The 115343-nt window shown below is 53.6% G+C and carries 111 protein-coding genes, 1 rRNA gene and 2 riboswitches (1 of these 114 running past the window's edge); of the genes, 54 read left to right on the forward strand and 58 right to left on the reverse strand.

Translation table 11 applies throughout. The annotated features are described in order from the left end of the window. Positions 1-213 precede the first annotated feature (213 nt). Positions 214-328: ribosomal RNA gene (rrf, locus tag J6J34_RS06895) — 5S ribosomal RNA — on the forward strand. Between the two features lie 68 nt (positions 329-396). On the opposite strand, the gene J6J34_RS06900 is transcribed toward rrf, so the two are convergent. After that, on the reverse strand, positions 397-1083 hold the full coding sequence (locus J6J34_RS06900; RefSeq protein ID WP_301721959.1) for a DUF4097 family beta strand repeat-containing protein: 687 nt from the start codon (positions 1081-1083) through the stop codon (positions 397-399). A gap of 153 nt (positions 1084-1236) precedes the next feature. Here J6J34_RS06900 and J6J34_RS06905 point away from each other — a divergent pair, with 153 nt between their 5' ends. Then, positions 1237-1779 (forward strand): cytochrome b, encoded by a 543-nt coding sequence (locus J6J34_RS06905; RefSeq protein ID WP_301835114.1) that lies wholly within the window; start codon positions 1237-1239, stop codon positions 1777-1779. 18 nt (positions 1780-1797) lie between these two features. After that, positions 1798-2376, forward strand: coding sequence for a YceI family protein (locus J6J34_RS06910; RefSeq protein WP_301774578.1), 579 nt, complete (start codon positions 1798-1800; stop codon positions 2374-2376). A 25-nt stretch (positions 2377-2401) separates the two neighbouring features. Here J6J34_RS06910 and J6J34_RS06915 read toward each other — a convergent pair whose 3' ends face one another. From J6J34_RS06915 to cyaY, 5 genes are read right to left on the reverse strand one after another with little or no spacing between them, the layout of a single operon-like run. Next, on the reverse strand, positions 2402-3556 hold the full coding sequence (locus tag J6J34_RS06915) for a heme biosynthesis HemY N-terminal domain-containing protein (protein ID WP_301898718.1): 1155 nt from the start codon (positions 3554-3556) through the stop codon (positions 2402-2404). Then, entirely contained in the window at positions 3553-4692 is a 1140-nt protein-coding gene (locus J6J34_RS06920) for a uroporphyrinogen-III C-methyltransferase (RefSeq protein WP_301898719.1), read from the reverse strand. The genes J6J34_RS06915 and J6J34_RS06920 overlap by 4 nt, the downstream gene beginning before the upstream one ends. Positions 4693-4695: 3 nt before the next feature. Further along, positions 4696-5475 carry a uroporphyrinogen-III synthase gene (locus J6J34_RS06925; RefSeq protein WP_301721964.1) on the reverse strand — a complete coding sequence of 260 codons (780 nt, stop codon included), beginning with the start codon at positions 5473-5475 and terminating at the stop codon, positions 4696-4698. After that, positions 5472-6413 carry a hydroxymethylbilane synthase gene (gene hemC, locus J6J34_RS06930; protein ID WP_301721965.1) on the reverse strand — a complete coding sequence of 314 codons (942 nt, stop codon included), beginning with the start codon at positions 6411-6413 and terminating at the stop codon, positions 5472-5474. Before hemC ends, J6J34_RS06925 begins: the two co-directional genes overlap by 4 nt. A gap of 2 nt (positions 6414-6415) precedes the next feature. Next, positions 6416-6736: an iron donor protein CyaY gene (gene cyaY, locus J6J34_RS06935; protein WP_301721966.1), complete on the reverse strand. Its 321-nt coding sequence runs from the start codon at positions 6734-6736 to the stop codon at positions 6416-6418. Between the two features lie 104 nt (positions 6737-6840). On the opposite strand from cyaY, the gene lptM reads away from it, so the two are divergent. The 7 genes from lptM (at position 6841) to uvrD (ending at position 13668) form a co-directional block, all read left to right on the forward strand. Then, positions 6841-6987 (forward strand): LPS translocon maturation chaperone LptM, encoded by a 147-nt coding sequence (lptM, locus tag J6J34_RS12510; protein ID WP_418055184.1) that lies wholly within the window; start codon positions 6841-6843, stop codon positions 6985-6987. Beyond that, complete coding sequence (lysA, locus tag J6J34_RS06940) at positions 6984-8237, forward strand: diaminopimelate decarboxylase (protein WP_301721967.1); 1254 nt, start codon at positions 6984-6986, stop codon at positions 8235-8237. Before lptM ends, lysA begins: the two co-directional genes overlap by 4 nt. Before the next feature lie 11 nt (positions 8238-8248). Further along, positions 8249-9055: a diaminopimelate epimerase gene (gene dapF / locus J6J34_RS06945; protein WP_323125369.1), complete on the forward strand. Its 807-nt coding sequence runs from the start codon at positions 8249-8251 to the stop codon at positions 9053-9055. Beyond that, positions 9052-9750: a DUF484 family protein gene (locus J6J34_RS06950; RefSeq protein ID WP_301721969.1), complete on the forward strand. Its 699-nt coding sequence runs from the start codon at positions 9052-9054 to the stop codon at positions 9748-9750. Before dapF ends, J6J34_RS06950 begins: the two co-directional genes overlap by 4 nt. Beyond that, the gene (locus J6J34_RS06955) at positions 9737-10636 is read left to right on the forward strand and encodes a tyrosine recombinase XerC (RefSeq protein WP_301721971.1); all 900 of its coding nucleotides are present in this window, start codon (positions 9737-9739) and stop codon (positions 10634-10636) included. Before J6J34_RS06950 ends, J6J34_RS06955 begins: the two co-directional genes overlap by 14 nt. Positions 10637-10659: 23 nt before the next feature. Then, entirely contained in the window at positions 10660-11376 is a 717-nt protein-coding gene (locus J6J34_RS06960) for an HAD-IA family hydrolase (protein WP_301721974.1), read from the forward strand. 90 nt (positions 11377-11466) lie between these two features. Continuing rightward, positions 11467-13668: a DNA helicase II gene (uvrD, locus tag J6J34_RS06965; protein ID WP_301898721.1), complete on the forward strand. Its 2202-nt coding sequence runs from the start codon at positions 11467-11469 to the stop codon at positions 13666-13668. On the opposite strand, the gene rarD is transcribed toward uvrD, so the two are convergent. Continuing rightward, positions 13644-14543: an EamA family transporter RarD gene (gene rarD, locus J6J34_RS06970; RefSeq protein ID WP_301721978.1), complete on the reverse strand. Its 900-nt coding sequence runs from the start codon at positions 14541-14543 to the stop codon at positions 13644-13646. The two genes, uvrD and rarD, sit on opposite strands and share 25 nt — an antisense overlap. A 173-nt stretch (positions 14544-14716) precedes the next feature. On the opposite strand from rarD, the gene recQ reads away from it, so the two are divergent. From recQ to J6J34_RS06985, 3 genes are all read left to right on the forward strand, one after another. Then, positions 14717-16534, forward strand: coding sequence for a DNA helicase RecQ (gene recQ / locus J6J34_RS06975; RefSeq protein WP_301721980.1), 1818 nt, complete (start codon positions 14717-14719; stop codon positions 16532-16534). Positions 16535-16633: 99 nt separating this feature from the next. After that, positions 16634-17731, forward strand: coding sequence for a transporter substrate-binding domain-containing protein (locus tag J6J34_RS06980; RefSeq protein WP_301898722.1), 1098 nt, complete (start codon positions 16634-16636; stop codon positions 17729-17731). A 29-nt stretch (positions 17732-17760) separates the two neighbouring features. Continuing rightward, positions 17761-18729, forward strand: a complete 969-nt coding sequence (locus J6J34_RS06985) for a Vgb family protein (RefSeq protein ID WP_301898723.1) — start codon at positions 17761-17763, stop codon at positions 18727-18729. Here the strand turns inward: J6J34_RS06985 and J6J34_RS06990 are convergent. Next, positions 18726-19085, reverse strand: coding sequence for a diacylglycerol kinase (locus J6J34_RS06990; protein WP_301721985.1), 360 nt, complete (start codon positions 19083-19085; stop codon positions 18726-18728). The two genes, J6J34_RS06985 and J6J34_RS06990, sit on opposite strands and share 4 nt — an antisense overlap. A gap of 73 nt (positions 19086-19158) precedes the next feature. Here J6J34_RS06990 and J6J34_RS06995 point away from each other — a divergent pair, with 73 nt between their 5' ends. Both J6J34_RS06995 and J6J34_RS07000 read left to right on the forward strand, forming a co-directional pair. Then, positions 19159-20136, forward strand: coding sequence for a hypothetical protein (locus tag J6J34_RS06995; protein ID WP_301898724.1), 978 nt, complete (start codon positions 19159-19161; stop codon positions 20134-20136). A gap of 12 nt (positions 20137-20148) precedes the next feature. Then, positions 20149-20967, forward strand: a complete 819-nt coding sequence (locus tag J6J34_RS07000; protein WP_301898725.1) for a mechanosensitive ion channel family protein — start codon at positions 20149-20151, stop codon at positions 20965-20967. On the opposite strand, the gene J6J34_RS07005 is transcribed toward J6J34_RS07000, so the two are convergent. The 3 genes from J6J34_RS07005 to J6J34_RS07015 are packed head-to-tail and all read right to left on the reverse strand — an operon-like array spanning position 20915 to position 25386. After that, positions 20915-21973 (reverse strand): malonyl CoA-ACP transacylase, encoded by a 1059-nt coding sequence (locus J6J34_RS07005; protein WP_301774585.1) that lies wholly within the window; start codon positions 21971-21973, stop codon positions 20915-20917. The genes J6J34_RS07000 and J6J34_RS07005 overlap by 53 nt on opposite strands. Then, positions 21970-24174, reverse strand: coding sequence for a thiamine pyrophosphate-dependent enzyme (locus tag J6J34_RS07010; protein ID WP_301774586.1), 2205 nt, complete (start codon positions 24172-24174; stop codon positions 21970-21972). The genes J6J34_RS07005 and J6J34_RS07010 overlap by 4 nt, the downstream gene beginning before the upstream one ends. Before the next feature lie 33 nt (positions 24175-24207). After that, on the reverse strand, positions 24208-25386 hold the full coding sequence (locus J6J34_RS07015) for an acyl-CoA dehydrogenase (protein ID WP_301721991.1): 1179 nt from the start codon (positions 25384-25386) through the stop codon (positions 24208-24210). 141 nt (positions 25387-25527) lie between these two features. Here J6J34_RS07015 and J6J34_RS07020 point away from each other — a divergent pair, with 141 nt between their 5' ends. Then, positions 25528-26379 (forward strand): LysR family transcriptional regulator, encoded by an 852-nt coding sequence (locus tag J6J34_RS07020; protein WP_301721992.1) that lies wholly within the window; start codon positions 25528-25530, stop codon positions 26377-26379. Here the strand turns inward: J6J34_RS07020 and J6J34_RS07025 are convergent. Then, complete coding sequence (locus tag J6J34_RS07025) at positions 26376-26579, reverse strand: YfhL family 4Fe-4S dicluster ferredoxin (protein ID WP_418055205.1); 204 nt, start codon at positions 26577-26579, stop codon at positions 26376-26378. The genes J6J34_RS07020 and J6J34_RS07025 overlap by 4 nt on opposite strands. After that, positions 26563-27903, reverse strand: coding sequence for a prephenate-dependent tRNA uridine(34) hydroxylase TrhP (trhP, locus tag J6J34_RS07030; protein WP_301774587.1), 1341 nt, complete (start codon positions 27901-27903; stop codon positions 26563-26565). Before trhP ends, J6J34_RS07025 begins: the two co-directional genes overlap by 17 nt. A 182-nt stretch (positions 27904-28085) precedes the next feature. Beyond that, positions 28086-28221, forward strand: a riboswitch (molybdenum cofactor riboswitch). Between trhP and moaA the strand changes: the two genes are divergently transcribed. The 9 genes from moaA (at position 28213) to modC (ending at position 33907) form a co-directional block, all read left to right on the forward strand. Beyond that, positions 28213-29184, forward strand: coding sequence for a GTP 3',8-cyclase MoaA (gene moaA, locus J6J34_RS07035; protein WP_301721995.1), 972 nt, complete (start codon positions 28213-28215; stop codon positions 29182-29184). (Overlaps the previous riboswitch by 9 nt.) Positions 29185-29189: 5 nt before the next feature. Then, complete coding sequence (gene mobA, locus J6J34_RS07040; RefSeq protein WP_301721996.1) at positions 29190-29729, forward strand: molybdenum cofactor guanylyltransferase; 540 nt, start codon at positions 29190-29192, stop codon at positions 29727-29729. Next, positions 29729-30241 carry a molybdenum cofactor synthesis domain-containing protein gene (locus J6J34_RS07045; RefSeq protein ID WP_301721998.1) on the forward strand — a complete coding sequence of 171 codons (513 nt, stop codon included), beginning with the start codon at positions 29729-29731 and terminating at the stop codon, positions 30239-30241. The genes mobA and J6J34_RS07045 overlap by 1 nt, the downstream gene beginning before the upstream one ends. Positions 30242-30255: 14 nt before the next feature. Further along, positions 30256-30753 (forward strand): cyclic pyranopterin monophosphate synthase MoaC, encoded by a 498-nt coding sequence (moaC, locus tag J6J34_RS07050; RefSeq protein WP_301722001.1) that lies wholly within the window; start codon positions 30256-30258, stop codon positions 30751-30753. Further along, entirely contained in the window at positions 30746-30994 is a 249-nt protein-coding gene (locus J6J34_RS07055; RefSeq protein WP_301722003.1) for a MoaD/ThiS family protein, read from the forward strand. The genes moaC and J6J34_RS07055 overlap by 8 nt, the downstream gene beginning before the upstream one ends. A 1-nt stretch (position 30995) precedes the next feature. Further along, on the forward strand, positions 30996-31451 hold the full coding sequence (gene moaE, locus J6J34_RS07060) for a molybdopterin synthase catalytic subunit MoaE (RefSeq protein WP_301898727.1): 456 nt from the start codon (positions 30996-30998) through the stop codon (positions 31449-31451). Continuing rightward, positions 31451-32188, forward strand: coding sequence for a molybdate ABC transporter substrate-binding protein (gene modA, locus J6J34_RS07065; protein WP_301898729.1), 738 nt, complete (start codon positions 31451-31453; stop codon positions 32186-32188). The genes moaE and modA overlap by 1 nt, the downstream gene beginning before the upstream one ends. Further along, positions 32172-32819 (forward strand): molybdate ABC transporter permease subunit, encoded by a 648-nt coding sequence (gene modB, locus J6J34_RS07070; RefSeq protein ID WP_301898731.1) that lies wholly within the window; start codon positions 32172-32174, stop codon positions 32817-32819. Before modA ends, modB begins: the two co-directional genes overlap by 17 nt. Continuing rightward, complete coding sequence (gene modC, locus J6J34_RS07075; RefSeq protein WP_301898733.1) at positions 32816-33907, forward strand: molybdenum ABC transporter ATP-binding protein; 1092 nt, start codon at positions 32816-32818, stop codon at positions 33905-33907. Before modB ends, modC begins: the two co-directional genes overlap by 4 nt. Here modC and J6J34_RS07080 read toward each other — a convergent pair. The 3 genes from J6J34_RS07080 to narL all read right to left on the reverse strand — a co-directional run bounded on the left by J6J34_RS07080 (position 33812) and on the right by narL (position 37441). After that, on the reverse strand, positions 33812-35503 hold the full coding sequence (locus J6J34_RS07080) for a thiamine pyrophosphate-binding protein (protein WP_301898734.1): 1692 nt from the start codon (positions 35501-35503) through the stop codon (positions 33812-33814). The two genes, modC and J6J34_RS07080, sit on opposite strands and share 96 nt — an antisense overlap. A 68-nt stretch (positions 35504-35571) precedes the next feature. After that, complete coding sequence (gene moeA, locus J6J34_RS07085) at positions 35572-36792, reverse strand: molybdopterin molybdotransferase MoeA (protein WP_301774590.1); 1221 nt, start codon at positions 36790-36792, stop codon at positions 35572-35574. Then, positions 36785-37441, reverse strand: coding sequence for a two-component system response regulator NarL (narL, locus tag J6J34_RS07090; protein ID WP_301722011.1), 657 nt, complete (start codon positions 37439-37441; stop codon positions 36785-36787). The genes moeA and narL overlap by 8 nt, the downstream gene beginning before the upstream one ends. Before the next feature lie 282 nt (positions 37442-37723). Here narL and J6J34_RS07095 point away from each other — a divergent pair, with 282 nt between their 5' ends. Further along, positions 37724-39064 carry an MFS transporter gene (locus J6J34_RS07095; protein ID WP_301722014.1) on the forward strand — a complete coding sequence of 447 codons (1341 nt, stop codon included), beginning with the start codon at positions 37724-37726 and terminating at the stop codon, positions 39062-39064. Here J6J34_RS07095 and J6J34_RS07100 read toward each other — a convergent pair. Further along, the gene (locus J6J34_RS07100; protein ID WP_301722016.1) at positions 39061-40875 is read right to left on the reverse strand and encodes an ATP-binding protein; all 1815 of its coding nucleotides are present in this window, start codon (positions 40873-40875) and stop codon (positions 39061-39063) included. The genes J6J34_RS07095 and J6J34_RS07100 overlap by 4 nt on opposite strands. A 263-nt stretch (positions 40876-41138) precedes the next feature. On the opposite strand from J6J34_RS07100, the gene J6J34_RS07105 reads away from it, so the two are divergent. Genes J6J34_RS07105 through J6J34_RS07125 form a run of 5 tightly spaced genes read left to right on the forward strand, consistent with a single transcriptional unit; the run spans position 41139 to position 48627 of the window. Further along, a complete protein-coding gene (locus J6J34_RS07105) occupies positions 41139-44858 on the forward strand; it encodes a nitrate reductase subunit alpha (RefSeq protein WP_301722018.1) in 3720 nt (1239 codons plus the stop codon). Between the two features lie 21 nt (positions 44859-44879). Further along, positions 44880-46415 (forward strand): nitrate reductase subunit beta, encoded by a 1536-nt coding sequence (gene narH / locus J6J34_RS07110; RefSeq protein WP_301774591.1) that lies wholly within the window; start codon positions 44880-44882, stop codon positions 46413-46415. Positions 46416-46419: 4 nt separating this feature from the next. Then, positions 46420-47148 carry a nitrate reductase molybdenum cofactor assembly chaperone gene (gene narJ / locus J6J34_RS07115; protein ID WP_301722022.1) on the forward strand — a complete coding sequence of 243 codons (729 nt, stop codon included), beginning with the start codon at positions 46420-46422 and terminating at the stop codon, positions 47146-47148. An 11-nt stretch (positions 47149-47159) separates the two neighbouring features. Next, on the forward strand, positions 47160-47849 hold the full coding sequence (narI, locus tag J6J34_RS07120) for a respiratory nitrate reductase subunit gamma (RefSeq protein WP_301774593.1): 690 nt from the start codon (positions 47160-47162) through the stop codon (positions 47847-47849). Between the two features lie 10 nt (positions 47850-47859). Next, positions 47860-48627 (forward strand): peptidylprolyl isomerase, encoded by a 768-nt coding sequence (locus tag J6J34_RS07125; RefSeq protein WP_301835165.1) that lies wholly within the window; start codon positions 47860-47862, stop codon positions 48625-48627. A gap of 97 nt (positions 48628-48724) precedes the next feature. Here J6J34_RS07125 and fic read toward each other — a convergent pair whose 3' ends face one another. After that, the gene (fic, locus tag J6J34_RS07130; RefSeq protein WP_301898736.1) at positions 48725-49807 is read right to left on the reverse strand and encodes a protein adenylyltransferase Fic; all 1083 of its coding nucleotides are present in this window, start codon (positions 49805-49807) and stop codon (positions 48725-48727) included. 147 nt (positions 49808-49954) lie between these two features. Between fic and J6J34_RS07135 the strand changes: the two genes are divergently transcribed. Further along, complete coding sequence (locus tag J6J34_RS07135; protein WP_301898737.1) at positions 49955-50593, forward strand: thiopurine S-methyltransferase; 639 nt, start codon at positions 49955-49957, stop codon at positions 50591-50593. Here the strand turns inward: J6J34_RS07135 and J6J34_RS07140 are convergent. Then, the gene (locus J6J34_RS07140) at positions 50590-50889 is read right to left on the reverse strand and encodes a hypothetical protein (RefSeq protein ID WP_301835168.1); all 300 of its coding nucleotides are present in this window, start codon (positions 50887-50889) and stop codon (positions 50590-50592) included. The genes J6J34_RS07135 and J6J34_RS07140 overlap by 4 nt on opposite strands. A 62-nt stretch (positions 50890-50951) precedes the next feature. After that, entirely contained in the window at positions 50952-53222 is a 2271-nt protein-coding gene (locus J6J34_RS07145) for a nitric-oxide reductase large subunit (protein WP_301722038.1), read from the reverse strand. 264 nt (positions 53223-53486) lie between these two features. Here J6J34_RS07145 and nrdG point away from each other — a divergent pair, with 264 nt between their 5' ends. The 3 genes from nrdG (at position 53487) to J6J34_RS07160 (ending at position 56322) form a co-directional block, all read left to right on the forward strand. Further along, a complete protein-coding gene (gene nrdG, locus J6J34_RS07150; protein WP_301898738.1) occupies positions 53487-53960 on the forward strand; it encodes an anaerobic ribonucleoside-triphosphate reductase activating protein in 474 nt (157 codons plus the stop codon). Positions 53961-53978: 18 nt separating this feature from the next. After that, on the forward strand, positions 53979-55805 hold the full coding sequence (gene nrdD, locus J6J34_RS07155; protein WP_301898739.1) for an anaerobic ribonucleoside-triphosphate reductase: 1827 nt from the start codon (positions 53979-53981) through the stop codon (positions 55803-55805). Positions 55806-55914: 109 nt separating this feature from the next. Beyond that, the gene (locus tag J6J34_RS07160; protein ID WP_301722044.1) at positions 55915-56322 is read left to right on the forward strand and encodes a ribonucleotide reductase subunit alpha; all 408 of its coding nucleotides are present in this window, start codon (positions 55915-55917) and stop codon (positions 56320-56322) included. Between the two features lie 5 nt (positions 56323-56327). Here J6J34_RS07160 and hemN read toward each other — a convergent pair whose 3' ends face one another. Together hemN and ubiT are read right to left on the reverse strand one after the other, a co-directional pair. Continuing rightward, positions 56328-57695: an oxygen-independent coproporphyrinogen III oxidase gene (gene hemN, locus J6J34_RS07165; protein ID WP_301774599.1), complete on the reverse strand. Its 1368-nt coding sequence runs from the start codon at positions 57693-57695 to the stop codon at positions 56328-56330. Positions 57696-57787: 92 nt separating this feature from the next. Next, positions 57788-58285 carry a ubiquinone anaerobic biosynthesis accessory factor UbiT gene (gene ubiT / locus J6J34_RS07170; protein ID WP_301898741.1) on the reverse strand — a complete coding sequence of 166 codons (498 nt, stop codon included), beginning with the start codon at positions 58283-58285 and terminating at the stop codon, positions 57788-57790. Positions 58286-58371: 86 nt separating this feature from the next. Here ubiT and ubiU point away from each other — a divergent pair, with 86 nt between their 5' ends. The 3 genes from ubiU to mog are packed head-to-tail and all read left to right on the forward strand — an operon-like array spanning position 58372 to position 60795. Beyond that, positions 58372-59367, forward strand: coding sequence for a ubiquinone anaerobic biosynthesis protein UbiU (gene ubiU / locus J6J34_RS07175; protein ID WP_301722047.1), 996 nt, complete (start codon positions 58372-58374; stop codon positions 59365-59367). A 2-nt stretch (positions 59368-59369) separates the two neighbouring features. Further along, entirely contained in the window at positions 59370-60266 is an 897-nt protein-coding gene (locus tag J6J34_RS07180) for a U32 family peptidase (protein ID WP_301722049.1), read from the forward strand. Continuing rightward, entirely contained in the window at positions 60256-60795 is a 540-nt protein-coding gene (gene mog / locus J6J34_RS07185; RefSeq protein WP_418055189.1) for a molybdopterin adenylyltransferase, read from the forward strand. The genes J6J34_RS07180 and mog overlap by 11 nt, the downstream gene beginning before the upstream one ends. Positions 60796-60844: 49 nt before the next feature. On the opposite strand, the gene J6J34_RS07190 is transcribed toward mog, so the two are convergent. Further along, complete coding sequence (locus J6J34_RS07190) at positions 60845-63511, reverse strand: nitrate/nitrite transporter (RefSeq protein WP_301774601.1); 2667 nt, start codon at positions 63509-63511, stop codon at positions 60845-60847. A gap of 301 nt (positions 63512-63812) precedes the next feature. Here J6J34_RS07190 and J6J34_RS07195 point away from each other — a divergent pair, with 301 nt between their 5' ends. Continuing rightward, positions 63813-65018, forward strand: coding sequence for an NnrS family protein (locus tag J6J34_RS07195; protein ID WP_301722052.1), 1206 nt, complete (start codon positions 63813-63815; stop codon positions 65016-65018). Here J6J34_RS07195 and J6J34_RS07200 read toward each other — a convergent pair. The 3 genes from J6J34_RS07200 to norR are packed head-to-tail and all read right to left on the reverse strand — an operon-like array spanning position 65015 to position 67729. Further along, positions 65015-65770: a HesA/MoeB/ThiF family protein gene (locus J6J34_RS07200; protein WP_301774602.1), complete on the reverse strand. Its 756-nt coding sequence runs from the start codon at positions 65768-65770 to the stop codon at positions 65015-65017. The genes J6J34_RS07195 and J6J34_RS07200 overlap by 4 nt on opposite strands. Further along, the gene (locus J6J34_RS07205; protein ID WP_301722059.1) at positions 65757-66176 is read right to left on the reverse strand and encodes a YbaN family protein; all 420 of its coding nucleotides are present in this window, start codon (positions 66174-66176) and stop codon (positions 65757-65759) included. Before J6J34_RS07205 ends, J6J34_RS07200 begins: the two co-directional genes overlap by 14 nt. 17 nt (positions 66177-66193) lie before the next feature. Continuing rightward, on the reverse strand, positions 66194-67729 hold the full coding sequence (gene norR, locus J6J34_RS07210; protein ID WP_301722061.1) for a nitric oxide reductase transcriptional regulator NorR: 1536 nt from the start codon (positions 67727-67729) through the stop codon (positions 66194-66196). Between the two features lie 159 nt (positions 67730-67888). Here norR and J6J34_RS07215 point away from each other — a divergent pair, with 159 nt between their 5' ends. Next, positions 67889-68407, forward strand: coding sequence for a hemerythrin domain-containing protein (locus J6J34_RS07215; protein ID WP_301898742.1), 519 nt, complete (start codon positions 67889-67891; stop codon positions 68405-68407). Between the two features lie 9 nt (positions 68408-68416). Here the strand turns inward: J6J34_RS07215 and fnr are convergent, their stop codons facing one another. The 5 genes from fnr to J6J34_RS07240 form a co-directional block, all read right to left on the reverse strand. After that, positions 68417-69112 carry a fumarate/nitrate reduction transcriptional regulator Fnr gene (gene fnr, locus J6J34_RS07220; protein WP_301722064.1) on the reverse strand — a complete coding sequence of 232 codons (696 nt, stop codon included), beginning with the start codon at positions 69110-69112 and terminating at the stop codon, positions 68417-68419. Between the two features lie 197 nt (positions 69113-69309). Beyond that, entirely contained in the window at positions 69310-69837 is a 528-nt protein-coding gene (locus tag J6J34_RS07225) for a CC0125/CC1285 family lipoprotein (RefSeq protein WP_301774604.1), read from the reverse strand. Between the two features lie 77 nt (positions 69838-69914). After that, on the reverse strand, positions 69915-70334 hold the full coding sequence (locus J6J34_RS07230; protein WP_301774605.1) for a CC0125/CC1285 family lipoprotein: 420 nt from the start codon (positions 70332-70334) through the stop codon (positions 69915-69917). Next, complete coding sequence (locus J6J34_RS07235; RefSeq protein ID WP_301898743.1) at positions 70331-71047, reverse strand: DVU3141 family protein; 717 nt, start codon at positions 71045-71047, stop codon at positions 70331-70333. Before J6J34_RS07235 ends, J6J34_RS07230 begins: the two co-directional genes overlap by 4 nt. Next, a complete protein-coding gene (locus tag J6J34_RS07240) occupies positions 71044-71535 on the reverse strand; it encodes an RNA polymerase sigma factor (protein ID WP_301898744.1) in 492 nt (163 codons plus the stop codon). Before J6J34_RS07240 ends, J6J34_RS07235 begins: the two co-directional genes overlap by 4 nt. A 125-nt stretch (positions 71536-71660) precedes the next feature. Between J6J34_RS07240 and J6J34_RS07245 the strand changes: the two genes are divergently transcribed. Next, the gene (locus tag J6J34_RS07245) at positions 71661-73016 is read left to right on the forward strand and encodes a S8 family serine peptidase (RefSeq protein WP_301898745.1); all 1356 of its coding nucleotides are present in this window, start codon (positions 71661-71663) and stop codon (positions 73014-73016) included. Here the strand turns inward: J6J34_RS07245 and J6J34_RS07250 are convergent. Next, positions 73013-73924, reverse strand: a complete 912-nt coding sequence (locus J6J34_RS07250) for an outer membrane beta-barrel protein (RefSeq protein WP_301774609.1) — start codon at positions 73922-73924, stop codon at positions 73013-73015. The two genes, J6J34_RS07245 and J6J34_RS07250, sit on opposite strands and share 4 nt — an antisense overlap. Positions 73925-73999: 75 nt before the next feature. After that, positions 74000-74575, reverse strand: coding sequence for a hypothetical protein (locus tag J6J34_RS07255; protein WP_301898746.1), 576 nt, complete (start codon positions 74573-74575; stop codon positions 74000-74002). Between the two features lie 136 nt (positions 74576-74711). After that, positions 74712-74908: riboswitch (yybP-ykoY riboswitch) on the forward strand. A gap of 5 nt (positions 74909-74913) precedes the next feature. Between J6J34_RS07255 and J6J34_RS07260 the strand changes: the two genes are divergently transcribed. Both J6J34_RS07260 and yjjG read left to right on the forward strand, forming a co-directional pair. Then, complete coding sequence (locus tag J6J34_RS07260) at positions 74914-75474, forward strand: TMEM165/GDT1 family protein (protein ID WP_301898748.1); 561 nt, start codon at positions 74914-74916, stop codon at positions 75472-75474. A 17-nt stretch (positions 75475-75491) separates the two neighbouring features. Next, positions 75492-76187: a pyrimidine 5'-nucleotidase gene (yjjG, locus tag J6J34_RS07265; protein ID WP_301898750.1), complete on the forward strand. Its 696-nt coding sequence runs from the start codon at positions 75492-75494 to the stop codon at positions 76185-76187. On the opposite strand, the gene J6J34_RS07270 is transcribed toward yjjG, so the two are convergent. The 14 genes from J6J34_RS07270 to pilM all read right to left on the reverse strand — a co-directional run bounded on the left by J6J34_RS07270 (position 76170) and on the right by pilM (position 88642). Continuing rightward, entirely contained in the window at positions 76170-76856 is a 687-nt protein-coding gene (locus tag J6J34_RS07270; RefSeq protein ID WP_301722071.1) for a gamma-glutamyl-gamma-aminobutyrate hydrolase family protein, read from the reverse strand. The genes yjjG and J6J34_RS07270 overlap by 18 nt on opposite strands. Continuing rightward, on the reverse strand, positions 76826-77803 hold the full coding sequence (locus J6J34_RS07275) for an amidoligase family protein (RefSeq protein WP_301722073.1): 978 nt from the start codon (positions 77801-77803) through the stop codon (positions 76826-76828). Before J6J34_RS07275 ends, J6J34_RS07270 begins: the two co-directional genes overlap by 31 nt. Before the next feature lie 85 nt (positions 77804-77888). After that, a complete protein-coding gene (locus tag J6J34_RS07280; RefSeq protein WP_301722075.1) occupies positions 77889-78779 on the reverse strand; it encodes a cation diffusion facilitator family transporter in 891 nt (296 codons plus the stop codon). Positions 78780-78790: 11 nt separating this feature from the next. Beyond that, positions 78791-79984 carry a BaiN/RdsA family NAD(P)/FAD-dependent oxidoreductase gene (locus J6J34_RS07285; protein WP_301722077.1) on the reverse strand — a complete coding sequence of 398 codons (1194 nt, stop codon included), beginning with the start codon at positions 79982-79984 and terminating at the stop codon, positions 78791-78793. Then, positions 79981-80679, reverse strand: a complete 699-nt coding sequence (locus tag J6J34_RS07290; protein WP_301898751.1) for a class I SAM-dependent methyltransferase — start codon at positions 80677-80679, stop codon at positions 79981-79983. Before J6J34_RS07290 ends, J6J34_RS07285 begins: the two co-directional genes overlap by 4 nt. Next, positions 80676-81134: a GNAT family N-acetyltransferase gene (locus J6J34_RS07295; RefSeq protein WP_301898753.1), complete on the reverse strand. Its 459-nt coding sequence runs from the start codon at positions 81132-81134 to the stop codon at positions 80676-80678. The genes J6J34_RS07290 and J6J34_RS07295 overlap by 4 nt, the downstream gene beginning before the upstream one ends. Continuing rightward, positions 81131-82006: a Dam family site-specific DNA-(adenine-N6)-methyltransferase gene (locus J6J34_RS07300; protein ID WP_301898754.1), complete on the reverse strand. Its 876-nt coding sequence runs from the start codon at positions 82004-82006 to the stop codon at positions 81131-81133. The genes J6J34_RS07295 and J6J34_RS07300 overlap by 4 nt, the downstream gene beginning before the upstream one ends. Before the next feature lie 16 nt (positions 82007-82022). Next, positions 82023-83126 (reverse strand): 3-dehydroquinate synthase, encoded by a 1104-nt coding sequence (gene aroB, locus J6J34_RS07305; RefSeq protein WP_418055206.1) that lies wholly within the window; start codon positions 83124-83126, stop codon positions 82023-82025. Positions 83127-83146: 20 nt separating this feature from the next. Next, a complete protein-coding gene (aroK, locus tag J6J34_RS07310) occupies positions 83147-83665 on the reverse strand; it encodes a shikimate kinase AroK (protein WP_301722083.1) in 519 nt (172 codons plus the stop codon). Positions 83666-83789: 124 nt separating this feature from the next. Then, on the reverse strand, positions 83790-85883 hold the full coding sequence (locus J6J34_RS07315; protein WP_301722084.1) for a type IV pilus secretin PilQ: 2094 nt from the start codon (positions 85881-85883) through the stop codon (positions 83790-83792). After that, positions 85880-86422 carry a pilus assembly protein PilP gene (locus J6J34_RS07320; protein WP_301722085.1) on the reverse strand — a complete coding sequence of 181 codons (543 nt, stop codon included), beginning with the start codon at positions 86420-86422 and terminating at the stop codon, positions 85880-85882. The genes J6J34_RS07315 and J6J34_RS07320 overlap by 4 nt, the downstream gene beginning before the upstream one ends. Continuing rightward, positions 86419-87000 carry a type IV pilus inner membrane component PilO gene (locus J6J34_RS07325; protein WP_301722087.1) on the reverse strand — a complete coding sequence of 194 codons (582 nt, stop codon included), beginning with the start codon at positions 86998-87000 and terminating at the stop codon, positions 86419-86421. Before J6J34_RS07325 ends, J6J34_RS07320 begins: the two co-directional genes overlap by 4 nt. Then, positions 86997-87584, reverse strand: coding sequence for a PilN domain-containing protein (locus J6J34_RS07330; protein ID WP_301722088.1), 588 nt, complete (start codon positions 87582-87584; stop codon positions 86997-86999). Before J6J34_RS07330 ends, J6J34_RS07325 begins: the two co-directional genes overlap by 4 nt. Then, entirely contained in the window at positions 87572-88642 is a 1071-nt protein-coding gene (gene pilM, locus J6J34_RS07335; protein WP_301722089.1) for a type IV pilus biogenesis protein PilM, read from the reverse strand. The genes J6J34_RS07330 and pilM overlap by 13 nt, the downstream gene beginning before the upstream one ends. A 224-nt stretch (positions 88643-88866) precedes the next feature. Between pilM and J6J34_RS07340 the strand changes: the two genes are divergently transcribed. After that, entirely contained in the window at positions 88867-91338 is a 2472-nt protein-coding gene (locus J6J34_RS07340) for a penicillin-binding protein 1A (protein WP_301898756.1), read from the forward strand. Between the two features lie 5 nt (positions 91339-91343). On the opposite strand, the gene metL is transcribed toward J6J34_RS07340, so the two are convergent. Further along, positions 91344-93797: a bifunctional aspartate kinase/homoserine dehydrogenase II gene (metL, locus tag J6J34_RS07345; protein WP_301898757.1), complete on the reverse strand. Its 2454-nt coding sequence runs from the start codon at positions 93795-93797 to the stop codon at positions 91344-91346. A 189-nt stretch (positions 93798-93986) separates the two neighbouring features. On the opposite strand from metL, the gene metJ reads away from it, so the two are divergent. Then, the gene (gene metJ, locus J6J34_RS07350; protein WP_301722092.1) at positions 93987-94322 is read left to right on the forward strand and encodes a met regulon transcriptional regulator MetJ; all 336 of its coding nucleotides are present in this window, start codon (positions 93987-93989) and stop codon (positions 94320-94322) included. A 3-nt stretch (positions 94323-94325) separates the two neighbouring features. Here metJ and argH read toward each other — a convergent pair whose 3' ends face one another. From argH to rpmE, 9 genes are all read right to left on the reverse strand, one after another. Next, entirely contained in the window at positions 94326-96167 is a 1842-nt protein-coding gene (gene argH, locus J6J34_RS07355) for an argininosuccinate lyase (protein WP_301722093.1), read from the reverse strand. Beyond that, entirely contained in the window at positions 96164-97402 is a 1239-nt protein-coding gene (locus J6J34_RS07360) for an argininosuccinate synthase (protein ID WP_301835202.1), read from the reverse strand. Before J6J34_RS07360 ends, argH begins: the two co-directional genes overlap by 4 nt. Then, the gene (argF, locus tag J6J34_RS07365; RefSeq protein ID WP_301898759.1) at positions 97399-98313 is read right to left on the reverse strand and encodes an ornithine carbamoyltransferase; all 915 of its coding nucleotides are present in this window, start codon (positions 98311-98313) and stop codon (positions 97399-97401) included. Before argF ends, J6J34_RS07360 begins: the two co-directional genes overlap by 4 nt. A 52-nt stretch (positions 98314-98365) precedes the next feature. After that, a complete protein-coding gene (argB, locus tag J6J34_RS07370; RefSeq protein ID WP_301722097.1) occupies positions 98366-99133 on the reverse strand; it encodes an acetylglutamate kinase in 768 nt (255 codons plus the stop codon). Then, positions 99130-100152, reverse strand: coding sequence for an N-acetyl-gamma-glutamyl-phosphate reductase (gene argC, locus J6J34_RS07375; RefSeq protein WP_301898760.1), 1023 nt, complete (start codon positions 100150-100152; stop codon positions 99130-99132). Before argC ends, argB begins: the two co-directional genes overlap by 4 nt. A 79-nt stretch (positions 100153-100231) precedes the next feature. Next, a complete protein-coding gene (locus tag J6J34_RS07380; protein WP_301898762.1) occupies positions 100232-100960 on the reverse strand; it encodes a helix-turn-helix domain-containing protein in 729 nt (242 codons plus the stop codon). Positions 100961-101209: 249 nt separating this feature from the next. Then, positions 101210-101734, reverse strand: coding sequence for a DNA starvation/stationary phase protection protein Dps (gene dps / locus J6J34_RS07385; RefSeq protein ID WP_301898763.1), 525 nt, complete (start codon positions 101732-101734; stop codon positions 101210-101212). Between the two features lie 100 nt (positions 101735-101834). After that, the gene (locus tag J6J34_RS07390; RefSeq protein ID WP_301722100.1) at positions 101835-103079 is read right to left on the reverse strand and encodes a malic enzyme-like NAD(P)-binding protein; all 1245 of its coding nucleotides are present in this window, start codon (positions 103077-103079) and stop codon (positions 101835-101837) included. A 269-nt stretch (positions 103080-103348) separates the two neighbouring features. Beyond that, positions 103349-103570 (reverse strand): 50S ribosomal protein L31, encoded by a 222-nt coding sequence (gene rpmE / locus J6J34_RS07395; RefSeq protein ID WP_301722102.1) that lies wholly within the window; start codon positions 103568-103570, stop codon positions 103349-103351. Between the two features lie 163 nt (positions 103571-103733). On the opposite strand from rpmE, the gene priA reads away from it, so the two are divergent. The 7 genes from priA to J6J34_RS07430 all read left to right on the forward strand — a co-directional run bounded on the left by priA (position 103734) and on the right by J6J34_RS07430 (position 111950). Beyond that, complete coding sequence (priA, locus tag J6J34_RS07400) at positions 103734-105944, forward strand: primosomal protein N' (RefSeq protein WP_301774621.1); 2211 nt, start codon at positions 103734-103736, stop codon at positions 105942-105944. A gap of 71 nt (positions 105945-106015) precedes the next feature. Next, positions 106016-107758, forward strand: a complete 1743-nt coding sequence (gene argS, locus J6J34_RS07405) for an arginine--tRNA ligase (protein WP_301722104.1) — start codon at positions 106016-106018, stop codon at positions 107756-107758. Positions 107759-107760: 2 nt separating this feature from the next. After that, complete coding sequence (locus J6J34_RS07410; RefSeq protein WP_301898764.1) at positions 107761-108336, forward strand: SPOR domain-containing protein; 576 nt, start codon at positions 107761-107763, stop codon at positions 108334-108336. 96 nt (positions 108337-108432) lie between these two features. Further along, on the forward strand, positions 108433-108969 hold the full coding sequence (gene hslV / locus J6J34_RS07415) for an ATP-dependent protease subunit HslV (protein ID WP_301722107.1): 537 nt from the start codon (positions 108433-108435) through the stop codon (positions 108967-108969). After that, a complete protein-coding gene (gene hslU, locus J6J34_RS07420) occupies positions 108962-110293 on the forward strand; it encodes an HslU--HslV peptidase ATPase subunit (protein ID WP_301722109.1) in 1332 nt (443 codons plus the stop codon). Before hslV ends, hslU begins: the two co-directional genes overlap by 8 nt. A gap of 120 nt (positions 110294-110413) precedes the next feature. Further along, complete coding sequence (gene rraA / locus J6J34_RS07425) at positions 110414-110899, forward strand: ribonuclease E activity regulator RraA (protein WP_301898765.1); 486 nt, start codon at positions 110414-110416, stop codon at positions 110897-110899. 4 nt (positions 110900-110903) lie between these two features. After that, positions 110904-111950, forward strand: coding sequence for a formimidoylglutamase (locus tag J6J34_RS07430; protein ID WP_301722112.1), 1047 nt, complete (start codon positions 110904-110906; stop codon positions 111948-111950). Here J6J34_RS07430 and hutI read toward each other — a convergent pair. Beyond that, positions 111932-113140 carry an imidazolonepropionase gene (gene hutI, locus J6J34_RS07435; protein WP_301898766.1) on the reverse strand — a complete coding sequence of 403 codons (1209 nt, stop codon included), beginning with the start codon at positions 113138-113140 and terminating at the stop codon, positions 111932-111934. The genes J6J34_RS07430 and hutI overlap by 19 nt on opposite strands. A gap of 93 nt (positions 113141-113233) precedes the next feature. On the opposite strand from hutI, the gene hutC reads away from it, so the two are divergent. Both hutC and hutU read left to right on the forward strand, forming a co-directional pair. Next, a complete protein-coding gene (gene hutC, locus J6J34_RS07440; protein WP_301898767.1) occupies positions 113234-113950 on the forward strand; it encodes a histidine utilization repressor in 717 nt (238 codons plus the stop codon). Positions 113951-113978: 28 nt separating this feature from the next. Beyond that, positions 113979-115343: the 5' portion of a urocanate hydratase gene (gene hutU, locus J6J34_RS07445; protein WP_301774623.1), read on the forward strand. 312 nt of this gene lie beyond the right edge of the window; the window shows 1365 of its 1677 coding nt (coding positions 1-1365); the start codon lies at positions 113979-113981; the stop codon falls past the right edge of the window.

Genomic DNA, 115343 nt, shown 5'->3' on the forward strand with positions numbered 1-115343 from the left:
GTGGAAGCGTAGTAATGCGTTGAGCTAACCCGTACTAATTGCCCGTGAGGCTTAACCATACAACACCGAAGGTGTTTAGGGTTGTCTTGAACTGCATAAGTTCGAAAACCTTTACCGAAATAGTGACACGTTGCCAGGTGCAACGTGCGATAAGCAGAGTGGCACCAAAGCTCTAGTACAATCAGCTTAGTTTATGTTGTTTAACAGTTTATGCCTGGCGGCAATAGCGAAGTGGAACCACCTGATCCATTCCGAACTCAGTAGTGAAACGCTTCAGCGCCGATGGTAGTGTGGGGCTTCCCCATGTGAGAGTAGGACACCGCCAGGCTTTAATTATCGAAAAGCCCTCAGCTAACGCTGGGGGCTTTTTTTATGCCCGCCGGTTCGGACTTGGTCTTACTGAATATTCACCCGGCCGGAGCCGCTTTCAATAATTCTTAAACTCCCGACCGTGCCTACTTTTATATCGCCCGAGCCGTCGTCAATAGTGACTGCGCCGGCGATCCGGTCAATTTCCATACTGCCAGAACCGTCTTCGATGTCGAGATTACCGCTTAGATCGCGCACGGTAATACCACCTGAGCCGTCGTCAATCCGCACGTTGCGACCACCGACGATGGTCATGCTTCCGGATCCATCTTCGATCCGCATATCCGCTCTAACTCCCTGAATATCGATGCTGCCCGAACCATCATCAACGTTTAGATGAAAGGATTCAGGAACACGAACTGTGGCATCAATACGGGCATTATTATTGCCATAGGAGGATGAGTCAAAATCGGCCACGAAGACACCTTGCTCACCATTTCTATGCAACGTGAGACGAATGCTTTCGGCCTCGTGGTAATAGACTTCCGCCGTGACCGCGATCTCGGTACGCCCTGCTTCACCGATGATCTCCAAACTTCCTGCTCCCGTATCAACACTAAGTTCGGTAAGATCCGCGCCACTTAAGGTGAGGGTTCGCGTTTCATGGCTTAAGTCACGTTCGCCCCAGCCCACATCACCCCTGGCGCTATCAACATAGATCACGCAGCCACCTAAAAATGAGGCCATGGTGAGTACTAGCACGCTTCGTTTCATTGTTATCGCCTTATTCTCATTGATTGCGAACATAGTAGCTCATCTTGCATGAATGTAACCATTCTATCAAATCGAACGTTCGCTGCGATTTTTAGCACTATTCATTTTATTAAATTGAATTAAACTGACCGCCTGTTAACTCAGGAAAGGCTTATGTTGAAAAATACTTCGTCAAGTTATGGCTGGTTAGCTATCGCCATCCATTGGCTTTCAGCCATCGCGGTTATTGGCTTGTTTGCTTTAGGTTATTGGATGCTAACCCTGAGCTATTACGATCCCTGGTACCGCTTAGGGCCATGGTGGCACAAGTCGATTGGCTTGAGCTTGTTGGCCCTGACACTGCTTCGCATGGGTTGGCGCTGGATGACCGTCCGGCCTGAACTGATAGGTAGCCGCTTCGAGAAGTTTGGGGCTCGGGTCGGGCACGCCCTACTGTATGCGTTGTTGCTGGTGACTATGGTGAGTGGTTATCTGATTTCGACTGCGGATGGCAGCGCGATATCGGTGTTTGATTGGTTCGAAGTACCTGCGGTGATCACGACCCTACCTGAACAAGAGGAAATCGCTGGCGACATCCATTGGTATGCAGCATTAAGTTTAGTCATTTTGGCCGGCGTACATGCGCTGGCAGCGATACGACATCATTTCTGGAATAAGGATGCGACCTTAAAGCGCATGCTTAAACCGCAAAAGTAAAACCTTAAGGAGGTAAACATGAAAAAATTACTACTCGCAGCGGCCGTTAGCGCAGCATTAAGCGGTGCCTTAGGCCAGGCCCAGGCAGCGGACTACGCCATTGATATTGAAGGTCAGCACGCTTTTATACAGTTTAAGATCAGCCATTTAGGTTACAGCTACCTGTTGGGAGAGTTCACTGATTTTGATGGCAGCTTTAGCTACGATGAAAGCAACCCAGGCGCAGCTTCTGTGCAAGTGACTATCGACACCAGTAGCATCGATAGCAACCATGCAGAGCGCGATAAACACTTACGCAGCGACGACTTCCTGGCAGTGGACGAGTATCCGCAGGCACGCTTTGTGTCGACCAGTTATACGCCAAATGGCGACGGCACAGGGACACTGGCGGGTGACTTAACCTTGCGTGGCGTGACTCAGCCGATTGAAATTGCAGTGAACGAAATTGGCGCGGGCCCGGATCCATGGGGCGGTTTCCGTCGTGGTTTCGAAGGTAAAGTCACGCTGACGCCTGCGAACTTTGGCTTCGACTATGATCTTGGCCCTGCTGCCGAGACCCTGGATATGTACTTGTCCATCGAAGGGATACGTCAGTAACGGTATTGGCGAAACGGCGCTGCGGTTAATCCCGCAGCGCTTTTTCGTAGGCTTCAAGCGCCGCCTGCGAGTTACCTTGCGCCGCGTAAACATGGGCTAAATCAAGCCAGACGCGACGAGACGGTACCAACTCGGCGGAACGGCGTAACGCACGCTCGGCCAGGGACCACTCTTTGGTCAGTAATGCAATTTGCCCCATCGCCTGTAACAACAGGCCATCTTCGGGCTGTTTCTTTAACTGGCTTTGCAGGTAATCACGTAACTCGGGACCTGGCACCAGTAATTGCTTCTCTAACAAATGAGCAAGTTTGATGTCGCCGCGTTTTAATCCGCGTGCGGCAACTTTGTCTGCTGCATCTAACTGTTGGTAAATCTTAAGTACCGCTAGGTAGGCCCGGCGGATAGGTGCGGTGCGTCGATTATCACGGGTCAGATTGCGCCAGTGCGTTGCCAGGCTTGCCTGACCCTCGCGACCCGCGGCGAGGAAGCGCTCGCGGTAGGCTTTTTCCAGCAGCTCGCTACGCTCGGTTTCGCTGAGCAACTGCAAGCGGTCAGCGTCATTCAGACAGGCGATGACATCATCCCAGCGGTGCAGGTTCTGATATGCACTTAATGCGAGACGAAGTAATTGCGGGTGACGCGGGTAATCGCGACGCAACTGCTGGATGTCACTCATGCGGTTAGCAGCCTGTTGCGGATCCTGCTGCAACGTGAAGAGTGTCTCAGCAAGAGCCAGCTCGCCTGGTCGGGGCGCATGCTGCAACCACTCCCGTGCCTGCGCAAAGTCCTCGTTACGCGCTGCTGCGTAGCTTGCAAACAGTGCGACTGTGCCGTCGTGGCGTAATTGCCAGCTGCGATTAAAAGCACTGGATGCAGTATGTAGATCGCCATTAACGAGAGCCTCAGCACCTTCAGTTAAGGCCGTCTTAGCTTTGCTGGTACGACGCTCACCGAACCACTTAAGGCCCCAACTGGTGCCACGGACCAGGCGCATGACAAAACCGACAAGCACGCGTAACAGGATGATGGCAACCGCCAGCATAATCACCGCGGCCACCAGACTGGTTTCTACGGTGTAGTTACCCAGTGCAATCAGCATGTAACCTGTATTGCCTTCCCACAAAGGGCCGATAAAGAGACCTGCGATCAACAGTAGTACAATAATCCAGGCATATTTCATTGAGAAACTCCCGCGGTGAGTGCACGTGCCAGGCGATTTAACACTGGCAGGCTGCGCAATTGTGCAGGTAAGTCGGGTTCTAAGCTTTGCGTGGCCAGCTCATCAAGTTCGGACTTCAGCGCGGTAAGGTCAAGGTCGCTTTGTGTCTGAACCTCGCTGATAAGGCGCTGTGCCTCGCTGACACTGGCCTGATAGAGCGCGTCCGACTGACTTAGAGCCGCCTGTTGGGCGAGCTGCAGTTGCAGTAACACACGTTGCTTACTGAGCTCAACGAAGGCCATGGACAGCTGTGGCTCAATCGGCTTTTCCCGGTGTTGCACCCGGATCAGCTGGTCAAACAAGGTTTTAGCACTTGCCTGTAAACGCTCGTACCAGGGTGCGTCAGCGCTGACCGTATTACCGGTCAGCGTGCGCGTAGGTGCGCTCAGCTGCCACTGCTGCTCAGCCAGCTGAGTGCGCAAACTACTCAATTCCATAGCCACCTGAACATGGGCATCAGTAGTGAGTGAACGCAGCACTACTTTGTCGTCATTAATTGCCTGCCGTGCGGCTTGATAGGCTGGATTGTTCAGCGCCGCCAGATGGGAATCAGCTAACTCCAGCAGTTGCAGCGCCAATTTAGGTTGTTGGTCGATATAAAGCTTATTACTCGCTTGCTCGACCAGATGACGCGCTTCTAAAACCCGCCATGCGGTCGCCTGCGACACGTCTAACGCAGCGAACTCTGCCTGCACGGATCGCACACTGCGCTGCAAGTCGCCAAGCTCCTGGGCTTGATCGCTGACATTCCGGCGCAAATTATCTGCGACCTGATCCAGTTGCTGGCTGACTTGTTGCGGAAGTTTTTGCTGCTGCTGACTAAGCTGCTGTAACTCGTTTTGCACTTGTTCGAGTTGCTTTTGCTGCTGACCGGCTTGGTGTTCCAACTGTTGATTGGTGCTCAGCAACTCCTGATAAACATAGCGGTAGCCAACCCAACCTGCAGCCGCGATAAGTAGCAACAGAATCAGCACCAGCACCCATGCGAAAGTCCCTTTCGTACGAGACTTTTCAGCGATCGCTTCGTCTGCGTCAGTTTGCTCTGAAGCATCGTTCGGTTGCTCGTTTTCGGGTTCCTGTTTCAAGTCATTCGACATGGTTTAAACTTCCTTCGTTAGTTGAATCGCCTGCTGCCATGCATCTACCATAGCAAAACTTGCGGCACTATCGGCAACTACCACACGCCGACTTAGCCCACTGGGCAGTAATTGCTGTAAGCGAGCGCTTGCTACCACCCAGATACACTCCGCTAGCCAGTCCTTAGAATCATTGGGGACCGCGGCGAGAAATGCGCCCAGCTGCTCGGCGCTGGTGACCATAATTGTATCAATCCCCTGCTGCCATTCACTAAGCTGCGAAGCGGTCGGCGGCTGTGACTGGCGCTGGTAAACTTCCAGATAGGTCACCTCTGCGCCGCGCGCGCGCAAGGTATCAGCGAACAGTTCGCGGCCACCGTGGCCGCGAATGATCAACCAGCGCTGTCCTTCGACCTGCTGCAATTCGGGTAACGCCAGTAACGCATCACTGTTGTGTTGGCGCCAGGGGCAACAGACCGGCCGCTGCACCACGTCCGAGATAGCTTTGGCACTGACCGGGCCTACCGCAAACCAGCGACAGCGCGGCATAGCGGCTTGCGGCGCCCATGCTCGCGCTTGTTTGGCAAAATAATGGGCCGCATTCACACTGACCATCATGGCACCATGCCACTGTTCGGCCAGTATGTTCGCTAAGCTGTAATTGGGGTCGTCGTACTCACTGATCCTCAACATGCTGGCACTTTGCGAGGTAACAGGCACCTGCAACTGCTCAGCACGCTGAGCAAGCAGCTGCTGTAACTCGGCCGCTTGCGCCTGGGGTCGGAGGATCAGGATGTTGTTCATGAGTGTAATTCGTTCTCCGCATACACATCGTTCAGTATGGTACCAGCGCCCCGGGCCAACAGGTACTCAGCGAGCTCGGTGCCAAGTGCTTCAGCATGGTCGCGGTGGCCTTTGATATCACCTTCTATAATCTCACTACCGTCGGGGCGACCGACTAAGCCACGCAGATGAAGTTGGTCACCATGCAGCTCCGCATAGGCGCCGATAGGCACTTGACAGCCCCCTTGTAAGCGGCGGTTCATGGCGCGTTCGGCCAATACACAGCTACTGGTGTCAGGGCACGTCAGTGGTGCCAACAAGGCCTTAGTGGCGGTGTCGTCGGTGCGGCATTCAATCCCCAGCACACCCTGGCCATTTGCCGGTAAACAGATATCCGCTGGCAGCCGCTGGCGAATCCGCTCGCCAAGGTCGAGGCGAATTAAGCCGGACGCCGCCAGAATAATAGCGTCAAACTGGCCATCATCGAGTTTGCCCAGACGCGTTTGCACGTTGCCGCGTAGATCACGGATTTGCACGTGCGGGTAGCGCGCCAGGATCTGGCATTTGCGACGTAAGCTACAGGTACCGACGATGGCGCCTTCCGGTAATTCATCCAAATTATGATACTGGTTGGAAACAAAGGCATCGCGCGGGTCTTCGCGCTCGCAGATGCCAAATAACTCGAGTCCGGGGGGAAACTCCACCGGTAGATCTTTCATTGAATGCACAGCCAAATCGGCACGTTCTTCCAACATCGCGACTTCGAGCTCTTTTACAAACAGGCCTTTACCGCCAATTTTCGCCAGCGGCGTGTCCAGAATGATGTCGCCCTTGGTGCTCATGGGCACCAGTTCGACAGTCACATGCTCATGTAAGGCCTCAAGACGAGCCTTAATATGCTCGGCTTGCCAAAGCGCCAGGAGACTTTTTCGTGTCGCGATGCGTAATGTGGTCGTCATGCTTACTCCGCTTTCAGCGTGATCGGTTGTCCAGCCTGTTTGCTGCCAGCTTCTGATAATAAGCTCCACAGCTCGGCACCGGTGCGGTTATCAATCCATTCACCATCCCGGTATTCAAAATGGTGACCATTAAACTTGGTCGCCACCCATAACTGCTGTAATGGTGGCTGTTTGTTAATCACCATCTTGGTGTCGTTGGGGAAGGTCAACTCAAGAATGTCGCCGCCTGACTCGCAATCAATATCGATTCCGGTCTTTTCGAAAGCTTCTTCTATTGCCAAAATGGTTGCTTCGGCTAGCTCATGATAATCGTGGTCTTGCATGTCGACTCCTGATAATGACATTTGCGCGCTGCAATGCGATGATAAGCGCACGGTTAATTTGCAATTCACAAGGGTACAGTTTACCGATGTTTAAGCTGAAAGTAATGCGTCCAATCATTGTAGCAGCAACCTTGGGCTTGGTCGCCTGTGGCCAGAAGGGACCACTGGAGATGCCACCGCCTGCGGAAAAGAATCAGCCATCGACAAGCGTAGCCTCTGCGCCAGTACAGGAAACTAAAAAAGTATTATGAGCTTTACATACCAAGGAAACGAATTTTTTGCTGAAGATTGCTCGGTCGCAGACCTCGCAGCAAAGCACGGGACGCCATTGTTCGTCTACTCTAAGGCGGCGATCACTGCCAACTGGCAGCAGTTTGCCCGGCACTGGCCGGCACCGCATAAACTTTGCTACGCGGTAAAAGCCAACTCCAATCTGGCGGTTCTTAACCTGTTAGCGCGGCTGGGTGCTGGCTTTGATATCGTCTCTGGCGGTGAGCTTGCACGGGTGCTGGCAGCAGGCGGTAAAGCACAGGACGTGGTGTTCTCTGGTGTTGGTAAAAGCCATGACGAAATTGCCTATGCGTTGGATCAGAATATCGGCTGCTTTAATGTGGAATCCGCTGCCGAGCTTGAACGGATCCAGCAAATTGCCAGTGACAAAGGTGTTATCGCACCGATTTCCCTGCGGGTGAACCCGGATGTTGATGCCCAGACCCACCCTTATATTGCTACGGGGCTGAAGGCGAATAAATTTGGTATTGCAATGAGCGAGGCGCTGGCAGTCTTCCGGCGTGGCGCAACGTTGTCGAATCTGGATATGCGCGGTATCGATTGCCATATTGGCTCGCAAATCCTCAGTCCACAGCCATTTCTTGATGCCTCTGAGCGGATGTTCAGTTTAATTGAAACGCTTCGCGCGGAAGGCATTCATATTACCCATCTGGATATGGGGGGCGGCTTCGGCATTCCTTACCAGCATGAAGAAAAGCTGGAAGTGAGTGGTTACTTACAAACCCTGCAGAGGAAAGCTGAAGCGATCGGAGATCTGACCTTAATGCTGGAGCCAGGTCGTGCCATTGTCGGCAACGCCGGCATCATGGTCACCAAAGTGGAGTACTACAAACCAGGCAGTGAAAAGAACTTCCTGCTGGTCGATGCTGGTATGAATGACCTGCTGCGACCATCACTTTACAATGCCTATCATGCCATCGTGCCGGTGAACCGCCACGAAGGGCTGGATGAGCAGTTAGTGGACGTTGTGGGTCCGGTTTGTGAGACTGGCGACTTTTTTGGCCATGCGCGTCACCTGGCAGCACAGGAAGGTGATTTATTGGCGGTAATGAACGCAGGGGCCTACGGTTTCACTATGGCGTCAAATTACAATACCCGTCCGCGGGCCGCAGAAGTGATGGTACATGGTGATAGTGCCACTTTAATTCGTGAGCGCGAACCGCTTGCCAGTTTGTGGCAGGGTGAACACTTGCTCGGAGATGACGCGTGAACTTCAGCAAGATGCACGGCCTGGGTAACGATTTCATGGTGATTGATAACGTGACCCAGACCATTTTTGTTAACCCGGAGCAAATCCGTCAGTGGGCGGATCGGCATCGGGGGATTGGCTTCGATCAGCTGTTGCTGGTCGAGCCACCGTATGACCCGGATCTCGATTTTCATTACCGTATTTTTAATGCAGATGGTAGCGAGGTCGCTCAGTGTGGTAATGGCGCGCGCTGTTTTGCCCTATTTGTAAAACAACGTGGGCTGAGTAACAAAAATCACCTGCGGGTGAGTACAAAAGCTGGCAATATGGTCTTGCATCATGAGCGTGATGGGCGTATCACAGTAGAGATGGGCGAGCCACGATTTGCGCCTGGCGCGGTGCCTTTTAAAGCAAATAAAGAAGAATTGACCTATGTTCTTAGAGTACAGGAACAGACCGTACTCTGTGGCGTCATGGGGTTGGGTAATCCGCACTGTGTCACCGAAGTAGACGCGATTGAGCAGGCTCCGCTCGCCACACTTGGACAGGCTTTGGCCACGCATGAGCGGTTTCCAGAAGGCGTGAATGCAGGCTTTATGCAAATCATTGATCGCAATCACATCAAGCTGCGCGTCTTCGAGCGCGGCGCTGGTGAAACCCAGGCTTGTGGCAGTGGCGCATGCGCCGCCGCTGTCATCGGTATGCGGTTAGGTAAACTAGATGACACCGTATTGGTTGACTTGCCAGGCGGACAATTAACGATTCGCTGGCAACCGGGGCAAACCGTGCGCATGACCGGGCCCGCACAACATGTTTATGACGGACACATGAAACTATGAGCACCGAAGCAAAAAAACAAGCTCAACAAACACGCGTCGATGACACTTTGATTGCCGCTTATCTTGAAGAAAACCCGGACTTTTTCGATCGGCACCCCGAGCTGTTGCAGCAACTCAGTGTGCGTCATCAGACCAAGGGCGCAGTATCGCTGGTCGAACGCCAGCAGCAGGTACTTCGTCAGCGAGTGCAGCACCTGGAAGAAGAAATTACCGAACTGATGGTGACGGCGCGCCGTAATGAGGAGCTGTTTCGTTACTTTAGCGAGCTTTACCTGAAGCTACTGCAAAGTCAGAGCATTGAGGAAGTCATGGACAGTCTGCAGCAGACGTTCTCAGAACAGTTGCAGATGCCGGCGTTAACTCTGAAGTTTTTTGATAGCCCGCTGGAGCTTGAAACTCAGTTCACGTTCGCCGCAGACACCCATAAACAGTTGTTGAGCAAACGCTTTCGCGACGACAGTATTTACCTGGGCCGCTTGACCACCGATGAACAAAAATTGCTGTTCCCGGATGAATCTATCGCCTCGGTGGTGCTGCTGTTACTCGGTGATAAAGGTGAGTTAGGAATGCTGGCCATTGGCAACCATGATGCCGGGCATTTTGAGCCAGCGATGGATACGCTGCTGGTCAAGCAACTGCAGGTGTTGTTAAGCCAGATCCTGCCACCCCTTTTAAAACACCATGAAGCTCGCTGAGGTCAGACAGAAATTCCTGAACCACCTGGCTGGCGAGCGCGGGCTTGCCGAGCATACCTTATCGAATTACGGCCGCGTATTACGGCATGATATCGACTTCTTTGACAGCGAGGGCATCGATGAGGTCAAAGGCATTGGCGTCAGTCAGTTTGAACGCCTGTTTATGCAATGGCGGCGCCAGGGCCTTGGTGATGCCTCGTTAGCCTTGCGACTGGCAGCGTGGCGGAGTTGTTTCGATTACTGTATACGGCAGGGCTGGCGCGACGATAATCCGGCCCGGCAGACCAAGGCCCCGAAAAGCGCCAAGCGCTTGCCTAAGAATCTCGATGTCGACAGCATCAGTCAATTATTAAAGCTCCCCGAAGATGATGAGCTGGCCATCCGCGACGCCGCTATCATGGAGTTACTTTATGGCAGCGGCCTGCGCTTGGCTGAACTGGTGGCCCTTGATATTGACGCCATTAATCCACGTCACCAGGAGTTACGCGTGCTGGGTAAAGGTGGCAAAACTCGCATCGTACCTTACGGCCGGTGTGCTGCAGAAGCCTTACGTAAATGGTTACCGGTGCGGAATAAATGGTTACACGGTCATTTGACCGAAGTCGCGTTGTTTATCAGTCAGCGGCAGCGGCGGATCAGTCCGCGAACGGTGCAGCAGCGGCTCAACCACTGGGGGCGTCAGCAAGGTCTGAATGGCAGTCTGCACCCACATAAACTGCGCCATTCCTTTGCCTCACATATGTTAGAATCCAGTGGTGATTTACGTGCGGTACAGGAGCTGCTGGGACATGCCAATTTAAGTACCACCCAGGTTTATACCCACCTGGATTTCCAGCACCTGTCAAAAGTCTACGATGCCGCGCACCCGCGCGCACGTAAGAAATAACAACCTCAAGTAAAAAGGACGCTATGCAGTTTTTTCGTCGCTTGCAACCTGTTCAGGCCCTCAGCTTTGACCTCGATGACACCTTGTACGATAACGTGCCGGTCATGCAAAAGGCCGAGGCGGAAAGTTATCGTGCGCTGTGTCAGCGGTATCCGGAAGCAGCTCGCTGGAGCGTGCAGCAATGGGCGCAGCGGCGTTGGCAGTTAATGCAAAATGAACCTGATCTGGCGAGCGATATGACCGCCTTGCGTCTGGCTACGCTCAGCCGCGGCCTGCAGGAACTCGGTGTGGCAGAGGCTGCCGCCCGGCAAGGTGCCGACGATATTTTCGCGACCTTTTTGCACTTTCGCAATCAGGTGCAAATTGCGCCAGATACGCATCAGTTGTTGCAAGCTCTCGCCGAGCGCTATCCGTTAGTGGCGCTCAGCAATGGCAACGTGGATACTGCGGCGATTGGTCTGCGTGATTACTTCAGCGCGGTGGTGCAGCCGGGCAGCGGCCTGCGGGGCAAACCGCATAGCGATATGTTTGCCAAAATCGGGCCACTGTTCCCGCAGATTGCACCCCAGGGCTGGTTGCATGTGGGCGACAGTCCTTATGCCGACATCCTCGGCGCACAGCGCATGGGCTGGCAGACCGCCTGGTACCGCAGCGGTATCTATGTTGCTGATCAGCTGCATGTTCTGCCAGTGTTCGCCTTCGACGAGCTGCGCCAGTTGCAGCAGCTACTGCTGAAATAAACTCAGACCCCGCCTACGGCGCAGTAACTGGTTGCATATACAGTAGTGCGCCTTTAAACTGACCACAGCTTTCAACGAATGGATTTTGCTATGACCTCGCATCCCTTGCTCGAGCAACTTAACGACAAGCAGCGCGCCGCTGTAGGTGCACCAGAACGACACATGCTGGTGCTGGCCGGCGCCGGTAGTGGTAAAACCCGAGTGCTGGTGCATCGGATTGCCTGGCTCATGCAGGAACTTCGGTTATCGCCCTACAGTATTATGGCGGTGACCTTTACCAACAAAGCAGCCGCGGAAATGCGCGGGCGCGTCGAAGAACTTATGGGCAGTTCAACTCGTGCAATGTGGATTGGCACCTTCCATGGGCTGGCGCATCGTTTGTTGCGCGCGCATTACATGGATGTGGACTTACCCCAGAATTTTCAGATCCTCGATAGTGATGATCAGCAGCGCATGCTCAAGCGCATCATGCGCAGCTTGAATCTGGACGAGAAGCGCTGGTCGCCAAAACAGGCGCAGTGGTTTATTAACGCCAAAAAAGACGAAGGTTTACGGCCGCATCATCTGGATGGGCTGGATTTTAACGAGCGCACCTACAAAGAGATCTACGACGCCTATCAGGTCGCCTGTGATCGCGCTGGTTTAGTTGATTTCGCTGAGTTACTGCTACGGGCGCATGAATTATTGCGCGATAACCGCATTGTCCGGGAGCATTATCAGCGCCGGTTTCGCCATATTCTGGTTGATGAGTTTCAGGATACCAACGCAATTCAGTATGCTTGGGTCAAGCTGCTCTCCGGTGCCGGTAGCGATAAAGAGCACGAGAACTTCGTGACCATCGTCGGCGATGATGATCAGTCTATTTATGGCTGGCGCGGTGCGAAAATTGAAAACATTCACCAGTTTACTTTGGATTTTCCTGCGGTTGAGACCATCCGTTTAGAACAGAACTATCGTTCCACAAATACCATTTTAAGCGCTGCCAACAGTGTTATCGCTAACAACAGCGACCGGCTGGGTAAAGAGCTCTGGACCGAGGGCGGCATGGGCGAGCCTATCGACTTGTACGCCGCCTACAACGAGCTGGACGAGGCGCGCTATATTTCCAGTCAGATAGAAGCCTGGCATGAGCAAGGCAATGCCTTACAGGATGTGGCACTGCTGTACCGCAGTAATGCGCAGTCGCGGGTACTCGAAGAAGCCTTGCTACATAGCCGCATCCCCTACCGCATCTACGGTGGCTTACGCTTCTTTGATCGACAAGAAGTCAAAGACGCGCTGGCTTATCTGCGCTTGCTTGCTAACCGTGACGATGACGCGGCATTGGAGCGTGTGATCAATACGCCGACCCGGGGTATCGGTGCGCGGACCCTGGATACCGTGCGCGAAGGCGCGCGCCAGCGCGGCACCTCTTTGTGGCAGGCCGCCAGGCAATTGGCCACGGAAAAAGTACTTACCGGGCGGGCCGCCAATGCGGTGCTGGCGTTTATCGATCTGATTGAACAGCTGGAAGACGAAACCGGTGAATACAGCCTTGGCCGGCAAGTCGACACCGTCATCAAAAGCAGCGGCTTGATGGCCATGTATCAGGCGGAAAAAGGTGAGAAAGCCGAAACCCGCGTGGAAAACTTAAAAGAGCTGGTAAACGCCTGCGATAACTTTGATCAGCTCGAACGGGTTGAGGAAGAAGAGCTGTCGCCGTTGAATGGATTTCTTGCTCATGCCGCACTGGAGTCGGGTGATGAGCAAGCCGATGAACATCAGGATGCGGTCCAGCTGATGACCTTGCACAGCGCAAAAGGTCTGGAGTTTCCACTGGTTTTCATGTGCGGCGTGGAAGAAGGATTGTTCCCTTCCCAGCAATCACTGGATGAGGCTGGCCGGCTCGCAGAAGAGCGGCGGCTGTGCTACGTCGGCATGACGCGGGCGATGCAGAAGCTGGTGATCAGCTATGCCGAGCAGCGCCGGGTGTATGGCCAGGAGAAGCTGCATACGCCGAGTCGCTTCATCGCTGAGATCCCCTCTGAAAATGTGCACCATGTGCGCATGCAAAGTCGTCGTAGCTTTTCCACGGAAACACCGAGTTACGGGCGTTTCCATACTGGCGCCAGTCATGAAGCTTTTGAGGAGAGCGGTTTTCAGCTGGGACAGCGGGTTCGTCATGTGAAATTTGGCGAGGGTACCGTCCTCAACTATGAGGGCTCTGGTCCGCAGAGCCGCATCCAAGTGAACTTTGATGACCTTGGCAGCAAATGGCTGGTGGTTGCTTACGCGCGTCTCGAACGCTGCTGATGCAACAAGGTATCAATGCTGTAAAGGGCTAATGCAGCCCAGATAATCGCAAACGTGACCAGCTTATCGGCCGCCAGTGGCTCGCCGTAAATCCAGACTGCAAGAATAAACATCAGGCTGGGCCCAATGTACTGAAAGAAACCTAAAGTGGCATAGCGAATGCGCTGTGCTGCCGCGGTGAAACAAAGCAGCGGTGCAGTCGTCACTATGCCGGCAGCCATCAGCAACAGATTAAGCTGCCAGGTATTCTGGGTCATGTCACTTGCCGCTGAGTCGGCAAAGAAGAACAGATAGATCAGCATCAAAGGTAACAGAATGGTGGTTTCCAGCCACAGACCCGTCATCGAATCCACCGGTAACCGCTTGCGAATTGCGCCATAAGTCGCAAAGCTGAAGGCCAGCGCCAACGCCACCCAGGGTACCGAGCCAAAGGAAATCACCTGAATTAAGACGCCGGTGACCGCCAGCGCAATGGCGATGAGCTGAAACCGTCGCATCCGCTCGGCAAAAAACACCATGCCAATGGCAACATTCAACAAAGGGTTGATGTAATAGCCCAGGCTGGCATCCAGAATATGATTGTTATTAATCGCCCAGATAAACAGAAACCAGTTTCCGCCGAGCAGGAAGGTTGCCAGAGTCAGCCGCAGCATGTGCGAGCGATTTTTTACCACCGGTTTGATGCGGTGCAGGCGGCGCAGGCCAATAATCAGCACCAATACCAGTACAAATGACCAAACAATACGATGACCCAGAATTTCAAGTGCAGGCACCTGTTGTAGAAACTTGAAGTAAATGGGCGCGATGCCCCACATAGTGTAAGCGGCAATAGCAAAAAGAACGCCGTGGCGACTGCGGGTTGCATCATCGGTCATGAGGTTAAGTTCCGGTGCTCTGGTTGAACTTCTGGCTCGGGTGCTGAAGTTGTACGAAAACTATGCAGTTACCACCAGGTTTCGTCCGAAATGATCGTTTGGCGGTGGTGATGCGTGCTTGGGATGCATACAATAGAGCCTATTGCCTATGAGCGTCAATCGGAGCTGTTGAAATGACTGCGCAACCGCTGTCAAAAGTCCTTGCCGAAGTTTTTGGTTACGCCGAATTCCGGCAGGGCCAGGAGCAAGTGATCGAGGCTGTTCAGCAAGGCCGTGACGCACTGGTGCTGATGCCCACAGGCGGCGGCAAGTCGCTCTGTTATCAGTTACCTGCGATCATGGGCGCAGGAGTGACGCTGGTCATTTCGCCATTGATTTCCCTTATGCAGGATCAGGTGGAAAGCCTGCAGGCGATGGGCGTAGCTGCCGGCGCCTTGCATAACGGGCTGGAGCAGAGCGAGCAGCAACAGCTGTTGCAACAAGCGGCCAGCGGTGAGCTGCGGCTGCTGTACGTCAGCCCTGAACGCGCCATGCAGGGCTATTTTATTCGTCAGCTGCAGCAATGGCAGGTGACCTTAATCGCCATCGATGAAGCGCACTGTATCTCACAATGGGGCCATGATTTCCGGCCTGAGTACGGCCAATTAGGGCAATTGCGTGAAGCTCTGCCCCAACTGCCCTTTATGGCGTTGACCGCCACCGCCGATGCTGCAACGGAAGCGGATATCGTGCAACGCCTGCACCTGCATCAGCCGGTCATCTACAAGAGCTCTTTTGATCGACCTAATATCCGCTACATCGTTGAAGAAAAATTCAAGCCACAGAAGCAATTGCGCGATTATGTCGTCAAGCAAAAAGGCGCGTCAGGCATCGTTTACTGCGGCAGCCGTAAACGTGTCGATGAACTGTCGGAACGGCTGCGGCAGGATGGTATCCGTGCGGCCGGCTATCATGCGGGCATGGACCATGACGAACGCAATCACGTGCTGCGCGGTTTTGTCCGCGATGATATTGACGTCGTAGTGGCGACCGTTGCTTTTGGCATGGGCATTAATAAGCCCAATGTGCGCTTCGTGGTGCATTTTGACATTCCCCGCAGTATCGAAGCTTATTATCAGGAAACCGGCCGGGCAGGCCGCGACGGGCTGCCGGCGGAAGCGGTGTTGCTTTATGACCCAAGCGATGCCGGCTGGATCCGCAGCACCATCAATGATCATCCGGATGAGCAACGGCGCCAGGTCGAGCTGCAAAAATTCAACTCCATGCAGGCCTTAGGTGAGGCGCAAACCTGCCGCCGCCTGGTGCTTTTGAACTACTTCAACGAGTTCCGGGATAAAGCCTGTGGCAACTGTGATATCTGTCTTGATCCGCCGCGTCAGTACGATGGTACGGTGGATGCGCAAAAGGTCTTAAGCTGTATTTATCGGGTGGGCCAACGTTTTGGCGCCAACCATGTCATCGATGTGCTACGCGGCAGCCAGTCGCAGCGTTTAACTGCGCTCGGTCACGAGCAGCTTTCAACCTTTGGCCTTGGCGCTGATAAAAGCCAAACGCACTGGCTGGGCGTGATCCGCCAGCTCATACATCGAGGCCTGGTGGTGCAGAACATTCAGCATTATGGCACCTTGCAGTTGACCGAAGCGGCGCGTCCGGTGTTACGCGGTGAAGTGGCCTTGTCGCTGGCTGAACCGCGGGTCAACCTGGCAGTAAGTAAGCCCAAAGTGACCGACCGCGGCGATTACGACAAGCTGTTATTCCGGCGCTTACGGGCATTGCGAAAAAGCATTGCTGATGCGGAAGAAAAACCACCTTTTGTGGTGTTTAACGACAGCACTCTGGTCGAGATGGCGGTGCACTATCCCATTGATGAGGCCAGTATGCTGCAGATTTCCGGAGTCGGCCAGACCAAGCTCGAGCGTTATGGCGCCGCTTTTATCGATGCCATCAGTGCCTATCTGGATGCCGATGACGAACCTTTATTGCAGCGTTAAGCGCTGGCGCTGAATCGCCTATAGCCATCCAATTTCGTTTCAGGTCTGTATACTAAGGTAAGTGTGCCTTGAGCATAGTCCTAGAAACAAGGAGTTGGAATGAAAATTCAGTTGCGCAAGTTACTCGTGCTCACCCTATTGCTGTTTTCACCCTTCACGCTGGCGCAGATCGCAGCGCCTGAACAGGCGGGTGTCACCACCGGAGAAATCACGGTTGCGGTACGTGTGAGTCCGCCGTTTGTCATGAAAGATGCGAACGGTGACTACCATGGCCTGACGATTGAGCTATGGGAGCATATTGCTGAAGTCAATAATTACAACTTTAGTTACCGGGAAACCGGCCTTGAGCAGTTGATTGACGGTGTCGCCAATGGCGACTTTGCCGTAGGTCTTGGCGCCATCTCGGTAACTGCCGAGCGCGAGCGACGCATTGATTTTACCTTACCCTTTTACAATGCCGGGCTGGGAATCGCCGTACCAGCGGCCGCTGAGCCGGGTTGGTGGACCGTAACCAAGCGCTTTTTCAGCTTTGAATTTTTAACGGTAATGGCGGCGCTAACCTTGATTTTACTGGGCGCCGGTGTGCTGGTGTGGCTGGCTGAGCGCCGCCATAACCCTGAGGAATTCAGTGACAGCAAGGTCAAAGGGCTCGGCGCGGGCTTCTGGTGGGCTGCGGTCACCATGACCACTGTCGGCTACGGTGATAAATCCCCCCGCACGTTGATGGGTCGTGGCGTTGCACTGATCTGGATGTTTACCAGCGTCATTATTATTTCAAGCTTTACCGCTTCAATCACTTCCGCCCTAACCGTGAATAAGCTCTCTACCCGGGTGCAAGGCAAAGACGATCTGGCCAATGTCCGCGTCGCCAGTGTGCCCGCGTCCTACAGTGCGTATTGGCTGGACCGTGAAAATATCGGCTACCAGCATTACAGTGATCTCACTACTGCATTAGAGAATGTGCAAGCTGGTAAAGCAGATGCGGTGGTGTACGATGCGCCGTTGCTTAAATATCAGTTACGCAAAGACTTTTCCGGGCTGACGGTACTCAAGGATGTGTTCGCGCCGCAGGATTATGCATTAGTGTTGCCGCCGCAGGCGAGCGAACGTGAGGTGATCAACCGTACCTTGCTGCGCTACATTCGCAGTTCTGAGTGGCGGCAGTCGATCCAGCGTTATTTAGGTGATGTTCTATAATCAGACAACACTTAATGGTTGGAGGTCTTATGTTAGGTCTTACTTTGGGTTTGTTGCTAAGTGCCAGTGCGGCACCCGCCACTGTCACTATCAATGAGTGGCAGGTTCCCTGGCCGGACTCGCGGCCGCGTGACCCCTATGTGCAGTCAGACGATAAGGTCTGGTTTGTCGGCCAACGTTCCGATTATGCGGCTATTTTAAACCCGCAAACGGGCGATTTTAAACGTATCGATTTGCCCGATGGTGCCGGGCCTCACAACATTATCGTTGATGAGCGCGGGGCCTGGTACGCAGGCAATAAGGCGGCGCATATTGGTAAGATTTCCCATGCTGACTATTCTATTACCCAATACCCCTTACCGGGCGATGGCCGCCGCGACGTGCACACGATGCAGTTTACCAGTGATGGCAATATCTGGTTTACCGCCCAGGGCGCGAATAAGTTTGGCTATTTTGATGTTGCTGAAAACAACATCGAACTCTACTCGATCGAAACCCCGCGGGCGCGGCCCTATGGCCTGATTGTCGTAAACGATCAGCCCTGGCTGACGCTATTTGGTTCGCATAAGTTAGTGACCTATGAAGACGGTCAGGTCCAGGAGATTGAACTGCCGCGACCCGATGCCAACCGACCGCGCCGGATCGCTTTAGGCAGTGATGGTGGCATTTGGTATGTAGACTATGCCGGTGGCTATCTGGGTCGCTACGATCGCGCCACCGAACAGGTCAACGAATGGGCTATGCCGGCAGGTGGAGGTTCACTGCCTTATGGCATGGCTGCCGACAACAAGGGTTATGTCTGGTTCGCGGAAACCGGGCCACAGCCAAACCGTATCGTCGGCTTCCATATTGCCTCGGAAACCTTTACCGACCCGGTTGCGGTGCCAAGCGGTGGCGGTACCATCCGCCATATGGTATTTGATGAAGCGCGGCAGAGCTTATGGTTCGGTACTGACGCCAACACCGTTGGCCAAGCGAAAATCAGTTACAGCGATTAGTTCAACAGCACCAGTAACCAGGTTACTGCAATCGTGATCAAGGAGAACATGACAGCGGTGGAAGCGATGTCCTTCGCTTTGCCGCTGAGTTCATGTAGATCGGGACTAATGCGATCGATGGTGGCCTCGATGGCGGAGTTCAGGAATTCCACAATCAGTAATATCAGCACCGGCAGAATCAGGAGCGCTCGCTCAACCCCGCTCTGACCCAGCCACAAGGCCAGCGGGATGAGCACCAATGCCAGTAAGCAATCCTGCCGCACGGCAGCTTCAGATTGCAGCGCGAAGCGAAAGCCGCGCAGTGAGTTGCGGGTGGCGCGAACAATGCGCATCAGTCCGTGCTGGGGTGGTTTCATTTGTTGCTCTTTTCGTTTCAGCCAGATGGTGTAGAGTGTAGTACAGGACACGATTTAAGGATGGCTTAACTGTATGGCCGAAAGCAATCATTGGCAACTGATTCCACTCGACACCTTTGAGCGCCCGTCGGCGCCCGCGACCACCGCGATTCAGCAGGCCTGGTCACAGCTTCGCAAGCTGTTTATTGCGGAAGAAGATGACGATGTGAACCCTGATGAACAGGACTTCCCGCACTATCGTGAATTCGACCTGGCGCCGGCAGTCGCGGCCATAGATACCTGTTGGGATGCCGACGAGCCTCCGTCCGTGCGGTTCGTGATTAGTGCGCCATTTAGCGGTAGCGGCGCTATTTTCCGTGAGTGGGCCAAACAAAACGGCTATCAGCAGCTCGAGCCGCCCAGCCTGGAACAGTTAGGGCAAGCGGACACAGACGCTTGGTGGCAACAACAGGCAAGCGAACGTTGGCTTATTGACGAATTTTCATCCTTCTGGTTACGCACCACCGAACATATGCAGTTTATGCGAGCCCTGTTGCCACGGTTATTGCGCGGCGAACTGGGGACCGGTGTGGTGGTGATCGATAGCTGGACCTTTGCATTTTTGCACCGCGCCTGGCCATTGAGCTTACCCCACTGTTATTGCTTTGCCGCGGCTACGCCTGAGTTGCTGAAGGACAGCGGGGTCATCGCCAGTGATAAGCGCCTGCGTAACCTTGCCGCCAAAGCGCGCGGCAACTTAGGCGTTGCGCTGGCGCTGTGGGCGGTCGAGCAGGATGAGGAGCGCAGCTTACCGCGCTTGCCCAGCGAAGCGGATGACTCCACAGCGTTCATTTTGTACAGCCTGCTCTTACATCACGGTCTTAAAGGCGAATATTTACAGATGGTGCTGCCACTGATGGCGGCAAATCAGCTGGATGTGCAGCTGTTAAGACTGCAGCAAAATGGCATTATTGATCTGGATGAAAATAAGGTTTGGCGGATCAACGTTTACGCTTACCCTGATGTACGCGAATTTTTGGCGGCGCGTGGCTTTTGGCTTGATGGATTTTAATGAGGACCGAAGGTGGATACGGAAAAGATACTAGGTTTATTTAAAGAGATCACCAGTGCGGTATTGATTGAAATCGGCGTGGTATTCGCTGTTGCGACCTTGATAGTGCTCGCCAGCCAGCGCGTGCTGCCGTGGCTGGCGGGCCATTTGCATGGCAAGCAGCGGTTGTTCGCACTGGCCCTGATCCCGACCATTCGTGTGCTGGTGTTCATTGTCGCCTTCGTCTGGGTTGTGCCGTTGGTGATTGAGCCAAGCATGCAGAACATGGTCGCCATTCTCGGTGCTGCAGGTCTGGCGATTGGGTTTGCCCTGAAAGACTACATCAGCAGTATGGCCGCGGGGATGGTCGCGGTTTATGAACTGCCTTACCGACCCGGGGACTGGATTGAGGTTGAGGGAACCTACGGCGAAGTGAAGCACATCGGCATGCGGGCGGTGGAGATGGTGACTCCTGATGACACCGTGGTGTTTATCCCGCACCTGAAGTTATGGACAAAACTCATTTTTAACGCCAACAATGGCGGGCCGAGTTTAATGTGTGTGGCCGATTTCTATCTGCATCCGGAGCATGATGCCAATGTGGTGAAACACCTATTGGAAGATGTCGGTTTGACCAGCCCTTATGTACAGCTGTCCAAGCCTATAGTGGTGGTTGCTAAAGAGGAGCCCTGGGGAACGCATTACCGGCTGAAAGCCTATCCGATTGACCCTCGTCAGCAATTTCAGTTCATGACCGATTTGACCGCGCGCGGCAAAAATTGCCTGCGCGCGTTACCCGTTAAGTTTGCCCAGCTGTCACCAGAGCACGCTGCTCAGGCAGGCCCATACTAAGCACGTAGGGATGCGCAGCTTTTTGCTGTGCAGTGAAGCTGGCTTTGTCGGTGAGTCCTTGCCAACCTATCGCGATCAATGCTTGTGCAACGGCCCCGCCGAGACCGCTACCAGGACCGAGCAGAATAATATGATCCGGTGCGTAGTCTTTCACCGCCACCTGTACGGCTTTGCTGAAATCGTAGGTTTCGGTGACTTGATGGCCAAGGGTATAACGCTGCAGTGCGCGCATGTCCGCTGTGGGCGTAAGCCACTGAAAACCACGACCATCCACCAGCGGAGTTTGTGGTGGGTGAAACGCAGCCACCGGCCAGGTCTCCAGCGCCTCGGTTGCGGCATCGCTCATCATCCGGGTGTGGAACGCCGCATGGCCTGGTAGCAACATAGGAAAGCGTTCATCGGCTGTGGGTAAGGCCTGGATTGCCGCGTTACAGGCAGCTTCGGTACCTGCCAGAACGGCGTAGCCCCCATAGTTAATGGAGTGCATCAATTCATCAGGATGCGCTGCAACTTGCGCTTCAACCAAAGCAATACGTTTCGCGTCCGGGCGCCACTCACTATCAATGATCGGATAAATAAACTGCGCTCCGGCGCCACCCGCGGTTAACTGCGCCATACTGGTGACCAGCTTGGTGCTGGTGCTCAACGACCAGGCGTCAGCACAGGCCATTGCCGTATACCATCCCATCGAGTTGCCCGTCAGTGCCACCACCTCGTACTGCTCGCGATCGATGCTGAGAAAGTCCAGATAGCCAGCAGCGTAGATAAGGGCAGCCGCATTTTCCGGGCGCTGGTGTAGGGAAGTTTTAAACAACTTCGCCTGATCCAGCTCCGTCACTGTTGGCAGGCCCAGCGCTTCGCGTTCGGCGTCGATGGCATCCAGTTTATCTTGCAAAGTTTCCCTTAACTTCGGCGAAGATGCTGCTATGTTCGCGTAGATCGAGCCAAGTTCTGGTTTATTATAGGTCCCCCGCCCGGGACAGATGACCAGTGCTGTTTTCTTCATGATTGACCTCCACGAAGCATCATCATAGCCTTTTCGGTAATGCCATCGCGCGATGGCAGGACCGTGTAAGCGGCTTTACCCAAAGGAATAAAACTATCCTCTGCGGTCAGTCGCTGAATGCTAAAGTGTCCGGGGTAGTCTTCGTGCAATGCCGTGATCAGCTCTTCACTTAATGAGCCGCGGCGACGGCATTCATCGACAATTAGCAGTTTCTTACTGTTACCCAGGGCGGCGACAATTTTGTCCACGTGCAGTGGCACCAGACAACGAATGTCCAGCACGCGCACCCGATGGCCGGCGTCAGCAAGTTGCTTTTCGGCCTGACGGCTCAGGTAATAGCCATTACCGTATGAAATAATCGCCAACTCTTCGCCATCGCCATACACTGCAGGTTCACCCAGCTCGGGTAACGGGGTCGTGACATCCGGGTAGTGACTCAGCCAGCCGGCATCGCCTTCCTGGTGCAGATCCCGTGCCATATAGAGTGCTATAGGTTCCAGCATAATCACCACTCGCTGTTCCGCCGCAGCCAGTTGTACTGCTTGGCGCATCAACAGAGCGCCGTCTGCGCCATTCGAGGGGCAGAGGACAATGACGCCAGGGATGTCTCGGAACACCGCGAATGAGTTGTCGTTGTGAAAGTGGCCCCCGAAGCCCCGCTGGTAGGCAAGCCCGGCAATGCGGATCACCATCGGGTTGGTGTACTGACCATCCGAAAAGAAAGATAGCGTGGCAGCTTCGCCACGGATCTGATCTTCGGCATTATGCACATACGCCAGGAACTGGATCTCTGGCATGGCAATAAACCCTTGTTGTGCCATTCCTATGGCAAGCCCAAGAATACTTTGTTCATCGAGTACAGTATTGAGTACCCGATTCGGACCAAAGGCCTCCATCAGATGTTGAGTGACGTGGTAAACCCCACCTTTTTTCGCAATATCTTCACCGCACATGACAATCGAGCCATACTGCGCCATCAGATCATGCAACGCCCAGTTCAGTAATTTTGCCAGATGCTGTGGCTTGCCAACATTGTGCTTGTCCCACTTAAAGAGACCTTCACGGCGCGTTGCATCAGGCACTGCCGGTAGTGTGGACGGGTCTTTTTTCGGTGGTACGATGGAACGCATAACATCCGTTGCCGAGGTCAGCTTAGGCTGCTGTGCGGCCTGATTTGCGATGCGTACCATGCGTTGCTGCTGCCGTCTGATGTGCGTCACCAGTGACTCAGAATCAAACAGGCCGCGGGCGATAACTGCTGCACAGCTATGCAATAGCGGGTCGCGCTCGGCATCAAGGGCAATTTCCTGTTTGCTCCGATACGCCACTTCAGCATCGGCGCCGGCGTGACCGAATAAGCGGATGGTGCGCAGATGCAGGATGGCAGGTTTACGTTTCTGGCGGACGTAGTCCGCTGCTTGCTGCGCAACCAGGTAGGTTTCAGCCAGGTTGCTGCCATCGGCAAAGAAGTACTTCAGTGCAGGGCGCTGACTGAGTTGCTGCTGAATCCAGCCTTGCGGCGTGTGCGTCGAAATTCCCAGGCCATTGTCCTCACAAACGAACAGCAAAGGCATCGGGATCTGTTGATAAGCGGCCCAGCTGGCGGAGTTAATCGCACCTAAGGCGGTGGAGTGATTGGCCGAGGCATCGCCAAAGCTGCACATGGCAATGGCATCGTGCGGCCAGGTGCCTTGGTGCTGCAAGCGCTTTGACAAACCAATGGCAAACGCGGTGCCCATAGCTTTTGGTACATGCGAGGCGATGGTACTGGTTTGCGGGGGGATATGTAGCTCAAGGCTACCAAGCACTTTATGACGGCCACCCGAGATGGGGTCGTCGCTCGAGGCAGCAAAGCTCAGCAACATATCGTAAAGCGGCGTGGTGCCGGGTTTCTGTTTCGCCCGCTGCAAAAAGAATGCGCCACTGCGGTAGTGCAGAAACGCAGGGTCGCTGACCCGCATGGCTTTGGCAACGGCGGCGTTGGCCTCATGGCCGGAGCTACCTATGGTGTAAAAACTCTGCCCCGCGGCCTGCATCAGTCGTGATTGCAGGTCGAGCAGACGACTGGCCAACTGTGAGTCAAACAGTTCAACCAGGTCGGCGTCGCTAAGGACGCCGCCTGCGGCCTGCGCATGGGGCAGTTCTTGTCGTTCTATACGCTGGATAAAGTCGCCCAGCCATGGGTGCATTGCTGCAGCCATAAACGCCTCCGTGGATTCGCGTTGCTGGAAAAATTAACAGCTAAAAGCCTGGATACCCGTTTGTGCACGGCCCAGAATCAACGCATGTACATCATGCGTGCCTTCGTATGTGTTCACCGCTTCCAGGTTCATGACATGACGGATGACATGGTATTCATCGGCAATACCGTTACCGCCATGCATGTCACGCGCCAGGCGGGCAATGTCCAACGCCTTGCCACACGAGTTACGTTTGATCAGTGAGATGGTCTCCGGGGGTAACTGATTGGCATCCATCAGGCGACCCGCCTGCAGACAGGCCAACAGACCAATGCTGATTTCTGTTTGCATATCGGCCAGTTTCTTTTGTACCAGCTGCGTCGCGGCCAGCGGGCGATCAAACTGTTTCCGATCCAGCGTGTACTGACGTGCCGCGTGCCAGCAGAATTCTGCCGCGCCAAGTGCGCCCCAGCCGATGCCATAGCGGGCTTTATTCAAACAGCCAAACGGACCCTTAAGACCGCTGACATTAGGCAGTAAGGCGGATTCAGGAACCTCAACGTTATCCATCACGATTTCGCCGGTGATCGAAGCCCGCAACGAGAATTTACCGTCGATTTTCGGGGCCGACAGGCCGGCCATGCCTTTTTCCAGGATAAAACCGCGGATTTCGCCGTCGAGCTTACCCCAGACCACAAATACGTCCGCAATGGGGGAATTGGTGATCCACATTTTGGTGCCTTTGATGACATAGCCACCATCGACTTTTTTCGCTGTGGTGCGCATCGCCGCTGGATCCGAGCCGGCGTCTGGTTCGGTTAAGCCAAAGCAACCGACCCATTCGCCGCTGGCCAGTTTCGGCAGGTACTTTTGCCGTTGCTCTTCGCTGCCATAGGCATGAATCGGATGCATGACCAACGAGGATTGCACGCTCATGGCACTACGATAACCGCTGTCGACGCGTTCGACTTCGCGGGCAATGAGTCCGTAGCAGACATGGTTTACTTCGGCACAACCGTATTTTTCTGGCAGGGTTGCGCCAAGCAGGCCTAATTCACCCAGCTCGTTCATGATTTCACGATCAAAACGCTCTTCGCGGTTGGCGGTCAGTACCCGCGGCATCAGTTTCTCCTGACAGTACTGATGAGCGGTGTCGCGGATCATGCGCTCTTCTTCGGTAAGCATGTCGCTGAGTTGAAAAGGGTCTTGCCAGTCAAAGGGAACGCGTGCCATTTAAAACCTCATGATTCATTGTTTGTAACTTGCGTTGATCAAAGCACATGAATTGACCAGCGCACATGTTTTATTCCACTTTACGCTGAAATGACATAAAGTTAAATTATATAAAAATTAGAACAGGTATAGTTTTTAGCTATGGATTTACGCCAGCTTCAGTATTTTGTTGCCGTTTATGAGCAAGGCAGTATCAGTGGTGCGGCACGTGCCTGTGCAGTGGCGCAGCCAAGTCTCTCCAAAGCCCTGCAGCAACTCGAAGATGAGCTGCGGGTGCGATTATTCGTGCGCCAGTCAAGAGGGGTAACCCCAACGGAGGATGGCGAGCGTCTGTATGGCCACGCCGGACGAATGCTGAGTCAGATGCAGTCATTAAAAGCATCGTTCCGGCATAGCGTTACCCGGGTGCAGTTTCGCCTGGGTCTGATTCGGGCGCTGGGTGTGGAGCGCATGAGTCAGTTGCTACGGGATTTTACTGCGGGAGTCGACGGCCTGGAGTTACACCTGGTGGAGCCTGATGAAGAAGCGGACGCGCGCATTATCTCGCCACGCATGCTAAGAGCTGGCGAGCAGTTTTTACCCATCTGGCATGACCGCTTTGTGCTGGCGCTGCCAGCCGGACACCCGCTGGCATTGCAGAACGAGCTGGGATTATCGCAAATGCAGGGGCAGGCGCTGATTAAGCGCACCCCTTGTGAAGCCTGGTCGACGTTTTACCCTGAGCTCATCCGGCAAGGCATTCAGCCCGATATTCGGGCTGACATTCATACCATTGAGTATGCCCTGGGGCTGGTCTCAGCTGGCGTAGGCTGCGCCCTGGTGCCGGATTTAGAGTCGTTACGTGAACGTCAGGATGTGGTGTTACGTCCCCTTGCTGAGCTTACCCTGGAGCGGACCATCGGCATGGCTTATCCGCGCAGTCATAGTGAAGATACACCACTGCGCTGGCTGCAACAGGTGTGCCGCCAAACGGCTGCCCAAAGTGCGGGCTAGTTGCTGACGTCGGCGACCAGAGTCATGCAGTCGACCGGACACACCGGGATACAGGCCGGTTCGTCGTAGTACCCCTCACATTCGGTGCACTTGTCTGCATCCACCACATAGTGTGCTGAGCCCATCACAATAGCTTCATTAGGGCATTCCGGGACACACATATCACAATTAATACAATCGCTATCAATGACCACTGGCATAGCTGACCTCCTTAATGGCAATGGCGGCCGGTGGCGGCGGCAATTCTTTTACCAGCAGGGCAACACTCTGCTCTGCGCGTGCCAGGCCACAGGGCAGCTGCAGGCTGACCTGATGACCGGAGCCAGGTGCACGCGCGACCTGCTCGCCGGCGCGGTTGAACAGCTGTCCGGCACGAAACCGGATATTTCCTGAGGGCTTCATCAGGATCAGGTTATCGTCGCTGGCGAAACTATTTTTGACATCGATGAGGGCGGTAGTGCCGTCGCTGTCCAGCACCGCACCCACCAGCACTTGCTCACCCTGGCTGTGACTGGTTTGATAATTCTGCAATTCACTTGGTACATGGCGGCGCAGGAAGCCTTCGGTAAACCCACGATTGGCCATGCCATCAAGATCAGCCAGTAATTGTGGATCGAACGGCCGTCCGGCGCAGGCATCAGCAATGGCCTGACGGTAGACTTGCGCCGTACGCGCGACGTAATAGGGCGATTTGGTCCGGCCTTCAATTTTTAACGAGTGAATACCCAGCTCGGCTAAGGCCTGAACGTGCTGCACACCGCGCAGGTCTTTCGAGTTCATGATGTAGGTGCCGTGAATATCTTCGTCCATCAGCATCAGCTCGCCCGGTCGTTGTGGCTCTTCCAGAAGTACCGGCCGGTCAATGGGCTGGAACTGGCCGACCGCATCTTCTGCGGCGTCATGTACCTGGTAAGGCCAGCGGCAGGCATTCGTGCAAGCGCCCTGATTCGGATCACGCTTGTTAATGTAACCCGACAACAGGCAGCGACCGGAGTAGGCCATACACAGCGCGCCATGCACGAAAACTTCCAGTTCCATATCCGGACACTGGTGCCGGATTTCAGCGATTTCTTTCACCTCCAGCTCGCGAGACAGAATCACCCGACTGACTCCTTGCTGCTGCCAAAACTTGACCGCCGCCCAGTTCACGGTGTTCGCTTGTACCGACAGGTGCAAAGCTTGTTCGGGGTAGTGCTCACGCAACAGCATGACAATTCCCGGATCTGAGACAATCAGCGCATCTGGCTGAAGCGCAATCACCGGCGCCATGTCAGCGACAAAGGTTTTCAGCTTGGCGTTATGAGGCGCAATATTGACCACCACATAAAACTTTTTACCCTGGGCGTGGGCTTCGGCAATGCCAATCGCTAAGTTGGCAAGATCGAAACTGTTATTACGGACCCGCAGACTGTAGCGCGGCTGACCGGCATAAACGGCGTCTGCGCCATAGGCGAATGCCATACGCATGGCTTCCAGGCTGCCAGCAGGAGAGAGTAATTCGGGGCTAAAAGTAGGTTTTGACATAGGGCTATTGGGTAAACTTGATCCAGCGCAATAAAGTCTGGAAAGTCTACCTGTATGGTCGATAAAAACCCTGATCCGGATCAATAAATGCGGCACGCCGGTTACCTTGAACTAACCCTTATGGGGTAGTTCCGCCCCCTCTTCATGGCAATTACATTGCGACCTTGCCACCACTACCATAGTCAGCACATTCACGCCGAGCGACTGGCTCTAAAGCATGCTTGCATGTCATGACCAGTGTGCCGTGGCTTCGGCCACCGGGTTGTTTTGGAAACGAGATAACCTCCCGACTTGGAAAGGTGTTGACCCATGTTAATGGACCGCTTTGCCCGCCGCTTTACCTATTTGCGGCTCTCCGTAACGGAAAACTGCAATTTCCGTTGCGACTACTGCTTACCCGACGGCCCGGACTGCACTTCGCGACAGGCCGAGCTGAGTGTGCCTGAGATTCGACGCCTGGTAACAGCGTTTGCCGAGCTGGGTACCCGTAAGGTCCGCATTACCGGCGGTGAACCCTGCCTACGCAAAGACTTACTCGAGATTATCAAAACCATTAAAGCAGTTCCTGGCATTGAAGAAGTCGCCATCACCACCAATGGCTATCGTTTGCAGCGCGATCTCCCTGCCTGGCGAGAGGCCGGCGTTGATGCCATTAACGTCAGTGTCGATAGTCTGGATCCCAGCACTTTCCACCTGGTTACCGGACAAAACCGCTTGCCCGCTATTCTTGCCGGCATCGATCAGGCCATCGCGCTGGGAATACCTAAGGTTAAGGTGAACACCGTTTTATTGCGCGGCTATAACGGCGGCGCCGTCGCCGATTTCCTGGAGTTTATACGCCATCGCCAACTGAGCCTGCGCTTTATCGAGCTAATGCGCACCAATGACAACGTATCGTATTACCAGCGCCATCACGTGAGTGGGCAAAACATTAAAGAGCAGCTGTTAGGCGATGCCTGGAAACTCTGTTCCAAGAGCACCACTGCGGGCCCCGCGCAGGAATTTGAGCATCCCGATTATCAGGGCAAACTTGGCCTGATTATGCCCTACAGCCGTGATTTTTGTGACGACTGCAATCGCTTGCGGGTGTCCAGTCTCGGTCAGCTGTTTTTGTGCTTGTTCACCGAGCATCACCAGGACATTCGTGCTTATTTACAAAACGATGATTCTACTGACCTTAAACATGCTTTGCAGAGTTTTGTGCTGGACAAAAAAGCCAGTCACGCTCTGCACGAAAATCTGAGCGGTTCCACGCGTCATCTGGCGATGATTGGAGGTTAACAGCTATGGCTATTACTGCAGTGATCTTGGCCGGCGGCGCTTCCCGGCGGATGGGACAGGATAAAGCGTTGATGCAGGTTGCCGGACGCACACAACTGGACCGGATGAGCGCTTTAGCCCATGAGGCAGGCTGCGAGCAAGTTCTAATCAGCCGCAATGGCGAAGGTTTTATTGCCGATGAAATTGCCGATAGAGGGCCGCTGGGTGGTGTATTGAGTGCCTTACCTCACTGTTTGTATGAAACCCTGTTGCTGCTTCCGGTCGATATGCCGCTACTAAGTGCTGACGCATTGCAGCTGTTAGTGGAGCAAGCAGGTCCAGCGTACTTCATCAACAGTGCTATGCCTTGTGTGTTGAAAAACGAACCCGCGCTGAGAGTGTATCTGACCGAACAACTCTGCGATGACGCCGGCGATCGGTCGGTGCGGGGCGTCTTAAACTGGTCAGGTGCGGCGGCGATAGCCTGGCCTTACGACTATCAGTTACAAAATACCAATACCCCGCAGCAATGGCAGCGGGCACTTACGTTTTTAGGAGAGCAGTGATGAAGTCATCCAGTCATCAGGCCTTGCATATCGCACTTGCAACGGTTTCCGATCGGCATACCCCAACCAGCGACAGCACGGGTGACTGGCTCGCCGATGCTATAGTTAAAGCGGGCCATCACATGTATCAGCGGCAGATTATCGGCACCAACAAATACCTGCTGCGCGCCGTTGTCTCGCGCTGGATCGCTGAGCCGCAACTGAGCGTGGTGCTGCTCAACGGCAGCACCGGCTTTGCTGAGCATAACGCTGTACCTGAAGCCCTCGCCCCGTTGCTTGAGCAACAGGTTGAAGGGTTTGGTGAATTGTTTCGGCAGTTGAGCTGGCAGCAGATCGGCAGCTCTGCAATGCAGTCCCGGGCCTTTGCGGGCCTGGCCAATAATACTTTGGTGATCGCCGTACCTGGCGCAGAGTCTGCCGCACAGCTGGCATGGGAACAATTGATCCAGCCACAACTGAACAGCGAGCAAGGTCCCTGTAACTTTGTCGGACGGTTGACGCGACACGGCTAATTTGAGGAGTGACTATGACTGACCAGAAGTTTACCCATTTAGATGCAGAGGGTTCGGCTCACATGGTGGATGTGGGCGGCAAATCTTCTTCGGCACGGCAAGCCATCGCTGTTGCGAGCGTACAGACCACACCTGAGGTCGTCGCCAAAATCAGTGCCCAGGCAGTCGCCAAAGGTGACGTGCTTGCGGTAGCGCGGGTGGCGGGGATTATGGCCGCCAAACGCACCAGTGATTTATTGCCATTATGCCACCCCTTAGCACTGACCAAGGTGAGTGTAGACTTTACCTTGCTGCCCGAGCAGGGCCAGATTGAAATTCGTGCGCTCTGCGCTGTGCAGGGGGTTACTGGAGTGGAAATGGAGGCCCTTACTGCGGTTAGTGTGGCGGCGCTGACGATTCATGACATGTGCAAGGCCATCGACCCCAGCCTACAAATTAATGGCATACAGCTGCAGGAAAAAACCGGTGGTAAACACGGGCATTGGCAAAGGAAACATGCAACTCATGGTTAAGGTTAAATTTTTCGCCGCGCTGCGTGAACGCCTGCAATGCGCTGAAATGCAGATTGCCTCGCAACCAGATGACTCAGTTGCTGCGGTGCGGGCACGCTTAATTGAACAGCATCCACATTGGCAACGGGAGCTATTGGACAACGATGTGCTGTGCGCCAAAAACTTCGCCTTCGTGGGGCATCAGGAACCGGTCCGATCCGGTGACGAGTTAGCCTTTTTTCCACCGGTGACGGGAGGTTGAGATGAGCCAGCGCATTCGGGTTCAAACCGCGGACTTCGACGTCGCAGCTGAGTACCAGCGTCTGGCACAAACCAGCAGTTGCGGAGCCGTCGTTACTTTTTCCGGGTTGGTTCGTGAGCTGGTCGACGCCGAACTTGAGGCGTTGACGCTCGAGCACTATCCCGGCATGACTGAACGCGTACTCGAGCAGCTGGTTGAGCAGGCCTGCAAGCGCTGGCAGTTGGGCGAGGTGACTTTGATCCACCGGGTTGGGCAACTGGCGCTCAATGAACAAATTGTTTTTGTGGGCGTGGCTGCGGCGCACCGTAAAGCGGCTTTTGCTGCTGCGATGTTCATCATGGACTTTTTAAAAACTCAGGCACCGTTCTGGAAGCAGGAGCATAGCAGTACAGGTTCCTACTGGGTGGCGGCAAAAGCGACGGACAAGCAGGCCGCCGAGGCATGGCAGGAAAACTGATGATGCGTCTTGTCATGTTCACGCTGATGCTGTTGATGGGGTCGGCTGCGGCCAGAGAGACGATTCACGTCGCCGCTGCGTCATCGCTGCGCCCGCCTCTTGAAGTTATCGTTAAGGATTTCGAACACCACCATCCTCAGTATCAGGTGCATGTCAGTTATGCGGCTTCAGGAAAGTTAGTTGCGCAAGTCCAGCATGGTGCGCCTTATGCGTTGCTGCTAGTGGCAGAACCAGCCTACTTAACGGAGCTTTGGCAACGTCAGTTATTGCTTTCCGAGCCGCAGCACTTTAGCTATGGCCAACTGGTGTTATGGCATCCGCAGCAGCAAGGGACGACGGTAGATCTCATTCGTAATGCCGAACGCATTGCGGTTGCTCAGCCGCGACATGCTCCATACGGCAAGGCTGCGCAGACGTATCTGAATAATCAATTTCCGGCGACGGACTTTTCTGGCCAGCTGGTGTTTGGGGAGAATGTCGCTCAGGCCGCGCATCGAGTTTACGCTGGTGCTGTGCCCATTGGCTTTGTCGCGCTGAGTCAGCTGCTGCAACTGCAGGTGCCAGCGACAGACTATACCCTGTTGCCCGAGGTCGAACCGTTGCCCCAGGCGATGGCGTTAACCCTAAAGGCTGAAACACTAAGCGGTGCCCGCTTGCTGCAGTCATTCCTGCTGGCGCAACCCGCGCAGGCCGCCTTCAACCAATACGGGTACCTGAGCCATGCTGCAAGCGAGTGATTGGCAAGCCATCTGGGTAACCCTGCAGTTAGCCGCAGTGACGACTGCGGTACTGCTAGTGCTGGCGACCCCGCTGGCCTGGTGGCTGGCATTTAGCCGGTCGCGCTGGCGCGCGGTCGTTCAGGCACTGGTGGCGATGCCTCTAGTGCTACCGCCAACGGTGCTGGGGTTCTATTTACTGCTGATTTTGAGTAACAACTTCGCTTTTACGTTCACCGGAATCGTGATTGGCAGCGTGATTTACTCATTGCCTTTTGCGGTGCAGCCGCTGAGCGAAGCATTCCGTGCTATGGGCCGGCGACCTTTAGACATTGCCGCCAGTCTTGGGGCGGACCGCTGGGATCAGTTCAAAACCGTGGTGGTGCCGCTATGTCGCGGTGGCTTTGTGGTAGCTGCGACCTTGGTGTTTGCCCATACGCTTGGCGAGTTTGGTGTCATTCTCATGATAGGTGGCAGCATCCCCGGTGAGACCCAGGTGCTGTCCGTTCTCATCTACGACCATACCGAAGCCTTGAACTATCAGACAGCCCATACCCTGTCTCTGGGCATGATTATTGTCTCACTGTTGGTACTGATTGTTATTTACGGACGCTGGTCAAAATCACCGCTCGCACGAGGCAGCAACCTATGACGTTACGCGTGCGCTGCACTCTCCCACTGCGCCACTTTGCGCTTGCTGTTGATGTAACGATTCCCTCCCAGGGGATTACCGCAATTGTTGGCCCGTCAGGCAGTGGCAAAACCTCCTTGCTGCAGGTTATCGCTGGGGTGCAGTCCGGTGCTGCTGCCGCGGAAGTCAGCTTCAACGGCAGCCTATGGCAGGGGCAAAGATGCGAAGTGCCGTTACATCAACGACGACTGGGATTGGTGCTGCAGCATCCAAGTTTATTTCCGCAGCTAACGGTCGCCGAAAACCTACGCTACGGCTGGCAACGGGCACCAAAACAGCGGCCGCTGCAATGGCACGAAGTGGTGCAAGCTTGCGGCTTACACGACTTATTGCAGCAGTATCCGGCGCAGCTCTCGGGGGGCCAACAGCAACGCGTTGCATTTGCACGCGCGTTACTGGCACAGCCTCAGTTACTGATCCTCGACGAGCCATTCTCGGCATTGGACGACGAGGCGCGTCAGTACTTTGTCAATTACTTGCGGAGGGTCAGCGGTCGTTATAATTTGCCGGTGGTCTGGGTCAGTCATCAGCTGACTGATGTGGCGCAAATAAGCGATACGCTGGTACAACTGCACGAGGGCCAGGTCATTGGTTGCGGTCCACTGGTGACTGAGTTACAGCGCGAACCGCTGCGGTCAAAGTTGGCGCTTTCGGTACTCGAAGTGCGTCGCAGCAGCTTGCCACAGACTCAGGATCACAGTTGGCAATTGCAGTTGGGCGGGCAACAGCTGGTGGTACCCAGGCCGCAATGGCAACAAGAGGATGCTGACGCGACAGTGCGATTGCGGGTCTTTGCGCGTGATGTGAGTCTCACCCGGGAATTGGTCGCAGACTCGAGTGTCCAGAACCAACTTATGGCAGAAGTGATCACCAGTTATCCTGCGCAGCATCCCGCTGAACGGGTAGTTCAGCTGCGCGTCGGCGGGCAGCCACTGCTGGCGTTGATCACCTCCTCATCCTGGCAACGTCTCGATCTGCGCGAGGGGACTGCGGTGGTCGTCCATCTGAAGGCGGTTGCGCTGCACGAAACCTTCCGCGAACGCTTGTAAACGAGCACTACGGCGCTGCTGTAAGCGAACCTCAATCACCTGCAAACTGGCAGGTTCACGCCAGGCCTGACGGAACGCCTGTAAAAAACCGTCGACTGAGTTGCTGAAGTGGGTTGTTGCGCCCTGTGCTGCGGCTATGCCAAGCAGATCACAGGCTGGCATTGTCGCGCAAGTTAACCCTGGTGCGAACGCATCGATCATATCCCAGGACTGATTGTTCAGTAACACTACAATCGGCATAGCACCCTGTTGTTGCAGGCGGCTGAGTTCCAGACCGGTCATCATAAATGCCCCATCCCCGACGACGACTACAGCGCGCAATCCGGTACTGACATGAACCCCAAGAGCGGCGGGTATACTGAATCCCATTGAGGCGTAATACGCAGGTGCGAGCAGATGTCTGGGGTTTGCGTGCAAAGATGCAAACAAACAGTCACCGACATCACTGATAATAGGCACAAGCTCGTCTTGCTGTGCGAGTTCATGGTCGATGATTTTCATTACGGTGGTGGTGTCCCAGCCTTCATTGCTCAAGTCTTCCGGTTGGCTGTGCTGGGGTACTGTTAGCTCCGTCCACCAGCTGTGCTGGCGCGGCAAGTGCCGATCGAGCAACCCTTCGCAAATCGTGCTTAAGTCCACATCATAAAATCGAGAATCAGGGAAATAGCTGGTGCCCTGATGCAGATGCAATACTTTGTCGCCATTAGCGAACTCCGGGTAAGCGGCAAAATTGGTATCGTTAACAATCACGCCAAAGTGCACAATAAGGTCACTGTCCTGCAAAAGTTGGTACGGTCGCTGTTGGGCCGTATCACCAGGCATGCCTTTATCGATAAAAGTGCCATGAAAACAGGGGTGATCTGGGGCTACAGCTGCTCGCGCAAGCAAGGTTGTCAGAAGCGGGATGTTGAGCTGTAAAGCGAGATTCTCCAGCGCTCTGCCAGCATCAAATCGTTGCACTTCAATGCCGGCTAAAAATACTGGACGTTGCGCCTGTTGCAACCGATGCGCCAAAATATTTTGCATCTGTAGTTGCGCTTTTAAAGGCATAGAAGCCTTTTGATAGCGAGGCAGTTGCAAGCAGTCAAAGTCGATCGCATCACGGGGTATCTCAATCAGTACTGGACGTGACTGTTCATAACAGCATTGCAGCGCAGCACGAATTTGACCACCGGCGCGCACAGGATCGTCAATCCGTACTTGTAGCTCGGTAACCTCGGCGAAAATCCGTCGCTGTGAATCGACAGACTTTGCTTGATGATGGATCGCTTGAGTTCCGGCAAGCTCTGCCTTGCCTGGAAAGCCAGCGATGATGACCACCGGGACACGCTCAACATAGGCTTGTGCCACAGCATTGACGGCATTGAGTGCACCCGCGCCATAAGTTAACAAGGCTGCACTGGGCGCGCGCGAAATACGTGCTGCAGCATCGGCTGCATAGACCACGCTGGGCTCGTGGTTCAGGGGATGAAATGGCAGCTGTTGGCGTTGTTCTAACTCTTGTAGCAACGGCAGAACAAAATCACCGGGGATACCAAACATGGCCTTGCAGCCAAACTGCTCAAGTTCCGCTAATAAAAGATCAACCAAGCGCATTCAACTGACTCCACACCAACTTGCTTAAAGAGCTTAGTGTGGAGCAGTGCGTAGTTAGAAGTGTTGATCTAGGTCAGCAAGCAGTCAAAGGGTTGAATGGTAATGGATTCGCCAGCAGCAATCGGGCCCCGTTCTTGCTCAAGCACCAGGAAGCAGTTTGCCTGCGCTACCGAAGTGAGGACAGCGGAACTTTGACTTCCCACAGGTTCGGCCCATAACTCGCCATCACGCTGACTGAAACGACCGCGCTGAAAATCCATGCGACCTGGACGTTTTTTGATTGGCGAGGTGGCTCGCGCTTGCAATTGCACCGGTGGCGTCACGGACTCACCGGCGAGGTGCCGCAGCATTGGCTGAACGATTTGGTCCATGGTGACCAGGGCGGCGACAGGGTTGCCGGGAAGACCACAAAACCAGGCCTGTCCCAGCCGACCGAAGGCAAAAGGTTTGCCGGGTTTCATGGCAATTTTCCAAAAGCCAATCTGGCCGAGACTGGCCATAATATCTTTGGTGTAATCTGCTTCACCGACAGAGACGCCGGCGCTGCTGATAATGATATCGGCACTGCGCATGGCTTGTTGAAAGGCGTTTTCCAGTGCCTCCCGATCATCGGCGATTAAGCCGAGGTCGAGCACATCGACATTGAGTCGCTGCAGCATCGCATGCAAAGTAAAGCGATTGCTGTCGTAAATCTGGCTTGGCGAACGTAACGGTTCACCGGGCAGTACCAGCTCATCACCATTGGAAAATAGTGCCACGCGTAACCGCCGCAGAACCCGAACCTGGTCCATACCGAGCGAGGCGAGCAAACCGATATGGGTCGGCGTTAAGCGCTGTCCTTGCTGCAGGATCATGTCGTTTTGACGAATGTCGCAGCCCTTTAAGCGTACGTTATCGCCGGTGCCGACCGGTGCCTGACAGCGGATCAAGTCACCTTCGCGTTGCACCTGCTCCTGCATAATCACAGCATCACTGGCGACAGGCATTTGTGCACCTGTCATGATGCGAACACAGCTTTGTGCCGGCAACTCGCCATTAAAAGGGTGACCTGCAAGTGCAGTGCCTACGACCGTAAGAGGTTTATCGCTGTCAGCCTCCGCCGCGCGCAAGGCGTAGCCATCCATCGCCGAATTGTCGTAGCCAGGCACATCCATGTTGGCACACACAGGTTCGGCCAGAACGCGGTCGAGAGCGTCTTGCAGGTGAACCTCTTCAGTCTCCTGAACAGGTTGAATTTGGCCTTGCATCGTTGCCAGTGCATCAGCAACGGAGAGCCAGCTATCACTCATGCTTGCCTCCTTGCTGATTGACCATCCATACCGCGGCTTCGACACGCGAGCGCAAACCAAGTTTTTTGAGCAGGTGCTTAACATGCACTTTTACTGTGCCGTCGGAAATATCAAGTTCGCGAGCGATAACTTTGTTACTCATGCCTTTGGCAATATGTTTCAGGATCTCTCGTTCGCGATTGGTCAGGCTGTCGAGCTTTCCTGCTCCCTGAGGCGATGGACGCCGCAAGGCGGTGGCCAACACCTCGGTAATGACTTCGCTCAGTACCATCTTGCCTTCAATGGAGCGTTTAATCTGCTCAATCAGCTGTTCCGGCTCCATATCCTTCAGCAGATAACCGTCGGCACCATTAGTGATGGCAGCCACCACATCTTCATCGGCATCGGAGACCGTCAGCATGACGATACGCGAGGTCACGCCTTCGTCACGCATGCGCTTGAGTGTCTCCAGACCGTCCATGCCCTGCATATTCAAATCGAGAATGATGAGATCCGGATCGAGTTCTACCGCTTTGGGAATGGCGTCTTTGCCGTTATTAAATTCCGCCACGACCTCTAAATCATCCTCAAGCGAGATCAATTGCTTGAGGCCTTTACGCAGTAACGGGTGGTCATCGACCAGCATGATGCTCGAGTTCAGTTCAGACATTAGAAATCTCCTCATTCATTAGGCCTTTATTTTCGCATAATTCTTGCTGTGCCGCATGGCTTTGGGGCGGAACAGCTGTGCCTGATGATTGCTTAAACACAACGGCGAATGCCATTTTAAATACGTGAAAACAATAACATAAGAAACTCATCTACCTAAAAGGTGGTAGTCGGGGTATCTCTTAATAACCCCTGCTTAACTCTTTCGCAAACTTGCCGACAGGCAGTGGCCTAAACGATTCTATAGACAGTATAGTCACGACTCGGGTGTATTGTGTCCCATGTGTTAACTACAGAAACCGTCGATAAAATCACTGCACTACATGTGATCGCCAGCACCGCAATCTGGATGTGTTGGAGCGTGTTGGTGGTGTTACTGTACGCGCTCGATCTCGGCTTTACCATTGCTGAGTTGTTTGGGCTACTGGCATTGACCGGCTTTTCCGCCGCGGGATTTCAACTGCTTTGGTTTGGTCTCGGTGAGCGGGCACTGCAACCGCAATTTATTCGCGTTACCACCAGTTTCCTGCTGATACCGGCATTAGGTTTTATTTATTATTTTGCCCGGGGCGACTACCCATTTTTGTTATTGCAGCTGCTCGCCATAGGTTGCGGACTCGGCGGTGCGCAACTTTATGTCAGGCGCTACCAGCATAGTGCGGGCAATCAAACCATTGGTTGGGACCTGGCGGTCACCGCAAGTATTGGCGGCATTGGCATCGTTTTAGCCCAGATTGGCACGCCTTTGGTGGCGCTCTGGCAAGGCCCCTATGCGGATTCCCTGAATGTTACCGAGACCAGTATTAGTATCGGAACCTTGCTGGGCACCGTACGGCCTGAACATCAGCTGTGGCTGGGCAATCTGGGCTGGTTTACCATGTTCGTGGTGGTCAGTTTAATACTCATCGGCTGGCGGCGCCGGCCACAAAGGTTGTTATGGCATTCAGAGACCGCCACCCGGCGGCACCTGCTGCGCAACCCCCACACTTGGATTATGACGCTGCTTTACGTCATGGCCTTTGGCTCTTTTATCGGTTTTGCCTTGGCATTTCCCCTTATTCTGCAGTTTCTTTTTGGTTTCAGCCGGGAATGGCAGGGCGGAGAACTACTTCGGGTCATGAGTAATGATTATGCGCCCCAGGCGCTGACCTATGCCTGGCTGGGACCGCTTATTGGTGTTGTCGCCAGGCCTTTAGGTGGATGGCTTGCCGATCAATATGGTGGTGCCCGGGTGACTCTGGTTTGTGCGCTGGCGTTAGCTTTGACGAGTCTGGCGGCATCGGTGTTGACCGGGAAGGCGTATCATAGCGGCGCGCCCGAGCAGTACTTTTTACTCTTCTTGCTGACATTTTTTGTGCTGTTTGCGGTGTCTGCATTAGCCAGCAGCGCGATCTACCGCTCCGCCAGCGTTCTCTTTCCAGTGCATCAATTGCCGATTGCGCTACGTTGGCTGGCGGCTTGTGCGACCGCAGGTGCCGGCTATATTCCGTTGATGTGGGGAGTGCAAAGTTATACCGGAACGCCAGCATTGGCTTTAGTTGCCTTTGCGGTGTTCTATGCCCTCTGTGCCCTGGTGGTCGCGCTGGTTTACCTGCGCCGCCACAGTGTGTATTTCAATCCTTAAGCGTCGCTCGACGCCAGCGCCTGACGCTCTTTCAAATAGTCGGGCTGGAAAAAGAAGTACACACCCGTGCCGCCTTCCGGCCGGCGGGTGATGGTGATTTCACCGCCTAAATGCTTGCTCCGCTCCTGCATAATTGCTAACCCATAATGGTTCAGCTTTTCCGCCTGCTCAGGAATGCCCACACCGTCGTCTTCGATGGCCAGACTAATCCCCTGTTCCTTAGTCTCTTGCAAGCGGATGGTCACTTCTGATCCCTGGCTATGGTGAATCGCGTTCTGACAGGCTTCACGGATGATCTGTAATAAATGGATTTCCTCGTGTGGGGCCAGTGGTGCATTCGCTAACTGGTAATCCAGCCGGAACTGCAGCGAAGATTGCTGTTCAAATTGGGCTAAGGTGGTCTGCAAGGCATTCATCAGGCCAGCCCCATCGACTTTTAAACGGAAGGTTGTCAGCAATTCCCGTAACTGTCGGTAAGCTGAGCTCAAGCCCTCGCGGAGTTCATGTGAGACATCATCAATGATTTCTCTATTGTCTTTGGCAATCGCCTTGTCCAGGCGCGTGACCTGAATTTTCAAATACGACAATGCCTGTGCCAGCGAGTCATGCAGCTCCCGTGCGATTACCGTGCGCTCCTGAATCAACGCCAGACGGCGAACCTGCTCTTCTTCCTGTTTCAGACTCAGGGCAATAGCCAGTTGATCGGTGACGGACTGCAGTAATTGCTGTTGCCATTCATCGAGCTGATCGCCGCGGTCGCAACGCGCCACAAGTACCCCGTAGTAATGGCTTTCGCGTTCGAGTGGGAAGCGGTACACCCGCAGGTTGTCGATCACACTGACACCGCCACCCGCGGTCACACACTCGGCGCAATCAACCCCGGCGCAAGGGTCCTCTTCGGTATCCTCAGGCTGAACCTGAAGATAAGGTTTGTCACCTGCTGCGGTGATCAGGCACAGCTCAATATCATCGATTTGTGAGGCGTGCTTAAGGCCATCGATAATATCGGTAAAGTCTTTGTAGCCGGGAGAGCGTTCGATAATGCTACGCGCCATATCGTAAAGAAACTGAAGCTTGGCATTGCTGCGCTGAATGGCGTGGGTCTGCTCATCGACGCGCTTTTCGAGGTTGCCGTACATGTAGCCGATGGCGTCGTTCATTTTATTAAGCGTAGTGGCAAGTACGCCAAGTTCATCTGCCAACGGGTGCTGGACACGGGCCGTAAAATCGCCCTGACCGATACGCCGGGCCGTTTGTGTCAGTAGCTGTAAGGGCTGACGCACACGTGACCGCAGCCAGTACGCGATAAAGCCCGCCAGCGCAATGGTACTGAACAGCGATAAGACCTGAATCAGCCGGATGGCACGGATACGCGATTCAGCTTCGCCTTGCAGGGCACCAACCAGCCGGTCAAGTTCAGCAATTAATGGCGCCAGTTGCTGCTCCAGTTGCACGGCGTCAACCGCGCCGGATGTCAGCTCGTCGCGGACTTCCAACCAGCTTTGCTGGGCTGCCCGGAACTGTGTACCGAGTTTGGAATCACCATTATTCAGGCGGTTAAATACCGGATGCTGCCAAGTATCCTGCAGGGTCGCAGCTAACTCCCGGGTGGTGTCACTTTCCGGATTCACCAGATACTGCCAGGCAAAGCGGTAGCTTTGCATACGCAGGGAGCCTGCTTTGTTGATCGCCAGCGCATCCTGATCGGCGCGCTCCGACAACCAATAGGAGGCGAGCAAGGTACCGACTGTAAGGGCAACCATCAGACTTAGGGCGATCCCGATGCGGGTAACAATAGAAAACTGGCGCATAGCAACTCTACTTAAAAAATGTTCACCGCATAGTTTAACGGCAATTAGGTTTAATGGGCTACCTCCTTTGTGTTTTCGCTCAACGCTTAAAAATCACTCAAAAATTAAAACATATAAAAATCAGTGATTTAATTTAAAAACCTGCTACCTAATTGGTGGTAAAAAAACCTATTACCCCCGGTTCTGGCGCGTTTCCGACCTATAGCAAACCCCTCGCGACTTCGCCACACTTAGCGCGTTCGACATCGACCAGGAGTTTTAGGATGAGTCACCTACTCGAAAAATTGCGTTTCTTCAAAACGCGCAAAGAACCCTTTGCAGATGGGCACGGGGTAACAACAGATCAGGATCGTAGCTGGGAAAAGGGTTACCGCCAGCGTTGGCAGCATGACAAAGTCGTGCGTTCGACCCATGGCGTCAACTGCACTGGCTCATGTAGCTGGAAAATTTATGTGAAAGACGGCTTAGTGACTTGGGAGACCCAACAAACGGATTACCCGCGTACCCGCCCGGATTTACCGAATCATGAACCACGTGGTTGTCCACGCGGAGCGAGCTACTCCTGGTATATCTACAGTGCCAACCGCCTGAAGTATCCCAAGATGCGCCAGCAGCTGATGAAACTCTGGCGTGAGGCCAAAGAGCAGCATACCGATCCGGTTGCCGCCTGGGAATCTATCGTCAGCGATCCGGTTAAAGCGAAAAGCTACAAAGAGCGCCGGGGTTTAGGTGGTTTTGTGCGCGCCAGCTGGGATGAAGTTAACGAGCTGATCGCTGCAAGTAACGTTTACACCGCGAAAACTTATGGTCCTGACCGTATCAACGGCTTTTCGCCTATTCCAGCGATGTCGATGGTTTCGTATGCCGCTGGCTCACGTTACCTGTCGCTTATCGGCGGTAACTGCCTGAGTTTCTACGATTGGTATTGTGACTTACCGCCAGCGTCACCGCAGGTCTGGGGAGAGCAAACTGACGTGCCGGAATCGGCCGACTGGTACAACTCAAATTACATTATCGTTTGGGGCTCTAACGTTCCGCAGACGCGTACGCCAGACGCTCACTTCCTCACAGAAGTACGCTACAAAGGCACTAAAACCTGTGTCATTACGTCGGATTATTCAGAAGCCTCGAAGTTTGGCGACACCTGGTTGTCCCCGCGTCAGGGTACCGATTCCGCGTTAGCGATGGCATTCGGTCACGTTATTCTGAAAGAATTCTATGTCAATACGCCAAGCAGCTACTTCAATGATTACGTGCGTCGCTACACCGACATGCCGATGTTAGTCATGCTTGAGCCTGGCGAGAAAGTACTGAATCAGGGCCGCTTCCTGCGTGCTGCGGATTTGGTAGACAATCTGGGCGAAGATAACAACCCGGACTGGAAAACCATTGCTTTCAATGAAGATGATCAGCGTTTAACCAGTCCGAACGGTGCTATTGGCTACCGTTGGGGCCAGAAAGGCAAGTGGAACCTTGAGCAAAAAGATGCAAAAGGTGACCTGAACCTGGCCTTAACCCTAAAAGACAGCCATGACGAAATCGTTGAGGTTGGCTTCCCATACTTTGGCTCGGCACCACACGAGTACGAGTATTTCCAGCACACTCATCATGACGAAGTGCAAATCCGCAAAATTCCGGCCAAGCGTATCGAGCTTGCCAATGGCGAAACGGCACTGGTGGCGACGGTATTCGATTTGATGTTGGCGCAGTATGGCGTCGACAACGGCATGAACGACGAAAACCGCGCGCAAAGCTACGAGGACGACGTGCCTTACACGCCAGCGTGGCAGGAGCAAATTACTGGTGTTAAGCCTGCGGACGTGATTCGTATCGCCACTGAATTTGGCCGCAATGCGGACAAAACCAAAGGTCGTTCGATGATTATCGTTGGGGCTGCGATTAACCATTGGTACCACATGGACATGAGCTACCGTGGCTTGATCAATATGCTGATGATGTGTGGCTGTATCGGCCAAAGCGGTGGCGGCTGGGCGCACTATGTGGGTCAGGAAAAACTGCGTCCACAAACGGGTTGGCAGCCGCTGGCATTTGGCCTGGACTGGCAGCGTCCACCACGGCAGATGAACGGTACCTCATTCTTCTACAACCATTCCAGCCAGTGGCGTTATGAAAAACTGGATATGAGCGAAGTGGTCTCGCCTCTGGCAGACAAGAACAAATGGCAAAGTTCAATTATTGACTACAACACCCGCGCTGAGCGTATGGGTTGGCTGCCGTCTGCGCCGCAGCTGGGCGTTAACCCGCTGACAGTTGCTGAAAAAGCGAAAGCAGCTGGTAAAGAAGTCAAAGATTACCTCGTTGAGCAGCTGAAAACTGGCGATATTCCTTTCGCCTGCACGCAGCCAGATGATCCAAAGAACTTCCCGCGTAACATGTTTATCTGGCGTTCCAACCTGCTTGGCTCATCAGGTAAAGGCCATGAGTACATGCTCAAGCACTTCCTCGGTACGACCCACAAAACCTTCGGTGAAAACCTTGGTGAAATGGGCGCCAAGAAACCAGAAGATGTCGAGTGGGTGGATGATGGCGCGGAAGGCAAAGTTGACCTGTGGGTCACGCTTGATTTCCGTATGTCGACCACCTGCCTTTACTCAGACATCGTGCTGCCAACTGCGACCTGGTATGAAAAAGACGACATGAATACGTCGGACATGCACCCGTTCATTCACCCGCTGACCGCGGCAGTGGATCCGGTCTGGGAAGCACGCAGTGACTGGGAAATCTTTAAGGGCATTGCGAAGGAATTCTCCAAGGTCTGTAAAGGTCACCTGGGTGTGGAGCAGGATGTGGTCACCACGCCAATCATGCATGACTCTGCCGGTGAGATGGCACAGCCTTATGGCGTCAAAGCCTGGTGGAAAGGTGAGTGTGAAGCCATTCCTGGCGTCACTATGCCGAACATCACCGTGGTGGAACGTGACTATCCGAATACTTATCACCGCTTCACCTCGCTTGGGCCAGCATTGGAGAAGTTAGGCAATGGTGGCAAGGGGATCAGTTGGGATACGAAGGAAGAAGTCGATTTCCTCGGCAAGCTGAACCGCGTGCACTACGAAGAAGGCGCGAACAAAGGTCGCCCGGTTATCGATAGTGCTATCGATGCCTGTGAAGTCATCTTGTCACTGGCACCGGAAACCAACGGTCATGTGGCGGTGAAAGCCTGGGCGGCATTAGGCGAGCAAACCGGACGTGATCACACGCACCTGGCGAAGCCCAAAGAAGAAGAGAAGATTCGCTTCCGCGATATCGTCGCGCAACCTCGGAAAATTATCTCGTCGCCGACCTGGTCAGGTCTGGAAGATGAGCATGTTTCCTACAACGCGGGTTACACCAACGTCCATGAGCTGATCCCATGGCGGACCATTACCGGGCGCCAACAGTTCTATCAGGATCACGAATGGATGCGCGATTTCGGTGAAACCTTATGTGCCTATAAGCCACCGATTAATCTGAAGACCGTGCAGCCGGTGCTGAACAAAAACCAGAACGGCAACAAAGAGATCGTGTTGAACTGGATTACTCCGCACCAGAAATGGGGGATTCACAGCACCTACTCAGAAAACCTGCTGATGCTGACCTTGTCACGCGGTGGGCCAATTGTCTGGATGAGTGAAATCGACGCTAAGGCCGCCGGAATTGAAGATAACGACTGGATTGAAATCTTCAACGTAAACGGTTCGATCAGTGCACGGGCCGTGGTCTCCCAGCGAGTTCCCGAAGGCATGAGCATGATGTATCACGCGCAGGAACGCCTGGTAAATATTCCGGGCTCTGAACTGACCGGTACACGCGGTGGTATCCACAACTCAGTCACACGGGCGGTGATGAAACCGACCCATATGATTGGTGGTTATGCACAACAAGCCTATGGCTTTAACTATTACGGCACAGTTGGCTGCAACCGCGATGAATTCGTGGTTATCCGGAAGATGGATAAAGTCGACTGGCTGGATACTGAATAACGTTGGAGTGAGGACAATACGATGAAAGTAAGAGCTCAAATTGGCATGGTGCTGAATTTGGACAAGTGTATTGGTTGTCATACCTGCTCCATCACTTGTAAAAATGTCTGGACCTCACGCGAAGGCGTGGAGTACGCATGGTTCAACAACGTTGAAACCAAACCCGGTATCGGCTTCCCGAAAGAGTGGGAAAACCAGGACAAGTGGAACGGCGGCTGGGTACGCAATAAAAAGGGCAAACTGGAACTGAAAATTGGTGCGAAGCGCCGCGTGTTGGCGAATATCTTCGCCAACCCGGATTTGCCTGAAATCGACGACTATTACGAGCCGTTTGATTTTGATTACCAACATTTGCACACGGCGAAAGACACCAAGCATCAGCCGATTGCCCGTCCGCGCTCGCTGATCAGCGGTCAGCGCATGGAGAAAATCGAATGGGGTCCGAACTGGGAAGAAATTCTCGGCACGGAATTCGCTAAGCGGAAGAAAGACAAGAACTTCGACGAAGTGGTGCAAAAAGACATCTACGGTCAGTTTGAAAAGACCTTCATGATGTATTTGCCGCGCTTGTGCGAGCACTGTCTGAACCCTGCATGTGTGGCTGCCTGCCCATCAGGCGCAATCTATAAGCGTGAAGAAGACGGTATCGTGCTGATCGATCAGGACAAGTGTCGTGGCTGGCGCATGTGTGTTTCTGGCTGTCCGTACAAGAAAATTTACTACAACTGGAAAACCGGTAAATCAGAAAAATGTACCTTCTGTTACCCGCGTATTGAAGCTGGGCAACCGACCACGTGTTCTGAGACCTGTGTTGGCCGTATTCGTTACCTGGGTGTGCTGCTTTATGATGCCGACCGTATCGAAGAAGCAGCCAATACCCCGAACGAGCAGGATCTTTACCAGGCTCAGCTTGATATCTTCCTGGATCCGCATGATCCGGAAGTGCAGGCGGCAGCGCGCGAAGAAGGTATTGCCGAGAACTGGATTCAGGCCGCCCAACGTTCACCGGTGTACATGATGGCAATGCAATGGAAAGTTGCGCTGCCGCTGCACCCGGAATACCGCACTCTGCCTATGGTTTGGTACGTGCCACCACTGTCGCCAATTCAAAGCGCAGTTGAGGCAGGTCATGTGGGTATGAACGGTGAGATTCCAGACCTGAAATCATTACGCATTCCTTTGCGCTATCTGGCAAACATGCTTACCGCCGGCGACGAGTTCCCGATTGTACGGGCGCTGGAACGCATGATTGCCATGCGTGCTTACAAACGCAGTCAGCACGTCGATGGTGTGGAAGATCTTGACGTACTCAAGCAGGTCGGTTTGACCCAGCAGCAAGTTGAAGAAATGTACCGTTATATGGCGTTGGCCAATTACGAAGATCGCTTCGTGATTCCAACCAGCCACCGTGCTTATGCCGAAAATGCTTACGACATGAAAGGGAGCTGCGGCTTTACCTTTGGCAATGGCTGTAGCGATGGCAACAATGACGTGAACCTGTTTGGTGCGAAGAAACAAAGCGTGCGCCAGGTCATTCCGGTCACGGTGAAGGAGTAATCTGATGCAAGTTTTACAAGTAATTTCGTTACTACTCGACTACCCGAAAGTAGAGCTGCTCGAAGTCGTGCCCGAGTTACGAGCCACGGTGCGTAACTCGGCACTGAGCAGCACCCAACAGCAAGCGCTGGAGGATTTTATTGTGCGTCGCACCAGCGGCGACGTCATGGACTGGCAGTCAGAATACGACAGCTTGTTTGAGCGTGGTCGTGCCTTGTCCTTGTTGTTGTTCGAACACGTTCACGGCGAGTCCCGTGATCGTGGCCAGGCAATGGTCGATTTAATGCAGCAATATCAGCAGGCGGGCTTAGATATCGGCGTCAAGGAACTACCTGACTACATTCCGTTGTATCTGGAGTTTCTGGCGACCCAGGGCGATGACAATGCCCGTGAAGGTTTGGCTGAAGTCGGTCACATCCTTGCGGTGCTGGCAGTGCGCCTGGAGCAAAGGGAAAGTGATTACGCCGAGTTGTTCCGAAGCTTGCTGGAGTTGTCGCAAGTCCAGGTCGATCTGGAAGATGTACGCGCTCAGGTTGAAAAAGAAAAGCGCGATGACACCCCGAAAGAGCTGGATAAAGTTTGGGAAGAAGAAATGGTGACCTTCACCGGAAATGACGCAACCAGTACTTGTCCGACGGCCCAAAGCCGGCCGGGCGAAGGTCAGCGGCGCGATCAGTATATTCCGTTGAATCTTGACCAGTTAAGTAACGTGAAAAACGCTGCGGATGCCTAAGGAGCATGACCATGAATTATTTAAATACGTTTTTCTTTGGTATCTACCCTTACATCGCGCTGGCGGTAATGGTGATCGGTACCTGGATCCGCTATGACCGGGAGCAATTTACCTGGAAAACCAGTTCCAGTCAGATGCTTGAAAAAAAGCAGCTACGTCGCGGTAGTATCGCTTTCCATATCGGTATTTTGGCGATTTTTGTAGGCCACTTCGTGGGTTTATTGACCCCGTCCGAAGTCTGGTATGTATTGGGCATTAGTACCTCTGCCAAGCAAATTATTGCGATCGTGGCAGGTGGTATAGCCGGTGTGATTTGTTTTTACGGTCTGACGATCTTAATCGTGCGCCGTTTGAAGAATCCCCGTATTCGCGCCAACAGCAGCACTATGGATATCGCGATTCTGTTGTTGCTATACGCGCAACTGATCCTGGGCTTACTGTCGATTTTTGTTTCCCTCGACCACCTCGATGGTTCAACCATGGTGTTGTTGATGAGCTGGGCACAGAATACGCTGACCTTCGACGCGACTACAGCAGCAGCTGCGATGACGGATGTACACTGGATCTTTAAGCTCCACGTTACCCTCGGCTTGACGATTTTCCTGGTGTTCCCATTCACCCGCCTGGTGCATATGCTCAGCGTACCTATGCAGTATCTGCGCCGTCAGCACCAGGTTGTGCGTCAGAAAGCGCCCCGCTAAGGAGTAGAGCATGATTCACGTAAATGACATTGCCATCGACGAAAAAGCGATTCTCGCGGAAATGCAGTATCATCCTGCGGATAGTCAGCAAGGAGCGATGCTAAAAGCCGCCGAGTCGTTAGTGATTGGTGAGTTATTTCGCCAGCGTGCAGCCGAACTTGGGCTGCACGTTAAGGACGAAATGAATGACGCCAGTGACGATGACTTTCTGGCCGCGCTGATCGACCGCGAAGTTGCGATTCCTGAAGCGGACGAAGCAGCTTGTGCGACATACTACCAACAGAACCCGGAGCGTTTTACCACCTCGCCGTTGTTGGAAGTACGGCACATTTTGCTCGCTGCCGCGCCTGAAGACGAATTGGATCGGGTCAATGGCAAGATGATGGCTGAGCAGATTATAAAGCAGTTGCATGAAGGCGATGACTTTGGCCGTCTGGCACAAAAGCATTCAGCATGCCCTTCAAACGCAACGGCAGGTAGTCTTGGCCAGATTAGCCGTGGCCAAACTGTGGCAGAATTTGAACGTCAGGTATTTACCGCCGAGGTTGGCTTAATGCCGCATCCGGTAGAGACGCGTTATGGTTTGCATGTAGTTTGGGTCGATCGCAAAATCGAAGGCAAACAATTGCCGTTTGCAGCAGTGAAAGACAAAATCGCCGCCTACCTGAACGAAAAAGTAGAACGAAAAGCTGTCGCACAGTACATCCATACTTTGATTCAGGATGCCGAGATCAAAGGCTTTGACTTCGCGGTATCGGATTCACCGTTGTTACAGTAACGCTGGAATAACGCTTTACTGGCTCATGCCTGTACCCTTCGCTCCTGAAGAACACCGATCAGTGCAATAACTGGTCGGTGGTTTGGTGGTAAATCGTTTAAGCTGAGGTCATGAGTCTCATCAGGCGAGGGTTTACAAATAGCTTCTCCTTACCTGAAGTTACTTCTTCTAATATGCCAATTTCAACGAGCTGTTTAAGGTAAACAGAAGCGGTTTGACGCTTGGCAATATCGCGTTCCACCAGGTTACTAATTCGACAGTACGGTTGCTCAAAAATGACTTGGACAAGCTCATAACTGTATATTTTCGGTAATTGTTCGCGAATAGTGTGAGCAGTCTGCTCCATTAACGATCGAACAGCGGAGATTTTCTCACATGTCCAAAGAGAAGTTTGCTCAACACCGCGCAACATGAATACAAGCCAGTCTTGCCAGTTTTGCTGCTGAGTCACTTGGTTCAGTAATCGATAGTAATCTTGCTTGTGCGCAACAATGTAGCGGCTAAGGTACAATATCGGCAGTGTTAAAAGCTTTTGCTCAATCAAGTAGAGGACATTTAGGATTCTGCCCGTACGCCCGTTGCCATCATAGAAGGGGTGAATTGCTTCAAACTGGTAGTGGCTCACCGCCATTTTTATGAGCGGATCGATAGAATCGTTCTCATGGAGAAACTGCTCCCAGTTACTTAGTAAATCGCGAATGACCTGTTCGCCTGCCGGTGGTGTATAAATCACCTCGTTCGTTGTTTGATTACCAATAATGGTGCCTGGTAATTTCCGCAATTCCATCGCATTATTCTTCAATGTGCTACACACTTCGATGGCCGTTGTGGTACATAGAGGTTTGTGCTCTAGTTGCATGAAGCCTTGATAGAGCGCTGTTCGATAACGAAGTGCTTCTTTGGTTGCTTGATCAGCGCCACTGTCTTGTTGTGCATATCGAAAGAGCTGATCCGTTGTGGTGACAATATTTTCAATTTTCGAACTGTCTTTTGCTTCCAGAAGAGGAAGCAAATTGATGAGCATACTTTGATTAGGGAGCAGCGATCCAGCTTGTTTCAATTCGGCAAGCGCAGCGCGAGCGGAGATGCATGCTTTCAATACATCGTGCGTTTCGATGAGCTCCAATTCTGGTGGTAACTCAGGCAAATTGTTATAGGGTTGGTTAGCTTGCCAAGTCATGTTTAAATACTCCCAAAATTTCGACACGTTGTGATATTGGTTGTAGTGTATGTCGATTCTATCGACACGACAAGTTTATGTGTCGATTAAATAGCTTTTTATCGACATGAAGGGTGCTGCAGTCGTACCTAGTTACGGAGGTTTTTTATGGAACACAACTTCTGGCATCAACGCTGGCAACAGCAGCAAATTGGCTTTCACCGCGACGCTTTTCATGAATTATTAACGGCTTACTTTCCCAAAGCATTAGCAAGCGGACGGGTTTTAGTACCCTTATGCGGTAAGTCGAAAGACATGCTCTGGTTGCTTGATGAGGGCTATCAAGTTTTTGGTATTGAGCTGAGCGAGCTCGCTGTACAGGCTTTCTTCCAGGAGAACCAGCTGCAGCCAGTAGTGCAACAGCGTGGCAAATTTACCGAATACGCGATAGATGAACTGGTGATTTGGGTCGGTGATGTCTTCGATCTCTCGGTGGAAGACCTTGCCAATGTCGATGGTTGGTACGATCGCGCTGCGCTGGTGGCACTGCCTGAGAGTTTACGGTCGGATTATGTGGAGTTACTAAAACACAAGCTGCCGCGCGGCAGTAAAGGTCTGCTGATCACGGTGGAGTACCCGCAGGGGTTTCGCCAGGGGCCACCCTTTTCGATACCAGAAGATGAGGTCGTTGCTGGCTTTGAGACCCGTTTCAGGATCAAACCTCTGGCGCGGGTACCGGGCATGGTCAATAATGAAACGCCAGCTGATAATCCGGTCACCGAGCAGGCCTATCTACTCTATGACTAGTCATCTTTAATCAGGTCATTGCGTTTCAAAACCTTGAGGGTGCGGCGCGCGAGCTTTTCCAGAAAGGCTAAATCGGAAAGGGTTGGCACTGCGGTTTCGTTATCGAGATCGACTTGCCATTGGCTGACTTCAGTGTCGAGCATCTCCATCATTTTCTTGGAGCAGCCACGGCAGATACCCTGACACATATCAGCTTCTTTCAGACCGAAAGGAATGTTGCTGCGGATGGTATCGAGGAGTGTCTGCATTGCGACAAGAGTGTTGGGCTTGCGTTGACCGCGAATGACTTCAGACATACTTACCTCCATAAAAAAGGGAGGGCACCTGGAGAACGTGCACCTCCCTACAACGAGAAATCTTAGTTTTGTTCGGCAACAACCCCTTCTGGTTGTCCCTGTTTACCCCATAGGCCAGCGACAACTTGCCAGCTGATGGACAGCGCCCCCACGATGAAGACCACGTCGCCGACCGTACGCACCCAGCGCAGTCCTTCTAGCAGTGGCTGCTGCATAAAGGCTTCACTGCGGGCATACCAGAGTCCTTCTGATGCTGCAGCATGAAACTGAATGAAGCCGATGGGGAGCAAGCTGGTAAAGAGCATGAGACCCAGGCCGATGTTCATCCACCAAAAGGCTGTACTCATCAGTTTGTCGTTGAGTACCAGATGAGGGCGAATGTAGCGCAAGATTAGCATGACGAAACCGAGCGCAAGGAAGCCATAGACGCCAAACAGTGCTGCATGAGCGTGCGTTGGTGTGGTATTCAGACCTTGCACGTAGTAGAGCGAGATGGGCGGGTTGATCATAAAGCCAAGTACACCAGCGCCTAACATATTCCAAAAGGCGACCGCGACAAAACACATCAGGGGCCACTTCAGGCGTTGCATCCAAACCGCTTTCTTCTGCAGGCTCCAGTTTTCCCAGGCTTCATAACCAAGCACGATAAGTGGAACCACTTCCAACGCACTGAAGGTTGCGCCGACGGCCATGACCGGCGTGGTGGTGCCTGAAAAATACAAGTGGTGGAAAGTACCCGGAACACCACCGAGCATAAACAATGATGCTGAGGCGAGTGCGGCAGCCGTGGCCATGCGCCGGGACACCAGCCCCATGCTATGGAAAATAAATGCTAGTGCGGCGGTGGCAAAGACCTCAAAGAAACCTTCAACCCAAAGGTGGACAATCCACCAGCGCCAGTATTCCATGATGGAGATGTGGGTGCGCTCACCGTACGCGAAGCCGGCCCCATAAAACAAACCAATGGCGACCACAGAGGCAGTAAATAACGCCAGTAAGTTCTTATCACCTTCTTGTTTAAAGGCGCCTGCGACACAACGCATCATCAGGACCAGCCAGAATACGATGCCAACAAACTTACCAATCTGCCAGAGACGACCAAGGTCGACGTATTCGTACCCCTGATGGCCGAGCCAGAAATTTAGATGCTCGGGCATGATTTGGGCGATGGCAAGGAAGCTACCAACGAAGGTACCCGCAACCACTACAACCAGGGCCCAAAACAGAATATCGACGCCAAGTTTCTGATATTTTGGATCTTTACCACCGTTGATAATGGGCGCCAGAAACAGGCCGGCGGCCAGGAAGCCTGTGGCAATCCAGAACAGCGATGCCTGAATATGCCAGGTACGCACCAAGCTGTAAGGGAACCACTTGGAGATTTCGATACCGTAAAATTCTTGTCCCTCAACCGTATAATGTGCAGTGACACCACCGAGCAGGACTTGCACGGTGAACAGCGCCACCACGATAAATAGGTACTTGCCGAGCGATTTCTGTGACGGGGTAAGTTTTACCCGGCTGATCGGATCCTGTTGTGGCACTTCGATGTCTTCCTCATCATGTTGACGAAGGAAGGCCCAGGCCCAAATCAGACCACCAACGCCGGCAATCAGCAGGATCACGCTGACAATGGACCAGATAATATTTTCTGGGCTTGGAGTATTGTCAATCAATGGCTCGTGCGGCCAGTTGTTGGTATAGGTGATGTCAGCTCCGGGACGTTCAGTCGAGGCTGCCCATGCGGTCCAAAAGAAAAACTCGGCCATGCGCTCGCGCCGCTCAAGCTTGGGCAGAGTATTCTCTTTCATGGCATAACTTTCGCGGGTACTGCGCAGTTCCGCATCATCGCTGAATAAACGTATGTAATAATCGGCGGTCTGTTGAATCGCTTGCACACGACGGGGATCCAACACTGCTTCATCCAGCAGCGCATCGTAGGTATTGGTACGATAAGCCTGTTTCAGCTCGAATTGCAGCTGATTCTGCTGCGCGGGAGTTAAGTCGGCATAATCAGCGGCAAATACTTCAGCTGCAGCGATATTTAGCCACGCGACAAGTTCACGGTGCAACCAATCTGCAGTCCAGTCTGGTGCCTGATAAGCACCATGCCCCCAAATTGAGCCTAACTGCATACCACCCACAGATTGCCAGGCCGTTTGCCCATCAAGAATAGAGTCCTCCGTCATTAAGGTCTGTCCGTTCGTGGTAACGAACTTCCCTGGAATGGGCGGAGCCTCTCGATACACTTCGTTGCCGAAGTACCCCAAAATACCGAACGTAATGGCAAGCACTGCAATCAGCGTCCACCATAGTTTTTTGTAACCGGCCATACATCACCTATTTGTTATTGAGTCATCACAGGTAATATTGCAATTCCCTTGCCAACTTATTAAGGCACTGTTTTTGCTCGAATATAGTTGCTGGATGGGTGAAAAAGACCCAGCCTATTTCCGGGTGAATCGGCCCTCCGGGGTCGTAACTACCCAGCCCGCCATTTTATTGATCCTGATCAACGCAAATCCAGTGTCTTGCTCTAGGCTAAAACACAATATCTAGTGCCTTACGTTCATTCATAACACCATATAGGCGATACGATGCGATTCAATGCGAAAGACATTGTGTTTCAGGAGGTTCCCGGCGAAGTCGCGCTGGCCTATACCATCACCGGTTGTACCGTGGGTTGTAAGGGCTGTCATAGCGTCGATAGCTGGCCTGCGGAGCGGGGACAGCAGTTAACACTGCAAAGCTTTACGAATGAACTCGATCGCTACGCTGGACTTATCACTGCGGTGTTGTTCTTAGGCGGTGAATGGCATCAGGACGCCTTAATAGAACTGTTAGATGAGGCAATTAGCAGGGGCCTGCGCACCTGTCTCTACACTGGATTAGAAACCGTACCGGCGCTGGTGCAACGGCGCCTTACTTATTTGAAAACCGGGCCATGGCGGGCTGAATGTGGCGGTTTAACAAGTGCCACAACGAATCAGAGGTTTTACGACCTGCGCTCGGGGAAAGTTCTTAACGCTCTATTCTGCCCCGACTTTATTGACTGCGAATTAGTGAACTAAAACAGAAGGACAACAACAATGCTGCGCTTACAACCTGAACAAATCGATCACAAAATGAACTTCATCCAGGAGTATCTGCACGCACAGAATGCCGCGGATGGATCGAAAATGGATGCCAATGCCAATGTCACGCAAAAGAACATTGCGACTCTGGAAGCGGAATTGATGAAAGACTTTTTCGTGCAAGTGAATCGCAAGCAAGTCAGTAGCAAGATCGCTGAGTTGTTTGATGAGCAACTCGCGCAAGAATACGTTCGGCAAATTGAAGACCATGAGATTTACGTGCATGACGAAACCAGTTTAAAGCCCTACTGTGTGTCGGTCACCATGTACCCGTTTCTGCGTGACGGTCTTACCAAGTTGGGCGGCGAATCGCTGGCGCCAAAGCACCTTGAGAGCTTCTGTGGCTGTTTCGTCAACTTTGTCTTTGCCGTCAGTTCGCAGTTTGCCGGCGCTGTGGCGACCGTAGAGTTTTTAACCTATTTCGATTACTTTGCGCGAAAAGATTACGGTGATGACTACTTGAACACCCATCGTCATCAAATCCAAAACCATCTGCAACACGTCGTTTATGCGTTAAATCAACCGGCTGCTGCGCGTGGTTATCAGAGCGTGTTCTGGAACATTTCAGTGTACGATAAATTCTATTTCGATAGCATGTTTGGTGAGTTTGTCTTCCCTGACTTCAGTAAACCCGAATGGGGCTCGGTCAGTGCTTTGCAGGACTTCTTCATGCACTGGTTCAATGAAGAGCGGAAAAAGACCATTCTTACCTTCCCGGTCGTCACTGTGGCCATGCTCACCGAGGACGGTAAGTGTAAAGATCAGGAGTTTGCCGAATCCATGGCAAGTGAACTTGCTGATGGCAACTCCTTTTTTGTGTATTTATCCGATAATGCCGACTCATTAGCTTCATGTTGCCGACTACGCAGCGAAATTAGCGACAATACCTTCTCTTATACTCTGGGGGCGGGAGGCGTTGCAACCGGCTCAATTAATGTTATTACCATCAATATGAATCGGTTGGTACAGGATGGCCGCGACCTGGCGACGGAAATCGAAAAAATCCAGAAATATCAGGTTGCATACCGGCGGTTAATGGAAGAGTACAAGGCAGCTAGTTTGTTGACCGTGTATGACGCCGGCTTTATCTCCTTGGATAAACAGTTTCTGACCATCGGCATCAACGGTATGGTTGAGGCGGCGGAATCACAAGGCATTGAAGCCAGCAATAACCCTGAGTACATTGCCTTTGTCCGCGACCGCCTGAAAGTGATTTATGATGCGAATAAAGCCGCAAAAGCGGAGTACGGCTACATGTTCAATACGGAGTTTGTGCCGGCGGAAAACCTCGGCGTAAAAAATGCCAAATGGGATCGGGCAGACGGCTACTTTGTGCCACGCGATTGCTACAACTCCTACTTTTACGTGGTCGAAGACCAGCAATCTAATGCGCTGGATAAGTTCGTGTTACACGGTGATGAATTAATTCAATACCTCGATGGCGGTTCGGCGCTGCATTTGAACCTTGATGAGAAGCTCAACACATCCGGCTATCTGGCGTTGCTCAATACTGCTGCCAAGACCGGCTGCAACTACTTCTGCATCAATGTCAAAATCACCATTTGCAATGCCTGTGAGCATATCGACAAGCGCACCCTCAGCACATGTTCGTCGTGTGGCTCTGCAGATATCGACTACGGGACCCGGGTGATCGGTTACCTGAAACGGGTTTCGGCCTTTAGTTCGGGGCGTCAACAAGAACATAACCGGCGTTATTACGAACGTGCTGAATCTGAACATGTTGAGGCGTCAGCGCAGCGCGCCTGGCGCCAGGCCAGTTAAGCAAAAACTACTCCAAAAGAGGGAGCTCAGCTCCCTTTTTTGTTGTATGGGTAATACTGACCAGACACGTTATGATCTCAGGTCGAATCAACCCAACGAGATTGACGCTATGGTAATTGAAAGTTATTCCGACCTTATTCAGGCTGCACAGCAGCAAGACGAGCCACAACGGTTACTGTTTGTGCTGGCAAAGGCTGAACTCCCCGACGATGCGACGGAAAGTCAGAAATCCCGCTATGCTGAGCAGCAAGGCGGCGCCCTCGACCCGGTTTTATGTGTCGACAAATTACCACAGGACGTTGCTGAGTTTTCGACCTTGTTAGCTGAATCGGAGCGAACCGGAGTGGATTGGGATATCGCGTTTATTGCGAGCATGTCGGGACGCGCCGGGCAGGCGCCTTCCAGTGATGAAGCTGATCAGCCGTTAACTTTGATGGTCAATAAAGTCAAAGCCGGCAGCATTGCCGACTTTGTCACGGTAAATAAACAAGGCGAACTTATTCAGCTATTCGCCTGAGCAGTCTAGACCACTTTAGAGTAGCGAGGCGCAGTTGCCTCGCTATCCAGGTAGGCATCAAAGCAGGCACAGATACTGCGGACCCAGAGACGACCGCGCTCGGTTACCTGAATCACACCCTCACTGATCACCACTAAACCATCCTCAATGAAAGGTTGTAACTTGGCTTGAGCTGCCGCGAAATAGTGCCAAAAGTCGTCGATCTGCCAGGTCTCGCTGAAGGTTTTGGTATCCAGTTCAAAATGGCAGATCAGCTGCGCAATGAGGGCTGCACGTAAGCGATCATCTGCACTCAGACTGAAGCCTTTCACGACCGGAAGTTCATCGCCTTCCAAGGCACGATAGTAGTCCGGAAGATCTTTACTGTTCTGCCAGAGGACGCCGTTGATTTGGCTGATCGATGAGGCGCCAAGACCCAGCATGCAATCCTGACCGGCGGTGGTATAGCCCTGAAAATTGCGCTGTAAACGGCCCTGTTGCTGGGCAATGGCCAGCTCATCATCCGCCTTGGCAAAGTGATCCATACCGATAAACTGATAGCCTGCAGCGCTAAAGCGAGTAATCCCAAGTTGCAGAAGTTCGAGCTTTATCGGCGCAGATGGCAGCGAACTATCCGGAATTTTGCGCTGTCCGGCAAACCGCTGCGGCAAATGTGCGTAGCTAAACAATGAGACGCGATCGGGCGCCAATTCAATAACTTGATCAATGGATGCCGCGAAACTGGTCGGTTGTTGATAGGGCAAGCCGTAAATCAAATCCAGATTGATAGAGCTAAAACCTAACTCCCGACTGAGTTGCACCTGATGCTTGATTAACTCGGTATCCTGTACGCGATTAATGGCGATTTGTACCTTTTCGTCGAAATCCTGGACACCGTAACTGACACGATTAAAGCCCAGTGCGCGCAAATGCCGCAGTTTGTCATCGCTGCAGCTGCGCGGGTCAATCTCAATACTGAGTTCCGCACTTTCAGCGATCAGGAAATAACGGTTAAGCAAGGTATGCAAACGCGTCAGCTGTACCTCAGTAAGAAAGGTCGGCGTGCCGCCACCAAGATGAATTTGAGTGATAACACGGTCACCAAGATGCTCAGCATACATGGCCATTTCCTGGGCCAGCATATCCAGATAGCGGTCCGCTTTGTGCTGATGACGGGTGATGACCTTGTTACAGCCGCAGTAGTAACACAGCTTATGACAAAACGGCAGATGCAGATAGAGACTGAGCTCCTGAGGCGCAGAAGCCAGGGTCTCAAAAACCTTCTGGTGTGGAAAGTTTGGCTGCAACGCCAATGCGGTCGGGTAGGACGTATAACGCGGCCCATTAATATTGTATTTGTCGATCAATTGCTGATCCCAGGTTACCGCTGTCATTTTTCTACTCCAAGCCAGACTGCATGTGATGACCTGAATTTTACGTGATTTAGATCAGAAAATTGATACTCCTGAAGGGTTACTTCTTTGATCTAGGTCAAAGATTTCACGGTCGCTGTTCGTTCCGCCAGGTTAGCCAGAAGGCGATAACATGGACCTGGCAGGCGTTGTCGTAATTCAATGGTATCCAGCAGGTTCTTAACCTGCAGTCCGAGCTCAGTGTCGCCGGTGAGCAAAAGCTTGCGGCGGAAAAACAGCGTGTCGGGATCCACTTGCTGAGTACTTAGCTGCAGAAGTGCTGACCAGTCCACACGCATAAAAACATCCGGGTGCGCGGTGCTGGATACCACCTTAAAGTGCGCACTTTGCGGCAGTTGCTGAACTGAAATAGCGAACTTCAGACCAATATCCCGCACCTCAATACGCACCCAGCGGCTGCTCAGAAAGTCGAACGCTCCGGCCGCCAGATCGGCTTTGAAAACCTGCTGGAACAGACGCTCAATGAGCGCATTGGTGATGGGGGCCGGCGCCCTTGCTAACATTGCTTTCAGAGCCCCTGGAGCAAGCTCTACTACTTTGGTGATAACCATTCATTGCCTCTTTTTTGCGCGCTATCAAAGATGCCAGCCATTATAATACTCATTATCAATGTATGTTTACGGCAAGGATCAACAAAATGGAACTTCTCTGTCCGGCTGGCAGTATGCCCGCTCTTAAAGCTGCCCTGGAAAACGGTGCGGATGCGGTTTATGTGGGATTCAAAGGTGAAACCAACGCGCGTCACTTCGCCGGTTTGAATCTGGACGCGGACGGCTTACGTGAGGCTGTCCGTTTGGTGCATAGCTACGGTAAAAAGATTCATGTCGCGATTAATACCTTTGCCCATGTGCGAACCTGGGATCACTGGCGACAAGCCGTCGATGACGCCGCTGCTGCTGGTGTTGATGTGCTTATCGTCGCAGATATTGCGGTGCTGGCGTATGCCGCTGAGCGCTATCCACGACTGGAACTTCACCTCAGTGTGCAAGCCTCGGCAACTAACGCTGCGGCGATTGATTTCTACAAGCAATTTCGGGTTAAACGCGTGGTATTGCCACGGGTTTTATCTATGCAGCAGGTACGAGCGTTAGCGCGGACCACAGACATTGAGCTGGAGGTCTTCGCATTTGGCAGTCTCTGCATCATGGCCGAAGGCCGTTGCTACCTTAGTTCATACATGACGGGGCAGTCGCCGAACACCGCGGGCGCCTGCTCACCGGCACAGTTTGTACGCTGGGATGAGACCGACGATGGCGGTCTCGAATCACGCCTGAACGGCATTATGATTGATCGCTTTGCGCCTGACGAAACGGCCGGCTATCCAACACTTTGTAAAGGCCGGTTTCAGGTCGGCGATGACACCTACCATGCGCTTGAGGAGCCGACCAGCCTGAACACCCTGGACCTGTTGCCAGAGTTATACCGTGAAGGGATAGCCAGTTTAAAAATCGAAGGTCGGCAGCGCAGCCCCGCGTATGTTGCACAAATCACGCGGGTGTGGCGCCAGGCCATTGATCGGGTCATGGCAGATCCCGAGCAGTTTACCGTGCAAGGTGAGTGGAACACTGTCTTGGCGGGCCTTTCAGAAGGCAGCCAAACCACCCTTGGTGCTTATCATCGGAAATGGAAATGACTATGCAATTTTCTTTTGGACCTATTCTTTATTTCTGGCCGCGTACTGAGGTCGAAGCCTTCTACCGAAAGGTTGCCGATTCCAGGGTGGATTGTGTCTACCTGGGAGAAACCGTTTGCAGTAAGCGGCGTGAGTTAAAATTCGAGGATTATTTCCGCATCGCACAAGAGTTGCGCGAAGCAGGCAAACAAGTTTGTCTGTCGACCATGACTCTGCTCGAAGCGCCTTCCGAACTTCGTGAGCTCCGTAAATATTGTGACAACGGCGATTTCCTGGTCGAAGCCAATGATGTGGGTGCGATTAGCTTGTTACAGGAAAAGAAACTGCCCTTCGTGGGCGGTGCGGCCCTACAGATCTATAATCAACACAGTCTGCGCCGCTTCATCGGTATGGGAATGAAGCGCTGGGTTGTGCCCGTTGAGCTGTCCCGCGACTGGCTCGCCGAACTGCTGGCGGAGCCGATGATCGACAGTGTCCGCGACTGCTTTGAAACAGAGTTGCTGAGCTTCGGTCACCTGCCTTTGGCCTGGTCCGGGCGTTGCTTTACAGCGCGGTCTGAAAATCGTGCGAAAGACCAGTGTGAGCTGTGCTGTATCAAGTATCCGCAAGGGCGAACGGTGACCAGTCAGGATGGCACCGAAGTCTTTGTCCTGAACGGTATCCAGACGCAGTCTGGCGCGCGCTATAATCTGATCAACCAACTCAAGGGCATGCATGGTCTGGTGGATATGGTACGCTTAAGTCCCGAGCCGGAAGACAGTTTTACCTGGCTGCAACGGTTCCGTATGAACCAGGACGGCCAACGACCCTATGGTTTGGCAAAGAACGAAAGCAACGGCTATTGGTTGAAGCTTGCAGGAATGACCCAGATGAACGAAGGGATGAATGATGACGGATGAGATGACCGCCCGGATCGGTATTGTCACTGTGAGCGACCGTGCCAGTGCCGGTGTATACGAAGATATTTCTGGTAAAGCCATTGAGAGCACACTGAATGAGTATCTGAGTTCAGCATGGCAGTCGGTGTATCGGCTGATTCCCGATGAGCCGGATCAGATCGAGGCCGCCTTGATTGAGTTGGTCGATAAAGAACAATGTTGCCTGGTGGTGACGACTGGCGGTACCGGACCAGCGAAACGAGATGTTACTCCTGAGGCCACAGAAGCCGTGTGCGACCGCATGATGCCGGGGTTCGGCGAATTGATGCGCATGGAATCACTGAAGTATGTGCCGACGGCAATCTTATCGCGGCAAACCGCTGGTCTGCGCGGTAGCAGCTTGATTATCAACTTACCCGGCAAACCTAAGGCTATTCGACAATGTCTGGACGCGGTTTTCCCTGCGGTACCTTATTGTATTGACCTCATGGAAGGCCCCTTCCTTGAGTGCGACGAAACCGTCATCAAACCTTTCCGACCCAAAAAATAAGCCCGCGCCAATTGGCGCGGGCCATCTTACTCTTTCCTTATTCTATTCTTTAGCAGGGGTTTGCTGCGCCCCGGCGTGAGTAGAACCACCAGGTCATTAGCGTACAGACCGCGTAGAATCCGATAAAGGCATACAACGCACCTGACACACTACCGGTAAGTGCGATTGACGTGCCGTAGGACTTCGGAATGAAGAAGCCACCATAGGCTGCAAAGGCTGAGATGAAGCCAATTACCGCAGCAGACTCTTTATTACCTTCTTTGACAGCTTTTTCAGTATCGCCGTGCACGCGTTTGCGCTGGTTCAGGAAGATAACTGGAACCATACGGAAGGTGGAGCCGTTGCCAATACCTGTTGCAATAAACAGGATTAAGAACGAGACAAAGAAGCCGACAAAACTTCCGGCGCTCTCACCTAATGGCAGGAAGTAGATGACGCCCATGACGCCAGCGATCATCAGTAAGAAGTTCCAGAAGGTCACTCGGGCGCCACCCAGTTTATCCGCCAGAATGCCACCGAAGGGACGCGATAGCGCACCGACCAGAGGCCCAAGGAAGGCGTACTTGGTTGGGTCAACGTCGGGGAACAGCATTCCTGAAAGTAACGGAAAGCCTGCGGCGAAGCCGATAAAGCTGCCGAAAGTTCCCAGATACAAAATACTCATGATCCAGTTGTGCGAGCGCTTAAAAATGACCGCCTGATCGCTAAAGGATGCTTTGGCAGACGAAATATCATTCATGCCAAACCATGCAGCAATCGCTGCGATAACGATGAAAGGTACCCAGATGAACGCGGCATTTTGTAACCAAAGCTCAGTGCCTGCCTGGGCGCCTTGCTGCACCACCAACGGGTCGCCACCAAGGGGACCAAACACGCTGGCGGCAATGACCAGAGGGGCTAGCAGTTGCATGCCAGATACACCCAGATTGCCCAGCCCCGCATTCATGCCCAGAGCTGCACCTTTTTCTTTCTGTGGGTAGAAGAAACTGATGTTGGCCATGGAACTCGAGAAGTTACCGCCACCGAAGCCACACAACAGTGCCAGTATCAGCATGATGATGTAGGGAGTATCCGGACTTTGCACGGCAAAGCCAATCCAGATACAAGGTATCAGCAGTGACGCGGTGGACAACGCCGTCCAGCGCCGGCCGCCAAAGATCGGCACCATGAAACTGTAGAAGATCCTCAGCGTGGCGCCCGATAGCGCCGGTAGTGCCGCCAGCCAAAAGAGCTGATTGGATGAATAGGTAAAGCCAAGTTGCGGCATTTTTACCACCAAAATACTCCAGATGGTCCAGACAGCGAAGGCCAGGAATAAATTAGGAATCGAAATCCACAAATTACGGCTGGCGATTTTCTTGCCTTTGCTTTCCCAGAAGTCTTTATCTTCGGGACGCCAGTCATCAAGGGTGTAGTAGTCGGGCGTTGAAAATTCAGGCAAGTCGGTCTGTTCCACATCGCCACGGAATTCGATACGTTCTGCACGGCGTATAGAAAAGTGCATCCACAGTAGCGAAATAATGGTGATGCCAAACAGCAACATAAACACACTTTGCCAAACGCCAATTACGTCGTTGAGCATACCGAAGGTCAGCGGCAGCAAGAAACCACCCAGGCCGCCGATCATACCGACAACACCGCCTACCGCACCGACGCTTTTCGGGTAATAAACCGGAATGTGTTTAAACACCGCGGCTTTACCCAGTGACATAAAAAAGCCCAGCACAAAGGTGAGGAGTACAAAGGCAACCAATGTGACTTCAAACTGGAAGCGGATCGGGCCGTGAACACCTTCGACAATGTACTCGGTTGGCGGATAGCTCAGCATAAAGGTACAAATTGCCGAGGCGATAAAGGTCCAGTACATCACCCGGCGAGCGCCGTATTTGTCCGACATCCAACCGCCAAGTACACGGAAGAGCGAGGCTGGTATGGTGTAGAGGGCAGCGATCAGGCCGGCTTCTGTGATGCTGAGATCGTAGACTTCCATCAAATAATGGGGCAGCCAAAGAGCCAATGCCACGAAAGCACCAAAAACAAAGAAGTAGTACAGACTAAAGCGCCAGACCCGCAACTCGGCTAGCGGCGCCATTTGCTCCAGGAAGGTTTTCGGCGCCTGCGCGCGACGTTGCTGAGTCAGCGGATCCTCTTTGGCGAGTACGATAAAGGCTATGCCCATAATACCTATAACGGTGGCATAGACTTGCGCCGCACCCTGCCAACCCAAGGCCACCAGCAAAAAAGGCGCGCCAAAGTTGGTTACGGCTGAGCCAACGTTACCCGCGCCAAAAATTCCCAGTGCGGTACCTTGCTGCTTGCTGTCAAACCAGGCAGAGGTATAGGTGACACCAACGATAAAGGCACCACCGGCCAGGCCGACACCCAGAGCACCCACCAGCAGCATGGCGTAACTGTTGGCAAAGGTCAGCAAGTAAACACAGAGAGCGGTGGTGAGCATGAGCACACCAAAAACCCAGCGACCGCCGAGTCGATCGGTCCAGATGCCGAGGAACAGGCGACTAATGGAACCGGTCAGGATGGGCGTTGCCATCAACAGCCCCAGCTGTGTATCCGTAAGAGCAAAATCCTCTTTTATCTGAATACCGATAATGGAAAAAATGGTCCACACTGCAAAGCACAGGGTGAACGCAAAGGTTGAGAGTCCGAGCGCGCGGTAGCGGTCGAACTTACTCACTTGCGATTGTGGTGTAGGCATAATCATGCTCCTTTGGCACGAGATTCATGTTCTGCCTCAAGTCTACTGAAATAATCGGTCACTGATAGCGGTCAAACTGGCTTTGAATCAGTCGCTTAACTGCCCTCTACCGCTTTGTGGTTAGGTCTTCGCCCGGGCGCAGGGGCGGCAAAATCAAGGCCATTTACCACCAATGCAGTAGTGGCTTTGCCAGCAGTAAAGTACAGATGTTTTAAAGAGGTATCTCCAGGAAATCCTACTGGAATTTAGTGGTTCCTGTGGTATAAACATAGATACAAAATGTATGTTTAATGGTGAGCTCATGCTGCAAATTACCGACCTGCAAGTAGAAGAAAAAATGTGGCCGCTGCTGCGGCAAGCCTTCCGTCCGATGTTCTTACTCGGCGCCACCTTTAGTGCTTTGGCGATGATGCTATGGCTATGGGTACTCAGTGGCTCAATTCAGTTGCCGGTATTTGGTGATGTCATGTTCTGGCACAGTCATGAAATGATATTCGGCTTTGTTGCCGCCATCATTGTCGGCTTTTTACTGACCGCCGTACAGAATTGGACGGGGTTGCGTGCCACCCATGGAAAAGCCCTTGGGATACTGACACTGGTCTGGTTATTAGGGCGACTGGGTCTGTTATTTGGGGCGTTCTTGCCGCCTATTGTGCCGATCGTCATCGATCTCGCGTTTTTACCCCTGGCTGCAGTGCTGCTGGCGATGCCGTTAATCTCGGTGAAGCAGCAACGGAATTTGTTCTTTGTTCCGGTGTTACTGCTGCTCGCGCTTTGTAACGCGCTCATGTACTACGGGCACATGACCGGGCGCTTCGACTTGCAACAGGTGGGCAGCCAAAATGCGGTTATTCTGATCACCCTCCTGATGGCAATCGTTGGTGGCCGGGTGTTACCTATGTTCACTGCAAACGGCACCATGACCGAAAAAGTACAGCCCATAGTCTGGCTTGACCGACTGAGCTTAGGCAGCCTGTGGCTTATCTTCGCTCTGCAAATTACCCAAATAAGCAGTTTGCTCAGTGGTACGGTGATGGCAGCCTTGTATGCTGTAGCAGCGGTATTGCTGGCAATCCGCTGTGCGCGCTGGAAGATCTGGATCACCTGGCGAGTGCCCCTGTTGTGGTCGTTTCATCTGGCCTACTGGTTCCTGCCGGTTGGTCTGGGGTTATTTGCTCTGCATCATGCGACCGGCGAGGTTAGTGTAAGCACTGCCATCCACGCGCTGACCGTGGGTGCCATGGGCAATATGATTCTGAGTATGCTGGCGCGCGTATCGCTTGGGCACAGTGGGCGTCCTCTGCAGCCGAAGAAGATCATGTCAGTGGCGTTTTTGCTGGTCTTTGTGGCAGCACTGTTGCGGGTCTTTGCTGCCTGGCTGTGGCCGCAGGACACCTATCATTGGTACCTCTACGCTGGCGGAGCCTGGGTGCTTGCCTACCTGATTTATGTCGTGGTCTATCTACCGATTCTTACCCTGCCGCGCGCCGATGGCCGCCCTGGCTAACAGCTGCACACCGGGCAATCCGGATGGCGACTGAGCTGGAAGCTTTGCCAGTCGCCATGCAGCCCATCGTACAGTAACACGCGTCCGGCAACAGGTTCGCCGACGCCAGCCAACAGCTTCAGTGTTTCCACACTTTGCATGGCACCGATGACCCCTACGACGGGCGCCAGAATACCAGACTCCATACAGCTGAGCTGCTGCTCACCAAAGAGTAAGCTTAAACAGCGGTAGCAAGGCCCCTTACCTTGATTTAGAAACACGCTGAGCTGGCCTTCGTAACGAATAGCTGCGCCAGACACCAGCGGTACCTGAGCCTCGACACAGACGGCGTTTATGGCGTTCCGGGTGGCCAGGTTGTCGCAGCAATCCACCACGCAATCGTAATTGCCGATAAGCTCCGTTAAGCTTGCCTGGTCAAGGCGTTGCTCCAGAACTTCAATGCTGGTATCGGGGTTGAGTGACTGCAGACGCTGGCGCGCGGCAATCACTTTGCTCTGGCCAATGTCGTCCTGTTGGTAGAGCAGTTGTCGCGGCAGGTTATGGTGGTCGACACTGTCGTTATCGACCAGGGTGAGCTGGCCGACACCGCTGCCCACCAGATAGGGCGACAGCGCGCAGCCGAGACCGCCCATACCAACGACCAGTACGCGGCTGGCCAGCAGACGTTCCTGACCGGCCATATCGAAACTAGGCAGCATGACATGACGGCTGTAGCGAAGTAACTGTTCACGGGTAAGCTCAGGGAGTGTCATCGTCAGAAACCTTCTCGGCTGGGATCGGCTGTGCCGGCGTATGTTCGGGGCGCAAACTGAGCCACACGGCAACGATCAGCATAATACCAATGACAGTAAGCTTGACGGCCAGATGCGCGGGACTAAAGCTCAACATGATGGCGCTACCTGTCATCATCACAATGGCAATGACCTTGGCTTGTCGTTTCACCACGCCATAGCGACGCCAGGCAATAATTTGCGGCCCGTACTTGGGGTGCGCCAACAGTTTCGCTTCTAAAACAGGCCACCCTTTGCCACCAGCCCAGGCCGCCACGAGTAGAAAAGGCACCGTCGGCATAATGGGCAATAACAGGCCAATAACACCTAACAACAGACTTAAAACGGCTAGTGTTCGCCACAGCAAAATTTGCAGTATGACCGTCATTCCTCTCCCTACCTGAACTATTTCAAACCCAGTCGCTGTGCGAGTTTATGTAAATTACTTGGATCGACCTCTAGTATACGTGCGGCCTGCGTCCATTTATAGTCCGCTTGTTTTAACGCGCGCTCTATCAGCTGCGTCTGCAACTGTTGTACAGCATCGCGCAGGTTTAAGCTGGTGGTGGTTAGGGTTTCACTATCGACTTGATAGCTGGCGGTGGGTGCGTTCGGCAAATCCAGAAGCTCCGGAGCGATACTGACAATATCAGTCCGCTCTGCCCCCTGACTTAAGGCCTTGATGGCCGCGCGACTGACCGTGTGCTCGAGCTCCCGAACGTTGCCCGGCCATTGGTACTGGACCAGGGCATGTTCCGCCGCAGAACTTAAGCGCAACGCCCGCAGCCCAAGTCGCGCCCGGTTGAGCTCAAGAAAGTGACCTACCAGCAGCGGAATATCCTCGCGCCGCTCACGCAACGGCGGGATGGGCAGTGGATACACGCTCAAACGATGGTACAGATCCGCGCGGAAGTCGCCGCTTTTTACCTGTTGCTGTAAATCCCTGTTGGTTGCTGCAACGATGCGAACATCGACTTTATGCGCGGTATCGCTGCCAAGGCGCTGGATCTCGCCATTTTGCAATGCCCTTAGCAACTTCGCCTGGATCGCCGCAGGTAACTCACCGACTTCGTCCAGAAATAAGGTTCCGCCGTCAGCGCTATCGAACTTACCAGCGCGCTCGGTGGCCGCTCCGGAAAAGGCGCCGCGGGTATGCCCAAACAATTCACTTTCGGCCAGCGATTCAGGTAACGCCGCACAATTGACGTAGACCAGAGGTTGTTTACTGCGACTGGACCAGCGGTGCAGTTGCCGCGCAAACAACTCTTTACCAACGCCGGTTTCACCAAGCAGCAAAACCGGTAGATCAGCACTCGCCACCACTTTCAGCTCTTGTAACACTTGCTGCAATGCGGTGCTGTGGCCGATGATCTCCGAGCCCGTACTGGCTTCATTCTGCAACGCAGTTTCGCCATCGCGCCGGCTACTGCGCAGGGCGCGGATACTTTGTTCAATCTGGCCCATGCGAATGGCAGCTTCGACCAGCAAACTGGCACGTTGCAGCTCGCGCATGGCGTCGGCATCAAAGGTTCCCGGTTGCAGGGCATCCAGTGTCAGCGCGCCCCAGCACTTCCCTTCCACGTACAAGGCAATGCCCATGCAATCGTGCACGGCAAGATGGCCATCAGGACTGTCCTCAATCAGACCGTCATAAGGGTCAGAAAGCTGACTGTCGGGCTCAAAGCGGACGGTATCCCGGGCTGCCAGGATAGCGGTCAGCCGTGGATGTTGCTCGGTAATAAATCTACGGCCCAAAGCTTCGCGCACCAGCCCGATGCTGGCGATAGGACGCAAAACCTGCTGATCTTGTTGCAACAGGACTACGGCACCGCAATGAAAATGACGACGCAGCGTGGTAACGAGCTTTTGCAGACGTACCACGGCGGGTAATTCAGTGACCAGGTCGGCGACTAAGGTCTCAAGTAACGACGTTTCATGCATGGTGAAATCAACCCAATTAGGCGGGAAAGACCCGCTCAAGAATGGGTTTAATTTACCATCGCTGATTAAAAGTCTATATAAATCAGAGTGGGTAGATCTGGCATTTAAATTGCACTCATTAAGTGAAATACCATTATTCATTTGCATGAGGAAGCCACTATGCACCAGCAACTTATCGACCAATGGCGTTCAGCGCCAACCCAGGAATTGATTCAACACATACTTGCGAATTTCCATGAAAAACACCGGCGGCAGCTTCCTGAGCTGATCCAGTTGGCGCGTAAGATTGAAGATGTCCATAACGACCACCCGCAGTGCCCATCGGGGTTGGCGGACTTACTCACTGAGATGAGTAATGAACTGGAAAGCCACATGATGAAAGAAGAGCAAATCCTGTTTCCCATGTTAGCTGGCGGGATTTATCCCAGCGGACCTATTGCCGTCATGGAAGAAGAACACGGTGAGCACGATGTCATGCTCGGTAAGCTGTCACAACTGACTAACCTGGGCATGACACCACGGGGCGCTTGCGGCAGCTGGATCATGCTGTATGAGGGAACTCAGGAGTTGATTGCCGATCTGCAGCAACACATTGCGTTGGAAAACGAAGTGCTGTTTCGCGAACCTCAGGCAGCGCCGCAGCATGGCACAGATTTTTGCTGCGGCTCTTGCCAGTAACCGGGTCCGTTAAGACGCCAGGGCGCGAAGGCGCTCTGGTTCGGTGATGGCCACCAGTTTGTTTTGCACTGCGACCACACCGTCATTTTGCAGTTGGGTCAGAATTCGACTGATGGTCTCTACGGACAAGCCTAAATAATTACCAATATCAGCCCGGGTCATGCTCAGACGGAATTCACGACTGGAGAGTCCGCGTTGCTGAAAGCGAGATGACAATGTCACAAGAAAATTCGCCAGACGCTGCTGCGCAGTGTGGTGGTTTAAGGTTCCTAGCAAGGTCTTGCTGGCGTGCAGTTCGCCGCTCATTACCCGCAGCAGCTGTTTACGTAGCCCCGGCAGCTCCGCCGACAGCTGATCCAGCGATTGAATCGGAATCTCACACAGCATGGTGGTTTCCAGAGCTTGAGTGTAACTGCGGTGTTGACCGTCGATAAGACCGTCAAAGCCGATCAGGTCACCGGGCAAATGGAAATCAATGATTTGTTCACTGCCCTGACTGTCCAGGGTGTAGGACTTTAATGACCCGGAGCGGACCGCGTACAGGAACTTTAACGGTTCACCGCTGTTGATCAGGATGTTCCGTTTCTGCAGCGGGCGGTGCCGTTGAATCACCGTATCCAGCTTTTCTGTTTGCTCGGGACTGAGTTGATACGGCAAACAAAGTGTCGCCATACTGCAATTTTGACAATGAATGTGAGAGGTCATCGTTTCCACCACCAGGACTTGATTTGCGTCAACGACGCGTGAGGTTTCACAGTATACGTCAGTTAGTTAAAAATTGAACGCATCCCTAGGGAGTAGGGGTAAATTTCCTCTTTAGAGGTAGCTTAGTGCTTGCGAAGAAAAAGGGCGCGCAAAGCAGAACTTTGGCGCCCTTCGACAAATTACCTTCGGTAACAGAACTAGCTGTCTGATTTTTTCGGTTGCAGGTTCGTCACCACCTCAGAAGCATCGTAGCTGTAATTGGTATCCGGTTGCTCGCCGTTACCCATTTTAATATCGAGCGTTACGACGATGTCGCTGTCGGTTCGGCCACCGACATGAATTCCGGCTGTGTAGGCCGTGCGTGGATAGTAGCGAGTCTCACAGCGAATCGCATTACAGTACGTGACCATGTCGCCTGACATAGGATATGCGAAATCTGCGTTATGCACGGTCTCTTTATCGACTTCGGTCTCACGATGGGTAATAACAAACCAGTCGTAATCGTTCTGCAAGGTGACTTCTGCTGCGCGCAGCAATGCATAGTTGTTTGCCGCACCTTTATCGGTGCCTCGCGCTTTAAACTTCACCTTGTACTGAGTGTCGGTGAGTTGGGTTTCCGTGTACCCGTAGCCACCATCTTCAGCAGCCCGGTAGTCAGGCTGGCTTGAGCAGGCAGCGAGTAATGTTACTGTGAAACTGACGATGATCATTTTCATGTAGTTCATAGTTTGCTCCTTTGATGAGAAGACAAGGTTAAGTTTAGTAAAACTCTCACATTTTGCATTGGATACCTCCGAAAAGGTTAGGTAAAACAGCTATCTTTGCTGAGTTCATTCGCACTCCAGCCGAACTTCGCGGCATTAAAAATTTGCTCAGGATGGAAGCTACATGCACTTGCAGGTCGAATTCCAACTCCCAGAATTACGCGTGTCTGCAAAACAACCGGATTAGCGGCTGCTGTACTTTGCTGACTGCGCTCAGGGCGCACCACAAACCAGTCGTAGGTGAGTTGTTCGGTCAGTTCAGCTGCGCGAAGCAGGAGTGCCTGTCTGCTCAGACGTTCGTCGGGACTGGTGACGCTCAGCAGGAATTGCCGTTGGCTGACGTGTTGCTGCTGATAATCAACCTGTTTCATTTTCGTCAACCCATGGAAGTTTTGCGCCGCACACGCCAGTAACAGCAGGGAGCTACTCAACAGCAGGACAAGTTTAGCGGCGTTCATTGTGTTTGCTCCTCTGCAGGTAGCTGCCAATCTGCATCGAGTAAACGTTGCTCGGGCTTGTCCACTAACGGCGCCGATGACATCAATTGCATCAGCAGTGGATCCAGTGACTGGGCTGCGGTCGCGGTCTGGAAATCCTTACTGCTGCTACCTGCAAGCGCGGTATGCCTTGCTACCTCTTGCCATTCGCCACTTTCACTGCGACAGGCGATGGCTTCAGCGGCTGTAGTGGCCTGAGTCACACGGTATTGGCGACAAAACTTCCCGTCCTGAGCGACAAAAGTAAACCGTGGTAAAACTTCGACACCTGCGCGCTTATAGCTTGAGCCGCTGGGTTGTGTTTCTAAAACGGTTGCGATGGTTTGCCAGGGGGCGTCTTGATTAACCTGCCGCGACGAAGTGAGTTGTAGGGTAACGACCACCGCCACGGTAGCCGCGATAGCAGCGGATGGCCAACTGAAATGAGTCAGCTTTGTGAGCCAGCTGCGTGGCTTTTCGGCGTTATCCTGCAAGAGGTTGAGCACGGATTTTGGCATGGGCGTGCTAAGCAGCCGCTCGGCGTGCGAGCTCACCACCTGATCAATTTCAGCAAGCTGTGCCAGACGCTCAGCAACAGCTTCATCGGTCGCGACGCGGTCGCGAATCATCTGCATTTCCGCGGCAGGCAATTCATTGTCTAAAAATGCGGATAACTGTTCATCGGTAATTTTCATGCGCTGGCTCCTGCGGAATCTCTGTTGAACTCTGAAACAAGCTTGCTGCGGGCGCGCGCCAAACGACTCATGATGGTGCCTTTGGGTACGCCTAAAATTGCCGCTGCCTCTTTATAGGAAAGGTCCTGTATCGCAATCAGCGAGAGCACCAGGCGCTGCTCTTCCGGTAACCTTTGCATCGCCTCTTCCACCTCACGTAAACTTAGCAAGGCTGTCACCTGAGCTTCATTATCGAATGAATTACCGCACTGCAACTCCGGGTTCGCAGCAGCCCGTTGTCGAACTTTTGCTGCCCGATGCTGGTCGATCCAAAGGTTGCGGCAGATTTTAAATGCCCAGGGCGCTAGCTCGGTATCCGCCGGTACAGATCGGCTAAGTAATCGCTCGACAGTCGACTGTAAAAGGTCATCTGCATCGGCAAGGTTGCCTGTTAACGATAAGGCAAACCGACGTAAAGCAGGTAATACTGTTCTTATCTGGTTTCTCATAACTGCTCCATTGCCTTTCTGGTAGGATAACGGGCAAGGACTTAAGTTTATTCCATTGGTGGTGGAATTTTCTCAGGAATCAGCCGTTATTAAAGGAAGTGAGCCCAAACTTAGGGAAATCCCCCATGAACGTGATGAAAATGTTGCTGATCATTATGCTGATCGCCGCCGGTTTAGCGCCGATATCACAAGCACAAGTGTTGCGCGATGTTCCGCAGCTGCCTCAGCAATTGCCACAGTTGCCAGAGACCCTGGAGCAGCTGCGGGAGAATGCAAAGCTTGAGACTTCCAAGCTTCCCCGGTACCCGGGCCATCCCGTTCTGACGAGCATAGAAAGCGCTACCACTCACCTCACCGAGGTGTTACCGGCAGTCTTTGAGATAACGGATGCACAGGGCAATCTATTGCTCCGTGAAGTCAGCGTGGAAGACGGTTGGCGAGCACTCGAGCGTGAGTGGCTGATGGCGATTGAGGCCGATGAGGTACAACTTTTGCAAAAGCTACCCATCGAGGTCCTCGGGCAACGTGAGCTGGCCGCGCTAGAATTGACCGTGGTGCGTTTTCGTGTACCCGCTCACTATGATTCGCGACAGGCGTTAAGCGAGTTGTTGCCGGAGTTTATGCAGGCCACCCTTGCACGACAGCATATTTATTTTGCTCAAGACTCCGGCACAAGTGCGGAAGACCTTCCTGCAAACAGCAACTCAGGCGTAGCCTGTGACGATCCGCTAACTCTTGGCGCTATCGATACCCGTATCGATACCGGGGTGTCTTATTTTGCCGAGGCTGACATCCACCAGCGCTCGTTTCTAGATGACGAGTTCGCGCAACCGCTGGCGCATGGCACAGCCATTGCTGGGCTGTGGTTGGGCAAAGGGGAAGAACTGCAACCACTCGTACCAAATGCCCGACTGCTCGCCGCGGCAGTTTTCTATGAACATAATTCACTGAGTCAGGGCGCTCCTGTCAGTGCCCTGATTGAAGCACTCGACTGGCTGGTTGCTGAGGGCGTTAGGGTCATCAATATGTCGCTGACCGGACCTGATAATGCAATTCTCCGGGTGGCTTTGCAGCGCGCCCACGCGAGCGGCACAATTATTGTCGCCGCCGCCGGTAACGCCGGGCCGGCGGCGCCGCCACTCTACCCAGCCGCCTACGATAAGGTGATCGCGGTTACGGCGGTAGATGTTCAGCAACGTGTTTATCCCTGGGCAAACCGGGGGCGCCACATTGAGTACGCAGCGCTCGGCGTCGATGTGACCACAGTAAGAGGTGGAGGTGGACTCACCGCAGAATCGGGCACCTCAATGGCGGCGCCGGTAGTTTCGGCGCTGTTAAGTTGTGTACTGGCTGATTCTGCGGAAGCGCGGGAGACGTCGATCGCCGACAAGCTGTCCCCCTACTTACAGGATCTGGGTGCGCCCGGGCCGGATCCCATTTTCGGGCGAGGGTTACTGACACCCGGACAACCACCGCTTTAGAATTCCAGTTGAAGGCTTACGCCAGCACTTGTATCACGGTAGTCAGCAGCTTCTACGGTTGATGCGCTGTTGGTGTGTTTGGCCGTGACAGCCAGGGTAAAGTGCTTGCTCAATGGCGCCTGCCACTGACCTTCAAAGGTGGTGACATTATCTTGCCGCGCCGCTTGGTTCGGCAGCCAGGCAGAGCTATAGTCACGATTTTTATAGTCAACGCTAAGCGAGAGTTTTTGCGCGTGTCCCCACAGGTCAAGTGTTTGGTTCAGACTGGAGCGAAGCTGGTGGCCGAGGTAACTGAATTTAGCGTCCGCCGCGACTTCATCTTCATGGGTATAGCCAAAGGTGACAAAACGCGAGCCCTGATGAAAGAACCAGAATAGATCCGCAGAGTAGTTGCTTGCTGCAGCATTGCGTGCGGGGTAGTCCTGCAGTGTTTTGGTTAACCGTTGATGGCCCAAGCGCCAATAGATGCTGTCACCGATCAGATCCGCCAGGTAGTAACTCGTTTGACGAAAATCGAGAAAGTCACGGTGGGCGACTTTAGCATCGGCATTATGTTGGCTAACACCGACTTTGAACCAGGCAAGCTGGTAGTTGATGTCTGCCATTAATGTCGTAATCTCCTGATCGAAGGAGGAAAAGTCCCGGTAATTTTTATTCTGATACTGGTAGCTGGTCGAAATATTCAGTTGCTCAGTCGCCTGCCAGCCGAGTTGAAGCTTGCCACGTAGCTGCAGAGCCTGATCACTTTCAGTCGTATTTTCGTCAATTTGCGATAAGCCAACGTTGCTGTCGTAGAGATACCCCGCCTCAAATTCGTTGGCAAATGTCCAGTTGCTGGTGGACGTTTCGGCCTGAGCTGCAGGGCATAAAATTAAAAGCACGACCGGAAGCATAGTGTTATACGTCATAGTGTTGGTCCTTGTTGCGGGATTGCTGACGAGGAAAAGGCGCAGTAGCCAAAAGCTACCGCGCCTGCTGTGGATTTATAGATCCAGGGTCTGACTGATAGTGTTCTGCAGTGTCGCTTCGACAGCACCGTTAACCGCTGTTGAAACCTGGTCCTGCACGTTGTCGTTGACCTGACCTGTGACCTCTTGATTGACGGCCGCGTCAACACCGGCATTCACGGTTTGGGCAAGTGTTTGCTCAGTACTGTTAACAGCACCTGCAACGACAGTATCTACTGCTGATGAAGCGGCTACCGCAGTGTTTGCTGCGTTATCAAGTGAGCCGCTAACTGTTGCTATAGTCGTCGTTGCTGCTGAGGACATCGCCGCTGTGGCGTCGCTGCTCGCCTCATTGGTGGAGTCGGTAGTGTCGTTTGCGGCATCCTCAGTGCCGTTGCCACTGTCGACGCTGGCGTCTGCGTCTGCGTTAGCATTCGCTTCGGCGTCGGTTTGCGCAGTGGCAGAGCCATTATCGATGGCGACCGCGGCGTCTGCATTAGCATTAGTGCTGGCTTGTGCAGAGGCGTCGACGGCTTGCGCGAAAACAGCCGGTGTCGCCAGTGCGGTAAGGCTCATTAACGTTACAAAAGAAAGTGAAGTAAGTTTTTTCATGTGAGTTCTCCTTTTGGTTGAAATCTCGCAGGGTTAACGGCTCGGCATATCCGCTTATTCCGATGATGCAGGTTAAGCTTGTGTAAAGGAGAACCAAGGCTGATCTTGCGCGACGACCGCAAAACTAGTTAAAATGGCGGCCGTCTTAGGGGAGTAGTCGACTTTTACCTGCAGCACTGCAGGTAAACAGTGAGTGCGTCAACATAATTGAGCCCGCATTGGCTCATGGTGTATTCGTTCCGGGCCACCGGAACTGGCAAGACCTAAGGTAAAGAGCAACCGCTAACATGGCGGGGGTTGCTGTTTGCCTTAGTGAAATTGGCCCGCCGGAGTACATCATGGAAGCTTTCCTTACCTCGACACTAACGGTGGCACTGGCAGAGATTGGTGATAAAACCCAATTACTAAGTTTAGTCCTGGTCGCCCGCTACCGACAAAAATGGCCGATTATCATCGGCATCATCGCTGCTACCCTTATTAATCACTTCGTTTCTGCATGGTTTGGCCAGTGGTCCGTATCCTGGTTGCCCGCTGATTATGCTGGCATCGTTATTGCTATCAGCTTCATCGTTATTGGCTTGTGGGTGTTAGTGCCCGACAAACTGGCGGACGAAGAAACCCGTTGCTCCTGCTACGGTGCGCTATGCGCCACCTTTGTGCTTTTCTTTCTGGCTGAGATTGGGGATAAAACCCAGATCGCCACTGTAGTTCTGGGCGCCCAGTATGCTAGCGTGGTCTGGGTGACTCTGGGCACCACCTTAGGTATGTTGATCGCAAATGTCCCTGTGGTGTTGCTCGGCGGTAAACTTATGCGCAGAGTGCCGCTAGATACGATGCGTTATGTTGCCGCGGCAGTTTTTGTTCTGTTGGGTCTGGCGACCCTTTGGTGGAATCTTTGATAAGGACCAGGTAATTGATGCCTAGTAAATTACAAAGCTACGATTGGCTATTGTTTGACGCCGATGAGACCTTGTTCTCGTTCGACGCCCACGCGGGGCTGCAACAACTTTTCCAGGGGTACGGGGTCGAATTTACCAGCGAGCATTACCGTGATTATCAGGCGGTAAATAAGCCGTTATGGCAGCAGTATCAGGACGGGGACATTGACGCTGCAACACTGCAGCGGCGCCGGTTTGAGCGCTGGGCGGCAGAGCTCGAGGTTGACGCGGACGAGCTCAACTCAGGGTTCTTAGACGCCATGGCGATGATTTGCCAGCCGCTTGAAGGGGCCAGAGAGTTGCTTAAAAAGGTGCGGCAGTCGGCTAAAATTGGCATCGTCACCAACGGTTTTACCGCACTGCAAGAAGCGCGACTAGCGCAGACGGGGCTGCGTGATCTGGTCGATTTGGTGGTGATCTCGGAACAGGTGGGCACGGCGAAGCCTGATCCCAACATCTTCAGTCATGCGCTCGATTTGATGGGGCAACGTGACCGGGAACGGGTGCTAATGACTGGCGATAATCCGCACTCTGACGTGCTCGGTGCCCAGCAAAGCGGTTTGCATTCGTGCTGGCTGAATACCCACGGCGTAGCTTATCCCTTAGCAACTCCGCCGCATTACACGGTACGCTCCTTGCCTGAGCTCGATGAGTTGTTAACCGCGCCCGCGTAGTTCTTTCGCTTTGTTCACCAGCCAGCGGAACAGACGCAACTGACTGGGCACATAAAATAAGTATTCAGGATGCCACTGTACGCCAACGATGGGATGATGACCGGTGCTCTCGATGGCTTGTGGGATCTCGTCAAGGTCATGAGCGACGATACGCAGGTCGTTACCCACATCATGAACCGCCTGATGGTGCAGACTGTTGACCCGCAGCTTACGCTTTTTGACTATGCTGGCCAAATCGCTATCGCCGCGAACAAAGGCTTGCTTGGTGGGCAATAGGCCCGGGCGGTTATAAGTATGTTTGCGACGGTCGCGAATGTCATCGAACAAGTTCCCCTTATGGACGACGTTGATCAGTTGGGCACCGCGGCAAATCCCGAGCATGGGAATATCATCGCGCAGTGCTTTTTTGATCCATCGTATTTCCAGGTCATCGCGATCAGGGTCATGCTTTACCTTACCGCTGAGGGTTCCGCCGTAGTGTTCCGGTGAAATATCACTGCCACCGCCGATGACGATGCCATGTAACGGCAACCCCGAAGGACGGTGGCGGACACTGATGCGCTCGACTTCTGCCCCGCAGAGCCAGAGCGCGAAACGAGTTGTCCACCACGAGGGGGACCATTTTTTTCCGGCACCGGTTACTCCGATGCGAGGTTTTCTGTCAGCCATTGGTCTACGTGTTTAATCCAGGGTTGGCGGGCGACGCCGAGCATAGGTCGATCAGCATCCAGAAAATCCGCGGCGAGTTCAGCGAGCGCCTGCGGGCGATTAGCCAGCCGTTCTACGTTGCACCAGAGATTCCACTCTCGAGCTAAAGTCCAGTCGGCATCATCGATGCGGCAATTAGGTAAGCGGTAGTGCAGCGTCGGGCGGGCGTTTATTTTGTCATCCTCGATTTGCGCTCTGACCCGTTCGTCGTCGAGGTGGCTGAACAGCGGCAACATATCGAGGGCGCGGTTACGCGTCGGGTTGGCGTCAATATAATGATCGATAAGATGATTGATGGTGACCGACTCGTAATTCAGCAATTCACGCACATAGGCCTCAGGGTAAAGATCGATAAACGGGCTCAACTTGCGCGTGGTATTCACATGGTGTTGTTCGACCAACCACCACTGTAACAGGGCATAAGCCTGCATGTAACGGCAGATGGTTTCGCTGTCCGTGTCCGGTAGTTCAGGATTAATGTGCGTACCATAGGCCGCTATCATCGATTCGTCTGTGCCTTTGGCTCCTCTTTTGCGCAACGCCACAATCAGCTCGTCAAGTTGATCGAGTTGGTCGCAAGCAATGGGTGGGCAGACAACTTCTACTGGCACCACCAACCCTGCGGCCTGACTTAGGGAGTCGAGAAGGGCGTCGGTATTGGCCTCTGTTCCTTTCTCCGCGGCCAGCCGGTGCAGAAAATTCCAGTCGATCTCGATTTTGAAATCTCCCAAAGGCCCCTCAACCTGCCATTGTGCTGAGCTTTTGGCATAGGGAGAGCCGCCAAGCGCATGAGCGACGGCTTCGGCACTGGTCGCAACATCGATACCAGAAAATTCAAGTTCAAAGCCCACACGCCGAATGTCACCCTGCGAGGTCTTCAGCTTGGGTGGCTGAACAAACTTAACCATAATGCGTTTTCCTGCTTGCAAGCATAGGTAACAGTAAGACTCAGAGTAGCAATCTCAAAAATTATTACAACTTTATCCAGAAGTCTTACGGACTATCGCGGCAGACTTCGTCGGGGTGTTCGAGTTCAATAGTGGTATGACTGAGCTCATATTTCAGTAATGCTTCGTCGATCTGCTGCTTGAGCTCACCGCTCTCTTCGGCGCTGAGATTGCGCGCTAAGACCAGGTGTGCGGTCAGTACATGTGACTCACCATCGAGAGACCAGAAATGCAGGTGATGGACATCGGCGACTTCCGGCAGCGCCTGCAGTGTTTCGGCGACGTTGCGGTAGGTTTCCTGATCCGGCGTCGCCTGCACGAATAGACGCAGCGTGGCCCACAAATTACGGGCGACATTGATCAGAATAAACAAAGTGAAAGCGATGGATAGCAGCGGGTCGAGAATCGGCCAGTCGACAAATAACAATGCCACACCAACGATCAGTACGGCCACCCAACCTAAGACATCTTCGAGCAAATGCCAGTTAATGACCCGCTCGTTAAGGGTTTTGCCCTTGGAGAGCTTATAGGCGGCAAAGCCGTTTACCGCAATGCCCAGTACTGCAAGTGCAATCATACCGTCTGCCATAGGCATCTGTGGGTCCCACAAACGCGGGACGGCAGTGACCAACACCCAGGCCGAACCAGCAATGAGCACCATCGCATTAATCAGCGCACCGACCAGATTCAGACGCTGGTAGCCATAGGTAAACTGATGGGTGGGTTGCTTATTTCCGAATTTGTTCAGCAGCCAGGCCAGGCCCAGAGACAGAGTATCGCCCAGATCATGTACTGCATCCGCGAGGATCGCGGTACTGTTGGTCAGAACGCCACCAATAAACTCGATAATGGTGAAGCCAAAATTGAGGAAAAAGGCCCAGCCTAGCCGCGATGAGGGCATGTCCTTTGCGTGGTCATGATCGTGATGATGTCCCATCCATACTCCTCTTATTGCGGTGTGAGTGCCTCGGCACAGGCGTAGGCGCTGGCCCAGGCCCACTGAAAATTATAGCCGCCTAACCAACCCGTGACATCAACAACTTCGCCGATAAAAAACAAACCGGGCTGCTGCTTACTGGCCATGGTTTTTGAGCTGAGCTGATCGGTATCAACACCACCTAAGGTGACCTCGGCGGTACGATAGCCCTCTGTGCCGTTGGGTTTAACCGGCCAGGCATGGAGGGTGTTTGCCACCGACTCAAGCATCGCGTTACTGCAGTCCGCCAAGTTTTTATCCGGCCACTGATGTTGCTCGGCGACGGTCTGCGCGAAGCGTTTTGGAAACCATTGTTGCAGGACACTGCGAAGGCCGAGTTTAGGGCGCTCGCTGCGAAGTCGCTGCAGCTCAGCAAGACTATCAAGCTGGGGCAGCAAATCGACGCTAAAGCTTTCGCCAGGCCACCAGTACGACGAGATCTGCAGCATTGCCGGACCGCTCAGACCACGATGAGTGAACAGCATCGCCTCTTTAAAGCTAGCGCGCGCATTTTCCGCGGTAACATCCAGAGCTAAACCGGACAGCTCGCTGTAGGCGTCTTTATCGCGTTCGTGCAGGGTAAAAGGCACCAGTCCGGCGCGTACGGGAAGTATGCGATGACCAAACTGCTCTGCCAGCTGATAGCCAAACGGGGTTGCGCCCAGTTTGGGCATCGACAGGCCACCGCAGGCCACCACGAGTTGCGGGGCCAGATAGTTGCCCTGCGAGGTGCTCACCAGGTAAAGCTCATCCTGATAATCGACCGAAGTGATCTCAGTGCGCAGTTGTACTCTGGCACCGTGATTATCACATTCGTCCAGCAACATGCGGACAATGGCTTTTGCCGAGTCATCACAAAACAGCTGGCCGAGCGTTTTTTCGTGATAGGCGATACCATGTTTTTCCACTAGACCGATAAAGTCCCACTGGGTGTAACGACTCAGCGCGGACTTACAAAAGTGCGGGTTTTCCGACAGGTAATTCTCCGGACTTGCATACAAGTTGGTGAAGTTACAACGACCACCACCGGAGATCAGGATTTTTTTACCGGCTTGCTTGGCGTGATCGAGCAGTAACACGCGCAAGCCGCGGGCGGCCGCCTGCCAGGCACAGTGCAAACCAGCTGCGCCGGCGCCAATGATGATCGCATCATACTTCTGCGTCATGATGAGGTACCAGCGGCCAACGCATCGTTCGGTGGCGTTGGATTCAAATAAACATCAAAGCGGTGTTTTTTACTCACCACCTGCAGGTCTGGTTTTGTCTGGGCCAGAAAAGCTGCGTGCTGGGGGCGTTTGACCACCACTCTGCGGCGCGCCACGCGGCGGGCGGGCGCCAGTAACTGATCGGCATCGCTGTCGCTACCCACCAGCTGTTGAAACATTTGCATGTCCTTTTTGACTGCCGCTTTTTGTTTACGGTCGCCCTTTGGATACATGGGATCCAGGTAAACCACATCTGCACTGCCGGTCGCAGCTGCATTCAGTGACGTGTAGTCGGCCAGGAAAAAGCGTTCGCGATACTCGGGCTGCTGTGCATAGAGGCGCGCAAGAGCGTCCTGTAACAGTGCGTAAACCTCTGGCTGGCGCTCGAGCATGGTTACGTTGGCGCCAAGATTCACCAGCACCCAGGCATCGCGACCCAAGCCGGCGGTCGCATCGATGATACTGCTGTGCGGATGCTTAACAAGGCCACAGGCACGACCAATGGCTTCGTCTCTGGTGGTCGCCTGCTGTGCCCGATGTGCCTGTCTGCCGGCCAGGAAGTCTATCACCAGCGGTTTCATTTGCTCTTGCTCGTGCCAGACCAGTCCTAGTCCTGCTGGCGTGCTGCGCAGAGAAAAGGTCTCGCCTGCGCTCATGGTGCGCGTTCCATATCAACGTGAGGAATGCCATCTTCCAGGTAATCGTCGCCGATTTCACGAAATTTAAAACTCTGATAAAACGCTCGCAGATAGACCTGCGCGCCAAGCCGGATCGGTGCCTGCGGATGCTGCTGACGGCACCACTCAATCGCGCGGCGCATTAGTTCCCGGCCCAGCCCCTGACGACGCACGTTGCCGGCGCTGATGACCCGGCCAATACGTGTGTAGGGGACCGATTCATTAGCTGCAAATAAGCGCGCGTAGGCAACCATCTCACCTTCTGCGTCGAGGGCATAAAGATGGGTGGCCTGGTCATCCAGGCCATCGGCATCCAGGTAAGGGCAGGTTTGCTCCACCACAAACACCTCCTGACGCAGTTGCAGCAACTGATAGAGTTCCCGGGTGCTAAGTTCGGCGAAGGATTTTGTTATCCAGGTTAGCTGTTGGCTCATGGTGCTACCTTGCGTTTTGCTTGTGCCAGCGGAATAACGTTAGCCGCTCGCGGTTTAGAACTGTAGAGCGCCAGCAATTCGGCGACTTTAGTGCGGCCATCGGCTTTTGGACTGATAAAGCGCGCTACCTGCAGGCTTTTTAAGTCGGCATCGGCATAGAGTAAACGGGTGAGCTCGGTATCATGATTGCTGATCAGCACGGGTATTCCCCTTTTGTGCGCCGCATTAGCTGCACGTCGCGCCAGCTCATGCTGCTGGTCCAAACTAAATCCGGCCGTTGCATAGGCGGTAAAGTTGGCGGTCGCGGTGAGCGGTGCGTAAGGTGGATCGCAATAAATGACATCGCCTTTGCGGGCGCGGCGAAACACCTTTTCAAAGCTCATGCAGGTGAATACCGCGCGCTGTGCTTTACTGGCAAAGAACTCGATTTCGGGCTCGGGGAAGTACGGCTTACGATAGCTGCCGAACGGCACATTGAACTGCCCGGAGCGATTGTAGCGGCAGAGGCCGTTGTAGCCATGCCGGTTCAGATAGAGAAACAGCAACGAACGGCGGTACGGGTCTGTGGTGGCGTTAAATTCACGCCGCAGGGCGTAATACGCCTCATCATTATTGGTGTTGGCGTGAAACAGCTTGCGGGCATCATGGATGAAAGTCTGCGGCCGGCGTTTGATGGTTTTAAACAGCGCGATTAAATCCGGATTGACGTCATTGAGCACATAATTTGGATAGTCGGTATTCAGAAATACCGATCCAGCACCCACAAACGGCTCGACCAACTTGTTCCCGTCCGGCAATAAAGCGGTAATAGGCTCAATCAGATTGTATTTACCGCCCGCCCATTTGAGAAAGGCTCGATTTTTCTTATTCACGACTGTTGGTCCAAGCTTAACGAGTTTCGGTGACGGCGCTAATCGCCTGCCAAACGCCCGACCAATCGGTGACAGTGCGCAGCTCGGCGCGGCCAATGGCGGTCGGCAGAATAAAACGTAACCGTCCTGCCTGTACTTTTTTATCACGTTGCATACGTTGTTGCCACTGCAACTCGCTTAGGTGTGGGGCGCGCACGGGCAGGTGAAACGCCTGCAATAAAGCTTCGATGCGTTGGTAATCAACAGCGGGCAGCTCGCCCTGCTGCAGCATGTAGTGGGCGGCGATAACGGTACCTGCGGCAACCGCTTCACCATGGTGCCAGCTGTTGTAATATTCAGCTTCAATAGCATGGCCAAAGGTATGTCCCAGATTAAGCAGCGCCCGCAAGCCTTGTTCGCGCTCGTCTGCGGCGACGATCTCAGCCTTAATTTCACAGGAGCGCCGAATGGCATGGGCCAGCGCTTCCGGCTCCCGTGCATTGAGGCCGGCTACATTGTCCTCGAGCCAGGTAAAGAAGTCAGCATCGTAGATGATCCCGTATTTGACAACCTCAGCAAGCCCACAGGCATAGTCCCGTTCGCTCAGGGTGTTGAGGCAGTCGGTGCTGATCACAACGGCCTGGGGCTGATAGAAGGCACCTACGAGGTTTTTGCCGCCCGGGTGGTTGATCGCGGTTTTACCACCCACGGAAGAATCGACCTGAGCCAGTAATGTCGTAGGCAACTGGTAGAAATGGACACCACGTTGATAAGTGGCGGCGACAAAGCCAGCGAGATCGCCTACGACACCGCCGCCAAGTGCCAGAATGGCGCAATCACGGTTGAAACTGGCGGCAATAAGGGTATCCATGACCTCACCGTAGCTGCTGAGACTTTTTGCATGCTCACCGTCAGCAATTTCATGCACCAGCACCGTCGCGTCATCAGGCAGTGCGGCTCGCAACGCTGGCAGATAATGCGCGGCAATCGTGGGATTGGTAATAATACAAAGTTGCGTTGGAAGCGATGTCAGGAGCGTCGGCAACTCTGAGAAAAGTTGCCGACCGATATGAATAGGGTAGCTGCGTTCAGCAAGTCCGACGTCGATACGATGAATCAAGGCCTGAGAGTCGACTTGCATGCGTTGCTCCGTTGCTGGGGCTATAACCCCACTTGTTCAATAATTTTATCAACGACAAATTTAGCGCTTTGTTCGTCAGTACGCACCACTACATCAGCGATTTCTTCGTACAGAGGGTCGCGCTCGGAAGCCAGTCCTTCGAGCACCGCTCGCGGGTCTTCCGCCTCAGCGATCAGAGGACGGCGCTTGTCGCGCTGGGTGCGAGCGAGCTGCTTTTCGATCGGCGTTTGCAAGTACACAACAATACCGCGTGCGGAAAGTCGATTACGGCTTTCTTTGCTAAGGATCGAGCCGCCGCCGGTGGCTAAGACAATACCGGTTGCTTCAGTTAACTCTTCGATAACCTTCTCTTCGCGCGCGCGAAAACCTTCCTCACCTTCCAGTTCGAAGACCCACGCGATATCGGCACCAGTGCGGCGCTCGATTTCAGAATCAGAGTCGAAGAATTCAAGGTGAAGTTGCCGAGCGAGTTGCCGGCCAATCGTGCTTTTACCAGCCCCCATGGGGCCTACCAAGAAAATGTTACGTTTTTCAGCCATATCTTTGCTTTACATCACTCGTTTAATAGCTGTGACTCACGGAATCCGGAGTGTCTGTCTGACCTTCCTTTACCCAATCCAAAAGAGGCGGGATTATCGCAAGTCACAGCCATTTAAGCAAGGATTACGGCTTCGTCATTACAATTCTTGGCGTGACAAAGATAAGCAGTTCACGTTTTTCGTGGATCTGGCTATCGTTGCGGAATAACACGCCTACGTACGGAATATCGCCCAGTATCGGTACCTTGGTAATGTCGTTCAGGATTTGTTGCTGGTAGATACCACCGAGCACAATGGTTTCGCCATTTTCAACCAGCACCTGAGTACCGATTTCCTGGGTATCAATGGAAACCGCCGGACCCGTAGGGGTGGAAACTGTTTCACCACGAGTATTCTGGGTGATGACCAGATCCATGATGACGCGGTTATCCGGGGTGATTTGTGGTGTCACCTCAAGACCTAACACCGCTTTCTTAAACTGTACCGAAGTCGCGCCCGATGATGCACTTTCGACATAGGGGATTTCTGTACCCTGTTCGATATAGGCTTTCTTCTGGTTGGCGGTGGTAATGCGTGGACTGGCGATAACTTCACCTTTGTTCTCACGTTCCAGTGCCGACAGCTCAAGGTCTAACAAGCGACCATCCGCAAGTTTGGCGACCTGGAAGCCGATAGTAGCAGCAGGATTCGACACCGGCAGATTGACGTTAAAGTCACCGCTGTTTTCTGTACCGGAACCGAAGAAGTCAGGGCCACCCATGCTAGGGTTGGTGATACCCCAGTTGATACCCAGCTCATCGCTGATATTATCGCGCACCGTGACCATGCGTGCTTCGATAACGACCTGCTTCACCGCGACATCAAGCACTTCGACCATGTCTTCAACTTCTTCGATCTGGCGTGGTGTATCACGAACGAGCAAGGTATTGGTACGCTCATCAACAGTGACGGCACCGCGCTCAGACAATAAGTCAGAACTTTCGGTACGCAGAATTGCTGCGATGTCGGCCGCTTTAGCGTAGTTAATCTGGATGTAGGTGCTTTCCAGCGGAGCCAGTTGCGACAGACGCTGACGCGCTTCTAATTCTTGCGCTTCACGCTCGGCAAGCTCATCCGCCGGTGCAACGATAAGGATATTGCTGTCCATGCGACTGGATAGGCCTTTCACCCGCAAAATGGTATTCAAGGCGCGCTGCCAGGGCACATTTTCCAGCCGTAAGGTGATATTACCGGTCACCGACTCGCTGGCCACCAGGTTAAGATCATTCTCGTTGGCAAGTATTTGCAGTAACTGGCGCACCGGAACATTCTGGAAATTCAGTGATATTGGACGTTGCGAACCATCATTCTCAACCACCTCAATAGGTTTGCTGAATTTCAGATTCAGTGAGTCGTCGATCTGCTCCAGCTGATGGCGGAAATCGTCTTTACCGGTGATGGTAATCACGGCATCGTCGCCCTCACGGAAGGTTTCGATATGCGCGATTGGAGTCGCGAACTGGCTGACGTCGAGCACATAAAGTAAATCATCGCTGATTTCTGTGTCATACAGGGTTAGCTCGAGACGGTTACCCCGCACACGCGCCTCATGTTCAATGCTCTGGTCAGTCAGTTGCAAACGCAATAGGGCAACATCGTCAGGTAACCGGGTAAAGTTGATATCAGTGACGCTGGGTTCATCCAGATTCGGAGCTGCCGCGGAGGTAACAACCTTGGCTGGCTCTTGCGGCGCGGCTCGACGTTCGGGCGCCGGCTCGGTGGCAGCAACAGGCTCAGGTTCGGCAGCCATCTGCTCGGGTTCTGTGGTGGTGACCGCGGCAGTCTGTCCGGCATCCCCCGGCTCGTCAGACTCGACAAACACGAGCACCATCACGCTTTCGTAACGGCTCAACAAATGGTCGAGCGGCTCGGTCGTGGTAACTCGTAACAAAGTATCTTCGCGCAGCTGTTCCAACTGCACATTTTCAAGTAGTGGGTGGTCTGCTAAATTCTGAATGCCGGAGGACAGCTCATTGGCTGTGCCGAGCAAAAGAAATTCGTGTACCAACGGGTTCTCACTGCGTCGAACAACAGGTGCCTTAACCGCATCAGCGAAGTGCACTTCAAGATTGAAGCGGTCATTCGCTAATGGAATTTGTTCGATACGTACTAGCTCGTTGGCGCCAACCGCAGCTGGCAGCAGCATGATGAGCATCATGAAACGGATAACGTACGTCATAGATCAGAACTCCCTTGTGAACCCGGTAAGCGCAGTGCGGTGTCGCGTCGTTGCCAACAACCATCACCGGCTGGAACCCATTCAGCTATCATTATGTAGTCCGAGGTGATTTCAGTAATCTGCCCCAGATTAAGACCCATATAATCGCCCATCGCAACACGATAGAGGCGTCCCTGGTTGGTACTCACAAGCGCGACCTGACCTTCACTGTTGGTGCGCATGGTGCCAACTAAAGTAAACTGGTCAAGTCCCAGTGACTCGAGCTCCTCTCGCTCACGTTCAAGGTTCGGTTGTGGACAACCCTTCGTATTTTCGCCTACCGAAGGAGCATTGAGAGGTGCTGGCTCAAACGGATTGCGAAACGTACGGCCGTTATAATCAATACGTTGTAACTCGGGCATCTCGGGTAAAGGCTCGGCATTTGGCACAGAGCTGCTGCGGACTTGTTCAGTATAGGCGACAAGATCCTGATGGCCACCCTGACTGCAGGCAGTAAGAAGCAACGCTGAGGTAAGGACAAAGCTGAAGCGCTTGATCATGGTTGCGCCCTCAAGGTTTGTTGCCGATAGGTTTCAGCAGTGACATTCAGCTGTAAATCGTCAGTTAAGTCTGAGCGTTGCAGGGTAAAGTCTTTGACGCTGATAATACGATGCAATCCAGCAATCTGGCCGACGAACTCGCCGATCTGATGGTACTCACCCTGCAAGTCAATACGCATTGGCAGTGCGGTATAGAATTCACGCGGTTGCGCATCAAGCCACTCGATGCGGTCGAAGTCGAGACCGCTACGGGTGCCCACCAGGGTAATATCATCGAGTAAACGCGCAGTTTCATCATCGTTAGGCAGCATGTCGAGTAAAACTTCTAAATCTTCATTGAGCTGCGCCAGTTGACTGCGATATACGGGCAGGTTCACGGCAGTCCGGTACTTCACTTGATAATCTTGTTTAAGCTGAGTTTCACGTGCTTGCTCTTGCTTGTAGCGATTCCACTCGTCAGATAGCAGGAAATGGTAGGCGAGACCTAAACAGATAATAATCAGCAGGACCAGGGCGCCAAAGCGGAAGGGCGCGGGCCAAAAAGGCATTTCATTTATGTCGAGTTCACGTAAATTCATGATCCACCCTCCGTTGTGCCAGGCGCTATAGTCTGGGGTCTGGCAACAGTCACGCTCAGCGAGAAAGCGCTGTAACGCGTCGGACCTTCAGTCTCTTCGACGTCAGAGGAAATTTCGCGAAGCTCAGGATTGTTGAAGACGCTCGATTCGGTAATGGCTCTGAGGAACTCTGATACGCGGTTATTGGAAACACTCCGACCGCGCAGGCTCATGCGATCGCCGCGTTTCTCGACACTGACGATGTGAACGCCATCAGGAGTACGCTTGGAAAGCTCGTTGAGCATATGAATGGCGGTGTTGCGATCCTGATGCAGGGACTGAATCAACTCCATGCGATTGACGATCTGGTCTTTCTTTTTGTTAATTTCCTGAATTTCAGCGATCTGAGCATCTAAGATCGTGATCTGCGACGTGAGAAACTGATTGCGCTCAATTTGTTGCTGCTGAAAATCCTGAATAACTTTGTAGGCAATAAAGACCAGCGCTGCCGCGATCAATAGCGCAATAAAGGCATGGATACCGAATCTTTGTTTTGCGCGTTGGCGCGCAATCTCGCGCCAGGGGAGCAGGTTTACGTGTGCCATGGTGTAAAGCTCCGTAACGCCAGTCCTAGCGCTTCAACGAAACGTGGACCGTGGGATTGTAAGTGTTGGTATTTATCGGGCAGTGTGAAATGCTCAAACGGGTTGAGACTCACCACAGGGTACTTGACCTGATCACGAATGTGATCGACGACCAAAGGTACCATTGCGCCACGGTTAATTAACAACACACCAGCGAAGTCTTTTTTTGTCGCGTTACTGCGATAGATTTGCATGCCACGACTGATTTGCGCCCAAAGATTACCAAGGAAGTCCTGTAGAATAAGGGGCGAAATGTCTTCTGTTTCTTCTGCTCTGAGCTTGGCAAAGATTTCCCCGTGGTCAGCGTTGTCTTCTGTTTCTAACGCTTTAAACAACTGGTTCAGACCGCCACTTTGATAACGGGTAAACATAACTTCGCCATGGCCAATGACAATGGTTTGCACAGCGGCACTGCTGATATCGAGAACCAACAGGGGTAACTTGTTGTCATAAAGGTCTGGATGCATATGCGGCATGACATGGTCGCAAGCACGTAATATCGCCTGGTTGTCGACATCCATGATGCGAACTTTGAAGCCGGCTTCTTCCATGGCTTGCACGCGGGTATCGACACTGACGGTACGGGTGGCGGTAACGATGACCCGCTGCTGTCCGGGCATGGTTGGATGCTCGCCAAGGCTTTCAAAATCATAGCGGACTTCAGCTAAGGGGAAGGGAATTAACGCTTCAGCTTCAGTTTCGATTTTCTCTGCGATCGCTTCGTCATCAAGATCAAGGGACATGGCTAGCTGCTTTGAGATGGCCTGGCTGCCAGAGACGGCGCCGACCACGTCAATCGCGCGAGCACTCAAGCTTTTTTTCGTTTGCTTCAGCGCTTTGGAAAGTTTTTCGATGTCAGTAATTTCATCGTCGGTGATGAGGTTCTTAGCTAATTGCGTCTCGGCAACACGGACGATCTCGTACGTGTCTCCTTGTGATACAATTTCTATAGCTTTGATCGCATCTGTTCCGATATCGATGCCTAGACCAGGCTTTTTACCTAGACCAAACAGCCCCATAATGTTCTCCCGATGGGATATGTAAATGGCTTATAATTCGTTTTATATAGTAATTGCCATTCGCTGCGCACGACAGAAATGTAAGATTTCCGCAAAGAGCATAGCAGTTTTTCGAGCTTGCATAGGAATCTTTCCTTATCTTTCTATAATATGCAGCGAGAGATAGCAACTAAGCAACTGTTTCTTTACAAAGATAGCACCAGATCCAAAAAAGGATAAATTTTGTGAAAGTTTTAAAATGGATACTGTACAGCGCATTGATTGCTTTTGTTGTAGGTAGTTTTAGCGTTGGTGGTATGTACTTGTACTACAAAGACGAGCTGCCAAGTGTTGCAGAATTGCGCGAAGTTCGCTTACAGACTCCTATGCAGGTTTATTCTTCTGATGGTGAGATGATCGCTCAGTTTGGTGAGATACGACGTATCCCCGTCGCCCTGGAAGACGTGCCACAAAGCCTTATTGATGGCTTTTTAGCCACTGAAGACCAGCGCTTTTATGAGCACGTCGGGATTGATCCTATCGGTGTTGCCAGGGCCTTTTTCCAGCTTATTGCAACCGGCGAAATTCAAAGTGGGGGTAGTACAATTACCCAGCAGTTGGCGCGAAATTTCTACTTAAGCTTTGAGCAAACCTGGACACGAAAGATCAAAGAAGCCTTTATCGCACTGCATATTGAGAGTCAGCTGGAAAAAAATGAGATTCTCGAGCTGTACCTGAACAAAATTACCTTTGGCCATCGTGCCCATGGCATCGGCGCAGCAGCGCAGGTCTACTACGGTAAAGAGTTAAGCGAGTTGACGTTGGCAGAAATGGCGATGATTGCCGGCTTGCCCAAAGCTCCTTCCACTATGAATCCGATTTCGAATCCCGAGCGCGCTCGCGAGCGCCGCGCTGTGGTGCTTGGCCGTATGTTAGCCGAAGACAAAATCACTGAGCAGCAATACCAGACGGCCTTAGCTGCGCCAATCAGGACCCGCGTGCATAGCGCTGAAGTGACCATGAATGCGCCCTACTTAGCGGAAATGGTGCGCGCCGAAATGGTCGCTCGCTATGGCGAGGACCTTGCTTACAACAGTGGCCTGAAAGTTTACACAACCGCCAGCGCCAAACAGCAGCGTGCGGCGCAGCGTGCTGTGCAAGCGAACTTGCATGGCTACGATGAGCGTCACGGTTACCGGGGCGTCGAGGCACAATTATGGCGACCGGCTAAAGAGGAGAATCCCTTACCTGAAACTGAGGTGCTCGCGCGCCTGCAAGATTTCAGGCCGGTGGGGCTGACCCGTCCTGCGGCGGTACTGGGGATCAATAGCGAAGCGCAGCAAGCAACGCTGCTCTTTGCTGACGGCGAGCAGGGTCAGCTCGACTGGTCGCAGGTGGCTTGGGCGCGGCCCTTGATTAACCGTGAACGCCAGGGCCAGGCACCGGAGTCCATTGTCGATGTGTTTACCGCGGGCGCTGTTATTCGGGTTCGCGCAACCGATAACGGCTGGCGTCTTGCGCAAGTGCCAGAGCCGAGTGCGGCGATGGTCGCTTTGCGCCCCAATGATGGCGGTATCGCGGCAGCGGTGGGCGGCTACAGCTTTACACTGAGCCAGTACAATCGAGCGGTACAGGCAGAGCGCCAGGTCGGTTCTAACATCAAGCCCTTTATCTATTCAGCGGCGCTGGACAATGGTTTCACCTTGGCCACCTTAGTGAATGACGCGCCCATCAACCAGTGGAACCCGGGCAGCGGTATCGCCTGGCGGCCGCGCAACTCACCTGATGTGTACGAAGGCCCCATCCGGGTAAGACAAGCGCTGGCAAAGTCAAAAAACGTGGTGTCCGTGCGCCTGTTAAGAGCCATGGGCGTCAATACAGTGGTTGACTACCTGACGCGGTTTGGCTTTGATTACGATGAGCTGCCCCGCAACGAATCTTTATCGCTTGGTTCGGCGTCAATGACACCACTTGAAGTGGCTCGCGGCTATGCTGTGTTCGCCAATGGCGGTTACTTGATTGAGCCGTACTTTATCGAGCGTATCGTCGATAATCAGCAACAGGTGATTTTCCAGGCGCGGCCCAAAGTTGCCTGTGTTGCCTGCGAGCCGGCTGACCGCGAGGTGCTGGAAGCGCCGCAGGTGATTACCGAACAGAATGCGTTCCTGGTCACTCAGGCGATGCAATCGGCGGTTTGGGGCGGCGGCAGCTGGGCCCACAAAACCGGTTGGAACGGCACGGCCTGGCGGATTCAACGCTCGGACCCTATCACCAACCATGTCGGGCGTAATATCGCCGGTAAAACGGGTACCACCAACGATGTCAAAGATACTTGGTTCTCAGGCTTTGTCAGTGGACTGGTTGCGACCGGCTGGGTGGGTTTCGATAACCTCGAAAATGCTCTGGGTAGCACCACGATGAACAGTAACCTTGATAGTAGTGAACAGCCTATTTCGGGTACGGAAGCAGGGGCCAAGACTGCGCTGCCTATGTGGATCGACTTTATGGAAACCGCAGTTGAAGATGTCGAGTCGAAGCCCTTTGATGTACCGCCTGGCCTGGTTTCTGCCCGAATCGACCTGGCCACCGGAAAGCTCAGTCGCGCCAGTGATTACACGACGCGTTTTGAGTACTTTATCCCGGGTACGGCACCCACTGAGTATGTGGATAAGTCATCGTCACCGACAGTCTTTGGTGACGACGACTCGATCTTCTAAGCGGGTCAGACTTTTTTGCTGAGGCGGCTGAGCAATTGATTCAGATCCGATTGCACACCGCCCGCAGTCACTTCTTTTCCGGCTCCGGGGCCACTTATGACCAGCGGCATTTCGTGGTACCAGTCGGTATAAATCACGAAGATATTCTCACCCGGGATCAGGTTGGCGAGCATATCGCCTTCAGGAATATACTCAATCCCGACTCGCGCGATCACGCGGTCGTCATCGCGCACGGCAAAGCTTGCCAAAAGACGTGGAACTTTCCCGGTTTGCTGCGCGTCCTGATACAGATCCTGCATACCATCATCAAGCTCAGGTAAGCGCTGCATGAACTCGTCCAGCGGAATATCAGCCAGATGTTCCGGCAGTAAGCTATCAACATCGATATCTTTCCAGTCCAGTCGTAAGCCAATCTCGCGTGCCAGAATCAGCAGTTTGCGAATAATATCCTGACAGGATAAATCCTCGCGTGGATCAGGTTCACTGAGCCCGCGCTCTTTTGCTTCGCGCACTAAGTCGCTGAATTTCACATCGGCATTAAAATTCTCAAACAGCCACGACATGGTGCCCGAGAAGATCCCTGAAATACTCTGAATGCTATCGCCGGAATTACGTAAGTCGTTCAGCGCGTAATTGAGCGGCAGGCCGGCGCCAACGGTCGTGTTGTAATACCACTCCCGCTGATATTCCTGCTGGATGGTGCGGATTTCGCTGTACTGGCTCTCGGTCGAGGCGCCTGCGCGTTTATTGGCACTGATAATATGCAAACCGTTGGCGAAAAAGCTTGGATACAGCTGCGCGACAGCGGTGGCATCGGTTAAATCGAGCATCACCAGTTCGTCGTAGGGTGCGTTGGGTAACTCCGGGATCAGCTGACTCATTTCATAGGGGCGGGCCAGGCGTTCGAAATTATCCTGCCAGTCGGTTAAGTCCAGACCATTGTAATCCAGCCACATGCGGGTGGAGTTCAACACGCCAATGATACGCACGTCCATCTGTTCGTTGATGCGCTCGCGCAAGCGGCGGTAAAGACTTAACCAGGCACTACCGATGTTACCGCGACCGACCACCAGTACACCAAGACTGCGGCGGTGGTTGAAGAGCTGACTGTGGATCCGGTTCAATAGGCGGTTATCCAGTTTTTGCTCAAGAATAGCGACCACCGCATTATTATCGGGTGTCAGCGCCAGCCGACGCAGCGCCTGCTCACTGGTTTCTTGCTTGAATACAGAATACTGTTCGGTCTCCTGAATACGATTGCCGACCAGCGCCAGCATCGCGTAGCCGGTGAGCTTGCTGGCGTTATGCTTGGTGTCGATCTCAGCTAACCATTGCTCCATGTAATCCAGGTGGTTCTGATGGTAAGCATAATAGGCCTGATGTTGCGCCACTTCGTTCCAGCTAATCAAAGGGGTCAGTTCCAGCTCTTCGAACGCCTCAATCAGTTTGGCGTCGCGTAAGTCGACCCGGAACAGCACCACTTCCGAAAGTGCGGTCAGCACTTTACCGGAAGCTTCGGCGTCTTCGTACAAGCCAATTCGGGTTTGCTGATTCTCTACTTTCAGACTCGAGCGTACGGCAATGACCATGCGCTCACGATTGACCGGCTGGAAGGTGCGCGGATGCAACACCGGGCTACCTAAGCGAGCCAGTTCTTCAGCTTCACGCCAATCGAGAATAGGCAGACTCACGACCCGTTCGACTTTGCGCGGATCAGCGGAGTAGACCCCGGCGACATCTTTCCAGATGGTGACCTGCTTGGAGTCAATCAGACTGCCGACCAGGGTGGCCGAGTAGTCACTGCCGTTGCGACCAAGAATCAACGAGCGACCTTCAGGGTCGGCGCAGATGAAACCGGTGACAATAAAGCGGGTACCGGCATAAGGGGCAATCCGGTTCAGCAGTCCCGCGCGCGAGACGTCAACGCGGATGAGAGGCTCTGGCGCATCGTCTGCAACCAGAAAGCTACGGGCATCGATGTGGTCCGCCTGGGTACCTTGTTGCTGTAGCAAGGTGGACAGCAAGCGTGCTGACCAAAGTTCGCCATAGGACAGCAGCTCTGGGCGGTTTTCAATGATTTCTGCGCCGCTGAGCCAGTCCCACCAGCGGGCAAAGTCAATTTCTGAGGCTCTTAACAGGCGCTGCTGATGTTCACCGCTTAACAATTCAGTGATTAAGCCCTGTTGGTACTTCTCTAACTGTTTGAGTAGCACTTCAGCCATGCCGTAATCGCCATCGGCATCGGCTTCGTGTTTGGCATCAATAATGGCAAGGATGCGGTTGGTCGTGTCACCTGCTGCAGAAACCACCACCAGGTCACTGGCACCGGCGTACTCTGTGACGATGCGGGCTACCCGTCGGTAACAATAGGCATCGGCAAGACTGCTACCGCCGAATTTGTGAACCTGAACTTGATCTGCAACAGTTTGAATTTGTGCTTCGGAAACCTCAACCTTCATGATGCGTATGCGCTCTCCAGAATAAAGATTAAACAGCGATTATACGGTGCCACTGCCAGGCAATAAAGCACCTTAATTTTAAGTCTGTGCAAAAAGACGTATAGACCGCTAAGCGTATAAAGTTGACTGTACCGCAGACCATTGTACAATTCACCCCATTATGTAAGGTTATTCAGTGGAAGGTGCAGTATGGAGTGGGACGGCGAGTATATTTACCCGTATGTAGAACATGGTAAGAAAAGTGAGCAGGTGAAGAAAATCACCGTGTCCATCCCTACCCGGGTGCTGAAAGTGCTTACCGACGAGCGTACCCGTCGGCAAGTTAAAAATCTGCGTCACGCCACCAACAGTGAATTACTTTGCGAGGCGTTTTTACACGCCTTCACAGGGCAGCCCTTGCCTGAAGATGACGATTTACGCAAAGACAACCCACACAAGATCCCAGCTGAGGTGCGTGCCGAGCTGGAGCGTCGCGGCCTGCCTATCCCGGCCGACGAAGAGCTGGACGCCGACGAACTGGAGTAAGCTCTACAGCAGGTACTCCAGTGCCGTTTCGTCGCAGTCATGTTTGCGCGGACAGATATCGCAGTCTTTCATCACTTTTTCTGGCAGCTTGTCTTTGACTGTCAGACGAAAGTTAAGCTTGCCAAAAAATTCCGGTACCCGCGTCAGTACGATGGTGCGGGAAATACCAAGCTCGCGCGCTTTCCATAATAAAAACGCGACCAGCTCAGCCCCCAGACCTTTGCCCTGCGCCTGCGGAAACAGACCCAGGCTGCGGATCTCTGCCAGGCCTGTGCTGTACACATAAAGCGCCGCACAGCCCACCACTTCATCGTCGATTTCCGCTACAGCAAAGCTCTGAATCGCTTGTAATACATCAGCTTTGTCCCGCGGCAGGTTCTCACCTTGATCAGCCCAGTAGGCGATCAGATCACAGATTTTATTGGCATCGCTCAGGCGCGCCTGACGTACGTGTTTGCTGGCGGCTTCTGCAGCATGCAACCAGTCGTTGGCGTGTTTGATCGCGACCCGTACCGCACTTGGAGCCGTGCCGCCTAAGGCGCTGCGCTGCTGCACTCCGTAATTCAGCTCAAGAACCTGGTAGACATCGTCGCCGATAGTATCCGAAAATTCGTGAAATTCGGCTAAAGTTAGCGCCTCCAAGGGCTGCCCTTGCTGCTGGGCATAAAGCACCGCTGCACCGGTGATATGGTGGGCGTCACGGAACGGGATGCCTTTACTGACCAGATAGTCGGCAAGTTCGGTAGCATTGCTGTAGCCCAGCGCAGCTTGCTGCGCCGCATGGGCTTCGTTTACGCTCAACTCGGGTACCGCGAAGGTCAACATCTGCAAACACTGCAGGTAGGTATGCAGGGCATCGAATAAGCCTTCTTTGTCTTCCTGCATGTCTTTGTTGTAGGCCAGCGGCAAACCTTTCAAGGTGGTTTGCAGCGCATGTTGATGGCCAAACACCCGTCCCGTTTTGCCGCGCAGTAACTCAAACAGATCCGGGTTTTTCTTCTGTGGCATTAATGAAGAACCGCTGCTGATCTTGTCAGTCATCGCAAAACAACCGGACTCGCCGGAGCAATAGAAGATCACATCTTCCGCTAAGCGCGATAAATGCAGCATACCGGTGCTGGCGCTATGCAGTAAATCCAACGCAAAATCGCGGTCGGACACGCCATCCAGACTGTTTTCACAGGCGTAGCGAAAGCCCAGACTGTGGGCCAGCGCTTCCCGGTCCAGCGGCGCTGTGGTACCGGCCAACGCGCCGCTGCCCAGTGGGCATACGTCCAGCCGCTTCTGGGTTTCCTTCAACCGGCTGACATCGCGCTGCAGCATTTGCACGTAGGCCAATGCCCAATGTCCTGCCATGATCGGCTGCGCCCGCTGTAAATGGGTGTAGCCCGGCAACGCCGCAGCCTGATAGCGCTCGGCGAATTTGATCAGCGCCTGCACAGCGGCCAGATTTGCCGTGATCAGCTCGGCACAGACAGCTTTGCAAAACAACCGCAGGTCGGTGGCCACCAGATCGTTACGGCTACGTCCGGTATGCAGTTTCTTCGCTGTCGCACCGATTTTTTCGATCAGCTGTGCTTCGACCCAACTGTGGATATCTTCTTCGTCGCTTTGCAACGGCAACTGCGGGTCGGCTGCGACGCCCTGTTGCAGCTCCTGTAGTGCCTGCTGTAACTGGGCATTTTCGTCCGCCGTCAGTAGCTGCGCCTGCGCTAAGGCATCCGCCCAGGCCCGGGAGGCCTGTAAATCGTAGGTCGCCAGCTGGTAGTCGAACCGCAACGAATCGTTAAACTGTTTGAATTCAGCGGCGCTGGGCTCGCTGAACCGTCCTCCCCATAAACTCATGACGCTGCCTCATCTCCATCGATTGCCGCCGGAGTCTGGTGCAGGGCGCGGATGCGTGATGCCAGACTGTAAAGGCGGATAAAGCCTTCAGCATGCTGTTGATTATAGACGTCGTCTTCGTCAAAGGTAGCGAAGGCATTCGAGTACAAGCTGTTGGGTGAGCGCTTCTGAGTGACGTTGACCTGGCCTTTGTAGAGTTTAACGACGATATCGCCAGTTAAAGGCTCAGCCAGTTTGTTTGCGGCTGCCAGCATGACGTCGCGCAGCGGAGTAAACCAGCGCCCATCGTAAAGTAACTGAGCAAATTCGTTGCCCATGCGAATCCGATAATCCTGTGTGGTGCGATCCAGCACCAGACTCTCAAGTCCTTGCAACGCAGCGTAAAGCACAGCACCAGCAGGGGTTTCGTAGCAGCCACGGGATTTCATGCCGACCAGACGGTTTTCCACCATATCGAGGCGACCCACGCCATGGGCACCCGCCACATGATTCAGCTGAGTAATGGCGCTGACCGGATCGATAGCTTCGCCGTTGAGGGCAACCCACTCGCCGTGCAAAAACGACAAGGTAAGGTATTCCGGCACGTCAGGCGCTTGCAGGGGCTCAGTGGTCCAGCTCCAGACTTGTGCGGTCGGTGCATTCCAGGGATCTTCGAGCTCACCACCTTCGGTCGAAATGTGCCAAAGATTGGCGTCGCGACTGTAGATTTTAGTTGCTGATGCACTGCAGGGAATATTGCGCTCAGCAAGGTACGCCAGTAGTTGCGGACGGCTGCGCATGTCCCACTCACGCCAGGGAGCAATCACTTGTAAATCAGGCGCCAGCGCGGCAAACGCAGACTCGAAGCGGACCTGATCGTTGCCTTTACCGGTGCAGCCATGCGCGAGGGCATCCGCACCGACTTTACGCGCAATTTCGACCTGTGCGGCAGCAATAATTGGCCGTGCCAACGCGGTACCAAGCAGGTACTGGCCTTCGTAAATGGCACCGGTTTTCAGGGTCGGGAAAATCACCTCATTGACCAGCTGCTGTTTGAGGTCGACCACATGGCAACTGCTGGCGCCGGAGGCGATAGCTTTTTCTTCCACGCCGGCAAGCTCTTCATCACCCTGACCTACGTCAGCGACAAAGGCGACCACTTCGCAGTCATAGTTTTCCTTGAGCCAAGGCACGATCGCGGACGTATCCAGACCACCTGAATAGGCTAACACCACTTTATCGATCGACTTTTTCATGCCTGAGCTCCTGCAAATAACTGAACTAAAATTGCGTTTTGTGCGTGTAAACGGTTTTCGGCCTGGTGTAATACCAGCGATTGCGGGCCATCAATAACCTCGGCAGTAACCTCGCGGCCACGGTACGCAGGAAGGCAATGCATAAAATAGCTGGCGCCGAGCTGCTGCATCAGGTCGTTATTGACCTGAAAAGGGGCAAAGTCATGCATCACCTGATTACTGTCCCGCTCCTGCCCCATCGAGAACCAGGTGTCGGTATAAATCGCATCGGTTTGTTGTAGATTGTTGAAGTCGTGGTGCAGGGAAATACTCCCGCCATTTGCCTGCGCCGTTTGCTGTGCCAAAGCAAGGGCATCAGCATTGGGCTCATACCCTTCCGGCGTCACGATTTGTAAGTCCATTCCAACCAGCGCTGCACCGGACATCAGCGCCTGGCAAACATTGTTACCATCGCCAATATAGGTCAGCGTGACCTTACTCAAATCGCCCAGCTGTTCAGTCAGGGTGAGCAAGTCAGCCATTGCCTGACACGGATGACAGACATCACTCAGTGCATTGATGACGGGTTTGTCTGAGGCTTGTGCAAGTTCCTCCAGGGTCGCCTGCGAGAACACCCGCGCGACAATGGCGTCGTGCCATAGCGCCAGATTCGCACCAACATCGGTCGCGGGCTCGCGACTGCCCATCAGATTCGCAGCATCAAGGTAAATACTGTGGCCGCCCAAGCGGTGGATACCTGCCGCAAAACTCGCGCGGGTGCGCAGCGAGGGCTTCTCAAATACCAGCGCGATGCTTTTGCCCTGCAGATGGTTTTGCCAGGTCGTGGGGCGTTGTTTGATGGTCTGGGCCAGGTCCAGTAATTGTGCCACTTGCGCGCTTGATAAGTCCCGCAGTGCTAGTAAATCTTGCATGATGATTCCAACTTAATAACTGATTCTAAAAAATGAATAGGGTAATAGCTGCTTAGAAACGAATGCGGGTTCCGGCCGCCTCACCCTTTGCCAGTCGGGTCAGTGCGTTGGCGTCTTGCCAGCCGGCCACCGCGATACTTCGTCGCGAATGTTGTGCGGCTTGTAAAGCGGCGTTTAATTTCACCACCATGCCATCGCGCACGATCCCGTCGCTGATAAGCTGCAGTACCTGCGTGGCATCAATGGAGTCAATGAGGAGGCCGTCGCGGTCGAGAATGCCGGCCACGTCGGTTAGTAAAATAAGGTCTGCATGCAGCACTTGCGCGACCGCGCCTGCGGCAAGGTCAGCGTTAATATTGAGTCGCTGGCCATCGGCACTTAGGCCAATGGAGCTGAGGATGGGCAAGTAGTTGGCGTCCAATAACAGCTCAAGTAACTTACTGCTGTGCGGTTGCGGAATGCCCACCGCACCCCTTGTGGTATCAACCTCACACCGCACGGTGGACCCTGCCTGCAAGGTCAGCCCCACGCTGGCTAAGCCATGTTGCTGCGCTATAGCGCAAAGCTGTGAATTGAGATCGCCAGCAAGTACGCCGGCGACAATCGGCATCTGTGCAGCAGGGGTGACCCGCTGACCGTCGGTTTTTGTCGAGACTTCGCCCAACCGCTGTAACAGCGCCTGCACCTGGTCGCCACCGCCGTGCACCAGCACCAGTGGCCGCAAAGCAGCGAGCTTCTGTACGGTGCTGAAAAGTTGACTTAACGCGGTGGGGTCGGTAAGCACCCGACCGCCTATTTTGATGACCAGTGGCGTCGTCATACCACAGCTCCAAGGTTCAATAAGCCTGCGCTAGCTGGCAGCCGGAAATACTGATTCGCCAGCTGCACCGCTTGTGCTGCTGCGCCTTTGAGTAAGTTATCAATGGCAACGCTGAAAATAAGCTGTTGCTCGTGCAACTTAAAGTAAATGTCACAGTAAGGGGTCGCAACAACCTGCGCTAGCTTGGGCGGGGTATCGACGAGCCGTATCAGCGGTTGATCGGCGTAGCATGCTGCCAGACTGTCTTCGATCGTTGCCGCCGAGATACCAGCTTGCACCTGGGCATAAATGGTCGCCAGAATGCCACGCTTAAAATGACCCAGATGCGGCACAAACAGCACCTCACGACCAATGCTCTGAGCCATTTCTGGCTGATGCCGGTGCGATGCAATCCCATAGGCCTGCAAGCTGACTTCCGCGCAACTGGTGTGCAGCTGGGCTTTGCGACCGGCACCGGTGACACCGCTGACCGCGTTGACAATTGGCACAGAGTGCTGGGTCAGCAAATGACTTATGGGGCGAAGTGCCAGTGCGGCTGCGGTCGGGTAACAGCCGGGCACGGCGATCAAGGGCTCGTCACCCCGCAACTGCGTGAATTCGGCCAAACCATAAGGCACAGCAGCCTCAAGCTTAGGTTGCTTAAAGCCATACGCCTGCAGGTGTTGATGCGCGTCGCGCAGCCGAAAAGCACCGGACAGATCAAAGACGACCAGGCCAGCGGCAATCAGCTGTGGCGCGAGTTCAGCACTGGTTTCATGGGGAAGCGCTAAAAAAACCACCCGAACCTGTTGCGCCAATTGCGGCAACAGATCCGAGTGCCAAGGTTGCAGAATCTGCTCGCACCGACCACTCAATTGCGGATACAACGCGGAGATGGGCTCTGCTTTCTCACGTGCGCTCGAGGAAAATGCATGAGTCAAGGTAAACTCTGGATGATTATGCAGTAACCAGACGAGCTCAGCGCCACTGTAGCCGCTCGCTCCAAAAACAGCGCATTGTATGGTTTCTTGCTTAGACATTCACAGTAAACTTATGACTCGAAGATGGCCTAAGTATAGTGAATAGAAATTCACAAAACAAGCATAAGTATTATCTTTTTTATGTTCTCATTTTTTGTGTTCTCAGCAAAAGTATAAGAAGCACTAATCCAAAAGTACCGAAAAAGAGTCCCAGCGCTTGTAACAGCGTATTCTGCCAGCGCGGTCGTTGGAGTGTTTCTTCAAGGTAATAAGTGCGTGTAAAGGAATCATTTACTGCCTCAGGGATGGGGCGGTTGAACTGGTCGCCACGGTAGTCGCTCAGCAATAAAATTTTTGGGTTACGGCGTTTCAGAATATCAAGGTGCGATTGGTGGCGTTCCTCAAGGGTACCATCGCTAAGTTGCGGCGCTAGGTGGAAAATATCTTGCGGCTCACCCGGTAATACCACGCCCGGCGATTCATACTCATAAATCGATTCATTAAACAGAAGCTTGGTATAACCCAGGTAGAACATAGGTACCGCGAGCGCAACGCAAAGAACGGAGGCATACATACGCAAGCGTTCGCGCAAAAGACTTTGCACCTTCTGCTGACGGAGCCACGCATCAACACTTGGAATCCGACTCAATTTTGCATGTAAATAAGCACGATCGAGTTGTTCCAGTACATCTTCAAGTTCAAGTGATAGCGCACTCAGCCAGGCGGCCAGCATTTCGGCGGAAGGAAGTGAACGTTCACCTTCAAGCTTAGACAAGTAAGACTGCTCGACACCCATCTTATCGGCGAGCTCAGCCTGGCTAAAATCTTGTTCGGTTCGTTGTTGTTTTAAGTAGTCACCTAAGGTCATAGTTGTCGTCCTTGTTGATTGAGATTAAGGCTGATTCTTAGCCATTCCTGCAAGCATAAAAACATGAATATTAACGAATAACTAGGAATGGGTTGAGTCTGATCGGCTACGCAACAGAGTAAAGGTTAAAAATTGGGGTTGTTGTGGTTACTTTCTTTCAGGTAGTAAGCGGAGCGAATTGCAGGTTGGAAAACAAAAAAAGGGCCATCGCCTGTGACGATAGCCCCTGCGGAAAAATCAGGTGTTGGGTTAAGTTTTAAGTTCACCGGTTGCTGACTCAAGGTGAGCACGCACGAACCACTGGTATTGCTCAAGCTCAGCCAGTTGGCCGGTTAACATGTCCTCTGAGACTGGGTCCAGGTCGGCGAGTTTTTCCAGCGCGGCTCTGTGATCAGAGTTCACGCCATCGTAAACCTTATCGAGGGCGACCAGATGGTCTTTAACCAAGCCCCGGCCAAGGGAGTAATCTTCCCAGCGACGGCGGTCGACCAAATACTTTGGCGTGCCGTTCGGAACGCCACCGAGGGTCGCGATGCGTTCAGCTATGGTATCTGTCATTTCGCGCACGGAATCGACCTGCGGGTCGAGCATCTCATGCACGCCGATAAAGTTGGGGCCGACGACATTCCAGTGAATGTGTTTCAGTGTCAGCTGCAAATCGATGAGCGCCACCAATCTGTCGTCAAGCAACTTAATGGTTTCGTGAGCGGCCTTATCTTTCAGGCCTGGTGCGGTAAACTCTGCTGTTTTCTTAGTTGGGTCCGTATGAGACATTAATAACCTCCCTAACGTTTGCGTCGTATTTCATTACGCCTCGTCAGCAAGTATAGATCAGTTAAGGTCTTGTCAATCCAGAACGAAAAAGGCGGAGTACTCACTCCGCCATATAATTCTTCGGTAGGTCGATGCGGGCGGCGCCGGAGGCGACGGCTGCTTCAGCGACGGCACGCGAAACGCGGGTTTTCAAACGCGGATCGATGGGTTTGGGAATGATGTAATCCACACCAAACTCAAGTTTATCAACGCCAGCTGCTTTTAAGACGCTTTCCGGAACAGGCTCTTTGGCCAGACTACGGATGGCCTCAACCGCGGCAATCTTCATTTCGTCATTAATCGCCCGGGCGCGGACATCAAGAGCGCCGCGGAACATAAACGGAAAGCAAAGTACGTTATTGACCTGATTCGGATAATCCGAGCGGCCGGTGGCCATGATCAAGTCGTCGCGGACTTTATGGGCCAGTTCCGGCTTAATTTCCGGATCAGGATTGGAGCAAGCAAACACAATAGGCTTTTCGGCCATAAGTTTCAGTGCGTCGGGGCTCAGCAGATCCGGGCCGGACACACCAACAAAGACGTCAGCTTCGCTAATCACTTCTTCTAATGTACGTTTATCCGTGTTGTTGGCGAACAAGGCTTTGTACTGATTCAGGTCTTCGCGACGGGTATGAATGACCCCTTTGGAGTCCAGCATATAGATGTGCTCACGCTGGGCGCCACACTTGATCAGCAGTTCCATGCAGGCAATAGCGGCCGCGCCGGCGCCCAAACAGACAATTTGTGCCTTGCGCAGTTCTTTGCCCTGAATTTCCAATGCATTTAACAGGCCGGCGGCGGTCACAATGGCGGTACCGTGTTGGTCGTCATGGAAAATCGGCACATCACAGCGCTCAATCAGTGCTTCTTCAATTTCAAAACACTCCGGCGCCTTAATATCTTCAAGGTTCACCCCACCGAAACTGTCGGCGATATTCGCAACGGTATTGATAAAGTCCTGCGTGGTGCGATGGGTGACCTCAATGTCGATCGAATCAAGCCCAGCGAAGCGTTTAAACAAGAGTGCCTTACCTTCCATGACCGGCTTCGATGCCATTGGACCTAAATTGCCCAGACCCAGAATCGCAGTACCGTTGGAGATCACCGCGACCATATTACCTTTCGCTGTGTAACGGTAAACATCGTCAGGATTTGCGGCAATGGCGCGCACCGGCTCGGCGACACCCGGACTGTAGGCGAGCGCCAGATCTTTACTGGTCTCCGCCGGTTTGGTCAGCTCAATACTGATTTTGCCGGGAGTCGGTAATGCATGGTAATCGAGCGCTTGTTTGCGAAAGTCAGACATTGAATAGCGTACCTTTTGGTTCCGAAACGATGGCATGCATCGCCATCAGGTGACTGAATAAAGGACATTGTAGAGGCTTACCAGCGAATAACAAATCTTACCTGATGCCAAAGACCGTTGCGCAAGGCCACTTCGGACCACTAAATTGCAAAGGTGCTTAAAAACACACCATGCTAATTTTCAGCCCTTATGCGGGCTGACAGTGAGACGGGCATAAAAAAAGGCGCCTTTTGGCGCCTTTTTCTGAATTCTGTGCAGAAGCTTGTCTTTTACGACGACTTCTTGCCACCCAACACGCTGAAACGCTTGTTGAATTTGTCGATACGACCACCAGTATCCATAATACGCTGCTTACCAGTGTAGAACGGGTGGCACTCTGAACAAACGTCAAGGTGCAATTCGCCACCTTTAGTTGAGCGGGTTACGAAAGTGTTGCCGCATGAGCAAGATACTTTCATGTCTTCATAGTTAGGATGAATACCTGATTTCATAGGGGTTACCTCAATTGGGCCGCATCGCCATCCGATCTGTTGCCGGACACCATACGTGGTTAATGTCGATTAATAGGGCGCGAATTCTACCTCAAGGTCAAGTAATGATCAAGCATCAGGATCGCGCTTGCGCCAATGTGCGCAGCACCGCACAATAGCGGTTATGAACGCCACTTCTGTAAATTCAAATGCAAACACCAGCACCGTCATTCAGGTGGCTGTGCCCGTGCCTCTGGCGCGGGTGTTTGACTACGATTGTGACCAGGCTCCTGCCGTCGGGACACGGGTGCAGGTACCCTTTGGCGCACGGCAAGTGGTCGGCTTTTGCATGGGTGCGGTGCCAACACCGGCCGCGAGTGAGTTTAAACGCAAAGCGGTGAGCAAGGTGCTTGACGAGCAGCCCGTACTGAGCGAGCCGGTTTGGGAATTATTGCAGTGGGCGGCGGACTATTATCAGCATCCAGTGGGTGAAGTACTGGCACACGGGTTGCCGGTACTGTTGCGGCAGGGCGAAGCGGCCAGCTATCAGACCACGCAGGCCTATCAGGCGACCCCTGCCGGACAGCAACTGGAACTCAATGAATTGCGTAACGCCCGCCAACAGCAACGCTTGCTGGCCGCGCTGCGCTCTGGCTCGCTGTTGCGACGCGATATCGTCGCGCAAGAGTATTCTTTATCGGCGTTGAAAGCTTTGCAGGAAAAAGAGCTGATCGAGGCGTATCAGCACCAGCCCAGCGCTGAACGTGACTGGACCTTTGCCATCGGCAGCGAGCCGTTGCAGCTCAACCCTGAGCAGGCGCTGGCTGTGGCGGCGATTGGCGCCGCCCAGCAGCCGCAGCCCTATTTACTTGAGGGGGTGACCGGCAGCGGCAAGACCGAAGTCTACCTGCAGGCGATGGCTGAAGTGTTGCGTAAAGGCAAACAGGTGCTGGTGATTGTGCCAGAGATCGGCTTAACCCCGCAGACGCTGCGACGCTTCCAGAAACGCTTTGCCGTGCCTATCGTGATGTTGCACTCGGCACTTAGTGACCGGGAGCGGCTGGATGCCTGGCTGGATGCGAAGAATGGCGCGGCAGCCATAGTGATCGGCACACGTTCGGCGATTTTCACCCCATTTTCGCAACTCGGCATGATTGTTGTCGATGAGGAGCACGACAGCTCGCTGAAGCAACAGGAAGGTTTCCGTTATCATGCCCGGGATCTGGCTGTGGTGCGCGGACACAAAGAACGGGTACCGGTGATTTTAGGCTCAGCCACGCCGTCGCTGGAGAGTATTAATAACGTCAGCCAAAAACGTTATGCACATCTGCAATTGACCCAGCGCGCAGGACAGGCACGTCCCACCCGCCATATGGTGGTGGACATCAAGCAAATGCCGCTCAAAGCGGGTTTGTCTGTACCCTTGATTGAACGCATGCGCGAAGAGCTTGAGCGTGGCCAACAGGTGCTGGTGTTCATCAACCGGCGCGGTTTCGCGCCGGCACTGCTGTGCCATGAATGCGGCTGGCTGGCGCAGTGCCGGCGTTGCGATGCCTATTACACGGTTCACCAACGCCAGCAGCAGCTGCAGTGTCACCACTGTGGCGATCAGTTGCGCATACCGGCGCAATGCCATGATTGTGGCTCGACCCAGTTAGTTGGACGCGGGGTGGGCACCGAGCAACTGGAACAAACATTGACCGAGTTATTCCCGGACTTCCCGGTATTACGCATCGATCGCGACAGCACCCGTCGCAAAGGGAGTCTGCAAAAGCACTTGGCCGATGCCACCGAGAATAAGTTTCCGTTGCTGGTCGGCACCCAGATGATTGCCAAGGGGCACCATTTTCCCCATGTGACGCTGGTGGCGATGCTGGACATTGACGGCGCTTTATACAGCTCAGATTTTCGCGCTGCGGAGCGGCTCGGACAACTGATCACGCAGGTGGCGGGGCGGGCCGGACGAGCCAGTGCACCGGGCACTGTGGTACTGCAGACCCACCATCCGGAACATGATCTGCTGCAGGATCTGATCCACAACGGTTACGCAGCCTTTGCCCGCTCTTTGCTGCGCGAACGGGAACTCACCCAGTTGCCGCCCTTTGGTCAGCTGGCGCTGTTTCGTGCCGAGGCGCACGAAGCGCAACATGCGCAGGCAGCCCTGCAGGCTATCGCCGATCAGCTGCCGCGGCATCCGCAATTGATGGTGCTCGGACCCATGCCGGCGGTGATGGAGCGACGTGCCGGGCGCTATCGTTACCAGTTGCTGCTACAATGCCAGCAACGTGGGCTTCGCCAGCAAATACTGCAGCACAGTCTGCCCCAATTGCAGCAGCTTCCCGAGCTGCGGCGTGTGCGCTGGTCACTGGATGTCGATCCGCAAGATTTTAGCTAGGTAGCAAAGGTTTTTTTTCTGCGGCGAAGCAAGTAAAATGCCGCTTCCCGAAATTCATAAGGTTGGATGCAATGAAAGAGCAGTTGGAGCAGTTATTAGCGGCCGCGGTGGCCACCCTGAAAGAGCAAGGTACCCTACCGGCTGACCTAAGCCCGCGCATCCAGCTGGACCGTCCTCGCGATAAGAGCCATGGCGACTTTGCAACGAACCTGGCATTGATGCTGGCCAAACCCGCAGGTATGAATCCGCGCGCGCTGGCGGAAGCGTTACTCGCGGCCCTGCCGGAAAACGATTTAATCGCCGATGCCAACCTTGCCGGCCCGGGTTTTATTAACTTTGTGGTGAGTCAGGACCAGCTGATCCAACAGTTGCAGCAGGCCTATCAGGATCCACGTGTTGGAGTGCAACCGGCAGCGCAAGCCAAACGTATCGTGATCGATTACTCGTCACCCAACCTCGCCAAAGAGATGCATGTGGGCCATTTACGTTCGGCCATTATCGGTGATGCGGTCGCGCGCACCGAAGAATTCCTTGGCCATACCGTGGTCCGGCAAAATCACGTCGGCGACTGGGGCACCCAATTTGGCATGCTGCTGGCGCATATGGAAGAGCTTGAAGGTGCTGAGCTGGCGATGGAGCTGAGCAACCTGGAAACCTTCTACAAAGCTGCGAAGCAGCGCTTTGATGAAAGTCCGGAATTTGCTGACCGTGCCCGTGAACTGGTCGTTGCACTGCAGTCCGGTGATGAAAAGTGTCGCGGTTTGTGGCAACAGTTCATCGACGTGTCCCTTAGTCACTGCCAGGAAGTTTATGACCGCCTGGGCGTACAACTGACCCGCGCCGATGTTATGGCCGAAAGTGCCTACAATGACGATCTTGCCAACGTCGTTGAGGATCTGCGCGAGCAAGGTTTGCTGGTCGAAGATCAAGGCGCGCAATGTGTATTCCTGGAAGAATTTAAGAATAAAGAGGGTGAGTCGTTACCGGTGATCGTGCAGAAATCCGGCGGTGGCTACCTGTATGCAACCACGGATTTAGCTGCTGTACGCTATCGCCAGAATGTACTTAAAGGCGATCATCTGATGTACTTTGTGGATCAGCGTCAGGGCCTGCACTTCCAGCAAATTTTCACCCTGGCGAAAAAAGCTGGTTTTGCCCGTGAAGACCTGGAAATGGACCACTATGGTTTCGGCACGGTTATGGGCAAAGATGGCCGTCCGTACAAGAGTCGTGATGGCGGCGTGACGAAGCTGGCCGACTTGCTGGACCAGGCGGAAGCGCGCGCGCTGGCTTTGTTACAGGAGAAAAACTCAGAACTGAGTACTGCTGAACAAGCTCAAGTCGCCAAGGTGGTCGGTATCAGCTCAGTGAAATATGCCGACTTGTCGAAAAACCGCACCAGTGATTACATTTTCGACTGGGACACCATGCTTAGTTTTGAAGGTAATACTGCACCTTATCTGCTTTATGCCTATACCCGGGTGATGAGCGTATTCGCCAAAGCCGGCGTCGAGCCGACCGGGCTCAGTGGTGAATTTATGCTGCAGGACGAGCGTGAACAAGCCCTGGCCAATACACTGGTACGCTTTAATGAAGTGGTGCACTCGGTGGCCAATAAAGCCATGCCGCACTTCCTGTGTGGCTACCTGTTTGACTTGGCGGGCGCCTTCTCTAGCTTTTACGAAGCTTGTCCAATCCTGCAAGCCGAGGATCCGGCGGTCAAACAAAGTCGTCTAAAACTTGCTGCGCTGACAGCTAAGACCCTGGAGCAAGGCTTAGAACTGCTCGGTATCGAAACTCTGGATAGAATGTAAGTATGGATTACGCTAACCGTAAACAGCCGCCCAAACGCAAGCCAGGACAAACCCGGCGTGGCGCCAAAGCTGCAGCTGCGCAACGCAAAGTGCCATGGGCGATCGTGCTGTTGGCGGTGTTGCTGGTGGCGGCACTTGTCGGTGGTTTACGCTTCATCGCCGGCGGTAAGGATGCCGGGGACGCCAACAACAGCGAGGTGACGCAGCAGCCGGTAACAGAAACACCCGCCAGTAGTACAGGGCCGGTGGCGGCACCCATGCCGAAAAAGCCCGAAGAACGCTGGCAGTATATTGAAGAGTTAGAGAACCTTGAGGTCGAGGTGGACGTGCCTGAGCGTGAACTGGGGCCACCGAAACTAATGCAGTGTGGCTCTTTCCGTAAGCGTGCAGACGCAGAGCGGCTGCGAGCCGCGATTGCACTGCAGGGGCTGGAAAGTGAAATTTATCCTTCCAACAACAACACCTGGTATCGAGTGGTGTTAGGTCCTTACGAAACCAAACGCGATGCTGAAGCGGAGCGGCACAAGCTGCAGCGCGCCAGTATTCATGGTTGCCAGATCTGGAACTGGAACCTTTAACCGCCAAATGCGGCGACAACCAATTGTCGCCGCACCATTGAAATCAGCGAATTCGCCCTCATAACTGCTGCATAGCGCAACAAAGAGGACGTATTTGTGACCACAATAGTTTCTGTCCGCCGCGGTGATAAAGTTGTCATCGGCGGCGATGGCCAGGTTTCCCTTGGTAACACCGTAATGAAAGGCAACGCCCGTAAGGTGCGTCGTCTCTACAATGATCAGGTACTGGCTGGCTTTGCTGGCGGTACTGCTGATGCTTTTACTTTATTTGAACGTTTTGAAGCCAAACTTGAGCAACATCAGGGTAACCTGATGCGTGCGGCGGTGGAGCTGGCAAAAGACTGGCGCACTGACCGCGCCCTGCGCCGCCTGGAAGCCTTACTGGCGGTCGCCGATAAACACACTTCGCTAATTATTACCGGCAACGGTGATGTGGTGCAGCCTGAGCGTGACCTGATTGCGATTGGCTCTGGTGGCCCTTATGCCCAAGCGGCGGCCACAGCTATGCTCGACACCACTGACTTAGATGCCCGTGAGATCGTTGAGCGCGCGCTCACCATTGCCGGTGACATCTGTGTTTATACCAATACTTTCCAAACCATCGAAGAACAGGAGTCTGTGGCCAATGTCTGATATGACCCCACGTGAAATTGTCGATGAACTGAACCGTCACATCATTGGCCAGGATAACGCGAAGAAAGCGGTTGCCGTCGCCCTGCGTAATCGCTGGCGCCGTATGCAGCTGGACGATGAGCTGCGCCAGGAAGTGACGCCGAAAAATATTCTGATGATCGGTCCCACCGGTGTGGGTAAGACCGAGATCGCCCGGCGTCTGGCGAAACTGGCCAACGCACCTTTTATCAAAGTGGAAGCCACTAAGTTCACCGAAGTTGGCTATGTTGGTAAGGAAATTGAGTCGATCGTTCGCGATTTGACCGATACTGCCGTCAAGCAAACGCGTGAGCAGATGATGAAGAAAGTGCGTTACCGCGCGGAAGAAGCCGCTGAAGATCGGATTCTGGATGCGTTGCTCCCTCCGGCCAAAGGTTGGGCTGACGAAGAAAAGACCGAGCGCGAACAAAGTAATACCCGCCAGGTCTTTCGCAAAAAGCTGCGCGAAGGCCAGCTGGACGATAAGGAAATCGAAATTGATATTTCTATGCCGCAAATGGGCGTAGAAATCATGGCTCCGCCAGGCATGGAAGAAATGACCTCGCAGTTGCAGAATATGTTCCAGAACCTGGGCAACGACAAAAGCAAACCGCGCAAGCTGAAGATCAAAGATGCTTTTAAGCAGCTGGTCGAAGAAGAAGCTGCGAAAATGCTGAATCCGGAAGAGGTGAAAGAGCAAGCGCTGCATTCTGTTGAGCAAAACGGCATCGTCTTTTTGGATGAAATCGACAAAATTTGTAAGCGCTCTGACAGCAGCGGTCCGGATGTGTCGCGTGAAGGTGTGCAACGGGATCTGTTGCCGTTGGTGGAAGGCACCACAGTGTCGACCAAGCATGGCATGGTGAAAACTGACCACATCCTGTTTATTGCCTCCGGTGCGTTTCAAATGACCAAGCCGTCGGATCTGATTCCCGAGCTGCAAGGCCGGTTGCCGATCCGGGTTGAGTTAGATGCACTGACCAGTGGCGATTTTGTGCGCATTCTGACGGAGCCGAATGCTTCGTTGACGACCCAATACAAGGCACTGATGAGCACTGAAGAAGTCACCGTGGAATTTACCGAAGACGGCATTCAGCGCATTGCTGAAACGGCCTTCCATGTGAACGAGACGACCGAGAATATCGGTGCCCGGCGCCTGCACACAGTGCTGGAGCGATTGATGGAAGAAGTTTCCTTTGGTGCCAGTGACTTGCACGGACAAACCATTCGCATCGATGCTGACTATGTTGACCAGCATATTGGACAACTTGCACAAGACGAAGATCTCAGTCGCTTCATTCTGTAGTGCTTGCCGGTAGGCCGCGGTTTGTTCCCTGCTAAGTCCTTTTGCATGGGGCAATAAGCGGCTATACTGTGCTGACACAATTCTTGTCGTATTAATGACGTAATCAGCAGGGGAACGGCAATGGAATACAATACTTCGGAACTTTGCGATCTTTACCCCGACATGGTCGATGTGGTCGAGCCTATGTTAGTCCATTTTGGTGGCCGGGTGTCCTTTGGTGGTCAGCTTGTGACCGTGAAGTGTTTTGAAGACAAAGGCGTCATCGAAGAAGTGGTGCAGCAGCCGGGAGTCGGCAAAGTGTTGCTGGTCGATGGTGGCGGTTCCAGTCGTCGCGCTCTGATCGATATCGCGGTCGCCGAAATGGCGCTGGATAACGATTGGGAAGGGATTATCTGTTACGGTGCCGTGCGTGATGTGGATGCTCTTGATGAGCTCGACATGGGCATTATGGCCGTTGCTTCGATCCCGGTAGGCGCTTCTGCCGAAGGGGTAGGTGAGGTTGATGTGCCCGTGAATTTCGGTGGTGTGACCTTCTTGCCGGAAGATCATATTTACGCTGATAATACTGGTGTCATTTTGTCACCTGAGCCGCTCGATATCGAATAAGCCTATGTACCTTTCGAGTTGCGATCCAAGTGCGTGGTGTACACCACGCCAAGGCGAAGTGCGGCTGGGGCAAACTCTGCATGCCCTGCCCGACGTTGCCGACGCTCACGCCTACCGTGAAGCGCTTGCCTCCGCTTATGAACAGGGTGCGCGCATTGCCATTATTGGCGTGCCCGAAAGCATAGGTCCGCGTGGGAATCTTGGCCGCGGTGGTGCTGAATCGGCATGGCCCGCGGCATTAAAAGGCCTGTGCAATTTGCAGGCGACCCCCTTTATTGCCTGCCAGGAACTGCTCATGGTCGGACAGGTGGTCTGCGACGACTTGCAGGAGCAGGCCGCGGCATTACGTACCAATGATCCAACGCAACTGAACCAGCTGCGTGATCTGTGCGCCCAGCTTGATCAACGTGTCATGCAGGCGTTACTCCCCTTGTTTGAAGCTGACTATGAAGTGATTCTGATCGGCGGTGGCCATAATAATGCCTATCCGTTGTTACGTAGCCTGAGTGAAGCGACGTCGACGGAAGTTGCAGCCATGAACCTTGATCCCCATGCGGATTTTCGCTCCCGCGAGGGCCGGCATAGTGGTAACGGTTTTAGTTACGCCTGCACCGATGGCTTCCTTGGCAACTATCATGTGGTGGGTCTGCACGAGGGCAAGAACAACGCCGAGAGTCTGCGCCAACTTGCCAATGCCGGCTTTACCTACACCAGCGTGCATCAGCTTTATCAAGCGAATTGGACCGAAGAACTGGCGGCCTTGCGTGCTCAGGCTGAGGCCTGGTGCCGTCCGCTGGGTATCGAAGTTGATGTGGATGCGCTGCAGGGAGTGCCAGCCAGTGCCATTAACTTTAACGGCTTAACTGTGGCGCAGGGTTACAGCTTTGTTGCAGAGCTGGCGGCGGTCAAGCAGACCCGCTATCTGCACCTGGCCGAGGCCGCGCCGAGTTTACACCCGGCGGGTCGCGAAGCGGGCGATACAGCTATCGCCCAGTTACTAAGTGAGTTAGTACTTGCTTATCTGCACGGGCATCAGCGACGGACACCCTGATGCCAACATGCTGCCAGCCGTTGGGTGCCAAATTGATAGGTCAGCTCAGCGGGATCCTGGCAGTCCCACAAACACAAGTCTGCCCGTAAGCCCTCCCGGACCCGACCGCGATCGGTTAATCCCAGCGCTGTTGCAGCATTGCAGGTAACCCCCCTTAAACATTCTTCCGGGGTCATGCGGAACAAGGTGGCGCCCATTTGCAGCATAAGCTGCAAACTGAGGATGGGTGAGGTGCCGGGGTTAGCATCGGTCGCCAACGCCATCGGTACCTGATATTCACGCAGCAGCGCAAGGGGTGGCAGTTTCGTATCCCTTAGAAAATAGAACGCACCGGGCAGGAGTACGGCCACGGTACCGCTGTTCGCCATCGCTTGCACACCCGCTTCATCAAGATGCTCTAAATGATCGCAGGATAATGCCTGATAACGCGCAGCCAAAGCGCTGCCGTTCTGATTACTCAGCTGCTCTGCATGCAGTTTTACCGGCAGGCCTAACTCTTGCGCTTTGGCAAATACCCGTTCGGTTTGTGCCGGACTAAAGCCGACCGATTCACAGAATGCATCCACCGCATCTGCCAGACCTTCGCCCGCTAAAGTTGGCAGGATTTCATCGACCACCAGATCGATATAAGCATCGGCGTTGTCTTTAAATTCAGGAGGTAACGCATGGGCAGCTAATAAAGTGGTCTGCACGCTCACCGGATTCGCGCTCGCCAGTTGCCGGGCGGCGCGTAACTGTTTGCGCTCATCCGCCAGTGACAAGCCATAACCGGACTTAATCTCCACGGTAGTGACACCTTCGGCCATGAGTGCGGCTAAACGCGGCGTGGCAAGCTCAACCAGTTCGGCTTCACTAGCGGCGCGGGTGGCGCGCACGGTCGCGGCAATACCACCGCCCTGGGCGGCAATCTCGGCATAACTGACCCCATGCAGGCGCCGCGCAAATTCGTCTGCGCGTGAGCCGGCCCAGACCAGATGGGTATGGCAATCGATAAGGCCCGGGGTCAGCAACTTGCCCTGACCGTCAATGATATCGCACTCAGCAGGTGCGGTAGGTGCGTTGCTGGCATTGCCAACGTAACTAATGCTGCCGTCCTCAATACAGACCACCGCATCATGCAGTAAGCCGTAGCCTTCACCTTCTAAAGTAGCAACTGTCACATTTTTTATGCGCTGATGTGCCAGAGTCATACAACTTTCTCCCTCAATATGCTTGTATATACAAATGCAGTTGCCTACACTCTAGCACATCCTAATCGAATCCACATAAAGGTAAGCGATCTGATGGCTAAATTTTCATCAATCAAGCAGCATATCTACAGCAAAATCGCCTCAGGCGAGTGGCCAGAGCATCACCCGGTCAGTTCTGAGAATGCGCTGGCGCAGCAGTTCAAAGTCAGCCGCATGACCGCGCGCCGTGCTTTGCAGGAGCTCGCGGATGAAGGCTTAGTGGTGCGTACCAAAGGCTCAGGAACCTTTGTTGCGCCGATAAAATCGCAAACCTCCTTTATGGCGATTCGTAACATTGCCGATGAAATACGCGCCCGCCAACACGACTACCACGCAAAGGTGCATGTGTTGCGCAAAGAAGCTGCCTCAGATCTTATCGCGGAAATGTTGAATCTGAGTCCGGGCAGCACCGTCTTTCACTCAGTAATCAGCCATTACGAGGGTGAGCTGCCAGTGCAGGTGGAAGAGCGTTATGTGAACCCCGCATTGGCAAGCGCTTATCTGCAACAGGATTACCATCAGCTGACACCGCATGAATATTTATGTGAGGTGTCGCCGTTAACCGAAGCAAGTCATGAAATTGAGGCCGTGTCGCCGAGCCCACAGATATGCCAGTGGCTGAAATTGGCGCGCCCCGAACCCTGTTTACGTATCCATCGCCGCACCTGGAGTGCGGAGGGTGTGGTGACGTATGCCATTCTGACCCATCCAGGCTCGCGTTTTAGTCTTGGTGGACACCTTCAGTTTGGTGCTGCACCGGCCGCATCTTAAGACTCAGAATAAAAAAGAGGAACTTTTTATGAGCTTTACCCGACTCGATCAGAGCCGTACGATTCGTGCGCCACGCGGTGGCGAACTGACAACCTGCAATTGGCAGGTGGAAGCTGCAAAACGGATGTTAATGAACAATCTGGACGCTGAGGTCGCGGAGCATCCGCATGCGTTGGTTGTGTATGGCGGCATCGGCCGCGCGGCGCGCAGCTGGGAAAGTTACGACAAGATCGTAGAAGTCCTGGATCGTCTGCAACCGACAGAAACCCTGCTCATCCAGTCTGGCAAACCGGTAGGTGTGTTCCCGACCCATGAAGATGCGCCGCGAGTGTTGATTGCTAACTCTAACCTGGTGCCGGAGTGGGCGACCTGGGAGCATTTCAACGAGCTCGATAAAAAAGGTCTGATGATGTACGGCCAGATGACGGCCGGATCTTGGATCTACATTGGTTCCCAGGGCATTGTGCAGGGCACCTATGAAACGTTCGTATCGGTGGCCAAGCAGCACTTTGACGGCAACACCAAAGGCCGCTGGATTATCACCGGTGGTCTGGGTGGCATGGGTGGCGCACAACCACTGGCGGCGACCATGGCAGGCTACAGCATGCTTGCGGTTGAAGTGGACGAGTCACGTATTGATTTCCGCTTGCGTACCCGCTATCTGGATCACAAAGCAACGTCACTGGATGAAGCGTTGCAGTTACTGGAAGAGGCGAAGCAAGAGGGACGGGCGATTTCTGTAGGCTTGCTGGCAAATGCGGCCGACGTTTATGCCGAGCTGGTGGAGCGCAACATTACTCCTGATGTCGTAACCGATCAGACCTCTGCCCATGATCCTCTGCATGGCTACCTGCCGCAGGGTTGGACCCTGGAAGACTACAAAGCCAAACAGGAAGCCGAGCCGGAAGCCACCGTCGAAGCGGCCAAACAGTCGATGGCAGTGCAGGTGAAAGCGATGCTGACACTGCAGGAACGCGGTGCAGCAACACTTGACTATGGTAACAACATCCGCCAGATGGCGAAGGATGTTGGCGTCGAGCACGCGTTCGACTTCCCGGGTTTTGTCCCTGCTTACATTCGACCGCTATTCTGTGAAGGGATTGGTCCATTCCGCTGGGTGGCGCTGTCGGGCGACCCGGAAGATATTTACAAGACAGATGCTAAAGTAAAAGAGCTGATCCCGGATGACCCACACTTGCACAACTGGCTGGATATGGCCCGCGAGCGCATCAGTTTCCAGGGTTTGCCCGCACGCATTTGCTGGATTGGTCTGAAGGATCGGGCGCGGATCGCCAAAGCCTTTAATGAGATGGTTGCCAGTGGTGAGCTCAAAGCACCTGTTGTTATTGGTCGTGATCACCTGGATTCCGGTTCAGTGGCAAGTCCGAATCGC

Origin of the sequence: Pseudidiomarina terrestris, assembly GCF_030466405.1 — a bacterium.
GTDB classification, from domain to species: Bacteria; Pseudomonadota; Gammaproteobacteria; order Enterobacterales; family Alteromonadaceae; genus Pseudidiomarina; species Pseudidiomarina terrestris.

Coding starts and splice junctions, on each gene's coding strand:
- moaE (WP_301898727.1), top strand. CDS start 30,996: ATGAGCCAGCGCATTCGGGTTCAAACCGCGGACTTCGACGTCGCAGCT.
- J6J34_RS07225 (WP_301774604.1), bottom strand. CDS start 69,837: ATGAACTACATGAAAATGATCATCGTCAGTTTCACAGTAACATTACTC.
- J6J34_RS07025 (WP_418055205.1), bottom strand. CDS start 26,579: ATGCCAGTGGTCATTGATAGCGATTGTATTAATTGTGATATGTGTGTC.
- J6J34_RS07390 (WP_301722100.1), bottom strand. CDS start 103,079: ATGTCTGACTTTCGCAAACAAGCGCTCGATTACCATGCATTACCGACT.
- J6J34_RS07005 (WP_301774585.1), bottom strand. CDS start 21,973: ATGAAGAAAACAGCACTGGTCATCTGTCCCGGGCGGGGGACCTATAAT.
- J6J34_RS07020 (WP_301721992.1), top strand. CDS start 25,528: ATGGATTTACGCCAGCTTCAGTATTTTGTTGCCGTTTATGAGCAAGGC.
- J6J34_RS07230 (WP_301774605.1), bottom strand. CDS start 70,334: ATGAACGCCGCTAAACTTGTCCTGCTGTTGAGTAGCTCCCTGCTGTTA.
- mobA (WP_301721996.1), top strand. CDS start 29,190: ATGGCTATTACTGCAGTGATCTTGGCCGGCGGCGCTTCCCGGCGGATG.
- J6J34_RS07015 (WP_301721991.1), bottom strand. CDS start 25,386: ATGGCACGCGTTCCCTTTGACTGGCAAGACCCTTTTCAACTCAGCGAC.
- lptM (WP_418055184.1), top strand. CDS start 6,841: ATGCGTCCAATCATTGTAGCAGCAACCTTGGGCTTGGTCGCCTGTGGC.
- yjjG (WP_301898750.1), top strand. CDS start 75,492: ATGCCTAGTAAATTACAAAGCTACGATTGGCTATTGTTTGACGCCGAT.
- argH (WP_301722093.1), bottom strand. CDS start 96,167: ATGAGTTTATGGGGAGGACGGTTCAGCGAGCCCAGCGCCGCTGAATTC.
- J6J34_RS07315 (WP_301722084.1), bottom strand. CDS start 85,883: ATGACGTACGTTATCCGTTTCATGATGCTCATCATGCTGCTGCCAGCT.
- argB (WP_301722097.1), bottom strand. CDS start 99,133: ATGACGACGCCACTGGTCATCAAAATAGGCGGTCGGGTGCTTACCGAC.
- J6J34_RS07145 (WP_301722038.1), bottom strand. CDS start 53,222: ATGGCCGGTTACAAAAAACTATGGTGGACGCTGATTGCAGTGCTTGCC.
- J6J34_RS06985 (WP_301898723.1), top strand. CDS start 17,761: ATGTTAGGTCTTACTTTGGGTTTGTTGCTAAGTGCCAGTGCGGCACCC.
- narJ (WP_301722022.1), top strand. CDS start 46,420: ATGCAAGTTTTACAAGTAATTTCGTTACTACTCGACTACCCGAAAGTA.
- nrdD (WP_301898739.1), top strand. CDS start 53,979: ATGCTGCGCTTACAACCTGAACAAATCGATCACAAAATGAACTTCATC.
- cyaY (WP_301721966.1), bottom strand. CDS start 6,736: ATGCAAGACCACGATTATCATGAGCTAGCCGAAGCAACCATTTTGGCA.
- rraA (WP_301898765.1), top strand. CDS start 110,414: ATGGAATACAATACTTCGGAACTTTGCGATCTTTACCCCGACATGGTC.
- J6J34_RS07125 (WP_301835165.1), top strand. CDS start 47,860: ATGATTCACGTAAATGACATTGCCATCGACGAAAAAGCGATTCTCGCG.
- J6J34_RS07180 (WP_301722049.1), top strand. CDS start 59,370: ATGCAATTTTCTTTTGGACCTATTCTTTATTTCTGGCCGCGTACTGAG.
- hemN (WP_301774599.1), bottom strand. CDS start 57,695: ATGACAGCGGTAACCTGGGATCAGCAATTGATCGACAAATACAATATT.
- J6J34_RS07285 (WP_301722077.1), bottom strand. CDS start 79,984: ATGACGCAGAAGTATGATGCGATCATCATTGGCGCCGGCGCAGCTGGT.
- nrdG (WP_301898738.1), top strand. CDS start 53,487: ATGCGATTCAATGCGAAAGACATTGTGTTTCAGGAGGTTCCCGGCGAA.
- J6J34_RS07410 (WP_301898764.1), top strand. CDS start 107,761: ATGGATTACGCTAACCGTAAACAGCCGCCCAAACGCAAGCCAGGACAA.
- priA (WP_301774621.1), top strand. CDS start 103,734: ATGAACGCCACTTCTGTAAATTCAAATGCAAACACCAGCACCGTCATT.
- rarD (WP_301721978.1), bottom strand. CDS start 14,543: ATGACCGATGATGCAACCCGCAGTCGCCACGGCGTTCTTTTTGCTATT.
- J6J34_RS06980 (WP_301898722.1), top strand. CDS start 16,634: ATGAAAATTCAGTTGCGCAAGTTACTCGTGCTCACCCTATTGCTGTTT.
- aroB (WP_418055206.1), bottom strand. CDS start 83,126: ATGCAAGTCGACTCTCAGGCCTTGATTCATCGTATCGACGTCGGACTT.
- J6J34_RS07195 (WP_301722052.1), top strand. CDS start 63,813: ATGCTGCAAATTACCGACCTGCAAGTAGAAGAAAAAATGTGGCCGCTG.
- J6J34_RS07280 (WP_301722075.1), bottom strand. CDS start 78,779: ATGGGACATCATCACGATCATGACCACGCAAAGGACATGCCCTCATCG.
- J6J34_RS07055 (WP_301722003.1), top strand. CDS start 30,746: ATGGTTAAGGTTAAATTTTTCGCCGCGCTGCGTGAACGCCTGCAATGC.
- modC (WP_301898733.1), top strand. CDS start 32,816: ATGACGTTACGCGTGCGCTGCACTCTCCCACTGCGCCACTTTGCGCTT.
- argS (WP_301722104.1), top strand. CDS start 106,016: ATGAAAGAGCAGTTGGAGCAGTTATTAGCGGCCGCGGTGGCCACCCTG.
- J6J34_RS07160 (WP_301722044.1), top strand. CDS start 55,915: ATGGTAATTGAAAGTTATTCCGACCTTATTCAGGCTGCACAGCAGCAA.
- J6J34_RS07105 (WP_301722018.1), top strand. CDS start 41,139: ATGAGTCACCTACTCGAAAAATTGCGTTTCTTCAAAACGCGCAAAGAA.
- metL (WP_301898757.1), bottom strand. CDS start 93,797: ATGAAGGTTGAGGTTTCCGAAGCACAAATTCAAACTGTTGCAGATCAA.
- hslU (WP_301722109.1), top strand. CDS start 108,962: ATGTCTGATATGACCCCACGTGAAATTGTCGATGAACTGAACCGTCAC.
- J6J34_RS07275 (WP_301722073.1), bottom strand. CDS start 77,803: ATGGTTAAGTTTGTTCAGCCACCCAAGCTGAAGACCTCGCAGGGTGAC.
- trhP (WP_301774587.1), bottom strand. CDS start 27,903: ATGTCAAAACCTACTTTTAGCCCCGAATTACTCTCTCCTGCTGGCAGC.
- J6J34_RS07330 (WP_301722088.1), bottom strand. CDS start 87,584: ATGGCACACGTAAACCTGCTCCCCTGGCGCGAGATTGCGCGCCAACGC.
- J6J34_RS06955 (WP_301721971.1), top strand. CDS start 9,737: ATGAAGCTCGCTGAGGTCAGACAGAAATTCCTGAACCACCTGGCTGGC.
- narH (WP_301774591.1), top strand. CDS start 44,880: ATGAAAGTAAGAGCTCAAATTGGCATGGTGCTGAATTTGGACAAGTGT.
- J6J34_RS07260 (WP_301898748.1), top strand. CDS start 74,914: ATGGAAGCTTTCCTTACCTCGACACTAACGGTGGCACTGGCAGAGATT.
- J6J34_RS07045 (WP_301721998.1), top strand. CDS start 29,729: ATGAAGTCATCCAGTCATCAGGCCTTGCATATCGCACTTGCAACGGTT.
- J6J34_RS06925 (WP_301721964.1), bottom strand. CDS start 5,475: ATGAACAACATCCTGATCCTCCGACCCCAGGCGCAAGCGGCCGAGTTA.
- J6J34_RS07205 (WP_301722059.1), bottom strand. CDS start 66,176: ATGACGGTCATACTGCAAATTTTGCTGTGGCGAACACTAGCCGTTTTA.
- J6J34_RS07100 (WP_301722016.1), bottom strand. CDS start 40,875: ATGCGCCAGTTTTCTATTGTTACCCGCATCGGGATCGCCCTAAGTCTG.
- modA (WP_301898729.1), top strand. CDS start 31,451: ATGATGCGTCTTGTCATGTTCACGCTGATGCTGTTGATGGGGTCGGCT.
- rpmE (WP_301722102.1), bottom strand. CDS start 103,570: ATGAAATCAGGTATTCATCCTAACTATGAAGACATGAAAGTATCTTGC.
- ubiT (WP_301898741.1), bottom strand. CDS start 58,285: ATGGTTATCACCAAAGTAGTAGAGCTTGCTCCAGGGGCTCTGAAAGCA.
- hutC (WP_301898767.1), top strand. CDS start 113,234: ATGGCTAAATTTTCATCAATCAAGCAGCATATCTACAGCAAAATCGCC.
- recQ (WP_301721980.1), top strand. CDS start 14,717: ATGACTGCGCAACCGCTGTCAAAAGTCCTTGCCGAAGTTTTTGGTTAC.
- J6J34_RS06905 (WP_301835114.1), top strand. CDS start 1,237: ATGTTGAAAAATACTTCGTCAAGTTATGGCTGGTTAGCTATCGCCATC.
- norR (WP_301722061.1), bottom strand. CDS start 67,729: ATGCATGAAACGTCGTTACTTGAGACCTTAGTCGCCGACCTGGTCACT.
- J6J34_RS07430 (WP_301722112.1), top strand. CDS start 110,904: ATGTACCTTTCGAGTTGCGATCCAAGTGCGTGGTGTACACCACGCCAA.
- moeA (WP_301774590.1), bottom strand. CDS start 36,792: ATGAGTGATAGCTGGCTCTCCGTTGCTGATGCACTGGCAACGATGCAA.
- argC (WP_301898760.1), bottom strand. CDS start 100,152: ATGTCTAAGCAAGAAACCATACAATGCGCTGTTTTTGGAGCGAGCGGC.
- J6J34_RS07245 (WP_301898745.1), top strand. CDS start 71,661: ATGAACGTGATGAAAATGTTGCTGATCATTATGCTGATCGCCGCCGGT.
- J6J34_RS06915 (WP_301898718.1), bottom strand. CDS start 3,556: ATGAAATATGCCTGGATTATTGTACTACTGTTGATCGCAGGTCTCTTT.
- J6J34_RS07290 (WP_301898751.1), bottom strand. CDS start 80,679: ATGAGCGCAGGCGAGACCTTTTCTCTGCGCAGCACGCCAGCAGGACTA.
- fic (WP_301898736.1), bottom strand. CDS start 49,807: ATGACTTGGCAAGCTAACCAACCCTATAACAATTTGCCTGAGTTACCA.
- J6J34_RS07360 (WP_301835202.1), bottom strand. CDS start 97,402: ATGAAAAAGTCGATCGATAAAGTGGTGTTAGCCTATTCAGGTGGTCTG.
- J6J34_RS06990 (WP_301721985.1), bottom strand. CDS start 19,085: ATGAAACCACCCCAGCACGGACTGATGCGCATTGTTCGCGCCACCCGC.
- J6J34_RS07190 (WP_301774601.1), bottom strand. CDS start 63,511: ATGCCTACACCACAATCGCAAGTGAGTAAGTTCGACCGCTACCGCGCG.
- J6J34_RS06960 (WP_301721974.1), top strand. CDS start 10,660: ATGCAGTTTTTTCGTCGCTTGCAACCTGTTCAGGCCCTCAGCTTTGAC.
- lysA (WP_301721967.1), top strand. CDS start 6,984: ATGAGCTTTACATACCAAGGAAACGAATTTTTTGCTGAAGATTGCTCG.
- dps (WP_301898763.1), bottom strand. CDS start 101,734: ATGTCTCATACGGACCCAACTAAGAAAACAGCAGAGTTTACCGCACCA.
- J6J34_RS07255 (WP_301898746.1), bottom strand. CDS start 74,575: ATGAAAAAACTTACTTCACTTTCTTTTGTAACGTTAATGAGCCTTACC.
- J6J34_RS07215 (WP_301898742.1), top strand. CDS start 67,889: ATGCACCAGCAACTTATCGACCAATGGCGTTCAGCGCCAACCCAGGAA.
- fnr (WP_301722064.1), bottom strand. CDS start 69,112: ATGACCTCTCACATTCATTGTCAAAATTGCAGTATGGCGACACTTTGT.
- J6J34_RS07135 (WP_301898737.1), top strand. CDS start 49,955: ATGGAACACAACTTCTGGCATCAACGCTGGCAACAGCAGCAAATTGGC.
- aroK (WP_301722083.1), bottom strand. CDS start 83,665: ATGGCTGAAAAACGTAACATTTTCTTGGTAGGCCCCATGGGGGCTGGT.
- J6J34_RS06920 (WP_301898719.1), bottom strand. CDS start 4,692: ATGTCGAATGACTTGAAACAGGAACCCGAAAACGAGCAACCGAACGAT.
- uvrD (WP_301898721.1), top strand. CDS start 11,467: ATGACCTCGCATCCCTTGCTCGAGCAACTTAACGACAAGCAGCGCGCC.
- modB (WP_301898731.1), top strand. CDS start 32,172: ATGCTGCAAGCGAGTGATTGGCAAGCCATCTGGGTAACCCTGCAGTTA.
- J6J34_RS07240 (WP_301898744.1), bottom strand. CDS start 71,535: ATGAGAAACCAGATAAGAACAGTATTACCTGCTTTACGTCGGTTTGCC.
- J6J34_RS07140 (WP_301835168.1), bottom strand. CDS start 50,889: ATGTCTGAAGTCATTCGCGGTCAACGCAAGCCCAACACTCTTGTCGCA.
- J6J34_RS07080 (WP_301898734.1), bottom strand. CDS start 35,503: ATGCGCTTGGTTGATCTTTTATTAGCGGAACTTGAGCAGTTTGGCTGC.
- hemC (WP_301721965.1), bottom strand. CDS start 6,413: ATGACGACCACATTACGCATCGCGACACGAAAAAGTCTCCTGGCGCTT.
- J6J34_RS07010 (WP_301774586.1), bottom strand. CDS start 24,174: ATGGCTGCAGCAATGCACCCATGGCTGGGCGACTTTATCCAGCGTATA.
- metJ (WP_301722092.1), top strand. CDS start 93,987: ATGGAGTGGGACGGCGAGTATATTTACCCGTATGTAGAACATGGTAAG.
- J6J34_RS06910 (WP_301774578.1), top strand. CDS start 1,798: ATGAAAAAATTACTACTCGCAGCGGCCGTTAGCGCAGCATTAAGCGGT.
- narL (WP_301722011.1), bottom strand. CDS start 37,441: ATGTCTGAACTGAACTCGAGCATCATGCTGGTCGATGACCACCCGTTA.
- hutI (WP_301898766.1), bottom strand. CDS start 113,140: ATGACTCTGGCACATCAGCGCATAAAAAATGTGACAGTTGCTACTTTA.
- narI (WP_301774593.1), top strand. CDS start 47,160: ATGAATTATTTAAATACGTTTTTCTTTGGTATCTACCCTTACATCGCG.
- J6J34_RS07320 (WP_301722085.1), bottom strand. CDS start 86,422: ATGATCAAGCGCTTCAGCTTTGTCCTTACCTCAGCGTTGCTTCTTACT.
- J6J34_RS07200 (WP_301774602.1), bottom strand. CDS start 65,770: ATGACACTCCCTGAGCTTACCCGTGAACAGTTACTTCGCTACAGCCGT.
- moaC (WP_301722001.1), top strand. CDS start 30,256: ATGACTGACCAGAAGTTTACCCATTTAGATGCAGAGGGTTCGGCTCAC.
- J6J34_RS07270 (WP_301722071.1), bottom strand. CDS start 76,856: ATGGCTGACAGAAAACCTCGCATCGGAGTAACCGGTGCCGGAAAAAAA.
- pilM (WP_301722089.1), bottom strand. CDS start 88,642: ATGGGGCTGTTTGGTCTAGGTAAAAAGCCTGGTCTAGGCATCGATATC.
- ubiU (WP_301722047.1), top strand. CDS start 58,372: ATGGAACTTCTCTGTCCGGCTGGCAGTATGCCCGCTCTTAAAGCTGCC.
- J6J34_RS07235 (WP_301898743.1), bottom strand. CDS start 71,047: ATGAAAATTACCGATGAACAGTTATCCGCATTTTTAGACAATGAATTG.
- J6J34_RS06995 (WP_301898724.1), top strand. CDS start 19,159: ATGGCCGAAAGCAATCATTGGCAACTGATTCCACTCGACACCTTTGAG.
- J6J34_RS07325 (WP_301722087.1), bottom strand. CDS start 87,000: ATGAATTTACGTGAACTCGACATAAATGAAATGCCTTTTTGGCCCGCG.
- mog (WP_418055189.1), top strand. CDS start 60,256: ATGACGGATGAGATGACCGCCCGGATCGGTATTGTCACTGTGAGCGAC.
- moaA (WP_301721995.1), top strand. CDS start 28,213: ATGTTAATGGACCGCTTTGCCCGCCGCTTTACCTATTTGCGGCTCTCC.
- J6J34_RS07295 (WP_301898753.1), bottom strand. CDS start 81,134: ATGAGCCAACAGCTAACCTGGATAACAAAATCCTTCGCCGAACTTAGC.
- argF (WP_301898759.1), bottom strand. CDS start 98,313: ATGCAAGATTTACTAGCACTGCGGGACTTATCAAGCGCGCAAGTGGCA.
- J6J34_RS07380 (WP_301898762.1), bottom strand. CDS start 100,960: ATGACCTTAGGTGACTACTTAAAACAACAACGAACCGAACAAGATTTT.
- J6J34_RS06900 (WP_301721959.1), bottom strand. CDS start 1,083: ATGAAACGAAGCGTGCTAGTACTCACCATGGCCTCATTTTTAGGTGGC.
- dapF (WP_323125369.1), top strand. CDS start 8,249: ATGCACGGCCTGGGTAACGATTTCATGGTGATTGATAACGTGACCCAG.
- J6J34_RS07250 (WP_301774609.1), bottom strand. CDS start 73,924: ATGACGTATAACACTATGCTTCCGGTCGTGCTTTTAATTTTATGCCCT.
- J6J34_RS06950 (WP_301721969.1), top strand. CDS start 9,052: ATGAGCACCGAAGCAAAAAAACAAGCTCAACAAACACGCGTCGATGAC.